This window comes from Leptospira sarikeiensis (assembly GCF_004769615.1).
Taxonomy (GTDB): domain Bacteria; phylum Spirochaetota; class Leptospiria; order Leptospirales; family Leptospiraceae; genus Leptospira_B; species Leptospira_B sarikeiensis.
Genome location: NZ_RQGF01000026.1, coordinates 1 through 115,343, shown reverse-complemented (window position 1 = coordinate 115,343; position 115,343 = coordinate 1). Strand labels below are relative to the sequence as shown.

107 protein-coding genes (1 of these 107 running past the window's edge) are annotated in these 115,343 nt (G+C 40.3%); 69 read left to right on the top strand and 38 right to left on the bottom strand.

The window, feature by feature from the left end:
• The 11 genes from EHQ64_RS10785 to EHQ64_RS10735 all read left to right on the top strand — a co-directional run.
• On the top strand, nucleotides 1–1,036 hold the 3' portion of the coding sequence (locus EHQ64_RS10785) for a UDP-N-acetylmuramoyl-L-alanyl-D-glutamate--2,6-diaminopimelate ligase (protein WP_135649498.1). The gene continues 464 nt to the left of window position 1, outside the view; 1,036 of the gene's 1,500 nt are visible here — the last part of the coding sequence; its start codon lies off the left edge, out of view; its stop codon occupies nucleotides 1,034–1,036.
• A gap of 123 nt (nucleotides 1,037–1,159) precedes the next feature.
• Nucleotides 1,160–2,272, top strand: coding sequence for a phospho-N-acetylmuramoyl-pentapeptide-transferase (gene mraY, locus EHQ64_RS10780; protein WP_135649497.1), 1,113 nt, complete (start codon nucleotides 1,160–1,162; stop codon nucleotides 2,270–2,272).
• The gene (locus EHQ64_RS10775) at nucleotides 2,269–3,420 is read left to right on the top strand and encodes an FtsW/RodA/SpoVE family cell cycle protein (RefSeq protein WP_135649496.1); all 1,152 of its coding nucleotides are present in this window, start codon (nucleotides 2,269–2,271) and stop codon (nucleotides 3,418–3,420) included. Before mraY ends, EHQ64_RS10775 begins: the two co-directional genes overlap by 4 nt.
• Nucleotides 3,417–4,493, top strand: coding sequence for a UDP-N-acetylglucosamine--N-acetylmuramyl-(pentapeptide) pyrophosphoryl-undecaprenol N-acetylglucosamine transferase (locus EHQ64_RS10770; protein ID WP_135649495.1), 1,077 nt, complete (start codon nucleotides 3,417–3,419; stop codon nucleotides 4,491–4,493). Before EHQ64_RS10775 ends, EHQ64_RS10770 begins: the two co-directional genes overlap by 4 nt.
• Nucleotides 4,493–5,890, top strand: a complete 1,398-nt coding sequence (murC, locus tag EHQ64_RS10765) for a UDP-N-acetylmuramate--L-alanine ligase (protein WP_135649494.1) — start codon at nucleotides 4,493–4,495, stop codon at nucleotides 5,888–5,890. Before EHQ64_RS10770 ends, murC begins: the two co-directional genes overlap by 1 nt.
• A gap of 127 nt (nucleotides 5,891–6,017) precedes the next feature.
• The gene (locus tag EHQ64_RS10760; RefSeq protein ID WP_246048711.1) at nucleotides 6,018–7,007 is read left to right on the top strand and encodes a glycosyltransferase family 2 protein; all 990 of its coding nucleotides are present in this window, start codon (nucleotides 6,018–6,020) and stop codon (nucleotides 7,005–7,007) included.
• Between the two features lie 18 nt (nucleotides 7,008–7,025).
• Complete coding sequence (locus tag EHQ64_RS10755) at nucleotides 7,026–8,138, top strand: glycosyltransferase family 4 protein (protein WP_135649493.1); 1,113 nt, start codon at nucleotides 7,026–7,028, stop codon at nucleotides 8,136–8,138.
• Between the two features lie 77 nt (nucleotides 8,139–8,215).
• Nucleotides 8,216–9,628, top strand: a complete 1,413-nt coding sequence (locus EHQ64_RS10750) for a lipopolysaccharide biosynthesis protein (protein ID WP_135649492.1) — start codon at nucleotides 8,216–8,218, stop codon at nucleotides 9,626–9,628.
• A gap of 53 nt (nucleotides 9,629–9,681) precedes the next feature.
• The gene (locus tag EHQ64_RS10745; protein WP_135649491.1) at nucleotides 9,682–10,593 is read left to right on the top strand and encodes a polysaccharide pyruvyl transferase family protein; all 912 of its coding nucleotides are present in this window, start codon (nucleotides 9,682–9,684) and stop codon (nucleotides 10,591–10,593) included.
• Between the two features lie 98 nt (nucleotides 10,594–10,691).
• Nucleotides 10,692–11,570, top strand: coding sequence for a glycosyltransferase family protein (locus EHQ64_RS10740; protein WP_246048710.1), 879 nt, complete (start codon nucleotides 10,692–10,694; stop codon nucleotides 11,568–11,570).
• 174 nt (nucleotides 11,571–11,744) lie between these two features.
• Entirely contained in the window at nucleotides 11,745–13,781 is a 2,037-nt protein-coding gene (locus EHQ64_RS10735; protein WP_135649489.1) for an acyltransferase family protein, read from the top strand.
• Between the two features lie 11 nt (nucleotides 13,782–13,792).
• On the opposite strand, the gene EHQ64_RS10730 is transcribed toward EHQ64_RS10735, so the two are convergent.
• From EHQ64_RS10730 to EHQ64_RS10720, 3 genes are all read right to left on the bottom strand, one after another.
• Nucleotides 13,793–14,911: a 5-(carboxyamino)imidazole ribonucleotide synthase gene (locus EHQ64_RS10730; RefSeq protein WP_135649488.1), complete on the bottom strand. Its 1,119-nt coding sequence runs from the start codon at nucleotides 14,909–14,911 to the stop codon at nucleotides 13,793–13,795.
• Nucleotides 14,908–15,396 (bottom strand): 5-(carboxyamino)imidazole ribonucleotide mutase, encoded by a 489-nt coding sequence (gene purE, locus EHQ64_RS10725; RefSeq protein WP_135649487.1) that lies wholly within the window; start codon nucleotides 15,394–15,396, stop codon nucleotides 14,908–14,910. The genes EHQ64_RS10730 and purE overlap by 4 nt, the downstream gene beginning before the upstream one ends.
• Before the next feature lie 63 nt (nucleotides 15,397–15,459).
• On the bottom strand, nucleotides 15,460–16,857 hold the full coding sequence (locus tag EHQ64_RS10720) for a UDP-N-acetylmuramoyl-tripeptide--D-alanyl-D-alanine ligase (protein WP_135649486.1): 1,398 nt from the start codon (nucleotides 16,855–16,857) through the stop codon (nucleotides 15,460–15,462).
• Nucleotides 16,858–16,949: 92 nt separating this feature from the next.
• Between EHQ64_RS10720 and EHQ64_RS10715 the strand changes: the two genes are divergently transcribed.
• From EHQ64_RS10715 to EHQ64_RS10695, 5 genes are read left to right on the top strand one after another with little or no spacing between them, the layout of a single operon-like run.
• Nucleotides 16,950–17,999, top strand: a complete 1,050-nt coding sequence (locus tag EHQ64_RS10715; protein ID WP_135649485.1) for a Gfo/Idh/MocA family protein — start codon at nucleotides 16,950–16,952, stop codon at nucleotides 17,997–17,999.
• Between the two features lie 5 nt (nucleotides 18,000–18,004).
• The gene (locus EHQ64_RS10710) at nucleotides 18,005–19,708 is read left to right on the top strand and encodes an ABC1 kinase family protein (protein WP_135649484.1); all 1,704 of its coding nucleotides are present in this window, start codon (nucleotides 18,005–18,007) and stop codon (nucleotides 19,706–19,708) included.
• Nucleotides 19,705–20,262: a lipoprotein signal peptidase gene (locus EHQ64_RS10705; protein ID WP_135649483.1), complete on the top strand. Its 558-nt coding sequence runs from the start codon at nucleotides 19,705–19,707 to the stop codon at nucleotides 20,260–20,262. The genes EHQ64_RS10710 and EHQ64_RS10705 overlap by 4 nt, the downstream gene beginning before the upstream one ends.
• A gap of 2 nt (nucleotides 20,263–20,264) precedes the next feature.
• Complete coding sequence (locus EHQ64_RS10700; protein ID WP_135649482.1) at nucleotides 20,265–20,792, top strand: cyclic nucleotide-binding domain-containing protein; 528 nt, start codon at nucleotides 20,265–20,267, stop codon at nucleotides 20,790–20,792.
• Nucleotides 20,785–21,882 (top strand): AI-2E family transporter, encoded by a 1,098-nt coding sequence (locus tag EHQ64_RS10695; protein WP_135649481.1) that lies wholly within the window; start codon nucleotides 20,785–20,787, stop codon nucleotides 21,880–21,882. Before EHQ64_RS10700 ends, EHQ64_RS10695 begins: the two co-directional genes overlap by 8 nt.
• 27 nt (nucleotides 21,883–21,909) lie before the next feature.
• Here EHQ64_RS10695 and EHQ64_RS10690 read toward each other — a convergent pair whose 3' ends face one another.
• From EHQ64_RS10690 to EHQ64_RS10675, 4 genes are all read right to left on the bottom strand, one after another.
• Complete coding sequence (locus tag EHQ64_RS10690) at nucleotides 21,910–23,448, bottom strand: sodium:solute symporter family transporter (RefSeq protein WP_135649480.1); 1,539 nt, start codon at nucleotides 23,446–23,448, stop codon at nucleotides 21,910–21,912.
• Nucleotides 23,448–23,759 (bottom strand): DUF485 domain-containing protein, encoded by a 312-nt coding sequence (locus EHQ64_RS10685; protein ID WP_135649479.1) that lies wholly within the window; start codon nucleotides 23,757–23,759, stop codon nucleotides 23,448–23,450. The genes EHQ64_RS10690 and EHQ64_RS10685 overlap by 1 nt, the downstream gene beginning before the upstream one ends.
• A gap of 136 nt (nucleotides 23,760–23,895) precedes the next feature.
• Nucleotides 23,896–24,612 carry an amidohydrolase gene (locus EHQ64_RS10680; RefSeq protein WP_135649478.1) on the bottom strand — a complete coding sequence of 239 codons (717 nt, stop codon included), beginning with the start codon at nucleotides 24,610–24,612 and terminating at the stop codon, nucleotides 23,896–23,898.
• Nucleotides 24,613–24,633: 21 nt separating this feature from the next.
• On the bottom strand, nucleotides 24,634–26,457 hold the full coding sequence (locus tag EHQ64_RS10675; RefSeq protein ID WP_135649477.1) for a hypothetical protein: 1,824 nt from the start codon (nucleotides 26,455–26,457) through the stop codon (nucleotides 24,634–24,636).
• A 113-nt stretch (nucleotides 26,458–26,570) separates the two neighbouring features.
• On the opposite strand from EHQ64_RS10675, the gene EHQ64_RS10670 reads away from it, so the two are divergent.
• The 4 genes from EHQ64_RS10670 to EHQ64_RS10655 all read left to right on the top strand — a co-directional run bounded on the left by EHQ64_RS10670 (nucleotide 26,571) and on the right by EHQ64_RS10655 (nucleotide 29,759).
• The gene (locus tag EHQ64_RS10670; RefSeq protein ID WP_135649476.1) at nucleotides 26,571–26,933 is read left to right on the top strand and encodes an STAS domain-containing protein; all 363 of its coding nucleotides are present in this window, start codon (nucleotides 26,571–26,573) and stop codon (nucleotides 26,931–26,933) included.
• 97 nt (nucleotides 26,934–27,030) lie between these two features.
• The gene (locus tag EHQ64_RS10665) at nucleotides 27,031–27,735 is read left to right on the top strand and encodes an LA_1326/LA_4305 family lipoprotein (protein WP_246048708.1); all 705 of its coding nucleotides are present in this window, start codon (nucleotides 27,031–27,033) and stop codon (nucleotides 27,733–27,735) included.
• Nucleotides 27,736–27,883: 148 nt separating this feature from the next.
• Entirely contained in the window at nucleotides 27,884–28,570 is a 687-nt protein-coding gene (locus tag EHQ64_RS10660) for a DUF1003 domain-containing protein (protein ID WP_135649474.1), read from the top strand.
• A gap of 106 nt (nucleotides 28,571–28,676) precedes the next feature.
• Nucleotides 28,677–29,759, top strand: a complete 1,083-nt coding sequence (locus EHQ64_RS10655) for a hypothetical protein (RefSeq protein WP_135649473.1) — start codon at nucleotides 28,677–28,679, stop codon at nucleotides 29,757–29,759.
• Nucleotides 29,760–29,774: 15 nt separating this feature from the next.
• Here the strand turns inward: EHQ64_RS10655 and ileS are convergent, their stop codons facing one another.
• The 6 genes from ileS to EHQ64_RS10625 form a co-directional block, all read right to left on the bottom strand.
• Nucleotides 29,775–32,513 (bottom strand): isoleucine--tRNA ligase, encoded by a 2,739-nt coding sequence (ileS, locus tag EHQ64_RS10650; RefSeq protein ID WP_135649472.1) that lies wholly within the window; start codon nucleotides 32,511–32,513, stop codon nucleotides 29,775–29,777.
• 6 nt (nucleotides 32,514–32,519) lie between these two features.
• Nucleotides 32,520–33,164, bottom strand: a complete 645-nt coding sequence (locus tag EHQ64_RS10645; RefSeq protein ID WP_135649471.1) for a leucine-rich repeat domain-containing protein — start codon at nucleotides 33,162–33,164, stop codon at nucleotides 32,520–32,522.
• Entirely contained in the window at nucleotides 33,161–35,392 is a 2,232-nt protein-coding gene (purL, locus tag EHQ64_RS10640; RefSeq protein ID WP_135649470.1) for a phosphoribosylformylglycinamidine synthase subunit PurL, read from the bottom strand. Before purL ends, EHQ64_RS10645 begins: the two co-directional genes overlap by 4 nt.
• 135 nt (nucleotides 35,393–35,527) lie before the next feature.
• The gene (locus tag EHQ64_RS10635; RefSeq protein WP_135649469.1) at nucleotides 35,528–35,890 is read right to left on the bottom strand and encodes an LA_3696 family protein; all 363 of its coding nucleotides are present in this window, start codon (nucleotides 35,888–35,890) and stop codon (nucleotides 35,528–35,530) included.
• A gap of 266 nt (nucleotides 35,891–36,156) precedes the next feature.
• Nucleotides 36,157–36,636, bottom strand: a complete 480-nt coding sequence (locus EHQ64_RS10630; RefSeq protein WP_135649468.1) for a flavin reductase family protein — start codon at nucleotides 36,634–36,636, stop codon at nucleotides 36,157–36,159.
• Between the two features lie 96 nt (nucleotides 36,637–36,732).
• The gene (locus EHQ64_RS10625; RefSeq protein WP_135649467.1) at nucleotides 36,733–38,223 is read right to left on the bottom strand and encodes an amidase; all 1,491 of its coding nucleotides are present in this window, start codon (nucleotides 38,221–38,223) and stop codon (nucleotides 36,733–36,735) included.
• A 228-nt stretch (nucleotides 38,224–38,451) separates the two neighbouring features.
• On the opposite strand from EHQ64_RS10625, the gene EHQ64_RS10620 reads away from it, so the two are divergent.
• Nucleotides 38,452–39,420, top strand: a complete 969-nt coding sequence (locus EHQ64_RS10620) for an ankyrin repeat domain-containing protein (RefSeq protein ID WP_135649466.1) — start codon at nucleotides 38,452–38,454, stop codon at nucleotides 39,418–39,420.
• Between the two features lie 137 nt (nucleotides 39,421–39,557).
• Nucleotides 39,558–41,270 carry an HsdM family class I SAM-dependent methyltransferase gene (locus EHQ64_RS10615; RefSeq protein WP_135649465.1) on the top strand — a complete coding sequence of 571 codons (1,713 nt, stop codon included), beginning with the start codon at nucleotides 39,558–39,560 and terminating at the stop codon, nucleotides 41,268–41,270.
• 7 nt (nucleotides 41,271–41,277) lie between these two features.
• Here the strand turns inward: EHQ64_RS10615 and EHQ64_RS10610 are convergent, their stop codons facing one another.
• Nucleotides 41,278–41,703 carry a MarR family winged helix-turn-helix transcriptional regulator gene (locus EHQ64_RS10610; protein WP_135649464.1) on the bottom strand — a complete coding sequence of 142 codons (426 nt, stop codon included), beginning with the start codon at nucleotides 41,701–41,703 and terminating at the stop codon, nucleotides 41,278–41,280.
• A gap of 18 nt (nucleotides 41,704–41,721) precedes the next feature.
• Nucleotides 41,722–42,186: a MaoC family dehydratase gene (locus EHQ64_RS10605; protein WP_135649463.1), complete on the bottom strand. Its 465-nt coding sequence runs from the start codon at nucleotides 42,184–42,186 to the stop codon at nucleotides 41,722–41,724.
• A gap of 512 nt (nucleotides 42,187–42,698) precedes the next feature.
• Here EHQ64_RS10605 and EHQ64_RS10600 point away from each other — a divergent pair.
• The 14 genes from EHQ64_RS10600 (at nucleotide 42,699) to EHQ64_RS10535 (ending at nucleotide 55,511) form a co-directional block, all read left to right on the top strand.
• Nucleotides 42,699–43,076: an NADH-quinone oxidoreductase subunit A gene (locus tag EHQ64_RS10600; RefSeq protein WP_135649462.1), complete on the top strand. Its 378-nt coding sequence runs from the start codon at nucleotides 42,699–42,701 to the stop codon at nucleotides 43,074–43,076.
• A complete protein-coding gene (locus EHQ64_RS10595) occupies nucleotides 43,067–43,627 on the top strand; it encodes an NADH-quinone oxidoreductase subunit B (protein WP_135649461.1) in 561 nt (186 codons plus the stop codon). Before EHQ64_RS10600 ends, EHQ64_RS10595 begins: the two co-directional genes overlap by 10 nt.
• Nucleotides 43,624–44,145 carry an NADH-quinone oxidoreductase subunit C gene (locus EHQ64_RS10590; protein ID WP_135649460.1) on the top strand — a complete coding sequence of 174 codons (522 nt, stop codon included), beginning with the start codon at nucleotides 43,624–43,626 and terminating at the stop codon, nucleotides 44,143–44,145. The genes EHQ64_RS10595 and EHQ64_RS10590 overlap by 4 nt, the downstream gene beginning before the upstream one ends.
• A 10-nt stretch (nucleotides 44,146–44,155) precedes the next feature.
• Nucleotides 44,156–45,370 carry an NADH-quinone oxidoreductase subunit D gene (locus EHQ64_RS10585; RefSeq protein ID WP_135649546.1) on the top strand — a complete coding sequence of 405 codons (1,215 nt, stop codon included), beginning with the start codon at nucleotides 44,156–44,158 and terminating at the stop codon, nucleotides 45,368–45,370.
• The gene (locus tag EHQ64_RS10580) at nucleotides 45,370–45,849 is read left to right on the top strand and encodes an NADH-quinone oxidoreductase subunit NuoE family protein (RefSeq protein ID WP_135649459.1); all 480 of its coding nucleotides are present in this window, start codon (nucleotides 45,370–45,372) and stop codon (nucleotides 45,847–45,849) included. Before EHQ64_RS10585 ends, EHQ64_RS10580 begins: the two co-directional genes overlap by 1 nt.
• A gap of 10 nt (nucleotides 45,850–45,859) precedes the next feature.
• The gene (gene nuoF, locus EHQ64_RS10575; protein ID WP_135649458.1) at nucleotides 45,860–47,158 is read left to right on the top strand and encodes an NADH-quinone oxidoreductase subunit NuoF; all 1,299 of its coding nucleotides are present in this window, start codon (nucleotides 45,860–45,862) and stop codon (nucleotides 47,156–47,158) included.
• 3 nt (nucleotides 47,159–47,161) lie between these two features.
• Nucleotides 47,162–48,220, top strand: coding sequence for an NADH-quinone oxidoreductase subunit NuoH (gene nuoH / locus EHQ64_RS10570; protein ID WP_135649457.1), 1,059 nt, complete (start codon nucleotides 47,162–47,164; stop codon nucleotides 48,218–48,220).
• Nucleotides 48,214–48,825, top strand: a complete 612-nt coding sequence (locus tag EHQ64_RS10565) for an NADH-quinone oxidoreductase subunit J family protein (protein WP_135649456.1) — start codon at nucleotides 48,214–48,216, stop codon at nucleotides 48,823–48,825. The genes nuoH and EHQ64_RS10565 overlap by 7 nt, the downstream gene beginning before the upstream one ends.
• Nucleotides 48,822–49,157, top strand: coding sequence for an NADH-quinone oxidoreductase subunit NuoK (gene nuoK, locus EHQ64_RS10560; protein WP_425460416.1), 336 nt, complete (start codon nucleotides 48,822–48,824; stop codon nucleotides 49,155–49,157). The genes EHQ64_RS10565 and nuoK overlap by 4 nt, the downstream gene beginning before the upstream one ends.
• A gap of 4 nt (nucleotides 49,158–49,161) precedes the next feature.
• The gene (gene nuoL / locus EHQ64_RS10555) at nucleotides 49,162–51,096 is read left to right on the top strand and encodes an NADH-quinone oxidoreductase subunit L (RefSeq protein ID WP_135649455.1); all 1,935 of its coding nucleotides are present in this window, start codon (nucleotides 49,162–49,164) and stop codon (nucleotides 51,094–51,096) included.
• A gap of 1 nt (nucleotide 51,097) precedes the next feature.
• Nucleotides 51,098–52,747: a complex I subunit 4 family protein gene (locus tag EHQ64_RS10550; RefSeq protein ID WP_135649454.1), complete on the top strand. Its 1,650-nt coding sequence runs from the start codon at nucleotides 51,098–51,100 to the stop codon at nucleotides 52,745–52,747.
• Entirely contained in the window at nucleotides 52,744–54,222 is a 1,479-nt protein-coding gene (locus EHQ64_RS10545; RefSeq protein WP_135649453.1) for an NADH-quinone oxidoreductase subunit N, read from the top strand. The genes EHQ64_RS10550 and EHQ64_RS10545 overlap by 4 nt, the downstream gene beginning before the upstream one ends.
• Nucleotides 54,223–54,224: 2 nt before the next feature.
• The gene (locus EHQ64_RS10540) at nucleotides 54,225–54,737 is read left to right on the top strand and encodes an SseB family protein (protein ID WP_135649452.1); all 513 of its coding nucleotides are present in this window, start codon (nucleotides 54,225–54,227) and stop codon (nucleotides 54,735–54,737) included.
• A gap of 150 nt (nucleotides 54,738–54,887) precedes the next feature.
• Nucleotides 54,888–55,511, top strand: a complete 624-nt coding sequence (locus tag EHQ64_RS10535) for a hypothetical protein (RefSeq protein WP_135649451.1) — start codon at nucleotides 54,888–54,890, stop codon at nucleotides 55,509–55,511.
• Between the two features lie 2 nt (nucleotides 55,512–55,513).
• Here the strand turns inward: EHQ64_RS10535 and EHQ64_RS10530 are convergent, their stop codons facing one another.
• Nucleotides 55,514–55,930: an MAPEG family protein gene (locus EHQ64_RS10530; protein ID WP_135649450.1), complete on the bottom strand. Its 417-nt coding sequence runs from the start codon at nucleotides 55,928–55,930 to the stop codon at nucleotides 55,514–55,516.
• 183 nt (nucleotides 55,931–56,113) lie between these two features.
• On the opposite strand from EHQ64_RS10530, the gene EHQ64_RS10525 reads away from it, so the two are divergent.
• Genes EHQ64_RS10525 through EHQ64_RS10515 form a run of 3 tightly spaced genes read left to right on the top strand, consistent with a single transcriptional unit; the run spans nucleotide 56,114 to nucleotide 61,561 of the window.
• Nucleotides 56,114–60,319, top strand: a complete 4,206-nt coding sequence (locus EHQ64_RS10525; RefSeq protein WP_167882385.1) for a PAS domain S-box protein — start codon at nucleotides 56,114–56,116, stop codon at nucleotides 60,317–60,319.
• Between the two features lie 58 nt (nucleotides 60,320–60,377).
• Nucleotides 60,378–60,836 carry a hypothetical protein gene (locus tag EHQ64_RS10520; protein ID WP_167882384.1) on the top strand — a complete coding sequence of 153 codons (459 nt, stop codon included), beginning with the start codon at nucleotides 60,378–60,380 and terminating at the stop codon, nucleotides 60,834–60,836.
• Nucleotides 60,837–60,841: 5 nt separating this feature from the next.
• Nucleotides 60,842–61,561: a hypothetical protein gene (locus EHQ64_RS10515; RefSeq protein WP_135649447.1), complete on the top strand. Its 720-nt coding sequence runs from the start codon at nucleotides 60,842–60,844 to the stop codon at nucleotides 61,559–61,561.
• Between the two features lie 9 nt (nucleotides 61,562–61,570).
• On the opposite strand, the gene EHQ64_RS10510 is transcribed toward EHQ64_RS10515, so the two are convergent.
• The 3 genes from EHQ64_RS10510 to thiL are packed head-to-tail and all read right to left on the bottom strand — an operon-like array spanning nucleotide 61,571 to nucleotide 65,035.
• Nucleotides 61,571–62,731 (bottom strand): DUF418 domain-containing protein, encoded by a 1,161-nt coding sequence (locus EHQ64_RS10510; RefSeq protein WP_135649446.1) that lies wholly within the window; start codon nucleotides 62,729–62,731, stop codon nucleotides 61,571–61,573.
• 4 nt (nucleotides 62,732–62,735) lie between these two features.
• Nucleotides 62,736–64,064, bottom strand: coding sequence for an MFS transporter (locus tag EHQ64_RS10505; protein ID WP_135649445.1), 1,329 nt, complete (start codon nucleotides 64,062–64,064; stop codon nucleotides 62,736–62,738).
• 50 nt (nucleotides 64,065–64,114) lie between these two features.
• The gene (gene thiL, locus EHQ64_RS10500; protein ID WP_135649444.1) at nucleotides 64,115–65,035 is read right to left on the bottom strand and encodes a thiamine-phosphate kinase; all 921 of its coding nucleotides are present in this window, start codon (nucleotides 65,033–65,035) and stop codon (nucleotides 64,115–64,117) included.
• A gap of 177 nt (nucleotides 65,036–65,212) precedes the next feature.
• On the opposite strand from thiL, the gene EHQ64_RS10495 reads away from it, so the two are divergent.
• A complete protein-coding gene (locus tag EHQ64_RS10495) occupies nucleotides 65,213–65,866 on the top strand; it encodes a YceI family protein (RefSeq protein WP_135649443.1) in 654 nt (217 codons plus the stop codon).
• Between the two features lie 805 nt (nucleotides 65,867–66,671).
• On the opposite strand, the gene EHQ64_RS10490 is transcribed toward EHQ64_RS10495, so the two are convergent.
• From EHQ64_RS10490 to EHQ64_RS10440, 11 genes are all read right to left on the bottom strand, one after another.
• On the bottom strand, nucleotides 66,672–67,334 hold the full coding sequence (locus EHQ64_RS10490; protein WP_135649442.1) for a hypothetical protein: 663 nt from the start codon (nucleotides 67,332–67,334) through the stop codon (nucleotides 66,672–66,674).
• Nucleotides 67,335–67,602: 268 nt separating this feature from the next.
• On the bottom strand, nucleotides 67,603–68,274 hold the full coding sequence (locus tag EHQ64_RS10485; RefSeq protein WP_135649441.1) for a hypothetical protein: 672 nt from the start codon (nucleotides 68,272–68,274) through the stop codon (nucleotides 67,603–67,605).
• Nucleotides 68,275–68,315: 41 nt separating this feature from the next.
• Nucleotides 68,316–68,981 (bottom strand): hypothetical protein, encoded by a 666-nt coding sequence (locus EHQ64_RS10480; protein ID WP_135649440.1) that lies wholly within the window; start codon nucleotides 68,979–68,981, stop codon nucleotides 68,316–68,318.
• A gap of 137 nt (nucleotides 68,982–69,118) precedes the next feature.
• Complete coding sequence (locus EHQ64_RS10475; protein ID WP_246048706.1) at nucleotides 69,119–69,733, bottom strand: hypothetical protein; 615 nt, start codon at nucleotides 69,731–69,733, stop codon at nucleotides 69,119–69,121.
• A 156-nt stretch (nucleotides 69,734–69,889) separates the two neighbouring features.
• On the bottom strand, nucleotides 69,890–70,573 hold the full coding sequence (locus EHQ64_RS10470; RefSeq protein WP_135649438.1) for a hypothetical protein: 684 nt from the start codon (nucleotides 70,571–70,573) through the stop codon (nucleotides 69,890–69,892).
• A gap of 100 nt (nucleotides 70,574–70,673) precedes the next feature.
• Nucleotides 70,674–71,255: a hypothetical protein gene (locus tag EHQ64_RS10465; RefSeq protein ID WP_246048704.1), complete on the bottom strand. Its 582-nt coding sequence runs from the start codon at nucleotides 71,253–71,255 to the stop codon at nucleotides 70,674–70,676.
• 105 nt (nucleotides 71,256–71,360) lie between these two features.
• Nucleotides 71,361–71,933 (bottom strand): hypothetical protein, encoded by a 573-nt coding sequence (locus EHQ64_RS10460; RefSeq protein ID WP_135649436.1) that lies wholly within the window; start codon nucleotides 71,931–71,933, stop codon nucleotides 71,361–71,363.
• A gap of 124 nt (nucleotides 71,934–72,057) precedes the next feature.
• Nucleotides 72,058–72,711, bottom strand: a complete 654-nt coding sequence (locus tag EHQ64_RS10455; protein ID WP_135649435.1) for a hypothetical protein — start codon at nucleotides 72,709–72,711, stop codon at nucleotides 72,058–72,060.
• Between the two features lie 47 nt (nucleotides 72,712–72,758).
• Nucleotides 72,759–73,421: a hypothetical protein gene (locus tag EHQ64_RS10450; RefSeq protein ID WP_135649434.1), complete on the bottom strand. Its 663-nt coding sequence runs from the start codon at nucleotides 73,419–73,421 to the stop codon at nucleotides 72,759–72,761.
• Between the two features lie 42 nt (nucleotides 73,422–73,463).
• The gene (locus EHQ64_RS10445; RefSeq protein WP_135649433.1) at nucleotides 73,464–74,141 is read right to left on the bottom strand and encodes a hypothetical protein; all 678 of its coding nucleotides are present in this window, start codon (nucleotides 74,139–74,141) and stop codon (nucleotides 73,464–73,466) included.
• 59 nt (nucleotides 74,142–74,200) lie between these two features.
• Nucleotides 74,201–74,872 (bottom strand): hypothetical protein, encoded by a 672-nt coding sequence (locus tag EHQ64_RS10440; RefSeq protein WP_135649432.1) that lies wholly within the window; start codon nucleotides 74,870–74,872, stop codon nucleotides 74,201–74,203.
• Nucleotides 74,873–75,198: 326 nt separating this feature from the next.
• On the opposite strand from EHQ64_RS10440, the gene EHQ64_RS10435 reads away from it, so the two are divergent.
• The 8 genes from EHQ64_RS10435 to mpl17 all read left to right on the top strand — a co-directional run bounded on the left by EHQ64_RS10435 (nucleotide 75,199) and on the right by mpl17 (nucleotide 81,576).
• Nucleotides 75,199–76,011 carry an LA_0442/LA_0875 N-terminal domain-containing protein gene (locus tag EHQ64_RS10435; protein WP_135649431.1) on the top strand — a complete coding sequence of 271 codons (813 nt, stop codon included), beginning with the start codon at nucleotides 75,199–75,201 and terminating at the stop codon, nucleotides 76,009–76,011.
• A 119-nt stretch (nucleotides 76,012–76,130) separates the two neighbouring features.
• On the top strand, nucleotides 76,131–76,580 hold the full coding sequence (gene rplM / locus EHQ64_RS10430; RefSeq protein WP_135649430.1) for a 50S ribosomal protein L13: 450 nt from the start codon (nucleotides 76,131–76,133) through the stop codon (nucleotides 76,578–76,580).
• Nucleotides 76,581–76,593: 13 nt separating this feature from the next.
• Nucleotides 76,594–76,992, top strand: coding sequence for a 30S ribosomal protein S9 (gene rpsI, locus EHQ64_RS10425; RefSeq protein WP_135649429.1), 399 nt, complete (start codon nucleotides 76,594–76,596; stop codon nucleotides 76,990–76,992).
• Nucleotides 76,993–77,073: 81 nt separating this feature from the next.
• Complete coding sequence (alaS, locus tag EHQ64_RS10420; protein WP_135649428.1) at nucleotides 77,074–79,833, top strand: alanine--tRNA ligase; 2,760 nt, start codon at nucleotides 77,074–77,076, stop codon at nucleotides 79,831–79,833.
• Nucleotides 79,833–80,327: a YajQ family cyclic di-GMP-binding protein gene (locus EHQ64_RS10415; protein WP_135649427.1), complete on the top strand. Its 495-nt coding sequence runs from the start codon at nucleotides 79,833–79,835 to the stop codon at nucleotides 80,325–80,327. The genes alaS and EHQ64_RS10415 overlap by 1 nt, the downstream gene beginning before the upstream one ends.
• Before the next feature lie 93 nt (nucleotides 80,328–80,420).
• Nucleotides 80,421–80,723 (top strand): type II toxin-antitoxin system HigB family toxin, encoded by a 303-nt coding sequence (locus tag EHQ64_RS10410; protein ID WP_135649426.1) that lies wholly within the window; start codon nucleotides 80,421–80,423, stop codon nucleotides 80,721–80,723.
• 21 nt (nucleotides 80,724–80,744) lie between these two features.
• On the top strand, nucleotides 80,745–81,128 hold the full coding sequence (locus tag EHQ64_RS10405) for a helix-turn-helix domain-containing protein (protein ID WP_135649425.1): 384 nt from the start codon (nucleotides 80,745–80,747) through the stop codon (nucleotides 81,126–81,128).
• 52 nt (nucleotides 81,129–81,180) lie between these two features.
• Entirely contained in the window at nucleotides 81,181–81,576 is a 396-nt protein-coding gene (gene mpl17, locus EHQ64_RS10400) for a cell surface protein MPL17 (protein ID WP_135649424.1), read from the top strand.
• Nucleotides 81,577–81,631: 55 nt separating this feature from the next.
• Here mpl17 and EHQ64_RS10395 read toward each other — a convergent pair whose 3' ends face one another.
• Nucleotides 81,632–82,051 (bottom strand): lipoprotein, encoded by a 420-nt coding sequence (locus tag EHQ64_RS10395; RefSeq protein ID WP_135649423.1) that lies wholly within the window; start codon nucleotides 82,049–82,051, stop codon nucleotides 81,632–81,634.
• 19 nt (nucleotides 82,052–82,070) lie between these two features.
• Nucleotides 82,071–82,691 (bottom strand): hypothetical protein, encoded by a 621-nt coding sequence (locus EHQ64_RS10390; RefSeq protein WP_210410844.1) that lies wholly within the window; start codon nucleotides 82,689–82,691, stop codon nucleotides 82,071–82,073.
• A gap of 95 nt (nucleotides 82,692–82,786) precedes the next feature.
• On the opposite strand from EHQ64_RS10390, the gene EHQ64_RS10385 reads away from it, so the two are divergent.
• The 6 genes from EHQ64_RS10385 (at nucleotide 82,787) to EHQ64_RS10360 (ending at nucleotide 89,566) form a co-directional block, all read left to right on the top strand.
• The gene (locus EHQ64_RS10385; RefSeq protein ID WP_135649422.1) at nucleotides 82,787–84,364 is read left to right on the top strand and encodes a M16 family metallopeptidase; all 1,578 of its coding nucleotides are present in this window, start codon (nucleotides 82,787–82,789) and stop codon (nucleotides 84,362–84,364) included.
• Nucleotides 84,361–85,794 (top strand): M16 family metallopeptidase, encoded by a 1,434-nt coding sequence (locus tag EHQ64_RS10380; RefSeq protein ID WP_135649421.1) that lies wholly within the window; start codon nucleotides 84,361–84,363, stop codon nucleotides 85,792–85,794. The genes EHQ64_RS10385 and EHQ64_RS10380 overlap by 4 nt, the downstream gene beginning before the upstream one ends.
• Nucleotides 85,794–86,624: an MBL fold metallo-hydrolase gene (locus tag EHQ64_RS10375; RefSeq protein ID WP_135649420.1), complete on the top strand. Its 831-nt coding sequence runs from the start codon at nucleotides 85,794–85,796 to the stop codon at nucleotides 86,622–86,624. The genes EHQ64_RS10380 and EHQ64_RS10375 overlap by 1 nt, the downstream gene beginning before the upstream one ends.
• A 4-nt stretch (nucleotides 86,625–86,628) precedes the next feature.
• On the top strand, nucleotides 86,629–87,309 hold the full coding sequence (locus EHQ64_RS10370; RefSeq protein ID WP_135649419.1) for an O-methyltransferase: 681 nt from the start codon (nucleotides 86,629–86,631) through the stop codon (nucleotides 87,307–87,309).
• Between the two features lie 54 nt (nucleotides 87,310–87,363).
• A complete protein-coding gene (locus EHQ64_RS10365; RefSeq protein ID WP_135649418.1) occupies nucleotides 87,364–88,113 on the top strand; it encodes a hypothetical protein in 750 nt (249 codons plus the stop codon).
• 100 nt (nucleotides 88,114–88,213) lie between these two features.
• On the top strand, nucleotides 88,214–89,566 hold the full coding sequence (locus EHQ64_RS10360) for an N-acetylmuramoyl-L-alanine amidase (protein WP_135649417.1): 1,353 nt from the start codon (nucleotides 88,214–88,216) through the stop codon (nucleotides 89,564–89,566).
• A gap of 22 nt (nucleotides 89,567–89,588) precedes the next feature.
• Here the strand turns inward: EHQ64_RS10360 and EHQ64_RS10355 are convergent, their stop codons facing one another.
• Nucleotides 89,589–89,876 (bottom strand): hypothetical protein, encoded by a 288-nt coding sequence (locus tag EHQ64_RS10355; protein WP_135649416.1) that lies wholly within the window; start codon nucleotides 89,874–89,876, stop codon nucleotides 89,589–89,591.
• An 88-nt stretch (nucleotides 89,877–89,964) separates the two neighbouring features.
• Between EHQ64_RS10355 and EHQ64_RS10350 the strand changes: the two genes are divergently transcribed.
• Complete coding sequence (locus tag EHQ64_RS10350) at nucleotides 89,965–91,239, top strand: SMP-30/gluconolactonase/LRE family protein (protein WP_135649415.1); 1,275 nt, start codon at nucleotides 89,965–89,967, stop codon at nucleotides 91,237–91,239.
• Nucleotides 91,240–91,304: 65 nt separating this feature from the next.
• On the opposite strand, the gene EHQ64_RS10345 is transcribed toward EHQ64_RS10350, so the two are convergent.
• Nucleotides 91,305–92,321, bottom strand: a complete 1,017-nt coding sequence (locus EHQ64_RS10345) for a zinc-binding dehydrogenase (protein WP_135649414.1) — start codon at nucleotides 92,319–92,321, stop codon at nucleotides 91,305–91,307.
• Nucleotides 92,322–92,430: 109 nt separating this feature from the next.
• Between EHQ64_RS10345 and EHQ64_RS10340 the strand changes: the two genes are divergently transcribed.
• From EHQ64_RS10340 to EHQ64_RS10330, 3 genes are all read left to right on the top strand, one after another.
• Nucleotides 92,431–93,216 (top strand): helix-turn-helix transcriptional regulator, encoded by a 786-nt coding sequence (locus tag EHQ64_RS10340; RefSeq protein ID WP_210410843.1) that lies wholly within the window; start codon nucleotides 92,431–92,433, stop codon nucleotides 93,214–93,216.
• A 92-nt stretch (nucleotides 93,217–93,308) separates the two neighbouring features.
• On the top strand, nucleotides 93,309–94,196 hold the full coding sequence (locus EHQ64_RS10335) for a M24 family metallopeptidase (protein WP_135649413.1): 888 nt from the start codon (nucleotides 93,309–93,311) through the stop codon (nucleotides 94,194–94,196).
• The gene (locus EHQ64_RS10330) at nucleotides 94,193–95,431 is read left to right on the top strand and encodes an SMP-30/gluconolactonase/LRE family protein (RefSeq protein WP_135649412.1); all 1,239 of its coding nucleotides are present in this window, start codon (nucleotides 94,193–94,195) and stop codon (nucleotides 95,429–95,431) included. The genes EHQ64_RS10335 and EHQ64_RS10330 overlap by 4 nt, the downstream gene beginning before the upstream one ends.
• A gap of 177 nt (nucleotides 95,432–95,608) precedes the next feature.
• Here the strand turns inward: EHQ64_RS10330 and EHQ64_RS10325 are convergent, their stop codons facing one another.
• A complete protein-coding gene (locus EHQ64_RS10325) occupies nucleotides 95,609–97,660 on the bottom strand; it encodes a SpoIIE family protein phosphatase (protein WP_135649411.1) in 2,052 nt (683 codons plus the stop codon).
• A gap of 533 nt (nucleotides 97,661–98,193) precedes the next feature.
• Here EHQ64_RS10325 and EHQ64_RS10320 point away from each other — a divergent pair.
• From EHQ64_RS10320 to EHQ64_RS10310, 3 genes are read left to right on the top strand one after another with little or no spacing between them, the layout of a single operon-like run.
• Complete coding sequence (locus tag EHQ64_RS10320; protein ID WP_246048703.1) at nucleotides 98,194–100,101, top strand: PAS domain S-box protein; 1,908 nt, start codon at nucleotides 98,194–98,196, stop codon at nucleotides 100,099–100,101.
• The gene (locus EHQ64_RS10315; protein ID WP_135649410.1) at nucleotides 100,098–101,300 is read left to right on the top strand and encodes an EAL domain-containing response regulator; all 1,203 of its coding nucleotides are present in this window, start codon (nucleotides 100,098–100,100) and stop codon (nucleotides 101,298–101,300) included. Before EHQ64_RS10320 ends, EHQ64_RS10315 begins: the two co-directional genes overlap by 4 nt.
• Nucleotides 101,301–101,319: 19 nt before the next feature.
• Entirely contained in the window at nucleotides 101,320–103,695 is a 2,376-nt protein-coding gene (locus tag EHQ64_RS10310; protein ID WP_135649409.1) for a PAS domain-containing protein, read from the top strand.
• Here EHQ64_RS10310 and EHQ64_RS10305 read toward each other — a convergent pair.
• The 3 genes from EHQ64_RS10305 to EHQ64_RS10295 are packed head-to-tail and all read right to left on the bottom strand — an operon-like array spanning nucleotide 103,692 to nucleotide 106,686.
• Nucleotides 103,692–104,417 carry a glycosyltransferase family 2 protein gene (locus tag EHQ64_RS10305; protein ID WP_135649408.1) on the bottom strand — a complete coding sequence of 242 codons (726 nt, stop codon included), beginning with the start codon at nucleotides 104,415–104,417 and terminating at the stop codon, nucleotides 103,692–103,694. The genes EHQ64_RS10310 and EHQ64_RS10305 overlap by 4 nt on opposite strands.
• A gap of 6 nt (nucleotides 104,418–104,423) precedes the next feature.
• Complete coding sequence (locus EHQ64_RS10300) at nucleotides 104,424–105,791, bottom strand: multiheme c-type cytochrome (protein ID WP_135649407.1); 1,368 nt, start codon at nucleotides 105,789–105,791, stop codon at nucleotides 104,424–104,426.
• A gap of 10 nt (nucleotides 105,792–105,801) precedes the next feature.
• Nucleotides 105,802–106,686 (bottom strand): sulfurtransferase, encoded by an 885-nt coding sequence (locus tag EHQ64_RS10295; protein ID WP_135649406.1) that lies wholly within the window; start codon nucleotides 106,684–106,686, stop codon nucleotides 105,802–105,804.
• Nucleotides 106,687–106,823: 137 nt separating this feature from the next.
• Here EHQ64_RS10295 and EHQ64_RS10290 point away from each other — a divergent pair, with 137 nt between their 5' ends.
• From EHQ64_RS10290 to EHQ64_RS10255, 8 genes are all read left to right on the top strand, one after another.
• Nucleotides 106,824–108,203, top strand: coding sequence for a hypothetical protein (locus EHQ64_RS10290; RefSeq protein ID WP_135649405.1), 1,380 nt, complete (start codon nucleotides 106,824–106,826; stop codon nucleotides 108,201–108,203).
• 127 nt (nucleotides 108,204–108,330) lie between these two features.
• Nucleotides 108,331–108,915 (top strand): XRE family transcriptional regulator, encoded by a 585-nt coding sequence (locus EHQ64_RS10285; RefSeq protein ID WP_135649404.1) that lies wholly within the window; start codon nucleotides 108,331–108,333, stop codon nucleotides 108,913–108,915.
• 121 nt (nucleotides 108,916–109,036) lie between these two features.
• Complete coding sequence (locus tag EHQ64_RS20390; protein WP_246048701.1) at nucleotides 109,037–110,128, top strand: hypothetical protein; 1,092 nt, start codon at nucleotides 109,037–109,039, stop codon at nucleotides 110,126–110,128.
• 128 nt (nucleotides 110,129–110,256) lie between these two features.
• Nucleotides 110,257–110,655 carry a hypothetical protein gene (locus EHQ64_RS10275; protein WP_135649403.1) on the top strand — a complete coding sequence of 133 codons (399 nt, stop codon included), beginning with the start codon at nucleotides 110,257–110,259 and terminating at the stop codon, nucleotides 110,653–110,655.
• 255 nt (nucleotides 110,656–110,910) lie between these two features.
• Nucleotides 110,911–112,458 carry a sulfurtransferase gene (locus EHQ64_RS10270; protein ID WP_135649402.1) on the top strand — a complete coding sequence of 516 codons (1,548 nt, stop codon included), beginning with the start codon at nucleotides 110,911–110,913 and terminating at the stop codon, nucleotides 112,456–112,458.
• 83 nt (nucleotides 112,459–112,541) lie between these two features.
• Nucleotides 112,542–112,910, top strand: a complete 369-nt coding sequence (locus tag EHQ64_RS10265; protein ID WP_135649401.1) for a hypothetical protein — start codon at nucleotides 112,542–112,544, stop codon at nucleotides 112,908–112,910.
• A gap of 18 nt (nucleotides 112,911–112,928) precedes the next feature.
• On the top strand, nucleotides 112,929–113,900 hold the full coding sequence (locus tag EHQ64_RS10260; protein ID WP_135649400.1) for a hypothetical protein: 972 nt from the start codon (nucleotides 112,929–112,931) through the stop codon (nucleotides 113,898–113,900).
• Nucleotides 113,901–113,913: 13 nt separating this feature from the next.
• Entirely contained in the window at nucleotides 113,914–115,335 is a 1,422-nt protein-coding gene (locus EHQ64_RS10255; protein WP_135649399.1) for a sulfurtransferase, read from the top strand.
• Nucleotides 115,336–115,343: the final 8 nt, after the last annotated feature.

The window sequence follows — 115,343 nt, the reverse complement described above, 5'->3', positions numbered from 1 at the left end:
AACTCCTGATCCTAGTAGTCTGCAGTTGATCTTAAAAGAGATGTTGGATGCCGGTGTTGAATATGTTTTTATGGAAGCAAGTTCTCATGGTCTGAAATTGGGCAGAACAAACGGAGTCCGTTTCCAAGCGGGAGTATTTTCTAACCTGACTCAAGACCATTTGGATTTCCATCCGGATATGTTGGATTACCTACAGAGTAAGGCTCTTCTATTTTCTTCTCTTTCTAAACATCCGAATACTTTCGGGGTGATCGATACGGATGCTCCGGGAGGAAAAGATTTTCAAAAATATGTTCGTTCTATTTCTCAAGATCTAAAACTTTTTCACTTAGGCAAAGAAGAAGGTGAATTTCCTATTTCTAAGGAAACATTCTCTCTGGAAAAAACTTCTTATACGATCCGTCTTTCCGAACTTTGGGGAAAGGATACGATTGTGGATACCAATCTTCTGGGTGGATTTAATGTAAGAAATACAGCTCTTGCATTCGTGACCGCACTAGGCTTAGGCTGGGATAAACAATCTCTTTTGAATTCTCTACAAAGTATTCCTCAGATCCCGGGAAGATTTCAGATCTACTATAGCAAGGATAGATCTAGGATGGCTGTCGTAGATTACGCTCACACGCCCGACGCTCTGGAGAATATCCTAAAAAGTATTCGAGAATCTAAGCCGAATGAATTGATCGCACTTTTCGGATGTGGTGGAGATAGGGACAGGACCAAACGTCCTAAGATGGCGAAAATCGCGCAAGATCTCGCGGATAAGGTCATTCTTACTTCTGACAATCCGAGAACGGAAGATCCGGAGATCATTCTAAACGATATCCAAGCAGGATTTGTAGGAGAATATTCTCCATTCTTAAGAGAGGCAGATCGTGCAAAGGCGATCCATTTCGGGATTTCTTCCTTAAAGGAAGGAAGTTGTCTTCTTGTGGCAGGAAAAGGTCATGAGGATTACCAGATCATAGGTAAAGAAAAAAGACATTTCGACGACGGAGAAGAGATCCGGAAGGCTTTCGATTCCTTCGGTTTATAAGTTTGTTCCCAAAAAGTATGCGGGGATCCGCTGTTTGCGTCGATATTTGAAGTAAAGAAGAAGATTTTCTTTTTTCCGTTTACTCGTACTCAAGCGCATTGATCCTGTCTTTACCGAAGTAATATGTTTTATTTTTTATACGAAAGATTTTTCCAAGATCTAGACTCCCTTAGGCTATTCAGCTATGTTACCGTTCGTGCATTAATGGCCGGTTTGACTTCCATGTTCCTTACCTTTTGGTTCGGAGGAAGAGTGATCGAATTCCTAGTTGGATTAAAATTCCGAGAAAGTGTAAGGGACGACGGACCAAAATCTCATAGCGCAAAATCGGGGACTCCCACTATGGGTGGGTTGATGATCGTTTCTGCGATGACGATCTCGGTTTTGCTCTGGGGAAATTTAAGGAATTTGAATATTCTTTTGCTTCTTGCCTGTGCTATTTCTTTTTCTGCGTTGGGTTTTGCGGACGACTATATGAAGTCCGTAAAAAAGATCAAAGGTGGAATGAGAGCTAGAACAAAATTTGCCGCTTCCGTAGTGCTCGCTATCTTATTCTGTGTAACATTTTTATATTATACCGGGGAGGCTCCTAAGGGAACTTCCGGAAAGATCCTATTCCATTTGACCGATCTTTTTCTTCCTTTTGTGAAGGGACCGGTTTGGGCCTGGGGTGCAATTGCGATCCCATTTTCTATTTTAGTAATATTAGGTTCTTCTCATGGAGTCAATTTGACCGACGGTTTGGACGGACTTGCAGGAGGGACAGCCGGTATAGTTGTAGGAACTCTCGGATTGATCGCCTATGTTTCCGGAACTCCTGTCGCTGCAAATTATCTGAATATTCCTTATCTTCCTCATGCCCATGAGTATAGTGTGTTTTTGGCGGCTTTGACCGGAGCATTGATCGGATTCTTATGGTTCAATAGTCATCCTGCACAAGTTTTTATGGGAGATACGGGCTCTTTGTTTTTGGGAGCGACCATCGGACTTACATGTGTGATGTTGAAAAAAGAGATTCTTTTAGTGATCTTGGGCGGGATTTTTGTAGCAGAATCTTTGTCGGTGATCCTACAAGTAGGCTCTTTCAAGCTCACTCAAAAAAGAATATTTAGAATGGCTCCTCTTCATCACCATTTTGAGTTGGGCGGAGTGCCTGAAACAAAAGTGGTGATCCGATTCTGGATTGCCGCGATCATCTTAGCGATCATATCCTTATCTAGTTTAAAGATACAATGAAGGCACTCGGGAGAAAGTTCAAAGATTTTTGGGAATCTCCCGGTTCCCCTTTCGATCTGGTCCTAGTCGGGACCGTATTCTTCCTTTTATTATTCGGCATCTGTGTGATGTATTCCAGTTCCTCCGTAACTGCATGGAGAGAATTCCAGGACGCAGAATATTTTTTAAAAAAACAATTAGCCTGGGCGATAATCGGACTTATCGTATTCTTCTTTTTCGCGAATTTTCCGTACAAACGATTGGAAAGATTCGCGTTAGCCGGAATTGTAATCAGCGTTTTTCTACTAGTATTGGTCTTTATCCCGGGAGTGGGGAAATCCGTAGGAACATATTACGGTCGAAATTTCCATAGATGGATCGGGATCGGCCCTTATCAATTACAACCTTCTGAGATCGCAAAACTTGCCGTGGTAGTATATCTTTCTTCTTTGATCGTTAAGTTAAAGATGAAAGAAACAAAAGATCCTAAGAAGTTCATTCTTCCTGCGGTGCTTCTACTTTCCGTTCTTATATTGATATTGATCGAGCCTGCATTTGGGACCACGATGGAGATCCTATTCGTGGTGATCGCTTTTGTCTTTTTATTCGGTTTTCCTGTTCGAAATCTTTTGCTCGTGGGCCTTGTCTCTCTTCCTTTAGCATATCTTCTTGTCAATCAAGTAGGTTATAGAAGGAAGAGAATGGAAGTATGGTTGGATCCGTATCGATTCAGATATGATGAAGGCCATCAGTTGGTAACTTCTTTTCGAGCATTTTTGGATGGAGGTTGGTTCGGGAATAAATTAGCCAGCGGTTATGCGCATAGGTATCTAACGTATAGTCATACTGACTTTGTTCTTGCGACGTATGTGGAAGATTTCGGATTTATAGGATTTCTTTTTTTCTTCGCATTGGTGCTTATCCTTTTATCCAGGACTTATGTTTTATTAAAAAGAGTAGAAGATCCATTCGGATTTTATCTAGGAGCTGGACTGCTCTTTATTTTAGGCACTCAATTCGTTATCAATAGTTATGTGGTCACCGGTCTTTTTCCGATTACAGGGATCAGTTTACCCTTCATGAGTTACGGTGGATCCTCTTTACTCGTGGTTCTCGCGGCTTTCGGAATTCTTGTCAATATAACCAGAAAAGAAAACATAGGCGTATGAGATCGGTTTTAATCGCCGCAGGGGGCACCGGAGGTCATATATCTCCAGGGGTGGCTCTTGCAGAAAGTCTTGTAGCTAAGAAAGATCCTTTTGGGATACAAAATGTTTTTTTACATTCTCTGATCCGAAACAAGGATAATCCGGACTTAAAGCAGTCTCCTTGCGAAGTAGTTTGGCATAATACTCCATCTCTCTCCGGGAATTTTATCTTATTACCTTTTAAATATGTATTCCAACTTTTGAGATCTTGGAGCAAGTTCCGAAAATTAGGTGTGGACGCTGTGATCGGAATGGGCGGCTATTCCAGTGTTCCTGCTCTTTTGTATGCTGTGATCTTTAGGAAGAAGTTATACTTATGCGAGCAAAATTGTATTCCGGGAAAGGTAAATCGGATCTTCTTTCGTTTTGCTGATAAGGTCTCTTTTAGTTTTCCACCTAAGGACACGAAACTTTCCTGTAGCTGGGAAATTTTAGGAAATCCTCTTCGCTCCAAAACGGTTCCTAAACTCGCTTTAAAGTTTAGCGAAAAATGGGACCCGAAAAAGAAGAAACAATTTAACGTTTTAGTAATGGGTGGATCACAAGGTGCAAGACAGATCAATAATATGGTCGTGAACCTGATGAAACACGAGGTGATCCAAGAAAGATTCCGTTTTAGGATGTTAACTGGAACTGCTTTATACGACGAGGTTTCCAAGAAGACTAAGGACGCGGATCTGATCTCTTATTCCGATAATATGGCGGAACACTATGAATGGGCAAACTTAGTGATCGCACGTTCAGGCTCCGGAGTGCTTTCAGAATGTGCGGCTTACGCTCTTCCTATGATCTTGATCCCTTATCCTTTTGCAAAAGACGATCATCAGACAGCGAACGCTAAATATATGGAAGCGAACGGGGCTGCTGCACTCTTAGAACAAAGGGACGAGGATGAAAGTAAATTGTTCCGTATCCTGAATGAGTTCGCTCAAAACCCGGAATTGCTAAACGATATGTCTATTAGATCATTAGAATGTTCTCATGTGGAAGCTTCCTTAGAAACTGCGAATTTCTTCTTTGAAAATCCCAAATAATGGATCCGAAATTACCTAAACCGGGACTCGGATTTACCAAACCTTTTTTTCTAGGGATCGGTGGCTCGGGAATGTCCAGCCTCGCTCATATCTTGGCAGATGCTGGGTTAGATGTTTGCGGTTACGACGGCAAAAGAAGTCAAGTGACCGAAAATCTGGAAAAGAAGGGAGTTAAGATCTTCTCCTCACTTTCTGATCTTGGGGAAGAGGTAAATTACGACGCTGCGATCTATTCCTCCGCTATCAGATTGGATTCTCATCCCATCGCTTCTTTTTTTAAGAAGAAAGGGATCCGGTTTTATCATCGATCTGAAGTTTTGCATTCTTGTTTCGAACATCTGATATGTGTGGGTGTTGCCGGTTCTCACGGAAAGACCACTACGACTGCAATGACCGGTCATATTCTAAATGAATTAGGTTTTTCTCCTTCCGTAATGGTAGGAGGAGATGTTTCTTTTTTGAACGGAGTAGGCGGGAGATATTCTTCTGGAAAGATCGGTGTTTTTGAATCGGATGAGTCCGATGGCACTTTTTTAAATCATAAGGCAGGGATCCGCATCTTAACGAATATAGATGAAGATCATTTGGATTTTTATCATACTAGAGAAAAACTGTTGGAAGCATTTGCCAAATATATCTCCTTCGGAACGGAAGCCGTGATCTTGGATCTAGACGATCCTGGGATCAGGGATTGTTTGGAATTAGTTCCGGATAAAACTAGGATCCTAGGTTTCAGTTCCGATGTTGATGCGGGAACCAAATTCCCTGATCTTAAAAGTTTAGTACATTATAAAATAGAAAATAAGAAACTGATCTTCCGTTTGGATGGGAAAGAATTGGAGATTACATCCAGATTTCCCGGGAGACATTATCTAACAAATTCATTGGCGGCCCTGATCGCATCCTTTATCTTAGGCGCCGATCCTTCGAAAGCAGCAATCGCAGTTTCAGGTTATGCGGGAGTAAAACGTAGACTGGAATATATCGGCACAAAGGATGGGATCGACATTTACGATGATTATGGCCACCATCCTACTGAAGTCCAGGCGGTTCTTTCTTCTATCCGAGAGTTATCAGGGGGAAGGGGAAAACCTGTGATCCTTTTTCAACCTCATCGTTATACTCGCACAAAGAACCTATACAAGGACTTTGCAAAAAGTTTAGACCAAGTGGACACTGTCCTACTTTTACCGATCTATCCCGCTGGGGAAGATCCTATAGAAGGAGTTTCCTCCGATTTAATTGCGAACGAGATGCAAATAAAACCTAAAATTCTTTCCGGAAATTTATCCATCGATTTGTCTCTTCTCAAAGATATCCTAAGGCCAGGCGATGTATTTGTAAGTTTAGGTGCAGGGAATGTTCGGGATTGGGGATTGGAGTTTTTAAAAACCTAAATTACTGTTATTGAAGAGATCTTCTATCCTGAATTGTTTATGAAAGCTTCATAGTTCTTCCAAATTATAGAAATTGTAAAAAGTATTGGACGAATGACGAAAATCTCGCATTCTGACAGGCAGTAGAATGAAGTTAGTAATCAATATACCTTGCTATAACGAGGAAGCAACTCTTTCTACAGTACTTTCCGAGATCCCAAAAAAGATCCCAGGCATCCAGACTATAGAAGTTCAAATTGTAGATGATGGTTCGAAGGATCGTACCGCTGAGATCGCCGCGCAATACGGCTGTAAAATTATTTCTCATAAAAAGAATCTAGGTTTAGGTAGGGCTTTCAAATCCGGGCTTGAAGCTGCACTTGCAAGTGGTGCGGATATTTTTGTGAATACCGATGCGGATAATCAATATCCTTCTTCTTATATCCCCGATCTAATCGCTCCTGTCCTGACCGGTTCCTCCGACATCGTAATCGGAAATCGTGTACCTTGGAAGGTGGAACATTTTTCACCTTTAAAAAGAACATTACAATGGTTCGGGAATTTAGTCGTGAGGAATTTGATCGGTACGAATATCCCTGACACGGTATCCGGCTTTAGGGCATATTCTAGAGAAAGTCTTTTAAGATTAAATATCACTACAAAGTTTTCTTATGTTCTAGATACGATAGTTCAAGCGGTTAAAATGGATTTGGCCGTTTCTTCTATCCCAATTCCTACAAACCCTCCCACAAGGAAATCCAGACTATTTAAGAATATTTTTCAACATATGTGGAAGTCTGGGACCTCGTTAGTAAGATTGCTGATCATCTATAGACCATTCCAATTTTTCGGGGCCTTATCTATAGTTTCCTTTTTGCCTGCGCTTGCGATCGCAATTCGTTTTTTGATTTTTTTCTTTTTAGGAATAGGAAAAGGGCATGTCCAGTCCTTACTCTTTGCAGTCGTATTAGTTATTATTTCCGGATTATTTCTAGTAGTGGGTATCGTTGCGTTTCTAGTCGGTATGAATCGTAAATTAATCGAAGAGATGTTATACTACGAGAGAAAGAAAGCATTTTGGAAACAATCTTCCGACATCACTGTCCATTCCACAAAATCATCTAAAAGGTCAAAATAACTCTCTAACCGAACGGCTATGGCGAATCATAAAAAAATCGCCCTATTGGGGCCTATTACTCCGTATCGGGGCGGTATCGCTCAATATAACACTTTCTTGAGAAGATCACTTGCTCAAGTCAGCGATTTGCATACCATTTCTTTTAAACGGCAATATCCTAAATTTCTTTATCCAGGAGAAAGTGATATAGATCCGTTTTCAAACGTTAAAGAGCTTCATGTAAATTATATGCTTGATGCTCTGAATCCGTTTAGCCTACTAAAAGTAGCAAAGTATATTATAAAAAATGAAATTGATACTGTCATTCTTACTTGGTGGACTTTATTTTGGGCTCCTGGATTTGCTTTAATAGCTTATTTAGCTCGAAGAAAAAAAATCCCCGTTGTTTTTATTTGCCATAATTTGACGGATCATGGTGCCAAGGGGTTAAAGAAAAGAATTACCGAATTCCTTTTGTCGACCGCGAACGGTTTCATCGTTCATTCTAGCGAACATGCGGCGATCTTGAAGTCAAAGTTCCCGTCAAAGCCGGTATTAAAAATTTATATCCCATCCTATGATGAATTCACTGCTCCTAAGGGTACTTTGAAAAAAAGAGGCAGGCTCGAACTTTTATTTTTCGGTTTCATTCGCCCATACAAGGGTTTGGATATTCTTTTTAACGCATTATCACAATTAAACGATCCGGAAATATTTCTAACGGTAGTCGGGGAAACCTGGGAGAGTAAAGAAACTCTTTATGAGTCCGTTAAAGATCTAAACTTAAAGAACATAGAATTATATTTGTCATATACGAAAGAAGAACAGCTTGCAGAGTTTTTCGAAAGGTCCGACGCTATAGTTCTTCCATATCGTTCCGCTTCAGGTAGTGCAGTCGCCGCAGTCGCTTATCGTTATGATTGTCCAATTATAGCTACTCGCGTGGGTGGGCTGGTAGATATAGTTAGAGACGGGGAAACAGGTTTCTTGGTCGAACCTGGATCGTCCGAATCTCTAGCCGAAACGCTTAAGGCAGTTTCCAGAAAAAAATTAGCGGCTCTAAAAGGACCGATCCGTGAGTTCAAAAAAGAACTTACTTGGGAACATGTAGCAGAGAAAATTCTGGGGTTTACATCGGAGTTAAAGCAATAGAAGAACTATTGGGGGAAGAAGGAACCGGGTAGGCTAAACCTATTTATAGTTAAGCGCTCCTGCTTCGGATTGATATCATGGGAAATAATTTGAGCTTAAGCAAGTTGACTCTCTTATACGGGGCGGCCAATATTTTTTCCAAAGGATTGACCTTCATAATATTCTTTGTTTTTACCTTCTTCTTAAAAAAAGAAGAGATAGGGCTATTTGATATAATCTTAACCAGCTCCACGCTCGCCGTACCTTTGATAGCACTCCAATTGTATGATGGGATACTGAGATGGTGCTTAAACGAGGAAAAAGATTCCCCTGAAATACCGAAAGTTATTTCAGCAGTGACTATTGCGTTCTTTTTAAATGTAATCATCTTTTCAGTTATATACTGGATATTCAGCCTTATAGTCCCTATCCCATTTTCTATCCTTGTTTATTTATTTATAATATGCCAGGCTTTTTATACGATTGTTCTACAATTTGCGAGATCTAGATCTCTTAATTTCGTTTATGCATTTTCTGGCGTAATTTATTCGGCCATATTTACTTTGGGGTCCTTGGCGACTTTATTCGCTTCTAATCTAGGATTACAAGGCGTGATCTTGGCGAATTTGCTGGCGGTTTTTACGACTTTAACCTATCTTCTTTTTAAAACCGGCTTCTTTTCCTACTTTCGTTTTGGCTCGTTCCAATTATCTTTATTGAGTTCCATGTTGCTTTATACTCTGCCTTTGATCCCCAATCAAATGAGTTGGTGGGCGATTTCCGAATCGAATCGGTATATGATCTTGTATTATTTAGGGCTGACTGCAAACGGCTTATTTGCAATCGCAATAAAATTCCCGAATATATTGCTGACAATGCATTTGATATTTAACCAAGCATGGCAAGAGAAAGTAATTCGTTTGTTTGGAACGGAGGGAAGTTTAACATACTTCAATGATATTATCGGTAAATATTTGAAATTACTCTTAGGCCTAACGGCACTCGCGATCAGTTTTTCCAAACCAGTGCTTCCGATTATTGTAGATCGAACTTATTTTGAAGTATGGAAATATTTACCTCTTTTCTATTTTGCAGTTTGTTTCCAGGCTTTGGCTAGTTTTTATGGAGGAGGATATTTGGCTGCGAAAAGAACGAGTAGCGCTTTTTACACAACTCTGGTTGGGGCATCGGTGAATGTGTCCTTAAATATTATCTTGATCCCTTATTTCGGCTTATTGGGTTGTGCAATCTCATTGTTTGTAGGAAATGTGGTTCTCTTTATTGTTCGTTATTTTCATTCAAAAGCTTTCTTCCCAATCGAATTTCCCATAAATAATCTAATGATAAATATTATATTCATATCATTTTTTGCAGTTTGTTCGATAGCGGAAGACCAGCGGATCTTATTTTTGAATATTATTGCTAGCGTGCTGTATTTTATATATTTGAATAAGAAACTACTTCTTGATTTTCTTCATTATGGACGAAGTAGGCTCGCAGAGAGGAAATAATAATTGCCTCATCTCGGTATAATTTTACAAATCCTATATAATTCGAATTAAGTATGAAATTTATATACTATAAAGCTAAAAAAGGGAATTTCGGAGATGATCTTAATCCTTGGCTTTGGGAAAAGCTTTTTGGAAAGGAAGATGTATCCGACGGTTTGGATCTTGTGGGAATAGGATCCATACTTTTTGATGGGAATAAAATATTCAGCAAAGATAGAAAGAAAATAGTTTTCGGTAGCGGGATCCGCCCGAATTCCAACAGTTTCAATCCGGATCCGACATGGAAGATCCTCTTTTTAAGAGGGCCATTGTCAGCTAGATCTATGAATAATGATTATCCATATATTACGGATTCTGCTTATTCTATTAGGCAGGCTCGAATTTTTAAGGATATAGTTCGAGAGAAGAAAAAATATGAAATTAGTTTTATGCCGCATTATCAATCATTAGGGCTTATTGATTGGGAAGACTTATGCAATAAACTAAATATCCATTATATATCGTGTAAGAGCGAGTCGGGCATTGAGTTTACTCTGAGAGAAATTGCTAGGTCTAAATCAATCATAACCGAATCGATGCACGGAGCAATTTTAGCCGATGCGTTTCGTGTGCCTTGGCATCGTTTGATATTGTCGACACCTTATACCGAAGGATCGTTGATATCGGAATTTAAATGGAAAGACTGGCTGCTAACGATTAATAAAGTCGATTTTCAAACTACAGGCGTTAAACTTTACGAAAAATATTTATTAGGTAAGATCATTAATAAGCTTACATTTGGAAGAGTGAATGCGGAATTTTTCTCAAAAAGCCCGATCCACCGAAGCCTTCTGTCGGCATTATCGAAAATCAATGCTTACTCTTTATCGGATGAAAGGACGATCACAAAATTGGACAACCTTTTAAAGAAAGAGATCAAAAAGGTCGGAGATATTCAAAAGACCAATAAAACACGCGGCTTATGACTTCTCCTTCTAAGACTATTGAATTAATTTCTCCGAAAAACTCTCTAGGTATTACTAGATACTGCAAAACTTTTGAGACGATTTTCAGATCGAAAGGGATGGATGTAAAATTTTTAGAAAAACCATCTAGCCCCAGCTCATTAGCTCATTTTCATATAGGAAATAGCGGCAGAGAGTTATTAATTTCCGCTTCAAAACATAAAACCAAGGCGATCGTTACTCTGCATGATATATTGCCTAGGGATAAGATCTTACGATTTATTATGGGCCGTTTACAATTGTTCTCTCTCCGAAAACATGCATTAGTGGTCCATTCGGAATATTCTAAGAAGCTCGCTGCAAAGTTCGGTTATAATAGACCGATCGAAGTAGTGCCGATGGGGCCTCACCCTTTGGAAGATTTGGCGGATCAGTCGCAAAATGATCTTAGTTTAAAGTCGCATGGGAAAGGATCGGGAAAAACTCTTCGACTATGCCAACCGGGAGTGGCTAAAAAAGCAAAAGCTTTGCCTGAATTGATAGAAGCCATTTCAAATTTTCCAGAAATTACATTGGTGATAGCAGGTGGAATAAAAGATAAATTGACTAGGGACTTTATTCAAAAATACCAAAAACCCAATCTGATTGTGTTAGGGTATTGTGATGACGAAGTCCTGAATCAAGAAATTAGAAAGTCCGATTATGTTACTTGTTTTCGTGTGGATTCGGTAGGAGAAGCGAACGGGCCCTTAGTACTCTCGCATTATTTAGGAATTCCAATAGTAGGGTGGTCGATCGGATCCATTCCGGAATATGCCTTAGATGGTGATCGGATATTTCCTGAGAATACTCCGATTGCGAAGATCCTAAAAACTCTTTTGGAAGAAGATAGATCGACCAATGTTAGGCCAGGATTTCTTAGAGAACAGGTTATGAACTATTGGGATGTTACTTTCGATAGATATAGAGAGATATATTCAAAGATGGGTTGGATATAAAGTTTATGTATCGAATTGAAATCGAATACCAAGCCGCCTTTTTGAAAGTTAATGTGATGAGCGATATAGATTTCGCCAAAAAATGATAACTGTGCGTAGTTTAAATACTTAAAGGTTTCATTCGTAAAAAAGAGAAATGGATAGATTGATTTTTAGATTAGGCTGGATGATAGTTTGAAACATAATGAATTGGTAAAGTATCGTCCTGATGTGGACGGCTTACGTGCAGTAGCAGTTTTATCTGTAGTTCTCTTCCATGCGTTTCCATCGTTTCTGACCGGCGGCTTCGTTGGAGTCGATGTATTTTTCGTTATATCCGGTTTTTTGATCTCGAGTATTCTTTTTAAGAATCTACAAAGCGGGACTTTTAATTTTTTCGAATTTTACGTTCGGCGAGTACGACGTATTTTCCCGGCGTTGCTTGTCGTTTTGTTTTTTTGTCTCGGTTTAGGTTATTATATCCTTTTGGGAGAAGAATATAAACAATTAGGGAGACATACGTTTGCAGGTAGTTTGTTCTTTTCTAATTTTGCTCTTCTTGATGAGTTTACAGATTATTTTAATGTAGCGGCTGAGCTGAAACCTTTGCTACATCTTTGGTCTCTGGGAATAGAGGAGCAGTTTTATATATTCTGGCCCTTATTCTTATATATAGGTTGGAGATTAAGACTAAATCTATTCCTTGTTACTCTTTTTTTCGGAGTCGTATCCTTCTTCCTGAATATTGCCGAGTTCCAGAGAAACCCGATCTATACATTTTATCTTCCTTATACTAGAATATGGGAATTGTTAGCTGGGGCGATTTTGGCTTGGTTTCATACTAATGAAATAAAAGTATTCGGAGATCTGCTTCCACACTACTTTGATAAATTTAAATTTTCCGAATATAGGCTCTCTTTTTCTTTTTTGAGAGAAAAGAGATTTCAGGATCTTTTTTCTAGTTTAGGATTTCTATTTATTTTAATCTCAGTATTATTTTATAATAAACTCACTCCCTTCCCGGGATTTGCGGCGGTGCTTCCTGTATTTGGTTCTTTATTGATCTTATTTGCCGGTCCGGAAGGGATTGTGAATCGCAAACTGCTGAGCACAAAGCCAATGGTATTCGTTGGTTTGATCAGTTTTCCTTTATATTTATGGCATTGGCCCCTTCTTTCCTTCGCTACGATCTTGGAGAGCGGGACTCCTTCTCAAGGATGGAGGATCACAGCAGTAATCCTATCCATCTTATTTTCTGTTTTAACCTGGCAATTCGTAGAGAAGAAGATCCGCTTCCGAGAAGGAAGATCCGTTTTATGGGTGTTAGTCGGTCTTTTGCTCTCGGTCGCATTTATAGGGCAGAATATTTATAAACGCAACGGCTGGGAATGGAGAGTTAAAGAGTATAAGGAGAACGCAAAAATTTTTGAAGGCTGGCGGATCGAAGACGACGCGTGTATTCAGAAATTCAGGCCGAAATTCGGAGATAATATTAGATATTGCTTATTAGGATCCTCCGATAGTGAACCGGTCGCCGCATTTTTAGGAGATAGCCACGCAAATTCCTTGGCATATGGATTGATCCGTAAATTAAAAGACCAAGGAACTAACGTGCTGCATATGGGAACTGGAGGGTGCCCGCCGTTTTTTGGAATGATCGGTAATGAAAAATGGCCTTGTGATAAAGAAAATTTCGCTTTGGAAATTTTAGAAAAAGATCCTAAGATCAAAACTTTCATCTTAAATAGTTCCGGTCCTAGATATATGAACTTATCAAATTATGAAGATAAGGCTTCTCTCAAGGGAATAAAATACCAGTATAGACCGGATATAACTGATCCGAAACAAGCCTTTGTTCAAGCGTTTCGTGACACAGTGAAGAGGCTTCTGTTGGCAGGCAAAGAGGTCGTTTATATAGTAGATGTCCCAGAAATGGATTTTGATCCGAAACGTTGTGTTCCTTTAAGGCCTTTCCGTTTAGGATTCGAAAATTTAGAACAATCCTGTCGTGTGAAACGAGCCGATTTTGACGAAAGAAATAAAGAATATCATGAAATAGTAAATTCGCTCAAGCATGAATTTCCCCGAATGAAAGTCTGGGAGGCTTGGAGGCCAATTTGTGACAACGAGTATTGTTATGCTCTTAAAGATGGGAAATTACTATATCGAGATAGTCATCATGTATCTTTGGAAGGTTCTTACTGGTTGGGAGAGAAATACGATCCGAAATAAGAGCTTTATAATTAAAAAGCTTTGCCCGGATTTTCTCCCACAAAATTCCAGTGACCCATTTTTCGATCTTGCCTAGGGTCCGATTTTCCGTAGAGATGCAAAGTGTATCTAGGATCGGATAGGTATTCGATCCACTTCGCGGAGGCCGGCTGATAATCCTGGCCTAAAATATTTTTCATAGAAGAAGTTATAGAGGATAATTCTTTCGGAAATGGAAGTCCAGTAAGACATCTGAGTTGTAATTGGAACTGGGAAATGTTTGCTCCGTCTTGAGAAAAATGTCCAGAGTTATGAGGTCTAGGAGCAAATTCGTTGAGTACGATCTTTTCTCCTTTGATAAAAAACTCTAAGCCGAATACTCCCACATAATCGATCCCATCCGCTAAAATTTTTGCGGATTCTATCATCTGTCTTTTAACCGAGTCTGAAAAGTTTCCGGGATGTATCGTGAGATCCAAAATATGGTTTTTATGAATATTCTCGGATGGGGAGAAGTATACAATGTTTCCTTTTTGGTCGCGGGCTAAAATGACGGAACCTTCTTTGTCGAACTCGTACCATTCTTCTAAAATTAAGTCCAATGGTTCTTGTCCTAAGGATCCTACCCAAGCTCTGAATTCTTCTTTGGTCTTAAATTTAGTCTGTCCTTTTCCGTCATATCCGAACGAAGAAGTTTTTAATACTGCAGGGAATTTTGAAGTATTCGCAGCTTCGGTCGCTTCCGCCTTGTTTGTGATCGGATAAAATGGAACAGTAGGAAGTCCTAATTTAGAAAATAATGTTTTTTCTCGGATCCTATGTTGTGCGATACGGATACATTCCGGGCTTGGAAATACAGGAAGAGAATTTTTCTTAGAATATTCTGAAATAAAATTTAATTCTCCTCCGGGAATATTCTCGAATTCGAAAGTGAGAGCATCGATGGATCCCAAAAATTTTCTTAAGGATTCTTCGTCTTCGTATGGGGCCACAGTTTCGACGGCTCCGACTTGAGATGCGGGACTATTTCTTTCCGGAGAATAAACTGCGACTTGATAACCCATGGTGATCGCTTCTTGGGCGAACATTCTTCCGAGTTGGCCGGATCCCATAACTCCCAGTTGAGATGGGGGAACTAGAATTTTATTCATATTAGATCTTTATTTTTGGACAATGCTTCTTCTCTAATATCGTTTCTGTATTGTTCCAATTTTTGGGATAATTTCTCATCTTGTAAGGAGAGGATCCTTGCTGCAAGTAAGCCTGCGTTTTTTGCTCCTGCAGTTCCGATCGCTAATGTTCCTACAGGAACTCCTCCCGGCATTTGGACGATGGACAATAAACTGTCCAAACCGGAGAGCGCTTTACTTTGTACAGGCACACCTAAGACCGGCAAAGTGGTCAAAGATGCGATCATTCCTGGAAGATGGGCAGCTCCTCCTGCTCCTGCGATAATGATCTCGAATCCTTTGGATCTTGCTGATTTGGAAAATTCAAACAAAAGTTCTGGAGAACGATGCGCGGAGACAATTTCCTGATGACATTCTATCCCGAATTGTTTCAGGATCAGAACCGCTTCCTTCATGGTTTCCCAATCGGAGCTACTTCCCATTACGACTGCGACTTTCGTTTTCACACTAGCAAATTCTCTCGAAACGGATTATCGGGCAAGCCCGAAAATGTTCTATATTAGTGTTGCTTAGGAATTTAATTCTTCGACGGCTCTTTCTAATTTCATTCCTCTGGAAGCTTTTGCCAAAAGATAAGAACCTTTCGGAACTTCTTTGCGGATGGTCTCGACTAGATCTTTTAACCCTTCTTCATTTCCTGGAAAAGAAAAGGAGGGAAGATCCGGTTTTGCTTTTTTGCGAAAACCTTTTAATGTATAAGAAGAGTCCGGGCCGTACAAAAACACACCTTTGCAGTTCTTTAATCCTGCGGCAAAGATCCCGATCTCGGTGTGGAATTTTCGGGAATAATTTCCTACTTCTTTCATGTCTCCTAAGACTGCGTAAAATCCATCTTCTCCGGAGATTTGGGAACATGCTTCTAAGGAAGAGAACATGGATTCTCTATTTGCGTTATAGGTGTCGTTTAGGATTTTATAATGTCCTACTTGGAAATCCAAACGTTTATCGGCAGATCTAAAATTGCGGATCCCATTCTGTATCCATTCAGTTGGAACTCCTACTTCTTCCAATAGGGAAACGCATAGAGATAGATTCTCTAACAGTTTGATCCCTGGCAAACTCCAATCCAGAGAGGAGTTTAGAAATGAGATCTTAAAACCTTCTCTATTCGTTTCCAGGATCTCTATTCTTCTTTTTAAAGGGATAGATTTAAATTTAATTCCGTAACGAAGACATTTACGTTTTAGGAAATTCTTATATTCTCCGGTCTCGGGATAGAATAATGTTCCACCTTTTAACATCCCTTCTAAAATTTCAGCCTTAGCTTTTGCAATTCCCTTCCTGGATCCTAATAATTCTATATGTGCAGTGCCGATCGTCGTAATGATGGAATAATCCGGCCTTGCCATCTTTGTGAGTCTGGAGATCTCTCCGAGATGGTTCATCCCCATCTCGCATACTACGTATCTAGTTTTTGAGTTTATCCCGAAAAGTGTGAATGGAACACCGATCTCATTATTATAATTTTTTTCAGTTACGAGTAACGCTTCTCCTAAACCGGAAAGGCAAGAAGATAAGATCTCTTTTGTGGTGGTCTTACCGCTGGATCCGGTAACCGCAATTATGATCGGATTAAATCTAGATCTATGATAAGACGCAAGTTTTCCGAGAGAGAGTAATGTATCCTTGACTTGGATCGCTTTTTGTTTCTGTTCCGAAGAGAGTGTTTCTAAGATCGGGTGGTTCTTCTCGCATAAAAAGTAAGAAGCGCCTTTTTCCAATGCGTCTAAAATAAATTCATGCCCGTCCCTATTTCCCCTTAAAGGTACGAATAATGTTCCAGGTTCGGCCATTCCGGAAGAGGTTGTGATACTCTTGATCTCTTCTTCCTTAAGAAAAGAAAACTCGGATGTGCTTTGTAATACCTTTCGTATCGTTTCCGGATCATATAGAAATGGGGCTTTCATCGGAACCAATATATCTTCCGGCGAAATACAAAGCAGTCTATTTTTAAAAATTCCTCTTGCATAGTTCCTATCCTGGATTTCAAGTATGCGGGATGCGAAAATCCAAACTAGTCTTAGTTGGTTTAGGTAGGATTGCCTCTTCTTTAGAAAAGGATCCTTATCGAAACAAACCTTGTACTCATTCGGGGGTCATTTTCGGCGATTGGGGCAAAAAGAATTTTGAGTTCTTAGGAGGCTTCGATCCGCATCCAGATAAAAGAGAGAAGTTCCTACAACAATGGAAACTTCCCCAAAATTTCGCGCATCCGGATTGGGAAAGTTACCATTCCAGATCCGTTCCGGATATTGCAGTCATCGCAAGTCCTTCCGAAAATCATTATAGAAACGCAGTTGAATGGATAGAAAGGGGAACCAAAAACTTACTCATTGAAAAGCCTGTATGCGAGACTTATCTGCAAGCAAAGGATCTAGAAAAACTCTCGCGTAAGAAAGGAGTTCGTATCTGGGTGAATCATGAGAGAAGGTATCATCCAAAATATGCATGGGCTAAGGAAGTTATAGATTCGGAAAAGTTTGGTCCGGTTAGAACGATCCGAGCTTCCGTTCTTACTTCTGCGCTCGCGCCTGGTCGGGCTTTTCAAGGAAGGACCGGGCCCTTATTTCATGACGGAACTCATGCGGTCGATTTGATCTATTGGTTCTTGGGAAAACCGGACAGAATACGTTCTTCTTTGACCAGACGAAAGGGGATACCGATAGAAGATCGGGCTCTTGCGTTCTTAGAATATAAGTCCGGGCCTGTGGTTTTTTTAGAAGCAGGCGGAGCTCGTAAGTATTTTCAATTTGAGATAGATATTATGACCGAAGAGGCTCGGATCCTTCTCTCCAATGATGGGATGAGGCTTTTTCATTCCAAACCTTCTAAGAAGTACAAAGGATTTAATAGTTTGACGGAAGTCTCATTTCCCGAAAAATCATTCCTCGGACCGAACCCGTTTATGAACTTATATAAAGAAATACGAAACGTTCTCACGGGAAAATCGGAAAGGATCACCGGCGATATTGGAGAAAATCGGAACATCATGGAACTTTTACATCGTATTAAGACCGGCGCCGAAATTAGAACCGTTTCGGAAATATAGATCGTATGCCCGCAAGTTCCCCATCCACAAACGGAAATCAATTACCTAATTATTCTGCGAGAGGCAGATATTATAGAGGGAGCTTCTTCCTTTGGAAAAAAATATTCTCCCTATTCTGGTATTATAAATTCGTAAGATTATTTCTTTCTTCTAAAACAAGAGAAGAAAGAGAATTAGAATTTTATAAATCTCTTGGATCGGAATGTAGGGACTTCTTCCTAAAAATGGGAGGAGTGTATGTGAAATTAGGTCAATATTTCGCTTCTCTATCCCATCTATTCCCTGAAAGTTTTACCGAACCTTTACAGGATCTTCAAGATAGAGTTCCTCCTCATCCATTCTCGGAGATCCGAGAAAGATTCAAAAAAGAATTCGGAAAAGAAATTGTGGAAACTTTTCCGGATATTTCCGAGACTCCTCTTGCTTCCGCTTCTATCGCCCAAGTACATTCCGCCACATATAAAGGAGAGAAGATCGCAGTTAAGATCTTATATCCCGGCATAGAAGATATTATCCAGAAAGATCTAAAAGCAGTTCGTAAATTCCTAAAACGTATCAATCGTTTTTTAGTTAGCTTCGATTTTAAAACGGTTCATAAAGAAATTTCGAAGTTGGTTGGAAGAGAAACGGATCTTCGTTTGGAAGCCGAGTCCATGGACAGAATGGCCAGATATTTTGCGGAAGAGCCGGATTATGTTTTTCCTAAGCTGATCCCTGAGTGGAGCGGTAAAAGTGTGTTAACCGCTCAGTTTATAGAAGGGATCCGTATCACTCAGGCAGGGAGTTTGAAAAAAGGTCAGGCAAAGTCTAGACCGGTTGATCTTTTGATAAGAGCTTATATCCTGATGGTGTTCGAGTTTCGTTTCTATCACGCGGACCCACATCCGGGAAATATGATCTATACTCCGGATGAAAAACTTTGCTTTATAGATTTTGGTGCGGTAGGAGAGATCCCACCTAGCCAGGCCGTCGCCTTAAGAAAGATCATACTTCATGCGATGACAAAAGATTATCCCGCTTTGATAGAAGCTCTGGATGAATTAGGGATTATTTCTAAAAAGGCGGATCGTGAAAAGTTGGAAGAAGTTGTCCGTTATTCTATGGAAAAACTTTCCCGCTTCTTATCCGATACGGATTCATTTAAGAATATCAAGTTCGAGCAGATCCATACTCCGGAAGATCTGAAATTTTTGAAAGAGATCAACTCGAGCCTCCGAGGACTTTTGAGAATGATCCAATTGCCTACATCTCTTGTTCCTTTGGAAAGGGTACTTGGACTTCTGGTTGGAATTACTGCAAACTTGGATCCGTATAGAACCGTATTAGACTACGGCGAAAAACCTTTTAAGGGTCTCGTCTTTCAGGGGGAGAACCAATGGCAGAAGGTTTTGGTCCAAGAAGGTGGTATCTGGGGTCAGGCAGTTTCTCTTCCTGGAGAATTATTACAGGCAGTTAAAAATTTAAATCGGGGTAAACAAGCGTACAAGTTACCCGATCTGGAACAACATACAAAAAGAATGTATTCCCTCGGTCATCAGATCATATCTAGCGCATTTATATTATTCGGGATCCATTATGGAACCGATAGATTGGATAAAGGGATCGAAACCCATGCGATGGTAGCTTACGGAGTTTCCGTTTTCTTCGGAATCCTCCTTGCTCTATCCGTAATCAAAAATAAATTCAGCTCTAAAAGGAATCGTCAGTGAAATATTTCGAAAAGAAATTCTTAGAGGTTTATCCTCCTATATTCATCGTAAGCGTTATTGTCGGAACTATTATAGACCTAGTAACCAAATACATAGCGATTTTATATTTAAGACCTCATAACCCAGTCGAATTGCTTGGCGATTTCTTTCGTTTGACCCTGACCTTCAATACCGGTTTCGTCATGGGATTGTTCCAAGGATTTCCAAGGACCTCTTTATCCTTAACCGCAGTTGCGATCCTAGTGCTTATCGCGTACCGTTGGAAAAATTCCGATCTGGGGCATCCTGCCGGTTGGGCATTAGTAATGTCCGGAGCTTTTGGGAATTTTATAGATAAGTTTTTTGTAAAGATCATAGGTATCGGAGCGGAGTTCGGGTTCATCGAAAATCGTTACGAAGGAAGATTTATCGGAGTAGTGGATTTCTTAGACTTCGATTGGCCGAATTGGCTTTTTATAGAAAGATGGCCAGCTTTCAATTTTGCGGATTCCTGCGTAAGTGTAGGGCTCGTCATTCTTGTATTAACGATGAAGATCGAAGAGGATAAGAAGTAGTTTTGAATTTTCTCCAACTCCCAATCTGGAAAAAAATAGTTAAGAAGAAGGGAACGTCTAATCCCGAGATCATGCGTTTTCTTCGGGAAACTTCCGTATTCGGAAAACTGAAAAGAAGGACCTTACACGAGATCGCAAGACTTGTTCATGTAAGGCAATATTCCGAGGGAGAGGAAATTTTCAGGCAGGGAGAAGCTGGAGCGGGATTTTATATGATCTTCGACGGCAAGGTCGCCATTCGTTCCGTAAGAGACGGAGTCGAACTAGATCTAGCTCATTTAGATCAACATTCCTTCTTTGGAGAGTTATCCTTATTCTCCGAGGAAAGAAGAACTGCGACTGCGATCGCTCAGGAACCTTCTACACTTCTTGGATTTTTTCAACCGGATCTGAAAGAGATCATAGAGACAAAACCTAAGATCGGGATCGAGATCCTCTTAAGTCTCACGGGTGTCGTTGTGGAAAGGCTCCAAAAGACGAACCAATTATTAGAAAAAGCTTATTATAAGGGCAAACAGAAAAATGCCTGAGTCTACGAAACCGCTCTCCACGTACGTTATACGAGTAATTTTCTTTTTCTTGGTCGGAGCGGCCATCGTATTTTTCGTAATCGGCTTACAACTTTTGATCGTGCCGATAGCCTTATCGCTTATCCTTTTTTATATTTTTAACGGTTCAATTAACTATTTCGAGACATTAGGTATTCCTAGGATCCTATCCGTTGCGATCTTGATCTTTTTACTTTGTCTTCCGATCTATTGGATCGCGACTGAGGTTGCGCCTCCAATCGTTTCTACTCTGCAACCAATCGTTAAAAATTGGAAACAGGATATAGACGATGCTAAGTTCAAATATTTAGTCGTAGGTTTCCAGCTTAGATTCAACGATTATCCTGCAAGTTGGGAAGATACGATCCGTCCGGAAGAATTGGTTAAACAAGCTGCAGAATTGATCCACACTCAAGTAAACGCTCTTGTGTCTGTGATACCAACATTGATCGGTTATTTGGTGGTCACTCCTTTGTTTGCATTCCTGTTTTTGCTGAACGGTAACGGAGTGTATAAGAATATAGTCAGCCTTGTTCCGAATCGTTATTTCGAAATGACATTGATGGTTACAGCAAAGATCAATGAACAGATCACGAATTATCTGAGAAGTTTAGTGATCCAAAGTGCAATCATCACTGCGGTCTCAATGATCGGTTTTTATATAATCGGTTTGAAATATTTTTATATATTCGCGTTATTTGTGGGGATCGCAAATTCAATTCCATATCTTGGCCCGATCATCGGAATGGTTCCTCCTTTGTTCATGACATTGACCCAAGGGATCGGTATTTTTAACCCGAACTCTATCAATGATGGAATGGGAATGTATGAGTTGATGGTCGCGATCTTTGTTGTGATCCTCATCGCTCAGGCTGTGGATAATTTCTTTGTCCAACCTGTGATCATTTCCGACGCAGTATCTCTTCACCCCGTAATAGTGGTGGGGGCGGTTACAGTCGGAGGAAGTTTACTCGGTATCGCTGGAATGCTTGTCGCAGTTCCTTTAGCTGCGATCCTAAAAGTGACAATTGCTTCCTTGTACAGATCTATGAAAGACCATAAGCTGCTTTAGAAAAAAGCAGCTTATTCTTATATAGATTTATTCTGCTCCTACTCCCAAGTATACCCTTACTTTTTCAGATTCGTATCTTTCTATAGCGTTTGTATCCGGAAATAGTTTAGAAAAAACGAATGCACTCAAAAATGCCAGGGACATAGAGGCAATCGCCGGATTTTTCAAAGGAAAGATCGCCTCTTGGAATTTAAACACATCTACCCAAACCGTAGGACTAAAAATAATAAATAGGGTTGCGGATACTGATCCGACCAATATAGAGGAAACTCCTCCAATTGTACTGAAATTTTTCCAAAGAATGGAAAGGATCAATGCGGGGAAATTCCCGCTCGCCGCGATTGCAAATGCAAGTCCTACCATGAATGCAACGTTTTGGTCCTTGAATAGTATCCCTAAAAGAATTCCCACAATGCTGAAGACTACAGTTGCTTTTTTTGCAACGGATACCTGTTCTTTCTCTGTCGCTCTTCCTTCCGTAAATACATTGAAGTAAAGATCATGAGATATGGTAGAAGCCGCTGCTAAAGTTAAACCTGCAACTACCGCAAGTATTGTGGCGAATGCAACTGCAGCAATAAATCCTAAGAAAGGAGTTCCTCCTAATAATTCCGCAAGAAGTGCTGCGGCCATGTTCCCGCCCTTGTCTATACCGGCGATCTGTTCTCTTCCTATCAAAACCGCCGCCGCAAATCCTACGATAGGAATGATGATATAGAAATATCCGATGAAGCTAGTTGCATAAGCTACCGATTTTCTGGCTTCTTTTGCGTCCGGTACAGTATAAAATCTCATAAGAATATGAGGTAATCCTAATAGACCGAACATTAATGCGAGTCCTAAGGAAATTGAATCGATCGGACTAGAAGCAAAGCCACCCGGTTCCAAAGCGGTTCTTCCGAACTTAGTCTCAACTGCAGAAAAAAGATTTTCTAAGCTGAAGCCGAACTTCGCCATAGACAGGATCACAAGTAAAGTGACTCCGAAAAGAAGAAGACAGGCTTTTATGATCTGAACCCAAGTTGTCGCGATCATTCCCCCGAATAAAACGTATAGAAGCATGACTCCGCCTACGATCAAAACTGCGAGTTCATAGGGAAGACCGAACATCAGATTGATCAGTTTACCTGAACCTACGATCTGAGCGATGGAGTAGGTGATTGTCACTAAGATCCCTCCGACCGATGCAACGATCCGGATCGGTTTTTGTTTTAAACGAAATGCTAATACGTCTGCAAAAGTATATTTTCCTAAATTACGTAAAGGTTCTGCAAGCAGGAACATGAGCGCAGGCCAACCCACTAACCAGCCGACTGCATAGATGATACCGTCATAACCTTTTAACGCCACCATACCTGAAATTCCCAAAAAGGAAGCTGCAGACATGAAGTCTCCGGACAATGCAAGTCCATTCTGAAATCCCGTAATGGATCTACCCGCTGCGTAAAATTCGCTGGAGGTTTTGGTCTTTTTTGCGGCCCAGTAAGTGACTCCTAAGGTTAGGATCACAAAAATAACGAAGAAGGAAATTGAAATAAGGTTCGGTTGTCCCAATGCGGATACCATTATCGATTCTCCGTTTCTAATTTGGATTTTAAAACATCTACTTCTTTATCGTAGAATCGATTGGCCCAAAAAACATATATGAAAGTAAGAAACCATGCGAATACGATCACGCCGGCTCCTGCGTATAGTCCGTAGTTTGCAAAATTTCCTATCCTTTCGGTCACCAATTCCTTTTTTAAGGCGATGACTAGGATAAATCCGTAATAATTCAAGAATAGAAAGAATAATAAAACAAAACTTACAATCCATCTAACACGGACTAGTTTTTTGAATTCTGGAGATTCTATTAACTGATGGGCTTTTACTTTCATGGAAGAGATCCTCGAAACAGGGAAGGAGGATAAAAGTATAACCTAGGTTGGCAAGGAAAAAAGAAATAATACTTCTAGTTTGATTAGAAGAAGAGATCATTTTGAAGTTCAAACGATTGAACAAACGGATGCTAATTTAGAACAGTCCGTTGATCCCGTTGATGTTTACGGTTTTAATGATCTCTTTCTCTTGCTCGGTTTCGGCCACTTTCCAGGTAACTCCGGTCGGAGTGGAAAGAAGACTTCTTCCAATTTTCTTTTTACCGAAAGGAAGACCGTAACCGGAGGAACGGATGAGGAAGATCCCATACTTAGAGGAAAGATCCGCATAATTTTTGAGATCTTGAGAGTAATCCGTACCGTTATCCGAAACCGAATCTAAATGAAATGCAAGATTGATCTTTTCGGATTTTAGCTTTTCTAATCTGGTATTATTTTGGATCTCTTTTCCGGCAAAGATCCCGAATCTAAATCCGCCTAAGATCAGAGAATCCTCTCCTGAACCAGGAATCGCGGGAGAATCTTCCGAAGATAATTCCTTCACATCGTACCAATCTACCAATACTACGTTTTGAATGATCGGAATAGAAAATCTTAATTTACCTTCTTCATCCCTGCGGAACATTCCTCCGCCAAAAATAGCTCCCTTATAAACTTCCGAGATCGCAAAAATCTCATCTAAAAATGTTTTTGCTCTAGACGCTAAAGATTCCGGAGAACCATGTCCTCCTCCCGGGAAATAAAGAGGGAGGATCAAAAAATCAGATTTCTCTTTAGAAAGTTTAGATCTTTGTTCCGGAGAAACTGGTTGAGATAAGTCCTTTTGGAAAAGGGTAATTTTAACTGATGTCACTCGTTACCTGCGACTTAGAATTTAATCGGAAAGTATCGACGGGTCTACGCCGAAATTTTCATCTTCTGCGCTGGACTCGGTTCCGGGCTCCAAAAGTTCTCCTTCGGGAGCGCTACTTGCAACCTTAATCCCGAATTCTTTCTCCATTTCTTCTGCGGATAATTCCGGAACTCCTCCGAATAGATCACCGCTTTCGAGACGCTCCGAGAATGCGAGAGCAAAACAATAAGATTCCATAATACATTGTTTTATAGGTTTCTTATTCAATCTCTTTTTGGATTCCATCAAGTCGAAAGTCATCAAAGTTTCCATATTGGTGACGATCTCTTTTTTGCCCTTCATATCGGCGATCAATTTGGAAAGAAGTTCCGCACCCTTTTGGAGAAAATCCTTAGCGGTAACTCTAACGTTACGCGATTGTTGGCTTCTTTTTGTTTCCAGGGCGGAGGTTTTTTTGGATGCTTCGATATAATTTGCACCCGGATTTTTCAGGTGGCTTTCAAGTTCTTTATAATATTGGTCGTAGATCCTAAATTGTTCGTGGATGGCTCTGGTAGTCTCGTAAAGATCGATCAGTTTTTCGCGATAATCCATTTTGGATCCGCCTACGATCGTAGGTTTCAGATCGATCTTCTTCGTAGTCATTACGAAAGAATATTCTTCATCGAATTCTTTGAAAAATAACCAAGTGAGTAGGGCCTTGTCTCCTGCAGGGATCAGATCATGTTCTCCTCTTGGATCATGACGTTTTCTTAATTGTTCTAGAGGAATAGATCTCATCAATTTGAGACCGTATTTGAGCTCTTTGCTTAAGCCCTCTTCCGGATCCACAGGTTTTTCTTCCGGAGTTTCTTCGGTGTCCTCTTCTTCTATATGGGCGCCGCCGGAGATTTCGTCTAACTCTTCGCCCTGCTTTCTTTGGCCGAGTTTTTCTTCCGGAAGGATCCCCAGAACATTTTCCATATAAGTGCTGAGAAGGGGAATATTCTTGTTCTCGCTCCTTAGAACTGCAAGATACAATTTATCGAAAATAGTTCCATAAAGTACATCGAACTCTTGAAGGGCTCTCTTTCGTTTCGTGTTATAAACGGAAGCAGGCTTTCCTTCCAGTTTTTCCAGAGCCTGATAACCCAAGGAGACGGCTTTTACGTAAGATCCTTGGAATGGATACATGTAATATAGCTTTTTGAAAATAGAATAGATCGGCTGTCTTACTCTTGAGATCGAAATAGGAAGATCGGGCGCTGCGTTATGCCCTTCTAGAAGCTGGTTTAATTCCACATTATCGTAAACTTTATGCATTCTTCCTAAAAGTTCGATATACAGAGGATTTTGAGTATCCAATTCTTTTGCGATCTTAGCGGCGTAAGCAGGATTACCCAAAAGATCGTTGCCTACAAAATTCATCTCTAGAAGCGCTTTTTTACCCGCGATATTCAATTCAGACATGAACGCAGGTAATAGATCGCTGGAAGAAAAAGACGTTACGCGAGAGATCCAACATTTGAAGCGGACAGCCATTTTGTTGAAAAAATTTCCCATCTCGTCTTCCAAAGCTTTTCGATCCATAAATTGGTTCGGCTTTGGAGCGGCCTGCTTTGTAGGAACTTTATTAGATCTTGACGATTGATTTTGTCTAGGGTCTCTTCCTCCGGCTTGGCTTCTATCGCCCTGGCGAATTTGAGGTTGCTCTTTCTGTTTACGAAGAGCTTCTTCCCTTTTTTTATCCTTGTCGGAGACGACCTTTCCACCGGCGGACTGGAACTTGTCGAACATTTCCCGCCTGGCTTTGTCGTCTAGGTTATTAGCACCGATACTTTTTCTGGTTTTATCGAATTCGGACATGCACTGGATCCCTTGGAAACCGCTCTGATTGTATCTTGGCTTTCTGGCGAAATAAATCAACAAAGATACTTATTTCTTGACATACTTCGAATTCCCGGGCCTGTTATTTTCCCATGATTCTTAAAAGTCTCTCCCGAGAAAATCACCTGGTACTTTCGGTCCAGGAGGATATCTTGATGGATAATTCCCGGGACTTTTATCTGGAATTCGAGGAAAGTGTACGGGAAGGATATCCTCCCGTAGTCAGTTTCCATTTGGGCCTTGTAAAATTTATAGACTCCTCTGGGATCGGGATCATTATCAAAGTCCGAAACCAAATCCGGGATCATCGAGGCACAGTAAATATATTCGGTCTAAATAAGTCCCTACATTCTGTTTTTAGGCTTTCCGGTCTAGATAGAATTGTAAATCTGTACACGATCGAAGAATTTCTGGAGAAATACCCCGACTTTCGGGAATTTCTGGCAGTAGAATGAACCGGAAACTCTTCTAAAAAGTTCCAACAAATAGATGAATCTATCCGGCAAGAGTCCTGTAATGAGTTTTTCAATCCTTGATCTTATAAAGGGGAGAATGGTCCGAATCTCCTTAGTGCTTCTAACAACGATTAGTTTTTCGGGATGTTATCCTTATTTCTTTAAGGATAGAATGTTCCGTTCGGAAGGAATGGGATTCTTTACGATCGATATCTCGGACCTTTCCGATTTTGATAAGGTCTTAAAAAACTCTTCTGCGCTGGAACATCCGGTCCAATTGGATCAGGCAAAAATAAAGGATTATTTTGGAAATTTAAGATATTCTAAACGTTCTTCCGTTGGGTATTTCTCGGATTTCGTTTTTTCCGATCATGAATTGGATCTGCTTGCGAGAGATCTTCCTTTCGCTCTTAAGAACCTTCCAAAAGATAAATTACTTCTGATCATTTCCAAGTATGATGATACACAATCGGTTATTTCATTCGATGAGGTTACCAGTTGTATCCTTTGGGTAGGAGAAGGAAGGATCAATCTATTATTCGGTCGTATCAAAAGGGAGCTTGTGGACAGAGATGCTGCTCTTGATTTTGATCGTTGGACAAGGATAGAAAAGATCCGTCTGACTCACGGCTCTGATGGGACCGAGATTTCGGAAGGGGAGAATGTGGATTTTGGCCAGGTAGATGGACTTCCTCTTCGCAAATGGGTCGTTTTCGATATGAAAAACCCAAGTAAATATAAGTTCCTTCCTAGAAAACAATACCAGCCGGTCAAACTTACAGACGAGAACGATCGCCCTTAATTCAAAACGAATATTACAAATAGTAAATATTCCATGGAGAAACCTCGCGAATAAGCGGGGTTTTTTATTTTCTACCGAAAGATTTGAAAGGTCTTTCGGATCCTAATTAAAGACTTGAAGCCTTGTCCTGCCTTTTCAGAATTCCGGTATGAGCTCAGAATCCTGCTGTTTGAATCCTAATATAGAAGATCCTAAAGACCTGATTTCTTTCGAATACATTAATCCTGAAATTTTAGAGCTGATACAGAAAGACCCTAGATTTAGAAAAGATAGTAAAATGATCTCACTCGGAGAGCTGAATCTTGCAACGATGAAGTATATCCAGAGTATGATCCAAAAAGAAACTTCCGAATTAACTTCATTGGAAGAGGAAGTGAAGAACAGTTTGGAAAATCAGGAATTGATCTCGGAAGATATCAACCAAACTTTCCAATCAGGACTTACATTCGGACAAAGGATCGCAGATAAGGTAGCGGATTTCGGGGGAAGTTGGACATTCATTATCCTCTTCGGGTCCGGAATGGCTTTATGGATCGGTTTGAATGTGATCTCTTCCATTTGGAAATTTGATCCTTATCCATTTATTCTTCTGAACTTATTATTATCCACATTGGCTGCGATCCAAGCTCCCATTATTATGATGAGCCAGAATAGACAGGAAGCAAAGGACAGAGCTCGTTCCGAAATGGATTATAAGATCAACTTAAAGGCAGAGTTGGAGATCCGACATCTTCATGAAAAAATAGATCATATTCTCAAAAACCAATGGAGAAGGTTGACTGAGATCCAACAAATCCAAATGCAGATGATGCAGATCTTAGGAAATCGGAAGTAGGTATTTCTATTTTAATCGAAAAAATTTAAATAAAGATCATATTGTTTAGTCCCATAGAAAGATCTTTTCTTTTTAAGATTGGAAATTATTTTTTACAATCCGACGTATGATCCTATTCATTCTCTTCCTTATCGTTTCCTTTTTATCCCATTTCGTTTTAGCGAAAATTTTATACATTGCAGGATGGTTTCGTTTGCCGGAGGGAGAGGGTGTAAAAGATATCCGGTTACTTTCTCCGGAAGATATTTCCATTCTCGCAAATGAAAATCCACATCAGGTCATTCTGTATCAAATGATCCGAGATGAAAAGATCCAATTTGAACGGATCGGAAAGGAAGAAGATTCTACAAGACTGGAGCTACTTGTTCCGAGAGAACGATTGTCTAATGCTGAAAGAGCCTGGATTGATCAATGTTTGATCGAAGATCGTGATAGTATTACAGGCAAAGAGCTTCACTCATATTATTCCGAAAAAAACAAAGACTTCTCTTTTCGATCTTCTGTTGTAACTCCGTTTCAAGATGATTTTTATTCCAAAAATCCCAGTTATGAACCTTCAGAGATCAATTTCGGTTCTATTTTACTTTTTCTGTCTTCCTTCGGATTTACTTGTTTTGTATGTTATTCGATCTTTCCGATTTTTTATTCTTGGGGACTTCATCGAGAGATGGATTCGGAAGAATGGGATGTATACGACATGCTGATCGCACTCGGATTTTTACAATTGATGATTGGATTTTTCGCCTCCAAAAGAAATTCGGGACTTTATTTCTTTAGAAAGTATAATAGATCAGGATATATCGTGGATTGGTTTTTATCCAATGTTCCGGTCTTCTTTCTTGTGATCTTCTCAAGTCTACAGAATGGTGTGATCCGTTTAAGGATCTCGGATTATATATTATTTTTATTGAATGGGATCTTATTCTCTTTGGCCTGGGGGCCTTTGGCGTATTCGGGACGCTGGAAAAAGATAAAACCGATACTCGTTTTAAGAAAAGAGAAAGAGGCTTTTTTAAGGTCCAAAGATTCTTTCTTCAGATCGGAACTGGACGATTTAGTTCCGGAATTCTATTCTATAGGAATGCAAAGAGAAATTTGGGAATTGGACCAAAGCGATTATTTTGAAGAGATCTGGGATAAGATAGAATCATTTCAGTCCGAGTCCGAATTTACGGTTTCTTCGGACTGAAATTTTTTTAGGAACTTAAATCGCCGCAGCGCAACGTTTACAGAGACCGTCTTTTCTTTCTTCCGCAGGATGTCTCCAGCAACGAGGGCATTCTTCTTCTTTAGGTTTTACTACTCTAACAAAGAAATGATCGTCTGAATATTCGGACAAAAGTTCACGATCCGTTTTATCGAATCCAACTTGCGAAACAGTAAATATCAGTTCCAAACCTTCTACCGAAAAATCTCCTTGGATCTTCTTCTCATTTGTAGAAGAGATCTCTACTGCGGCTTCCAAGGACTTTCCTAACTTTCCGGCTTGTCTTGCAAGTTCCAAAGACTTATGCACTGTTTCTCTCGCTAATAATGCGTTTTCAAACTTAGTTTCTAGGTCTTTGTTTCTGTAGGAAGAAAGGTCCGGAAATTCTTCCGTAAATACGGATTCTTTTTTGCCGTTCTCTTTCCAAACTTCTTCAGAGGTGAAACTTAAGATAGGAGCGGAGAAGATACAAAGAGTTTCCAACACGATCTGCAATGCTGTGCTAGAAGATCTTCTGGTTTTAGAATCTCTACGATCACAGTACATTCTATCCCGGATCATTTCGAAATAATCCTGGGACAAGGTTACGGTGCAGAATAGGAGGAGTTTCTGATATACTTGGTGGAACTGGTAATTTTCGTAATGGTTTTTTAACTCTTCTGCAAGTTGTGCGAGTTTAGACAGATAGTATTTATCTACCTCTTCCAATTCGGAAGCTGCTACATTTTGATCGGAAGAATGTCCCGCAAGATTTCCAAGAAGATATCTGAATGTATTTCTGATCTTTCTATAATTATCAGCGATGATCTTAAGTCCGTCTTTTCCGACTCGAACATCATCCCTGAAATCCTGGGAGCTTACCCAAAGTCTTAGAATATCCGCACCATATACATTGATGATATCCGTCGTAGGATCGATCCCGTTCCCAAGGGATTTGGACATCGCTCTTCCTTGCTCATCCAATACGTAACCATGAGTTAGTACGGATTTATAAGGAGGAATTCCGCGTAATGCCATAGAAGGCCAAAGGCTGGATTGAAACCAACCTCTATGTTGGTCCGAACCTTCCAAATAAAGATCTGCAGGAGGTTCATTGCCTCTGTCTTTTAAAACCGCAAAATTAGAAACCCCTGAGTCGAACCAAACGTCCAGGATGTCTTTGCCTTTTCTGAAAGAAGAGGATCCACATTTGGAACATTTTGTATCAGAAGGTAATAATGTTTCTGCAGGCTCGCTATACCAGATCTCTATCCCTTTTGTTCTGACTAGATCAGTGAAGAATTTTACGGATTTTGCATCTAGATGTGTTTCATTACAATTTTCGCAAGTAAATGCTGGGATCGGAACTCCCCAATTCCTTTGTCTGGAAAGACACCAGTCAGGTCTTGTTTCCACCATGGATCGGATCCTGGAGATACCCCAGTTCGGGATCCAGCTTACCTTATCGATTGCCTCTAAAGATTTTTCCCTTAATTCTTTATAATCAATTTGGAAAAACCATTGTGGAGTCGCTCTGAAGATCAGTGGTTTTTTACTTCTCCAACTATGAGGATAACTATGTTCGAACTCTGAGTAATGGACTAATAGATTTTTTTCTCTTAAGAGTTCAACGATCTTAGGGTTCGCATCCCAAACCTTGATCCCTTTCATCATCGGAAATTCATCCGTATATCTACCGTAATCATCTACAGGAGAATATGGTTCCAATCCTGCAGCCAAACCTACTTTATAGTCGTCTTGACCGTGACCAGGTGCAGTATGGACGGCTCCTGTTCCTGCATCCAGAGTAACATGTTCTCCGAATAAAGGAATGGAGTCTTGGTCCAAGAAAGGATGTCGGAACAACATCTTAGCAAGGGACTCTTTAGATACAGATTCCTTTTTGGTAAGTTGAATTTCTGCAGCTTTTTCCACCGCTTCTTTTAATCCGTCCGCGATCAGTAACTCGTCTCCGCTAGGAGTAGAATAGAATGAATAAGAGAATTTTGGATTAAAGCTGATCGCTAGGTTAGCAGGAAGTGTCCAAGGAGTTGTCGTCCAGATCAGACAGTATTTCCCTTCCTGTCCTTTTACAGGGAATTTTACATAAATAGAAGGAGATTTATGAGGATAGTATTCGATTTCCGCTTCTGCGTGTGCAGTCGCCAGTTCGATACACCAATAAACAGGTTTTTTTCCCCGATATACATAACCTTTTTCGAATAGATCTCCGAAAACTTCCACGATCTTCGCTTCGAAGTCCGGGCTCATGGTCTTGTAAATTTTTCCTTCTTCCCAAAAACAAAGGAAGCGGGAAAGATCCTGGCCTTGTTTTCCTACGAATTGTTCTGCGTATTCTCTACAAAGTTTTCTTAATTCTTCGGGACCGATCTCTCTCGCTTTTTTCCCCAAGTTTTTGAGGACCTGTACTTCGATCGGAAGTCCATGACAATCCCAGCCAGGGATCATATCAGTATAATAGCCTGCAAAAAATTTGGACTTAACGATCATATCCTTTAGGATCTTATTTAAAGCATGCCCTGTATGAAAGTTACCGTTTGCGTATGGAGGCCCGTCATGAAGGATAAATTCAGGACGACCTTTTCTTTTTTCCTGCATCTTACGCAGGATCTTATCCGAATGCCAGGTTTTGATCTGATCCGGTTCTCTCGTGGAGAGCCCCGCTTTCATAGGAAAGTCTGTCTGAGGGAGTATTACGGTATTTGAATATGGATTCTTCTTATCTTCTTCTTTCATAATGGATTAAAATTCTATCTTCACTTTTGGGAGAAGTTTTCTTGCGGATTCTATCTGAGAAGGTTTTAGCCCTGTTTCTTTCAGGATCAATAGTCTAAGTTTAGGGTGAGTCGCTAAAAATCCTAAATTTTTAGGAAAGGATGCGATCTTTCTGTTTCTCGCTAGATCCAATATTTCCAATTTCTGAAATCCCATTAGGATATCTACATCTGATTCTTTGAGCTCTATTTTATTTGAATCCAAATAAATGGCTTCTATCGGAGTTCCGGTTAACTCTGAAGGTATATTTTCGAAATCGTTGTTTCCTGCGAAGAAAAATCTAAGTTTGGAAAGTTTAGATATTGAAGCGGGAAGTTTTTCTATATCATTCCCGTATATATTCAAATGTTCTAAATTACTCCAGTCTCCTGAGTTTTCAGGTAAGGAAGTAAGCTCGTTCATTCTTAGATCCAACCATTTCAGATTTGGAAAATTGAAAAGTGTTGGGGGGATCGTTCCAAGTTTTCCTAAGCCCAGATCTAGTTTTTCAATGCTGGACGGATTGCGAGAAGCCGTTTCCAAAACCTCGGAAGCAGGTTTTCTGCAATGTGAAAATACGAAGACTAATAATGAAAATGCGAGAAGGTGTCCGAATTTTTGAAAAGTTCTCATCTAAATACCTCTTCTAAACCGGATTCATAAACCGATCTTAATTGTTCTAAACCGATTGAAATTCCGTAATCTTCTACGATCAGTTTTGGTTCGGATTCTACTGTTCCTACTGAGATCAGATCTAATCCTTTGTCCTTTACTAATTTGGCGATACTGTCTTCGTCACCTTTTTCGTATCCGATTAGAACTGAGGTCGCAGTCTCTCCGAAAAGAGTAAGATCGTTCCTGGTTTGTTTTAACCCTTTTAGGTTTGCTTTGATCCCAAGCCCTGATAACAAAACAATTTTTGCTAATGAGATCGAGATGCCGCCTAAAGAAAGGTCTTTGGCAAAGGAAAGTTTTCCTCCTTTTCTAAGAGACACTAATAATTCTAATAAAGACTTTTCATCCGCAAGTTCGAATTGAGGAATTTTCCCTTGTACTGTTTTGGAAAAAGTTTTTTGATATTCACTTCCTCCAAGGCTGGGTTTGAATTTTCCGATCAATGCTAAGGATAGTCCTGCTTTTTTAGGAAAATGCCAAATTGCTTCTTTCCTTTTATCCAAGATCCCGACCATACCTATGGTAGGAGTAGGGAAGATCGGACCTTCCGGAGATTCATTATAGAAGGATACATTCCCCCCTGTAACAGGAAGTCCTAAAAATCTGCAAGCATCTCCCATTCCTCTTACACATTCAGAAAACATATAATAGTTTTCCGGAATATACGGATTTGCAAAATTCAGGTTGTTTGTGACCCCTAAAGGCTCAGCGCCGGTAACTGCAACGTTTCTTGCGGCTTCACAAACGGCAAGAGCAGCTCCCCAATAAGGATCCAGATATGTGAATCTGGAATTGCAATCAGTTGCGGTAGCTAAGGCCATATCCGTTTCAGGAATTGCGGAGAGGCCTCCGTCAGCGCCGGGGCCGATCAGTTTTACTAAACCTACTTCAGTATCGTATTGTTCTATGATTGGTTTACGCGAGGAGATATTCCAAGAACCTAAAAGTTTTAGAAGTTTTTCCGTAGCGGAACTTTCTGAAATATCGCCGGTAGATTCAGGTGTCCAAGAAGAAACCTGATCCAAGTAAGCTGGACGTTTCGTTTCTCTTACGTATCTTGGAGCTCCTCCTCCTAATACCAATGTATCAGCCGGGATCTTTGCTTTTAGTTTTCCATCTTTATAAACTTCTAATAAACCGGTATCGGTCACTTCTCCGATCTGGACTGCGTTTAGATTCCATTTTTTGAATATAGCTACGAGTTCTTCCTCTTTTCCCTTTTGTGGGATTACCAACATTCTCTCTTGGCTTTCGGATAACATCGCTTCATAAGCATTCATTTCGGTTTCTCGGAAAGGGACCAGATCTAAATTGATCTTCATTCCGGACTTACCTTTGGCGCTCATCTCTGAAGTTGCACAAGAAATTCCGGCTGCTCCCATATCCTGGATCCCGATCAAAAGTTTTTTCTGGATCGCTTCTAAAGAAGCTTCCATTAACAACTTCTCCATGAACGGGTCGCCTACTTGAACTGCAGAACGTTTAGATTCGGATTCTTTTGTAAGATCTTTGGATGCAAAGGAAGCTCCGTGAATTCCGTCCCTTCCTGTAGTAGATCCTACGATAAATACAGCGTTACCTACTTTTCCTCCGGTAGTTGCGCTTGCCATTTGATCGTGTCGAACGATTCCGACCGTCATTGCATTTACTAAAGGGTTTTTGGAAAAACATTCATCTATAAATAATTCTCCGCCGGAGACTGCTATTCCTAAGGAGTTCCCATAATCTCCGATCCCTTTTACCGCTCTGGATAATAGATATTTATTTCTGGGTTCGTCAGGATTTCCGAATCTTAGAGAATTTAATGAAACGATCGGTCTTGCACCCATCGTGAATATATCTCTCATGATCCCACCCACACCTGTTGCTGCTCCTTGGTAAGGTTCTACTGCGGTAGGGTGATTATGGCTTTCGATCTTGAAAACAACTGCGAGTCCTTGGCCAATATCCATGGCCCCGGCATTCTCTTCGCCCGCTTGGGCCAAAAGTTTGTCCGATTTTGTAGGAAGAGTTTTTAATTGTAGGATAGAATTTTTATAAGAGCAATGTTCTGACCACATTGCAGAGAAAATCCCTAGTTCAGTAGAGTTAGGAACTCTTCCTAGGATTTCCTGGATTTTGCTAAATTCTTCTGAGGTAAGACCGTGTTCGAGAGCGTCTTGGAGGGAGACGGATTCTTTTTCCATTAGGGACCAGTTTTTCGGGCTTGGCCCCCACTGAAAACTATTTTAGGGCAAAGATTCCACTTCGGTTCCGGATTCTATCCTACATTATCGCCTGTAAGATTGGGACCTGGAACTTGAAGTTTCTAAGGTCTTTATTTAAAGCAGTTTATATAAGGCTATATAGAAAGGGACCGCCCCAAATACAGATGCCACAATCCATTTGGTCTGGGTCTGCACAGATTCCTGGACCTGAAAGATCGCCTTGTAAACATCCTTAAACTGTTCTTGAACTCCTCCGAAACCGGCATGCATCTCCGCTCTTAACTCTGCGATTTCCACTCTAAGTTTTCCGGTTTCCTCGGCCAATCTTCGTTCATATTTTTCCGTTGAAAGTTCGATCATTGTCTTATTTCCAAATCGTTGTGAATCCTGAATGAATTCTATTAACGCATCCGATACTTCGTCGCCTAAGGCATCTCGCAGTATTTTTGATGGTTTCGGAACCAATTCTAAGCCCATTGTATTCTCCTTTCGAAGCCTTTGCAACCGCTTCTTCCCTTTTCAGGTCAGGATCTTTCCAATCTGCTTACGTTTTTTTTACTATTCCTTTCGCTTTTTTATCGAACCAATTTATATTATGAATTTAGAATCCAGATTCCGCGTTCTTTTTCTATTTTTTATTATTGCATTTGTAATTGCCGGAAAGGCAGAAAGGGCAGTTAACTTTAATATCGTATTTATTTAAAGTGATTAGCGGGAAGAAGAAGGGTAAAAACCCTTCCTATTCAGATGCTATGATAACCTCTGCGATAATATAGAAGTGGTCTTTTGGAATTTTCGGAAGTCGCGAATATGACCCTTCCGATAACGATCGTATGATCTCCTCCATCCACTTGTTTTTCCAATTCGCATTCGATCCTTGCCAAGGCTCCATTTAAATAAGGAACTCCATTATGACCTAGATCGCATGCAAGTTTTTGGATCAATTCGTGTTTATCAATTTTTCCGGATGCAAATTGGTTGGATAATTCTTCCTGATCGGAAGCTAAAATATTCACAGTAAATAATCCGGAAGCAAGTAAAGGATCATGACTTGTAATTTGTTTTTGGATACTAAAAAGCACCAAAGGAGGATCCATAGAAAGGGCACTAAAACTACTTACAGTTAAACCTCCCGCTCTTGTTGTATCCGAAAAAGTCACAACCGTTACTCCGGATGCAAAATGAGAAAGAGAATTTTTAAATTCGTCCGTACTGAATGACATAGGAAAATAGATCCTTTTTTCATCCGGATTTGTAAAGTGGAATTGGCGTAAAATTTTTTACGCCTAATAAAAAACAAAAACTACTTCAAGTAGACTTTAAGATTTTTTTATGTCCGCCCAGGGGCGTTCTTTTTCCAATTGCCCCGCCAATCTGAACAAAATATCTTCTCTTCCTCTTTTAGAAGTGAATAACATTCCGATTGGAAGACCCAAAGTTGTTTTGGAAAGTGGAACGGACATAGAAGGTTGACCTGTAAGATTTGCAAGTTGAGTGAATGGAGTTCTAGAAAGGTTTTTTTCTACGAGTTGATCCACCATTCCGCTTGCTAAAAGAAGTTTTCCGGTCCCGATCCTACCGATAATCTGCATTGCAATTTCTTCATACAACTTCGGTGCAAGTTCTCCTATTTTAGCAGGAGGTTCCGCAGTAGTAGGGGTCAGATAAAGATCGTAGGATTCCAGGAATGTTTCTGAAATATACGCTGCTTCGTCCCAATAACGGATCGCAGAAACAAAATCTCCGGCTGAGATCGATCTTCCAAGTAATCCAAGGATCCAACTTGTAGATTCCACATCTCCCATTCTAGCTTTTCTTCCCAGCACTTTGTCTAAGCGGCTGATCTCGGAAGCAACTTCTCCAAAATACATTGTGACGTATGATTTAGCTAAACGTTTTCCATCGATTGTGGGAGTTGCTTCTTCTAATTTATGGCCTAAGGATCGTAGAAGTTTTACTGTATCGTGTAATGCTTCTATATGATCCTGATTGACCGGTGTTCCGATAGGAGAAGTGAATGAATAAGCGATCTTTAATTTACCTGGAGATTTTTTCGCTTCGGAGAGGTAAGACGTTTTACTTTTTTCTAATGAAAATGCTTCTTCTATTCCTACACCCGAGATCAGATCTAAAACTGCAGCACTATCTCGGACGGATTTTGTAAGAACATGATCTTGAGAAGCTCCCTGCCAGACTCTTCCGTAAGGACGAACCGGGACTCTTCCTCTACTCGGTTTTAATCCGAACAGGCCACAATATGCAGCCGGGATACGAATGGATCCTCCTCCATCCGAGCCGGTTGCTATCGTGCTCATCCCAGAAGCAACCGCAGCTCCTGAACCTCCGCTAGAACCTCCTGGAGTTCTTTCCGGATCCCAAGGGTTTCGGGTAGGTCCATGAAACTTCGGCTCAGTAATTCCCATTAGAGCAAATTCTGGTACGTTTGTAGTACCGATAAATAGAAAGCCTGCCTTCCTTAGTCTAGAAACAAATACGCTGTCATCAGGAGCCGAGTAGTTTCGATATGCCTTGGATCCTGCGGTGATCTTCTGTCCCTTTACATGATGTAATAAATCCTTAATAAGAAGGGGAACTCCGTAGAAGGATCCCTTAGGTACCTTACCTGATTTTAGCTCTTCTCTCGCTTTCTCTATCGTGTTTAAAACGACTGCATTCAATTCCGGATTGAATCTTTCGATCTTTGCTTCAGAAAAATCTAATAATTCCTTAGGTTGTACCTTTTTTTTACGAATTAATTCCGAAAGACCGATGGTATCATAAGAATCGAAAGGGAATTTGTCAGTAGCCATAGTATTTCCGCCGGAGAAGTGTTTTAGTGGTTTAGGACTCGGTCGAATTGAAGTAAATCCCGGGTCAAATTCGATTTCATTTGGGAACCATTCCCTGATTAAACCGCTCTAAGGGAGAGAGGCATAAATCCTCTGCTCTGATGGTCAAGGATATTCCCCCGCTATTGGGAATTTTCATTTATAGAATCGGAGCCAAAATCAGGATGGGCTATATCGGTGCTTGGAATCATGGAATTATTGGAAAAATACAGCAAACTTAGAAGAGAAACTTGGGCGGTCCTGGTCTTCGTCTTCAGTTTGGCGATCGAGGCCAACACGGAACTCGATAGGCAATTCCTTACTTCCGTGAAAGAGGGCGATCTTAAGAAGGTGGAATTATTACTATCTCAAGGGGCAACCGTAGACGCAAAAGACGATGAGGGTCGCACTGCGATCATGCTCGCTCAGGGTGAGGATGTAGTGGAATTTCTCATCAAGCATGGAGCGAATATAAATGCCCAGGATGTGGATGGGAATTCCGTTCTATTCTATCGTTTATTACCCATACTAAAAGTAAAAATACCGGATATGGACGATTTGGCCGAAGCCAAAAGATTGATCGAGTCCGGAGCCCTTGTGGAATACACTGCAAGAAAGGGAGAAGATCAAAAACCTGTCTCTCTTTTGAATATGGCGATCCGTAACCAAAGCCTTGCCTTGGTAAAATTTTTGATCGAGAACGGTGCCAACGCAAACCATGATCCGGGTGGGGTGGAAGAATATCCTTTATTCTTAGCAGTTGGTGGAGCTTCTTCTCCTGCGAGTCTTGCAATCACAGAATATTTACTAGCGAATGGTTCCAAGGCAGTATTTACTAGCAGATTGAAGGATGCCTATACTCCTGCAGGCAGTCACCAAATCGGTGCTAGAAACGCATTCCATTATGCTACTGAAAGTAAACAAATCGATCCTAAAATTTTAGATGTTTTAGCGAAAGCCGGAACGAACTTAAATCATAGGGACGCGGAAGGGAAAACTCCCTTGATGGAAGCGATCGAAAGAAAAAATATCCAGGCTTCTCAAAAATTGATCCAACTAGGCGCGGACCTTTCTCTCTCGGATAACCAGGGTAAGACGGCGTTAGATCTGGCAAAAGAATTTCATCTTGATGAAATAGAACGAATTTTGACAGAAAAACTTTCCTCTAAGCTTCAGTAAGACAAATTCCTTTAGTATACAGTTTTTATAGTATACCGAATTAAATTTTCAGTATACGATCTTTTTTCCAATCTGCACTAACAATTGTAAGGTTGTCATGGAGATGCGTCGTCATATGAACGCTATAATAGGCGAAAATGATCTGTCCATGCAAAGACCAAATTGAATCCACTCGGAAAGAGCAAGACTCTAAAGCAAAAGAGAAAGCTCTAGGACAATTTTTTACACCTTCTGGTCTTGTGGGTCCCATGTTGGAGTGGGTTTCCGAAACTTCTAGGGCCGCGGAGGATCAAGTCTTGAAAATTCTGGATCCCGGAACGGGAGAGGGGATCTTTTTTAAAGAGTATAACAGGCGTTTTTCGGATCTGAACACCGAGTTTCATGGTTGGGAGATAGATCCGGATCTCCATACGAAATGTATACAAAACCTAGAGAAAGAGGGAATCTCCAACAAACGTTTCCATTTAACTCTCGGAGATTTTCTGGAATCAAAACAGGAAGAGAAATACGATATAATCTTATGCAATCCTCCTTACCTAAGATTAAGCCATTCTAAGCTTGGAAAAAAAATGCTAAGAGCGTTCGAGGATGAGATCGGAGAAGAGATCCCTGGGACAGCGAATCTATATGTATTTTTCTTACTTCGTATACTAAAATTATTAAAGCCTGGCGGAAGGGCTTCTATTCTGGTCCCTTATGAATTTTTAAATGCTGGATACGGAGTTCCGATCAAAAAAGCGATTATTCAGTCAGGATATTTGCGTCGTATACTAATTCTGGATTCTTCATGGTCTTTGTTTGCAGGGGCTGTCACTTCTTCCTGTATACTGTTCTTAGAGAATTCGGAAACGGACAAAGAAGGTTTTCTTTGGGCAAGAACTTCATCATTCACTAAAGGAGATAGTATACAACTTTCCGAGATGACTTGGAGAAATGTCCACCCGGATGCAGAGGTAAAATGGACAAGACTCTTGAGTGATGACTCGGAACCGGTACAAAATATAAAAAATGATGATAAAAATTCACCTAACAATAATTATGTGACTATGTCCGAAGATAATCGTCACGGATGGGTCCCCATTAAGGAATTTGGAAGTTTTAGGAGAGGAATCGCTACAGGGGACAACGGATATTTTCTTTTATCCGAGAAGGATGCCTCAAACTTATCTATCCCTCGTAATTATCTTAGATCTTCCATTCCAAAAGCTCAATATGCACTTTCTCCCTTCTTTACCGGAGATGATTGGAATACTTTGAAGTCCCAAGGAGCCAAGGTTTGGCTTTTGGATGCGAAAGAGGTCCCTAAAGATCAGGAAGAAGAAGGGATTAATAAGTATCTAGAAGAAGGGATTAAAAGAGGAGTTCCGAAAAGATTCCTCCCTTCCAAAAGAAAACCTTGGCATTCACAGGAAAACAGGGGGCCTTGTAAGATACTAGCGACTTCTTTTCATAGAGAAGAGGTGAGATTCGTATACAACCAAAGCCCCGCTGTCCATCTAACTTGTTTTCACGGATTTTCTTCCAAACCCGAATATGCACACTTTGAAGAATTTTTATTCGCTTATTTGATCACTCCTCATGTTCGTAAAGAACTGGAAACGAGAACGAGAGAGTATGCACAAGGACTTAGAAAAGTTGAGCCTGGAGATCTGAATTCTTTGCTTGTTCCTGATTTCAGAAAAATGAAGGAAGCGGAAAAGGAGAAGATCGGTAAACTACTTCATAACTATAGGAAGTTGATCCCGCCATGGACTCCAGGGAGAAGGCAAAAAGGGGAAAAAGGAAGTAAAAACCCGGAAGAAGAAGCGGTGCTCAAAAGTATAGAGCACGAATTCTTAACCGGGCTTTAATAAGGTTCTATTTTAGATTTTTATAAAGTTTATCCAAAAGCCTGACAAGATCCTTTTTTTCGGGTTCCGTAAAACCTTTGTATAAACCTGCAAGCAAAGATCTGGAAATCCCTAACATGACCGGCCGGATAGAATAAGCTTTACGAGTAAGTTGAAGATTAACGATCCTTTGGTCTTGTGTGTCTCGGACCCTTTCCACATATCCTAGATCCTGTAGTTTATCCACAAGAGCGGTGAGAGTGGATTTGTCCCTGTCTATCATCCTTGCGATTTCCTGCATTGGAACTCGTTTGGACATCGCAAGTGCAAAAAGGATATCGGCATGAGTCGTGGTTAATTGGCCTAGGCCTTTATCCTTTAGCTCCGAGTTCAAACGTCTGTGAAATTCGTCCCGGATCCTAGAGATCAGATAAATAATCGTGCGGGGATTCATAGTTTTTTCCCTATTCGATTAAGCGAATTGGTAGAGGTAGATCACTTCGCCGATAGCTGCAGGTTTTGCCGCACCTTCCACTTCGAAGCTTAACTTTAAGGTCATTCTTGCAGTACCTTTTAGATCTTTTAATTCTATAAGTTCTGCCTTAAGTCTGAGTTTGGAACCTACTTTGACCGGATCTAAGAAGCGCAATTTCTCCATTCCGTAGTTAATTCCCATCTTGATATTCTTCAATTCGAGGATCTGGCCCAAAAGATAAGGGGCCATAGAAAGAGTTAAATATCCGTGAGCGATCGTAGTTCCAAAAGGAGATTCTTTTGCAGCTCTTGCAGGATCCGTATGGATCCACTGATGGTCCAGGGTAGCGTTTGCAAAAGTATCTATCTGTGCTTGAGTGATTTCGTGGGCGTCGGAAACCCCTAGTTCTTTTCCTTCATAAGCCTGCAGTTCGGCAAAGCTGGAGATGACGAGTTTAGCCATTTGATTTCTTCCTGTCTTTCGAGGATCTATATGGTCAATAGCCTAAGCACTTAAATAGTTTTGTCACCAACTTTTTAGGTGAAACCAGAACGACTGTTCTGTTCGGTAGGCAAAGTATTAAGGCTGAGTTATAGATATTTATTAGATTTTTCGGAATTTATATCCCTCGGTGATCTCCGTGCTCTCAGTGTGAACCGAAAGAGCTTAAAAGTTTCGCACAAGAGGTCACGGAGATCACTGAGTTTTCTTATTTGCAAATTCCATAGAGTTTACAGGAAAATTTATATTTTATAAAAACATAATATATTTTTTCGAACGCAGAACAGTCGTTCTGTTTTTGGAAAAGAAAATTGGATTTTTTTCGAGAGCTTATTGAAAAGCATTCTCATTTCGAAACTTGTTAAAAATCAAAATGTAAAATGATAGAATCCGGTCTTCCGCCTGCACGAAAGGGCAGCGTTTGGGATTTTAGATTGACATAGGTGAGTATCAGGGTTTGATAGAAGTTAGATATGGGAAGTTCGCCGGACCATCTAGGTCCACTGCTGATTCAATTTCTCCTGGGAGTAGGATTCTCCGCTCTCATACTTGGCCTCGCCTTTCTACTAAATCCCAAAAAAAAGTCAAAACCTCACGACACTTTCGAGTGTGGAGTGCCCTATTATGGGGATGCAAAAGGATTGTTTAATATCAAATTTTATTTGGTCGCGGTCCTTTTTATACTTTTTGATATAGAAGCGGTCTTTCTTTTCCCTTACGCGGTGAATTTAAAATCATTCAAAGAGGCGGGACTCGGGAATTTTCTACTGATCGAGATGTTCGTTTTCATTTTTACTCTTGTAGTCGGACTGTATTATATTCGGAAAAAGGGGGCTTTGGAATGGGACTGAACGAACAACTGGCTCAACCTGGATCGTCTTATGGAGATTCTTTCCAAATTGCGACTGTAGACTCCGTTATCAATTGGGGAAGGAGTTATTCTCTCTGGCCTTATCCTTTTGCAACTGCATGTTGCGGGATAGAATATATGAGTACTTCCTGCGCGGACTATGATATCGCCAGATTCGGAGCGGAAAGACCTTCTTTCTCCCCGAGACAGGCTGATATGATCCTAGTGCTTGGGACGATTACCTACAAAATGGCACCTGTCCTTCGGGAAATTTACGATCAATTGGCTGAGCCAAAGTTCGTAATTAGTTACGGAGCCTGCGCTTCTTCCGGAGGGATGTTCCACGCATACTCTGTTCTGCAAGGAGTGGATCGTATTCTTCCGGTGGATTTATATGTTCCGGGTTGTCCTCCAAGACCGGAGGCACTTTTGGATGCAGTCATCAAGCTCCAAGAAAAGTTAAAAACCCAAGGATTGGAAGCAAGAAGACAAGAAGTAATGGATAAGATTCGGGAAATGAACGAAAGAAACAAACCCCTGGTCGTCCGATGAAAGAAACAGTCCAGAGTTTCCTAAAAGACAAATTTTCTCATTTTATCTCCAAGGAAGAAGAGATCCAATCCAATCTTCCTACCTTCTTCTTAAAGCCGGAAGGAATTGTTCCGGTGCTAACAGCACTTAAAACGGCTCCTGGCATAGAACTAAATTATCTGAACGATCTAACTGCAATCGATTGGCTCGGAAAGAAGAAGCCTCGCTTCGAAGTATGTTATCTTCTCCGCTCCGGAAATAAGTCCTCTACAAAGGTACAATTCAGAGTCGCTTTGGAAGAAGACGAAGAGGTTCCGACCATCATCGGGATCTTCAAAGGTGCAAATTGGCCGGAAAGAGAAGTTTATGATCTTTTCGGAATTAAATTCACGGGGCACCCTAGAATGGATCGTTTGATCATGCCTGATAATTTCCAAGGGCATCCATTACGAAAAGATTATCCTTTAGAAGGTTTTGGCCAGGACTATCTGGTAGAAGATCTTCTCACCATCCACTTAAAAGAGGATATGGAGGCTTAAGATGACGGCGATGTACGAAAAAACCGCGGAACATTTCAGCCTTAAACAGAAAAAACTCCCGGAAGGTCATCTACTCGTAAACTTGGGACCTTCTCACCCTTCTACTCACGGAATTTTACAAAATGTGATCCAGCTCGATGGAGAAAGAGTCGTCGAAGCAGAGTCTGTGATCGGATACGTTCATCGTAGTTTTGAAAAATTAGGAGAACGTTATACTTATAATCAGTTCTTGGTCTGCACGGACAGAATGAACTACGTCTCCACTCCTTTGAATAATATCGGTTGGATCCTTGCGGTAGAAAAAATGCTCGGGATAGAAGTTCCGGACAAGGTAACCTATGTTCGTATGATTGTGTCCGAACTTTCCAGGACAATGGATCATATCATCTGCAACGGGATTTTGGGTGTGGACCTTGGGGCATTCTCCGGGATGTTACATCTTTTTCATCATAGAGAAAATATCTACCAAGTGCTGGAGAAACTGACCGGTGCAAGACTCACTACTACTTTCTGTAGAGTTGGCGGATTAGAAAAAGATATTTATCCTGAATTCGTAAAGGATGTGAAGACAATTATCAAAGGGCTTCGTCCTGCGATCGAAGAGTTCCAATCCTTACTCGTGAATAATAGAATTTTTATGGATCGGACCGAAGGTGTCGGCGGGATTTCCGCAGAAGACGCGATCGCTTACGGATATTCCGGTCCGAATTTGAGAGCCGCGGGTGTTCCTTGGGATATTCGTAAAGATGATCCTTATATGTTCTACGATAAGGTGGATTTCGATGTTCCTGTCGGAGAGGACGGTTCCGTTCTTCATAGGACTCTTGTTCGTATGGAGGAGATGCGCCAGTCACTTAGGATCGTGGAACAACTAATCGATGGTCTTCCAACAGGCGCTCATCACGCGGATATGCCTCATATCTTTCTTCCTGAAAAAAGCAAAGTGTATAAGAATATGGAAGAGTTGATCTACCATTTCAAATTGATCATGCACGGGATCAAAGTCCCTCCGGGAGAATATTATATGTCTACCGAAGCGGCAAATGGCGAGCTCGGTTTTTATATCGTTTCCGAAGGAGAGAAGTCTCCATGGAGAGTGCATGTGCGTAGGCCTTGTTTTTGGTTCTATCAATCCTTTCCTGAATTAGTAAAAGGTTCTCTTCTTGCGGACACTGTCGCCACTATGAGCTCTATGAATGTGATCGCAGGGGAGTTGGACTGCTGATGAGTTATCAATTTTCTTCCGAATCGATCTCCAGATTGGACAAACTTCTGGAGATGTTCCCTGATAAACGAAGTGTGATCCTTCCTGGGTTGTACCTCCTACAAAAAGAACAGGGATATGTGGACAGAGACGGGATGGAGGCACTTGCTGGGAAGATAGGTGATCCGATCTCTCTTGCTCATATATATGGGGTCGCTACATTCTACACTCTTTATAATAAGAAACCCGTAGGAAAGTATCATATCCAGATCTGCGGGACTTCTTCTTGTTATATAAGAGGGAACGATAAACTCGAAAAACATATTTGTTCCCGCTTAGGGATCGAGCTCGGAGAGACCACTCCGGACAAAAAGTTCACTCTGGAAGAAGTAGAATGTCTGGGTGCTTGCGGATACGCTCCAATGGTGCAGATCAACGAAGCATATTATGAAAATTTAACGTTCGAAAAGATGGATGAGATCCTGAAGGATCTGAAGTAAGGGGAAAACTATGGCAGAAATGAAAATCCTTACAAAATTTATAGAAGATCCTCGTTCGAACGAACTGGAATTCTACGAGTCGGTCCATGGTTACGACGGGATGAAAAAAGCCCTCGCCATGGCGCCTGAAGAAATTATTGATATCGTAAAAAAATCGGGACTGAGAGGAAGAGGGGGCGCAGGCTTCCCTACCGGTATGAAATGGTCCTTCATTCCGAAAGATATTCCTAAGCCTAAGTATCTTATCTGCAATGCAGACGAGGGAGAACCTGGAACATTCAAAGATCGTAAACTGATCGAAAATCTTCCCCACCAGATCATTGAAGGAATGGTGATCGGGGCTAAGGCGATCGGCGCTAATAAAGGATTCTTTTATATTCGCGGAGAATTTAATAAAGGGATCGATTCCATGCAGAAGGCGATAGATGAAGCCTATGCGAAAGGATATTTAGGAAAAAATATCTTAGGAAGCGGATTCGATTTTGATCTGGTATTATATGCCGGTGCAGGCGCTTATATCTGCGGAGAAGAAACTGCTCTGATCAATTCTTTGGAAGGCAGAAGAGGCCATCCAAGATTAAAGCCTCCGTTCCCTGCGGTTTCCGGATTATATCGTTGTCCTACTGTTGTGAATAATGTGGAAACTTTTTCTACAGTTCCTCATATCATCGATAAGGGCGCGGACTGGTATTCCAAGATCGGGACTGAAAAGTCTCCAGGCACTCGTTTATTCTCCGTATCCGGTCATGTAAAAAGACCTGGAGTGTATGAGATAGAACTTGGGACTCCTTTGCTCGAACTCATCAATGATCTTTGTGGTGGAATGTTGGATGATATTCCTCTTAAGGCTGTGATCCCGGGCGGGTCTTCCGTTCCGATCCTAACTGCGGAAGAATGTAAAACTGCGAATATGGATTTTGAATCCATGGCAGCTCATAAGACGATGCTTGGTTCCGGTGCAGTGATCGTGATCGGAGAAGGAACTGATCTTGTAGAAACTACTTATAGATTCGCTAGATTCTACGCTCATGAATCCTGCGGGCAATGTACTCCTTGTAGAGAAGGTACTCATTGGGTGAGGGACCTCTTACATAAGATCCGAGAAGGAGAAGGAACTACTGCCGATTTGGATCTTATACTTTCTCTCGCAAGAAACATGGAAGGTGGAACTACGATCTGCCCTCTTTCGGATGCTTGTGTGGGTGCGGTTCGACCTACGATCTTAAAGTTCAAACATGAATTCGAAGCTAGATTAAAAGACAAGGCGGCTAAAGAAGAAGTGGAACAGCCTGCTGCGAGCGGGGCCTGATTCATGGATTGGAATATAGTTCTACTCTGGCTTCTGAAAAGTGCGCTCTTTTTCTTCGTATTCATCACTGCTTGCGCTTACTATACATTAGCAGAACGTAAAGTGGCTGGATTTATCCAGGATAGAAAAGGGCCGAATCGTGCAGGTCCTTTCGGTTTATTTCAACCTTTGGCGGATGGGATCAAGTTCTTAACCAAAGAGGAAATTTTCCCTAAGAATGTAAATCGTGTGATGTATCTCATTGCACCTGCAATTTCTATGACCTGTGCTATCATGGCCTGGGCTGTTGTTCCTCTTGGGGGAACGATCCTTCTGCCTGACTGGCTTGCAAAAGAAGTCGGATTTGCATCTTTGGATCTACAAATCGCAAATCCTGATACAGGGATCCTATTCTTATTTGCGATCTCCAGTTTGTCAGTATATGGGATCATCTTGGCAGGTTGGTCCAGTAATAATAAATACTCTCTGATCGGAGGGATTCGTTCCACCGCTCAGATGATCAGTTACGAATTGCCTCTCGGGCTTTCTGTGGCCTCTATCGTGATCCTGACTGGATCTTTAAAGCTAACGGATATCAATGATGCTCAGATTGGTCTTTGGAATATTTTTAAACTTCCTGGATTTATCGCATTCTCGGTGTTTGTGGTAGCGATGTTTGCGGAAACGAATCGTCTTCCTTTCGATTTGGCAGAAGCGGAGTCGGAGCTAGTTGTAGGATTTCATACGGAATACGGAGCATTTAAGTTCGCATTATTCTTTATCGCTGAATACATGAATATGATCACAATGAGTTGTGTGGTCACAATTCTGTTCTTTGGTGGATATCATCTTCCTTTCGGTTGGTTGAACGGTTCAGCTTGGCAGGCTTGGGCAGGGCTCGGGTTTTTCACCTTGAAGGTCCTGTTCTTTGCATTCTTATTCATGTGGGTGAGATGGACCCTGCCTAGATTTCGTTATGATCAGCTGATGACTATCGGTTGGAAAAAAATGATCCCTTGGGCGGTCGCAAATATTTTGATCGCAAGCATTTACGTTAGTTTGGACGGTTTCTGGAAATGGTAGGAGTATTCGACAATCCTCAACTTCTGCTCTTTTTTATTTTTGGCGGAGTATTGATCGCCGGAGCACTCGGAGTTGTATTTCATCCGAATCCTATAAGCTCTGCGATTTTACTCGTGCTTGCATTCTTTGCGTTAGCGGGAATTTACGCAGTCATCGGTTCGGTGTTCGTAGCAACCATGCAGGTTTTGGTATATGCGGGCGCCATCATGGTTCTCGTCGTATTCGTTCTTATGCTATTATCTTTGCATGACGAAGGGATCGCGAAACTCTGGGATCATCCTTTGAAAAAAGTTTTGGTATTATCCGTAGTCGTGTTGCTCGGAATAGTTCTTATCAATTCGGTTCGAGAAGGTGTCCCGAATACGGATGCGAATGCAAAAGGTTATTCCAGCACAGGAGCTTATGAATATCCTTTGACCAAGGCGGAAGAGGGAAAGATCCAAGTTCTTGCGGAAGGAAACACCGCAGTTGTAGGAAGTTCCATGTTTTTGGATTATCTTCTTCCTTTTGAGATAGTCTCTATTTTGTTATTAGCCGCTGTTCTTGGCGCAGTTATATTAGGAAAAAAGAATTTAGGCAAAAAGTCCGAAGAAGGGGAGCCATGAATCCTGGAGTTCTGAAACCAACTCTTGCGGGAATTCCCGTAGAGTATCTGCTGATCCTTGCCTGTATCGTTTTTTCGATCGGAGTTGCCGGAGTTTTATTCAGAAGAAGTGCAGTAGTCATCTTCATGTGTATAGAGCTGATGCTCAATTCTGTAAATTTGGTCTTTGTGGTATTCTCTAAATCTCTCCAACAAGTGCAGGGAGAGGTAGTAGTATTTTTCGTAATGGCAATCGCCGCCGCAGAAGCCGCTATAGGACTCGCATTGGTAGTTGCAATTCACAGAAAGAAAAAGACAAGTTTCGTAGACGAAATGAATTTAATGAAATGGTAATCTCATGAGTTGGGAAATTCTTTTACCGATCTTAGTTTTCTCTCCTCTTCTTGGATCCGTTCTGAATGCTTTATTCGGAAGATATTGGAAAGGTTCCTCCGGTCCAATCGGAACTATCTTCTCCTTTATTTCTTTTGGAGCGAGCGTATTCGCATACTTGCAATTCCAACCTTTGCAGAACACAGTTCCAAAATTAGTATCCTTGTTCAATTGGGTAGATGTAGGAAATTTTAAAGTAGATCTAGCATATCAGGTGGATCAGCTTTCTTTATTTATGGCGCTCGTCATCACCGGGATCGGTAGTTTGATCCATCTGTATTCCGTCGGATACATGAAAGGAAATCCTGGGATCGCTAGATTTTTCTCTTACCTGAACTTATTCGTATTCTTCATGCTTCATTTGGTTTTGGCTGAAAACCTTGTAGTCCTGTTTTTCGGTTGGGAAGGAGTGGGACTTTGTTCTTACCTTCTGATCGGTTTCGATACTCATAAGGAAAATGCGGCAAACGCAAGTATCAAGGCATTCGTTACTAACAGGGTTGCCGACCTTGCGATGATCGCAGGGATTGCCTTGACGTATTGGCTTGTAGGATCCGTTTCTTTTATTACGATTTCCGAATCTTTGCCTCAGGCTAAATTTTTCCTGAATGCACTTCCTTTAGTCGCTATCTGCTTTTTTGTAGGCGCGATGGGGAAATCCGCGCAGTTCCCATTCCATGTTTGGTTACCGGATGCGATGGCAGGTCCTACTCCGGTTTCTGCTTTGATCCATGCTGCTACAATGGTGACTGCCGGATTATTTCTGATCGCTAGATTGAATTTTATATTCATTCTAGTTCCTAAGGTCGGATTTTGGATCGTTTGTATAGGGACTTTCACTGCATTCTTTGCTGCGACCATTGGCGTTTATCAGAATGATATCAAAAAGGTTTTGGCCTATTCTACCGTTTCCCAGCTAGGTTATATGTTCGTTGCTATGGGAACCGGCGCGTATGTTGCTGGTTTGTTCCATTTATTAACTCATGCTTTCTTTAAGGCGCTTCTATTCTTAGGTTCAGGTTCCGTAATCCACGGTTTGTCGGATGAACAAGACCTAAGAAAAATGGGAGGCCTAAAATCCCAGATGAAGATCACTTGGTGGACATTCCTTCTCGGGACATTGGCGATTGTAGGAGCTCCTCCATTCAGTGGATTTTTTTCCAAGGATCTGATCTTAGAAAAGGCATTCTTCTTCCATCCAGTATTCTTTGCAATGGGAGTAGTGACTGCATTTTTAACCACGTTCTACATGTTCCGTCTAACGTTCTTGGCGTTTACCGGAAAGTCCAGGGTCTCTCATCATGTTCATCCTCATGAGTCTCCTTGGACTATGACTTTGCCTTTAGTCATTCTTTCTCTTGGAGCTGCTTTTTCCGGATATCTACTTGTTCCGGAATCTTTGGGCGGGGGGATCGATTTCTTAGAGAAGTATTTTGCCCCTGTTTTTGCAAAAGGTTTACTGTATTCTTCTCAGCTTAAGAATGTTTCCGTCGAGGCTCATCATTTAACTCATGAGTTGGAGCTCCTACTTGCAGTTCTTTCTTTGGGAGCTATCCTCCTTGGAGTAGGTATCTATTGGCTCTTCTTCGGGAAAAAAGAAAAACTTCCTTTGGACGAATCGGCTTATACAGGCTGGAGAATTCTTCCTGCAAATAAGTATTTTATAGATGAGATCATTCAGAATGTTTTCATCGGGCCTTTAAATGTTTTGTCCGAATTTTTATCAGAAGTGGTGGAAAAACTTTGGATCGATCGAGTTTTGACCGGCACCGCTAGACTTTCCGGTGGGATCTCTTCTTTTTTGAGAAGATTACAGACCGGAACCGTAGTAGATTACGCTTTCTTAATAGTGTTGGGAACAGTCTTGATTTTATCCGTGTTTTTATGGAGGGGGATCTAAAATGCCCCAATATTATTTAAGTATTCTTCTGTTTTTACCGGTTCTCGGGATACCTTTCTTATTTCTTTCTAAGAACGAAAAATGGATCCGAACTTGGTCCTCTATCGTAACTCTGGGAGCTTTCGGGATGGTAATCCCTCTCTTTTTAGAGTTCATAAAAGGGGATAGTGGATTCCAATTCACCCATAAGATCTGGAATTTCTTAGATCTTCAATCCGGAGGTTTGGACTATCATATCGCTGCAGACGGTTTTTCTCTGCTTTTGATCACGATGTCCTCTCTTCTTTTCTTCCTTTCCGCTCTATCCGCTTTCTCCAATGTAAAACATAGACTTAGGGAATTTTTTATCCTACTTCTACTTGTGGAAACTGGAGTGATCGGTGTATTTCTTTCAGTAAATCTGATCCAGTTCTACGTTTTTTGGGAATGGATGGTGTTACCTTTCACTCTCATGGTGGGGATTTGGGGAGAAACTGGAAGGATCAAGGCAGCGATGAAGTATCTGGTGTTCTCTTTTACCGGATCTGTATTCATGCTCGCATGCATTCTGGTCTTATATCATTACACTCATACTTTCGATTTGGAAGAGCTCGCAGTCAATTCACTGAATTTAATTCCTGCGAATATTAAGTTTTGGTTATTTATCGGATTTAGTTTTGCATTCGCGATCAAGGTCCCTTTATTTCCATTCCATACTTGGATGCCTGATGTTCACGAAGAAGCACCTACTGTGGGGTCCGTGGACTTGGCCGGTATTTTATTGAAGATCGGTCTATTCGCCTATGTAAGAGTGGCTATTCCTCTTTTTCCTCAGGTATTTTTGGAATACAGATTTATATTAGCCGGACTTGCAGTTGCAGGGATCGTTTATGGAGCGATCGTGGCCTTAACCCAAAAGAATAGTAAACGTCTTATTGCATTCTCCTCTTTATCTCATATGGGATTTTGTATCTTAGGAATACTAACTCTTACGGAAGAAGGAGTCGCGGGTGGAATGTTGCAAATGATCAACCACGGCTTTACTTCAGGCCTTCTTTTCTTTATATTAGGTTTCTTGCATGAAAGAACCGGGACGAACGAGCTGGATAAGTATTCAGGTATAGCTAAAGCGGCTCCTTTTTTAGCGATTACCATAGGTATAGCGAGTTTCGCGAGTGCTGGACTTCCCGGAACGAACGGATTCGTGGGAGAATTCTTAGTATTACTCGGAACATTTAAATATAGTCTCTTATATGGATTCTTAGCGGGAAGTGCGGTAATTTTTGCAGCAGGATACATGTTATACTTCGCAAAAAAATTGCTCTTCGGGGAGCCGAACTCTCTTTCTTCTAGTCTATCGCCTCTTACATTACGGGAGAAGTTTATTGTGATCGTGACTGCCGGGATCATCATTGTCACAGGGATCTTTCCGAATACGCTCCTTGATTATTTGAAACCCAGCGCGAGAGTCGTATTGAATCTGACTTCTAAACAAGCCTTGGAAGAAAGGGCCTTTTTAGAACAGGAAGGTACTTTGAAAAATACCAAGAAGAAATTTATAAACTACAGAACTTTAGGTGCAAACCCACCTAACTACGAGGATCGGATCAGTTCCGTAAAAGGAATGGGGATCCCAGGTAAAAAAACCGTGGCAGAGGAGGCGGAAGAATGAATCTGATCCCGAATTCAGCGGATTTACTTTCCATACTTCCTATTCTGATCTTATCCGGTGGTGGGATCCTATTATTAGGATTACAATTTTTCTTCCATGGATTCGAATTCCGGATCGTAAGATTTACTTCCGGATTGATCATCATCGCCGCTTTTCTTTCGCTTTTACAAACTCAAATGAATCCCGGTTTAGGTTCTTATTTTTCGGGTCACTATGAAATTTCAGTTTTAGGCTTTTGGTTCGGAGCATTGTATTTAGTCGCTGCGTTCTGCACTGTGCTTGCTTCTCCAAGAGTATTAGAACAACATAAAATGGAATTTCCGGAATTCTATCCACTTCTGCTTTTTTCGGTTGTTGGAATGTTCCTAATGACTTCCGGAACGGATACTGTCACGATCTTCGTCGGCTTGGAACTCATGTCGGTTTCCTTATATGTGCTCGTAGGAATGGCTCGAAGTGATATCTATTCATTGGAAGCTAGTTTGAAATATTTTCTTTTAGGAAGTTTTTCCACAGGATTTTTCCTTTTTGGAATGGCATTCTTATTCGGCGGATCTGGAACGACTCATTTAGAAACTTCTTTAAAACCATTAGTAAGTGCAGGATTCGATTCGAATTTTACAAAGATCGGATTATTGTTATTACTTACTGGAATCTCGTTTAAGATCGCGTTATTCCCTTATCATTCTTGGACACCGGATGCGTATGAAGGTGCTTTAACTCCGGTTACCGGTTTTATGGCGACTGCTTCCAAGTCTGCTTCCATGGGATTATTACTGGTTGTGTTCTCCAAGTTACCAGTGTCTGTTTCTGGGGGAGAATGGACTTGGATCATGGGAATACTCGCTTTACTTTCCATGACTTACGGAAATTTCGTAGCATTAAAACAAACTAATATTAAAAGGGTGTTGGCATATTCTTCTATTGCCCATGCGGGTTACGTGGTTGCTGGGATCTCTTTAGGTGGAAAAGAAGAAGCTCTCTTTTATTTGATCGTATATTCGTTCATGAGTTTAGGAGCCTTTGCAGTACTCTCTTTCTTGGAAGAAGGAAATCGTCAGGTGACTTACGAATCTATTTCAGGACTCGCAAAGTCCAGGCCATGGACAAGCTTAGTATTCTTCTTATTCTTTCTTTCATTGGCAGGTATACCTCCTCTTGGTGGTTTCTGGGCGAAGTTATTCTTATTCCAGAAAATTGCAGACCAGTCGAGTGCCATCGCTAAATGGCTTTTGATCGGGGGAATTGCAAACTCTGCATTAGCATTATATTATTATGTAAAAGTAGGCATCGTAGTTTATATGAGTTCGGAAGAAGGGGAAATATCTAAATTAGATTCTCCTAAAGCTAGCTACGGAGTCGTTTTGGTATCCGCAATATCATTAGTTGCGATACTTGCAGGATGGTATTTTCTCCAACCTAAAGATTTGGTCGAACTTAAGTTTGCACCTAAATCTGCAGAACTCAGAAAGTGATCATGTCGGTTACAGGTAAAATTTTTTCTTTCATAAAAGATTATTTAGAGCCGATCCCTAAGTTTGACGGAGAGAATGCCGGGTTTAGGGAAGCTATTTATCTCTACTCCAAAAAACGTTCCGAAAAAAATCTGGAGAAACTTTCAGCGGAACTAACCAAAGCGTATTTTTTGATCCCTCATGCTGGGGCAGAGCAACTCCCTAAAAAAGCAAAGCCTAAGAAAAAAGTGGCGGCTAAAAAAAAGAAGAAGGCCACTCCTAAAAAAGGGCCTGAGCCGATCGTATTATTATATGTAAGCGACGAACGTGGAAGAGTATTTCTTCCTGCCTTCTCCCATCCCTCCGAATCGATCCGATACTTCGGAAAGGAAACAGCACTTGTTCCGATCACCGCAAGAGAGTTATGGGCTTTAGGACTACAGAATAAGGGAGTATCCGGAGTGGCGATAGATCCAGGTTCCACGTTATGGATCCTTTCTAGAGAACATTTGGAACTCCTACAAAAAGAGAAATAAGAGATTTTTTTGAAATTGGATCTGTTTTAGGCCAAACAAATCTACCTTTTGAATTGAAACCGCGCATTTCAGTTTTTATGAATTCGAGCTGGATTCTCTAATGGTATTTCGAATGATTGTCTGAAAAAGATCATTTTTCCGGACTTTCTGATGCGTTCCGCATTTCGAATATATACATATTTTTCCCTGCTTTTATTTTTCACGATTTTTAAGAATTGTGTCTTGGTTTCCAGGATGGAGTTTTCGGGGCCTTCTTCTTTGAATGAAGGGCAAACATTAAAACATTATAAAAAAGCTTCTTTGAAAGTTATCTATATTCCCGAAAAAGACGACACCGTCTATAATTTGGAAGAGGAAGAACAAAAAGAAAGAGAAGAAACCTGGACTGGTACTCTTCTTTCAGCGTACGAAGATTCCGGATTATTTAGAGAAGTTACTTCCACTCCTGATGGCGATCTGAAGATCCAGATCAAGATCGTGGAATCCCAAGCGGAATATAGAGGTATTGAATACGTATTTTCCAAAGGTTGGGGATTTAGGCCATATAGAGAAGAGGGCGCTTTCTCGATGAGTACAGACTTCTACGATTCGAAAGGAAACCTACTAGGGTCCGTGGATTTGACTGAAAAATATGATTTCTACTATCAGGTTTTCTTTATATTCTTAGCCCCATTCTATTCTCCCGGAAATGAATACGAAAAATTGGGTAGATATATGGGTTTAAAAACCTTGGATCTGGCTTTATCCAAACAGATCTTCACTCCTAAAAAATGATCCTATATAAATTGTCGGAAGTAATTCACCCAAATCCCGAATAGTATAAAATTACTGGAGGCGAATGCTAGTAATCTATGTATTACGTTATTATATGTAAGATGGATCATACTATGTATAATTCTCAGAAAAACGTAGATCCAAGCGAGTTGGAAGTTCAGAGAATCTTCCTTATTCGTTAAAAAATGGATCAGACAAATCAGATAAAAAAGTAAAGGGATCTCCAACAGATTCATGTAATTCCGATTTGCAATGGAAACCCAACTTGGAACGTTTTTTGATTCTCCAAATTTAAAATCTTCCGCAAATACCTTACCGGTGAAAGCGGCATAAAAACGGCGGATCGGAATTTGAAGAAGAACGAAAAAAGTCAGTAGCGCCAAAGCAGCGATCGGAAGAAGCCAATACTCTCTAAACATCGTATGCCCTTAATAGTCTAAGTGAATTTTATATGAATCCGTTTTGATCCTCTTCTGCAAGCAAAAGACACGAATTTTCCTTAGAAGTTGCAGGTCTAAGTTTCTATTTTCATTGACTCGAAAAACTTTTTGACTAAGCTGTAGGCCCTTTATCTCGTCTTATACTTCAAAATGTCCGAAACTTTGGAAAAGTTAATCTATGAATGGATTCAAGCCGACTGGGAAGGCTTTCAATTCATTCAAAATTCTGGTTTAGATGGTCTTTGGGCCTTGGATATAGAAGACCCGAAACGATTCTGGATAAATCCTAAACTTAGATCCGTTCTCGGAATTTCGGAATTCGAGTGTAAAGAAATTCAACCTCGAAATATCATCTTAGACGAAGACTACCTATTATTAGAAAATTTCATCTCGAATAAGACCGGATCTGAGATCTTATCTGTTCGATATAAAACTTCCCAAGGAAGCCAGATCTTTTCGGATACTAAACTTCATTTCCTCCAAAATTTTCAAGGCAAACAAATTTGTATCGGAGGGGTTCGAATCTTAAACGAGTCCGAGATCCGTTTAAAACATAAAGATCTCGATTTTCTATTTTTGATCGATACATTGCCTTATCTGATCGGATATTGGGATTCTAATCTGATCAATCGTTTGGCGAATAAGGCTTACTTAAAGTGGTTCGGGATAGAACCTGAAAAAGTAGTGGGCCAACATATGCGCACAATTTTAGGAGAAGAACTTTTTAATTTAAATCTTCCTTGTATCGAAGGAGTTTTAAGAGGAGAGCCTCAGTCATTCGAAAGAAAAGTCCCTTCTCCAGATGGAAGATTTTTCAGACATTCTTTAGCAATTTATATACCTGATATAAAAGACGGGAAAGTAGTCGGATTTTCCGTAACTGTAAATGATATCTCTGAAATACGAAGTGCTGAAAAAGAATTAGTTCGTACCAAAGAATTTTTAGAGCAAACGAATAAAGTCGCAAAAGTCGGCGGCTGGGATTTTAATTTGGAAACGGGGCAGATGTATCTCTCCGATATTGCCAAAGAAATTTTCGAGACCAATTCCGAAAATGTTCCGGATCTAGCGTCTATGCTAGTCTTATTTTCGGAAGGGGATTGTAGGACAAAAATTACAGAGGCCGCGAAGAAAGGTACAGAGGACGGGGCTTCTTGGGATCTGGAATTACAGATCAAGACGGAAGGTCATGGCCTAAAATGGGTACGTATCATTGGTCATTCCGAATTTACCGAAAAAAGATCTAAAAGACTTTTCGGGATCATCCAAGATATCAACGAACGAAAAATAGTAGAAATGTCTAATGTACGTTTGGCTCGGATCGTAGAATCCTCAGACGACGCGATCATCGGAAAAGATCTGCAAGGAAGGATCATTTCCTGGAATCAGGGAGCCGAGAAAATTTTCGGCTATAACGCAGGAGAAATATTAGGCTCTAAAATAAATGTTCTGTTCCCTGAAGAATCAAAAACTTCAGAAGAACAAGTGGATCTTAGGATGAGATCGGAAAAAGAGACCGTACGTTTCGAGTCGGTTCGTAAGGCAAAAGACGGTCACTCTATCGAAATGTCTATTACACTTTCCCCGATGTACGATTCCAGAGGAAAGATAAACGGTTCATCCGAAATTGCAAGAGATATCGGCGAAAGAAAAAGGATGCAAAGTTCTTTTCAGAGCGCTTTCGAATATTCTGCGATCGGGATGTCCATTTTGGATCCGGAAGGTAAATGGATACAAGTTAACGAAAATCTCATTAAGTTGTTGGGGTATGAGTGGAGAGAATTATCTAAATTAACTTTTCGTGATATTACTCATCCGGACGATTTGGACAAAGATTTACGCCTTCTTTCCGAAACATTAGAAGGAAAAAGATCCGGGTATCATTTGGAGAAACGTTATATTAAGAAAAACGGAGAGATCGTTTGGATCTTATTGTCCGTGGCCCTGGTTCGAGATGCGGATGGAAAGCCGGATCATTTTATTGCTCAGATAATGGATATCGACGAGATCAAAAGGACCGAAGAAGAATTAACACACGCTAAGGAATTATTAGAGCAAACTAGTAAATTGGTAAGGATTGGGGCTTGGGATCTGGATCTTAAAAGGAATATAGGAACTTGGTCTTCCGTAACTAAGGAAATGCATGAGGTCCCGGCCGATTTTGAACCGAATATCCCCGAAGGACTCAAGTTCATAAAAGAAGGAGAGAGCAGAGAGAAAGTTGCAGCCGCAGTAGATAGATTGATTAAGGAAGGAGTTCCTTATGATCTAGAAATGCAATTGGTAACCGCAAAAGGGAACGAGCTTTGGGTAAGGACTGTAGGAAGCGCTGAATTTGAGAATGGGGAATGTATCAGGATCTTCGGAGCCTTGTTCGATATTGATAAAAATAAAAGGGCTGAGCTGGAATTATTTAAGGAGAAGTCCAGACTTTCGGCTTTCGTAGAACATGCACCTGCAGCGGTGGCGATGTTTGATACGAATATATGTTATGTTGCGGTCAGTGAAAGATGGATGAATGAATATCATCTGATTGGAAAAAATATCATTGGCCTATCTCATTATGAAGTTTTTCCGAATGTTTCCGACGAATGGAAGGCGATCCATCAGAAATGCCTCTCCGGCGAAGTCTTAAAGAACGACGAAGATGTTTGGAGACCGGAAGGTTGGGATCATGATCAATATCTTCGTTGGGAAGTACGTCCTTGGTATCAATTGGACGGTTCTATCGGCGGGATCATGATGTTCACTCAGGATATAACCGAAAGTTGCCTCCAACGAGAGGAATTGCGAAATGCGATATCGGTTGCCGAGCAAGCGAATAGGGCGAAGTCGGATTTTCTTGCAAATATGAGCCATGAGATCAGGACTCCTTTGAATGGGATCATAGGATTCTCGGATCTATTACTTAGAACGTCGATGGATTCGACGCAACACCAATATATGATGACGATTTTCCAATCGGCTGAGTCATTGTTGGATATTATAAATGATATATTAGATTTTTCTAAGATAGAAGCGGGAAAGCTGGAGCTTTCCTATGAAAGAACGAACCTTCTGGAACTCTGCGGCCAGATCATAAGTACAATAAAATTCCAGGCGCGGAAAAAAGGTTTAGAAGTTTTAGTGAATATGGCCTGGGATGTTCCTAGATTCGTTAAGTCGGACATAGTAAGACTAAGACAGGTCATCGTAAATCTTTTCAGTAATTCAGTTAAGTTTACAGAAGCGGGTGAAATAGAACTTAAGATAGAAATTTTACGGAAAATTTCAGAGAATGAAGCTGAGTTTAGGTTCTCGGTAAGGGATACGGGGATCGGGATCCGTCCCGAAGACAGGGAGAAAATTTTCGACGCGTTTACACAGGGCGACGTGTCCACTACGCGCAAGTTCGGAGGAACCGGGCTTGGACTTGCGATCTCAAATAAACTTCTTTCTATGATGGGTAGTAAACTTCAGCTGGAAAGTGATTTTGGAAAAGGAAGTAAATTCTATTTCGATCTTAAATTGAACATATTAGAAACTGTGGGAGAAGATTGGATACGTCTTCGTTCTATTAAAAAGATACTCGTAGCGGATAAGAATCAAGAAAACATTAAGTTGATCGGCGATATGTTGTCCTTACAAAATATTCCAGCGGATTTTTCCGCAAATGAGGAGGATATGCTTCGTTCCTTGTCAGAAGGAAAAAGATATGATGTGATCTTAATGGACTCCGATATGCCGGAAGGCGACGGTTTAGAGTTAGTTCGTAAAGTACGTGAGGACTTAAAGATCAGAAGCGAAGACCAGCCGATTATCATATTCGCTAAACCGGAAGTAAGGAATCCGGATTTTACCGAAAAGACCAGGAGATTGGGAATCCAGGAGGTGATCCCAAAGCCGATCCATGTGCAAAGGTTATTCGATATATTGGCAAAAAATCAGATTTTTAGAGAACCCTTTGTGTTCCCTTTGAATTCAAGAACTCAAGAAGGAGCTCCTACAATCCAGAAAACAGCGACCATATTAATCGCGGAAGATAATTCTGTGAATATGATGCTTGCAACGAGTATTGTAAAACGTATACTACCCGCCGCAAAATGTATAGAGGCTCAAAATGGAAAGGAAGCAGTAGAAAAATTTAAAGAAACTTCTCCCGATCTGATCTTTATGGATATTCAAATGCCTGAAATGAACGGTTATGAAGCCACTAGAATGATCCGAAGTATGGAGAAAAATGGCCAGAGAGTTCCGATTATTGCTGTGACGGCAGGGATTGTATCCGGAGAAAGAGAAAGATGTATCGAGGCAGGTATGGACGATTATATTAGTAAACCGGCAGTGAAAGCAGACTTCGCGAAAATTATTTTTCGTTGGATGAGTTAGTTTTTTTGCCAAGACTTATACTTGCAATTTTTTTCATATAGTCATTGATTGCCATGTTATGCCTAAAGCTTTAAAAATTTTCCTGATTGTTTTTGTGTCCCTTGCATTGCTTGGAGGAGGATGTTTTTACGCTGTAAGTCGTTTTGTTGACGAGATCGGACCGGATTTAGCCCAAAAAGGTAAGAAAGCTAAAGAAGAGGGCGAAATTTGGGGTAAGGCACATACTCAGCAACAGTCTCTTATTGAAGGTATACGCAGAGCTAATACATGTAGTTCGGAGTTGGATATCCTATGTTTGGTAGAGCAGAAGATATTTTTAAAAGTAAGTTTAGAATATTCTAAACCTAGCCCGAAATTCTGCGATGGGGTCCCGAAAATAACGGAGATTTGGGAAACTACTACTTGGAGATCAAAACGTTGTTCAGAATTGGCTCCTGATCATTTACAGATTTGTAATAATATAATAGAGGCGGTCCAAGCAGATTGTGAGGAGCGGTCTGCAAAATCGGCTAAATAAAAAAGATGGATAAAAAGAAGAAAGACATACTAATCAATCTCGGCTTAGTTCTTTTATTCTTAGCCGTTTGTATTTTTTCCGAATTTCTAATTCCTAGTTCTCATAAGAAGGATTGGGATTTTCGAACTGGTAGGATATTCGGAAGGCTATTTTCTGCTGCTTTACTTTCTTCTCTTTTTCTTTTGATCCGTGATCTAAGAAAATTCAGGATCTTCCTTTATATTTCCTTAGGATTTGCGACTGCCAGTATAATAGGAAATCTGTTTGTTCGGTCTTATACGTATTGGGGAAAGATAGACGTTTCCTTTCCGGGAATTTATGTAGAGTTAGAGGAAAACAGGAATTCTGAACTTGGAGAATTCGATATATTTTCCAAGGTTCTTGAAGTGAATGATATCAGTCTAGTCTTACATGAGATAACATTCTTTAAAAAACATACAAAGATCTATTTGGAAGATTTGGTGGAGATGGAAAAACGTAAAACGTTATCCGATCCTGGGACCGAATTGGTATCTCAAATTGAAAAGAACGATATATTCGGGCCCGAATCGATAGAGCTGGTGTTAAAATTAGAGCCGGATCGTTATGTTAAATCTAGATATTATATTCAGTCGGAAAAAATATATCAGGTATCCGTTTATGCTCCTCTTTCCGAGCTGGAGGGAAAAATATCACGACAGTTTTTTGATTCGATCCATATTAAAAGAAAGTTCTTCATCTTTTAAAAGTTCGGATTAACGGATCATTTTCCAATAGGTCCAGGATCTTAGCGCCCATTCCATCGGACCTAAGGTAAAAAACCTCTTCCAAATCAAGGCTACAATACTAAAGAAGATCCAAATAAAAGGAGTCAAAAGTAAAACTAGATAACTTCCAAGTTGGTCAAAATATCCTAATCCCCATCCGCAAAAAATCCAAGTGCAAACGAATGATTCCCCTATATAGATGCTTAAGGATAATTTCCCCATAGACTCGAACCATGGTTTATCCCCAAAACTTCTTTCCGAAAAGAAATAATTTCCTAATAGATAAACATAACAAAATGTGAGAGCGGGAGCACTTGCGGTGTCTGTAATCGCAAATACAAACTTCCAAATGATCTGTATGTTTTCAGGAAGAATATGACGGGAATGTAATGTGTACAGACCATTTCCTAAGATGCCGATTATCAGCATCCATGGAAAAAATTTCCGAAGTCCAGACCTTGTTTTTTCCCAGTCCGAAAAAATAGAACCTTTTGCGGCTGCAAATCCGAAGCAAAACATAGAAAGAACATTCGGCCATTGATAAAAAACCAAGAATGGAATAGAGAGGATCGTGTCTATAGTCCTTTGTTTTGTGTTTTCCCAAAAGCCGCCTAAATATGCCTTTCTACTCTCTTCCAATAGTTGCGGAAGTCTGGATTCTAATTCGGATTTAAAATACCCTTCGGCGAGGCTCATTCCGATCCTGCAAATTATAGCAAGAACCAGAAAATAAAGGGATAATCTTAAAAGTTGGGGAATGGATCGATTTCGTAAGAACCAAAGAAGGACTCCTAAGATCGCGTAAGATAAAAGAATATCTCCTATAAACAGGAATATTCCATGCAAAATACCTAATATACCTAGTCCTAAGATCCGTCTAAAATATCTTGCTTTTGTAGAGTTTTTGGGGCCATTTGTTAGCTGAATATAAAATCCGTAGCCAAAGAGAAAGGAGAATAAGACATAGAATTTTGACTCGAAAAAGAATGCGACGATCCAACTACCGATACAGTCAAATAGGGTCTTATTTTCTCCCAAAGAAGCTATCAAATACATCGGTTTTGAAAAAAAAGGGAGATTGACTGCCAAAATCCCGAATAATGCAAATCCTCTTAGAAAATCGATAAATCCTATTCTATTCGAATTCATAAAATTAATGTTTAGGCTTCCAGTTCCAAGTAAATGCCAGGAACACGATTGCTAAGATCGCGGAAATAAATATCAAGAAAATTGAATATTCCCATTTAAACCAAGGATAGGAACTCATCCAACCTAATCCTTTGGAAAGCGCAGTCCTTCCCAAGTAACCGAAAAGACCGATAAAACCTGCTGCGGTCCCAACCGCTTTTTTAGAAGTGAAATCCAATCCTGCCACTCCGAGTAACATGACCGGCGGATATATAAAAAATCCTACGATACCAAAAAGTGTCAGGTCGGCCCATAAGTATCCTGATGGAAGCATGAGTATTCCGAATAATGCAAATAAGATGGGGACTATACAGACAAGGCTTACTAAACCTCTTTTTCCTCCTACTTTGTCGGAATACCAACCTACAAGTAAAGTGGAACCTATTCCTGCGAATTCATAGATCAGAGTGCTGATCCCGCCTTTTTCTAAACTCGCACCTTTCGCGAATTTTAAGTAAGAAGGGCCCCAATCCGTCAGGCTATAACGAACAATATATACGAAGAAGTTGGCTAAAGCAAAGACCCAGATATATTTATTTAAAAGTACGGAATCTACGAAAATTTCCTTAAAACTAAGTTCTCTTTCCGGATCGGTTGTATCTTTAGTTTCTGCTACAGTGTCTGTATATTCTTCAATCGAAGGAAGTCCTACAGATTGAGGAGTATCCAATAATCTAAAATACAAATAGATCGCGGTTATAAATGAAAGTGCCGCCGGAATGTAAAAAGCATTTCTCCAACCGAACCAAGACGCGCTATAAGCGGCGATCACACCTACAAGACCGCCACCAACATTATGAGCGATATTCCAAACTGCGAATTTTTCTCCTCTTTCTTTAACGGAAAACCAATGACCTAAGGATCTACCGCAAGGAGGCCATCCCATTCCCTGGACTAATCCATTGAGTCCCCATAAAAGCAAATGGGTTTCGTAATCCGAACTGGCTCCGAAAAGTATATTAAAAATTCCTGTTAGAACTAGACCTAATGGCATAAAGGTTTTCGGATTACTTTTATCGGAAAGGGCCCCCATCAGGAATTTTCCGATCCCATATGAGATCGCTGTGATCGCCAGAATATTTCCGATCTGTTCTTGAGAATAAGATAAGGCTTGTCCTATTTCTTTGGAAACGACAGGGAAATTGTTCCTTACAGTATAAAAAACGGAATATCCTAGAAAGGTAGCTTCTAAAATTCTCAATCTATACTTAGGGTATAAGACGGCGATCTCAGATTCGGAACGTAAAGGTTTTGCTGGACTAGGTAAAATCCAGGAAAGAAGGCGAGTTCTCATTTCGATCGGGAAGAATGATCTGCCTTTGCATAAGCACAAGAAGAATTTGTTTAAAAATGCCTAAATCCTGATTCTTTTGGAAGATAGGGTTTTCCTTCATATGAGTACCGGACATGTGGAGTTTCTCCATTTTCTAAACGACTTACAGTACCTATCTGTCGAATTGAGATCCCATCCCAGCTTGTAGGAAGTTCTTCCGGAGATAAAAATAAAAGTTCCAATTCCTCTCCCGAAGTTAATATACCTTCTATTCCTATAGATTCTTTTATCCCGTTCTCGTAAGGAAGTTTATCTAGATCCAATTCGATAAGTACTCCGGAAGATTTTGCAAGTTTAAACACGTCCTGTTTGAGCCCATCGGTGAGATCCATACCTGCATGTATTCTGTTTTTTGAATATAGGGAACGGCTTAAATTCAGCCTGGATTTTGGGCGTAGATGCCTATCTAACGCTATCTTTTTAATTTCCGGAGAAAGGGAAATATGTGCTCCTTCTAAAATTTTGTAACCTAAAAGAGAAGAGCCTATATGTCCGCTTAAATAGACCTTATCACCCGGCTTACCTCCTTTTCTATCGATCGGAGCTCCCGATTTTCCTAAAAGAGTTAAAGTAAGGTTTAACTCTTGGCTTCTATATGTATCTCCTCCACAAAGTTCTATTTGATAAACTTCCAAGGATTTTTTAAAAGAGTCGATAAACGGTTCTAAAAATTCCTTTCGATTGCAAGAAGGAGAAAGACCGAAATTGAAAAATGCTTTTCCAGGGATACCGTTGGCTGCGGCGATATCCGATACGTTAACTTCTACTAATTTATTCGCCAAATCCTGGGGGAGGCTCCAATCCAATCTGAAATGAGTCCCTTCTACGATCGTATCGGTAGTGATCAGATTACCGTCAGAATCCGAATAACAATCGTTTTCCTGTTCCCGGCCGGGTGGATAAAGAGAGGAGATAAGTTCTTCTTCGTTCACGAGTTCCCCAATAGATTAGAGTCTGGTAGAGTGCTTTAAAAGTAACGAAATTTTTCCGTACAGATTTGCCTTTGTAGGAATTCCTACTGAGGGATATTTCGTATCGTTTATTGATCAGAAAACGGATCCAATTCTAAAAATCTTGACTTTGTTTTCTTTCAACCCTAGTATAAGGTCATGAAATTACGTATAAATTCTTTTTATTCCAAATCTTTCGCGACTCTAACACTAACTGTATTTGCTTTAAGTGGAAGTTTACGATTTAACTCATTATCGGCTCAAGGTTCTTGTACATATTCAGTTAGCCAAGACGCGACCAGCTTAGATTGGAAAGCATTCAAATTTACTGAAAAAACCGGAGTAGGTGGTAAATTTACAAAGGTAAGTATTTCGGGAGCGAAATCCTCTGCAAATATTCCAGATGCTCTCAAAGGTTTAAAATTCTCTATTGATTCTTTGGATCTAGATAGTGCTAACCCGGAAAGAGATCCAAAAATAAAAGGTACGTTCTTCGGAAATCTAAAAGCAAACGGAAAGATTAGCGGTTCGGTTTCTTCTGCAAAACTAGAAGCGGATGGAAAATCCGGATCCGGGATCGTGAAACTTACTTGGAACGGAGTTACTAAAGATCTTCCATTACAATTTACTTTTGAAAACGGAGTGATCGAAGCAAAAGGTTCATTAGATGTAAATGATTGGAAGGGTGGAAAAGCTTTAGCAGCATTAAACGCGGCATGTAGTGAACTTCACAAAAGTAAAGACGGCAAATCGGTTCTTTGGCCGAATGTGGACATCGTAATCAAGTCCACTTTAAAGAAAGATTGTAAATAGAAGTAATGAGGGCGGGATGTTTTATCCCGCTCTATTAAAAATTTAAAATACTCTTATTATTTTTTATCCTCCGCTTGCTACAGGTCTGTAACAAATGCAGATGATAGGATGCGATTCACTGCATGGTACGCCAACACCGCCACCGTACCATGACTCAAAGGCTACAATAGTAGGACTTCCAACATATCCGGCATAACTACCCGTATTATCTTCCCCATTATTGCAGCTATTAGCTGCATAAAAATTTCCAGCTGCGTCTGCGAATGCCCAAAAACTAGAATTGCTTATTCCTGCATTAGAGAAACTAGTTTTTAGGTCTAAAGAGAATACAGATGGTAGGTCATCTGAGACAATCGTACCTGAAGGCCCTCTTACCGGAATATTCGTAGGAATATCTGCATAAAGCGAAGTTAAATTGTTTGCGCCTACGACAGAAGTTGCTATGAAGGGGGCAACATTTTGGCAACCGAAATCTATAATTGGTACAAACGGTCTTTCTTGACTACAAATTGTATGTAGGCTACTGTCAAGAGTCCCCGCACCTAGGATCGCTAAATTTCCATTTCGAGCGGAAGTCGAGTAGAGATACAAACCTTCCGGGGCAGAAACGAAACTAAGAAGGTTTGCTATAGGACTACATGTTCTATCTTGATTAGAGCATGTTTTTTCCGACATACATGTCTGAGTAAATAGTGAGAACAGTAAAATCGGAAAAATGCGATAGGTCATAGCTGAGTTTTTTTACAACTAGCTCGTTTTGTAAAATTAAATTCCCCGCTTTCTATTATAAATTTAAGATATTCTTTTATCCTCCGGTTGCCACTGGCCTATAGCAGATACATAAAATGGGATGAAGGCTATTGCAATAGTCGGATGTGCTCGCAAACCAAGATAATGCTGTAGTAAGAATCGAATTTCCGATTGCTCCTGTATATGCGTCCGTATAATCGTCTCCGCTATTACAGCTAACAGATGGGGCAGAAGATCCTTCTCCATCTGAGAAGGACCAGAAACTTCCATTGCTAATTCCTGCATTAGCTAAAGTGGTTTTTAAGTCTACACCGAAGAGAGAAGTTAGACCGTCTGAAATGATCGTTCCCGAAGGTCCTCTTACCGGAATGGTCGTAGGAATATCTGCGTAAAGAGAAGTTAAACTATTTGCAGATACTGTTGCTGACGATACCAAGGGAGCTACACTTGAACAACCTATATCTATGATTGGTGCAAACGGTCTATCTTGGCTACAAATTGTATGAAGGCTTGGATCCAGAGTGCCCGAGCCTAGGACTGCTAGATTTCCTGTTCTTGCAGAGCTCGAATATACATAAACTCCTTCCGGAGCAGTGAAAAAACTCAATATGTTTGCTTGTACACTACAAGTCCGGTCCTGATCGGAGCATGTTTTTTCCGACATGCATGCTTGAGTGAAAAGCAAGAAAGGTAGTATCAGAAGAACACGTTGGAACATAGCTTATTATCGAATTAAGCTATCCGAATTGCAAATTAAATTCATATATCCGAAAATTAAAGGAACGTTCTTTGGAAGTCTAAACGCAAATGGAAAGGTTAGTCGTTCACCTTTTTTAGCAAAGTTAGAAGAGGGTAGTAAATCTGTTCTTTGGCAGAATGTAAATATTACGATTAAGTCTACTTTAAAGAAAAACCGTAAATAGAGATGAAAATGACTTGGAACGGATGCCTCGTCTTATCTTACACTGAAGAATACTTTTTGGGGATCAATTTTCATCATTTGATCCAGGGTTATAACATAAACAAAGAATTTTATGAAACTCCGCGCAAGAGCGAATATCGGTCTCAAACCAACTTTCTCTAGCTTTGTTTAATGTATTTCCTACCGTTCCTCGAAGAAATAAAGTTCCATCATCGTTTCCATTCAAACAATTATTGGATGCCTGGAGGCCTGTTCTATCTCCGAAACTCCAAAATGTTTGTCTTCCTAAACCAGCTCTTTCTAAACTAATTTCCAGATCTGATGAGAATAAATTCACAAAATCTCGAGCTATAAATGTTCCAAAAAGACTTCGAATTGGGACGTCTATGAGCGGCATATCTTCATAATTTGTACCTAAAGAATTGGCGGGAGTAGAAAATGTAGAAATTAGCGGGGCATATTTATAGCAAAGATTGTTTGTCGTAGTAATGAGAGATCCTTCTTGTTTACATAAATAATTTAAACTGTCATCGAGACGCTCAGGGCCAAGAACGGATAAATTCCCATTATAACTACGGCTTGTCGCAAACAAAAAAATTCCTTCTCCGACCGGTAAAATTCTTCCGAAATAGGTAGGGCAATCCACAGCGCTACAGTGTTCATTGGTATTACAAGTTTGAATTAAAGCAGCCAATCCTAGAATGATTAAAAAACGATATGCTGTTTGTCTGGTCACTCGGTTCTTCCCGCAGTATTAAATATTATAAATTTATTAAATTAACCTCCGCCTGATACAGGTATATAGCACATACAAAGAACTTTATGAGTTTGACTACAAGTAACAGTGCTAGTGCCTAACCAACTTCCAGAGGTTGTAACATTACTTACTCCGCTTGCGCCTAATAAGCTCGTATTATCTTCTCCATTTGAGCAACTATCTGTAGCAGTGTTTCCGGCTCCATCGCTAAAGCTCCAAAAGGAAATATTCCCTGTTCCGGCTTTTTCTAAGCTCACTTCCAGATCAACAGTAAAAAGGCTCGCGTAATCGGAAGCGACCATTGTTCCGTTTGGCCCTCTTACCGGATATTCGGTAGTTGGAAAGTCTGCATAAAAAATATCTATTGAATTTACCGGAACTAGTGTTGTCGAAACCAAAGGCGCTACTTTAGAACACCGGTTACTTGTCATGTTTGAAAAGGCAAGTTCTTGGCCGCAAAGAAAATTTAAACTAGAATCCAAAGCTCCAGTACCAAGGACAGATAGATTTCCCTGGTAACTTGCATTTGAAGCGTATATATAAATTCCGTCCGGTCCTAAAAGAAGAAGGCTCAGAAGATTTGCCTGAGGATTGCATGTTCTGTCCTGATCCGAGCACGTTTTGTCGGTTATACATGTTTGAACAAATAATGAGAGAATTAAGATCAGAAAAATGCGATTGATCATAACTAAGTCTTTTGACAAATAGCTTGATTTGTAAAATTAAATTTAACAAGTCCGCAATTAATCTTGGTACGATATTTTTTATTCAGGTAAAATTAGAATATTGTACAATTTAGATTGGATTCTCAATGTATCCGTTTTTAACCACCACCCGAAGTCGGAACGTAACACATGCAAAGAATTTTATAAGTTTGGTTGCAGCCAAAAACATTACCACCAAACCAGCCTCCGGATATTGTAGTATTGCTGATTCCGGTTTCTCCGAATATACTGCTGGTATTATCCTCTCCATCAGAACAATTGTCTGCTGAGTAATTTCCTCCCACATCGCTAAAGGTCCAGAAGGAAATATTTCCGGTCCCGGCTGCTTCTAAACTTGCTTCCAGATCAAGTGTAAAAAGATTTCCATAATCGGTGGCAACCATTGTTCCATTCGGTCCTCTTACTGGAACTCCAGTCATTGGAAAGTCTGCATAGAGTAGATCCGTTTGATTTACGGAAACCGCCAATGTAGAAACCATGGGTGCCACTTTCGAACAGCTATTACTGATCATATTTGAGAAGGCAAGTTCTTGGCCGCAAAGAAAGTTTAAGCTAGAATCTAAATTCGAAGGTCCCAAGACGGATAAATTTCCCTGATAACTTGCGTTTGTAGCATAAATGTAGATCCCTTCAGGCCCAGAGAAAAGAATACTGAGAAGATTTGCAGTCGGACTACAGGTCCTGTCTTGGTCAGAACAAGTTTTTGCGGTCATACAATTGTTAAGAAAAAAAACAAAAATAAGTACATAAATTATTGAGCGAATCATCGATTGATTCTCTACCTATTTTCATTAAACCGCAAGAGATTAAATTCTATATTTTATGGAATAAACTAGAGTGTTTCTCCGTTTATGGGGTATTAAATAATATTACCCTTCGGTTGCTCCACTTCCACTAGCCGGTGGAACGTAACATATACAAAGGATCCTATGGGATTGGCTGCAGGAAAGAATATCTGTAGCAAACCAGCTTCCCTGTGTAACCACCTTCGGACTTCCTAATTGGCCGAGAGATCCTGAAGTAGAATCTGTGCCTCCATTGCAATCGTCTGCAGCGTAGCCACCATTACCTGTACCGAAACTCCAGAATAGCGAATCTCCTAAACCCGCAGCAGATAGACTCAATTGCAAATCGCCACTAGAAAATAAAGTAGACATTTCTTGAGTAATTAGAGCTCCGAAGGGTCCTCTAATTGCGACACCGTTATAGGGTAAATCAGCATATAACAAATTTAAATCATTAGCCGGAACAGCCGAGGTAGATACGAGTGGAGCTACGCTTTGGCAATTTTGATCTATAATCGGAGCAAGTAAACGGTCATTTTGACAAATAGAATGAAGACTTGCATCTAAAGTCCCGGTACCAAGGATCGCTAGATTTCCTTTATATGTAGCTGAGCTTGAATAAACGTATATTCCGGATGGAGCAGAAAATTTGGATAAAATCAGTGCTTCTACGCTACAGCTTCTATCCTCATCAGAACATGTTTTATCAGTAATACATTCAGTTAAAGAAAACGAGAAAAACAAAATTAGAAAAAGACGATAGAACATTGCCCAACGCTCTGCTAATCCTTATTAGTCGGCAAGAATTTATTTTTATCTTATTCTATAAAGGCTTGGAGCTTTATTTAATTGAGTGATTCAATTTGGTTCAATAACAAGCGCAAATAATCGGATGATATTCTGAACAACCAGGAGCTCCTGATGATACCCAACCATTCGTGGGCTCATCGGGGGTTCCAATGGCGCCCGCTGCACTGTTACTTGTTCCCGCGATACAATTGTCTGCAGAATTATAAACACCTCCAAGACTGGAAAATGTCCAAAAATTTTGGGATACCACACCTGCTGCTTGCAATGTTATTAACGGATTTTCATCAAGGAATAGGTTCCAAGAATTTGCGATGATATCCCCTTTAGCTCCTCTTACTGGATAGGAAGAAGTATCAGGCATACCGTAATCAGTCGGAAAATTTGATAGGTTATGAGTTGAGGTTGATACTAATGGAAGCACATTTGAACAACTGGAATTTATGATCGATGCGAATAGTCGATTACCCGTGCAAATATTATGCAGACTATCCTCAAAACTAGATCCGTATTTTGCTAGATCTCCTTGGTAGGATGTCTGAGTGGAATATAAATAGATTCCCTGTGGTGCGGAGAAGATAGAAAGTATCTGTCCTTCAACACCGCAGCTTCTATCCTTATCTGAGCAGGTATCTGAGGACATACAAGCATTGGAGAAAAAAAGTAAAATTGTAAAAAAGTAGAACGGCTTATACATGCAAAAATTCCTTAAATTATATCTTTATAGTTTATAACTGGATAAAGTTCTTCAATAACAAATACAAAGGACTTTTTTAAATTGATCGCAAGTTCTGTTTCCAAAGGAGAACCAACTTAGGTTTGTATCATTCGGATCTCCGATATTTCCTGTGTCTCCATTGTCGAAATTCACTCCGTTCGTACAATTCGAACTACTATAACTTCCGCCCGTACTAAATGTCCAAAATTCTTCCGTGGTAACGCCTGCTTGGTTCATGGATAAATTCGGTATAGAAGCGAAGATAGAATTCCAAGTATTAAAAATTAGTTCGCCTCTTGCTCCTCTTACGGGGAGAGTTCCATCTAAGGAAAAATCGGTCACGTATGTGTTCATTGAACTGGAATCGGTCGAAGTAAAAGGGAGCACGTTTCCACAAGAGGATATAGTTTGGGCGAAGAATCTAGCTTCAGAGCAAATATTCATTAGGCTAAGTTGAAGATTCGAGCCATATGCCGCCAAATTTCCTTGGTAGTATTCTTGAGTGGAATACATATAAATACCAGGAGGAACGGATATATAAGAATATAAAATTTCATTAAAACTGCAGCTTTTATCCTCTGAGGAACAAGTTTTGCCGTTCATACAAGCATTAGAGGAAAGAAGAATAAGCAGAAATAACGGAGCAAAAAATTTCACCGCATGATTTAAAACCGATCACACTCGTTTGGCAAGAAATAATTTATTATCGTCTTTCTAAGTTAGGAATTTAGGGAGTAAAACAAGTACATAGAACTCTATGAAAGGTATCACAATTCTCCGAGGAATCTCCTCCTGGGCTCAACCAATCCGAATCTTTCGTATTCGCTGAACCGATTAATCCGTTGAGTTCGGAACCTTTATCCGTACCTATATTACAATTGTTTGAGGGTGCTCCGCTCTCAATAGAGAAAGACCAAAAATCTTCGGTTCCTAAACCTGCCTCCGCAAGAGATCGGTTTAAAGGTAGGGGAGTTTCAGTGCTCATGAATTCGCCCCAATTGTTCGCAAGTTGAATTCCTGTCGGACCTAATACAGGAATATTCGTAGGTAGAGAATATGAAGTCGGAAAATCATATAGGGGAACGGAATCACTTGCAATCAAGGCCCATACATCCGGGCAAAGTTGATTCACTAAAGAAGAAAATAATTTTTCTCCCCTGCATATGTTTTGTCCGCTAATCTCCAATGTTGAACCGTAAGCGGCTAAATTTCCTTGGTATTTTGTGCTTGTTGAGTATATGTAAACTCCGCTTGGAATACCAAAATAAGAGGTAAATAATGCCTGAGTATTGCAGCTCTTATCCTCATCAGAGCATGTTTTGTCCGAGATACATCCAAAAGATAAAAGGCTAAAAAGAAGGATAAAGATATAAATTCGCATAACGACTGTCCATACGTTATTATATCTTTTTAAAAATGCAAGAAGCTTTATAAACCGGATGTGTCCGGTGTAAAACAAATACAAAGAACGCGTTGAGCCGTATTACAAGTGGCAGTGTTGCTAGCCGGAGGATTCAGCCAATCAGAAGTAGTGATTGTTGCGCTTCCTATCGATCCATCCGTTTCGCCATCTTTTTGTGTACCGGAATTACAGTCCAAAGCTAGGGTTCCTCCAACGAGAGAGAAGCCCCAGAAAGGATCTGCTCCTAAACCAGCGCTATACAAACTCATATTCAAAGAAGATGTACCATCAAGAATGGTTGGCAAATTATCACCGATCTTAAGACCAGAAGGACCGTAGATTGGTAAGGTACTAGACACACCGTAACTTGCAGGAAAATCGTAAAGATTACCTTCCGTTGTGGGGACAAATGCTAACACTTCCGGACAAAATAGATTGAGTAGATTGGAAAATAGACGTTCATTTCTACAAATATTATCCGCTCCGGTTCTTACACTCGTTCCGTGAGAAGCCAAATCTCCATAATATTTGGTATAAGTGGAATACATATAGATCCCGTCTGGCAAAGAAGAAGAGAGAGCGAGATAAGATAGGGGATTGCAGGCTCTATCCTCATCCGAACAAGTTTTATCTGAAATACATCCGAAAGACAGAAAGTTTAATAGAAGGATATAAATAGAAATTCGCACCGTGATCTTAAACTTTTAAGATAGCACGGAATTGCAAGAAGCTTATTGTTGTTCTTCTCCAGAAGAAACTTCAGGTGTAAAACAAATGCAGAGTACACGATGAGTCGTATTGCAGCTTGCGATGGCCTCTCCACCAGGCCTTAACCAGTCCGGGTCTTTCACAGTAGCGGAGCCAAATGCTCCAGATCCTTCCGAAGTTTTGTCTGTCCCACCGCTACAATTACTTCCGGCATAACCTCCTCCCTGACCGGAGAAAGTCCAAAAATCATCCGTACCTAAATTTGCATCCGATAAAGGACGCTCTAAAAACAATTCGCCGAGTATGAAGTTGTCCCAAGTAGATGCAAGTTCGATCCCTGTTGGACCGAAAACTGGAATAGAAGTAGGGACGGAAAACGAAGTGGAAAAAGTATTTATAGGGACAGACTCGCTAGCGATAAGAGCCCATACATCCGGACAAAGTTGATTCACAAGAGAGGAAAATAATTTTTCCCCTCTGCATATGTTTTGACCGCTAAACTCAGGAGTAGAGCCATAAGCAGAAAGATTACCTGCATACTTTGTGGCAGTGGAATAAACATAAATTCCCTGGGGTATCAATAAGGAAGAAGTTAGGAATGCTTGAGGATTACAAGACTTGTCCTCATCAGAACATGTTTTATCTGTGATACAACCGAATGATAAAAAGCTAACAAGGAGTATATAGATGTAAATTCGCATAACAAACTGACCTTAAGCTCATAGGCCGGTTTAAAATTACAAGAAAATTCTTGTGCTCTTTAAAGTGCGGCGCTTTCTCCTGCGATATAACAGATGCATAATATTCTTAAAGATTTATCGCAATAAGAGGTGTTTGGTGACGCACCGTTAAGCCAGTTGACCGCAGTGCTATTCGGAGTGCCGATGCTTCCTACTATTTCGAAATCTTTACTATTCCCGCTGGAACAATCACTTGATTGGTTTCCTGCCGAATCCGAAAAAGTCCAAAATAGTTCGGATCCTAGTCCCGCGGCAGAGAGTGTGGTTTTTAGAGGCATTGCTGAACTTCCGAAAAAGGCACTCCAGTTATCAGCGATCAAAATCCCTGTCGGGCCCAAAATATTAACGTTACCGGGGACACCATACTCGCTTGAATAATCAAATAAGGGCGCATTTGCAGTAGATACGATTGCCTGAACATTCGGACAGAATTGATTGGCCAGTCCTGAGAAAAACTTCTCGTTTTTGCAGATGTTTTGGAGACTCTCTTCCTCAGTTGTTCCGTAAGCGGCTAGATTCCCTTGGAACTTTTGGTTTGTAGAATATATATAGATCGCATCTTGCGAAAAGGCAAGGTAAGAAGAAATCATAGCCTCAGGACTACAACTTTTGTCATCCCCGGAACAGGTCTTGTCCGTAAAACATCCAGAAAACGAAAAACTAAATAAAATGATCCCGATAAAATTGCGCATTCCTTCTAACGCTTACGGACTCTCCTTAGAATGCAAGATATTTACTGTTCTTATTCTTCAGAGGGTGCGTATGTAGGCGATACAGCCTGCAAAACATATTGGCATTTTGTTATTAAGCGAAATCTAAGTATGTCAAGGCCCTTGTCTTAATTTAATATAATTAGCAAAATGATCTTCTTCTCGATAATCTTATCGTAATAAAAGCGATCTATTTCGAATGAAGTCCGGGTTTGTATTGGACGGATTTGCGGATTTCTAAGCCTAATCTTCAACGAATTTCTCATTCCACTTGACTAAATTATCTAAAAGTATTTTCTTCTGCCAAGATGCGCCCAATTCTTAGATCTTGTTCCAAACTAGTAGTACTACTTATAACGATCCTCCTTCCAATCGGCCTATTTGCCGACCAAACCATCCTTCTTCGTAAAGGAGGCAAGATCATCGGTAACGTTGTGGGCCAGAACGAAAAAACAATCACAGTCCAATCCGATTCCGGAAAGCAGACCATAAACAAAAGAGATATATTAAAAATTATTTATAAAGATATCACTGCTGAAGAAGAGAAAAAGATCCGTAAGGAAGAGGAAAAAAAGATCCAGGAAAATCCTCAGGTAGTAGAGGAGCCTATCCAGATCCTTCCACCTAGTTCTACAGAACCTAAGCGTAGTCGTTGGAGTGCAGTTTGGCGTTCCGCTTTGATACCGGGCTGGGGGCAATGGTATACTGGCCATAAGTTAGAAGGTGGAATTACTGGGGGAGCATTCCTCGGATCCCTTGCATACTCTGCTTCTTCTAGATCCGAAGCGGAATCTGCAAAGAGTAAATACGATGATGCAGTTTCTAAAAGTAGCACCACAGGTTCCCTGATTTTTGGGGGAGGAGTTGCGAACTTTTATCTTCTAACCGTTGTTCCGGGTGCAAGAGCAGACTATGAAAGCGCCATTCAATCTTATAATACTTCCGTTTATGTGCTTGGAACCGTATATTTAGCTCAGCTTGTTCGTTCCTATTTCTTAGGAAAAGCCTGGGAGAATGAAGCAGGTTCCAACCCTGTTGCCTGGACTGTTACTCCAAAACCGGATTGGATGGTAGGCAAAATGGGCTGGGGCGCAGAAGCAAGCGTCACCCTCGGATTTTAGGAATTTTCCTAACAAAAAAGGGCTTTTGAGACTAGGATTTTTCTCCTAAAGCCCTAAAACCTCAAATTTCCTTGACCCCTTAGGCCGGTACGCGAAATTGGCCAATACAGGACATACCCATGCCAATCGTATCTAAACCGCAGAGAACTCCTTCCTTAAAAAAGGAACAAGCAAACAAAGCTTGGTACGTTGTCGATGCTGAAGGTAAAACTTTAGGTCGCCTTGCGTCGGAAATCGCACATAGACTTCGCGGTAAACATAAACCTACTTTTACTCCGAACGTTGATTGCGGAGATAATATCATCGTTATTAATGCAGCGAAAGTTGCTGTGACTGGAAATAAAGAAACTCAAAAAGAATATTTCCACCACTCACGTTACCCAGGCGGGATGACCGCTACTACTCTCCAAAACATGAGAGTAAAACATCCTGAAAAAATTCTATACGAAGCAGTTAAGGGTATGCTTCCAAAAAGCAAACTTGGTGCGGAAATCCTGACTCATTTCAGGATTTTCCCAGGAAGTGAGCATAACCTCGGCGCTCAAAAGCCGGTAAAACTGGAACTATAGGAGATATTAGAATATGGCAAGCTCCAAGGAAATCTGGGCAGTAGGTCGTCGTAAGAACGCAATCGCCCGCGTAAAATTAAAAGAAGGTTCCGGTAAAATTGTAATCAACGATAGAGATTACAAAGATTATCTTCAAAACAGCCGTTCTAATATTAAAGAAGCTTTAACAGCTTTAACTCTGATGAATGTTTCCGAAAAGTTTGATCTTAAGGTAAACGTTTCCGGAGGAGGGATCATCGGACAAGTCGGAGCGATCCGTCACGCACTTGCGAGAGTGATCTGCCGTTATAATCCTGAGTTCAGAGCTACTGTTAAAAAAGAAGGCCTTCTGACTCGTGACCCACGTATGGTGGAACGTAAAAAATACGGTCTACATAAAGCACGTAGAGGAACTCAGTTCTCTAAACGTTAATCTACGCTTTTTAGATCTATTTTGTGGAATGCCTGAAGTTCTTGTAAAAGACCTCGGGCATTTTCTGTTTTTAGAGGTTGCATGAATTTTAAAAAAGTTTCCGAAGTCCGCAAAATCTTTTTGGATTATTTTAAGGAGAAGGGCCACACAATAGTTCCTTCTTCGTCTCTTCTGCCTGCGGGAGATCCTACTCTTCTTTTCACTACTGCCGGGATGGTACAGTTCAAACCATTATTCACCGGAGCAGTGGAACTTCCTTATACAAGAGCAACCTCCGCTCAAAAATGTCTTAGGACCACCGACTTAGAGAATGTTGGAAAGACTGAAAGGCATTGTACATTCTTCGAAATGCTCGGAAACTTCAGTTTCGGAGATTATTTTAAGGAAGAAGCGATCGAATACGCTTTGGATTGTTCCGTAAATCGTCTTGGATTTCCTGTGGAAAAAATTTGGATCACAGTATTCGAGAATGACGATGAAGCTGAGAAGATCTGGATCTCTAAAGGGATCCCAAAAGAAAGGATCACTCGTTTAGGCAAAAAAGATAATTTCTGGGGACCTGCGGGAGATAGCGGAGCCTGCGGACCTTGTTCGGAATTGTATTTGGATAGAGGACCTGAAAAGGCACTTCCTGATTGCGGGGTAAAATACGAATGTAAACCCGGCTGCGATTGCGATCGTTTTTTAGAATTTTGGAATATAGTATTCAACCAATTTAATCAGGACACGGAAGGAAATCTTCATCCTTTAAAACAAACCGGGATTGATACAGGTTCAGGACTCGAGAGAGTAGCTCTTCTTTTACAAGGAGTAGATTCTGTTTATGATACTGATGAACTAAGAGGAATCATCACTGAGGTCGAAAAAATCTCAGTTAAAACCTATCAGGAATCCACAAAAGTCCCATTCAGAGTAATCACGGATCATATTCGTTCCGTATTATTTACAGTTTCCGACGGGATCTATCCCGATAGAACGGGCAGAGGTTATGTAATCCGAAGATTGATCCGAAGAGCAGTCTTATTCGCGCGTAAATTGGATCTGAGGGAACCCTTCTTATACAAACTCGTAAAGCCGGTATGCAATATTTATAAAGAAAGATATCCGGAACTTGAAAAACACGCTGCTGCGGTAGAAAGGACTCTTCTAGCAGAAGAGGAACTCTTCTTAAAAACTTTGGAAATCGGTTTGGAGAAGATAGAAGTTTTAGTTTCAAAAACAAAATCCGAGGGTTCCAACACATTCTCCGGAAAAGACAGTTTCTTACTCTATGGAACTTATGGTTTTCCTGCGGAAATGACCGAAGAGATCGTAGCAGAACATGGACTTTCCTTCGATCGTAAAGGTTTTGAAGAAGAACTTGAGAAAGACAGACAGTCTTCCAGAGAGACTTGGAAAGCAAATAAGGTTTCCTTATTCACAGGGATCAAAACGGATAAGACCCAATTTTTGGGTTACGATGTATTAGAAGCAGAGTCCGATCTGAAGTTTATTTTCTCCGAAAATAAACAGGCTCAAACTTTAAAAGAAGGAGAGTCTGGAGTTTTAGTATTTTCTTCCAGCCCATTCTATCCGGAAGGAGGGGGCCAGGTTGGAGATATCGGATTCATCCGAAAAGACGGGTCCGTCTTCAAAGTATTGGATACTCAAAAGGAAAATGATATCATCCTACATATCGGTACTGTTCTTTCCGGAAGTTTTTCCTCCGGAGACAGGGCAAAACTGGAAGTAGAAAAAGAAAGAAGAGAAAGATTAAAATTCCACCATTCAGGTACTCACTTGCTGAATGGTGCTCTGAGAAATCTTTTGGGAAATCATGTACTCCAAAAAGGATCCATCGTATCACCAGAATATCTTCGTTTTGATTTTTCACATCCGAGCCCTTTAAGTGTAGAAGAAATTCGTAATATAGAATCCTGGGTGAACGAAAGTATCGTTCGTCATATTCCTGTGGAGACAAAAGTCCTTCCGATAGAGGAAGCAAAGAAGACGGGTGCAGTCGCAGCCTTCGACGAAAAATACGGAGATAGCGTCAGAGTTCTTCAAATGGGAGATCGTTCCCTGGAATTCTGCGGAGGAACTCACGTAGTAAATACCGGAGATATCGGATACTTCTTCATCAAAAAAGAATCCAGCCCTGGTGCAGGTAACAGAAGAATAGAAGCTGTCGCTGGTCCTTTAGTGATCGAGACCTTTCAGAATCGTTTTGCGGAATTAACGGAATCGGTACAAAATATTAATCTAAAGATCAAAGACGAGCTTGGAGCAGAAGGGACTTCTCTTTCTATTAAAACTTCAATACCTGGTCCGGATGAGATCCGTTCTTTATTCGAAACAAAGGGTGCGGGTGCAGTAGTTCCTCTTCGGGATCTTTCTGAAAAACTCTCTTTGGAGTTAGAAGAGACGCAGTCCAAATTCCTGAAAGAAAAGAAAAATAGAGAGTCCAGAGATTTCGAAAATAATCCTGACGTCATCGCAAAAGTATTCGAAAATTCTAAAGTGATCGGTTCTACTAAGGTAGTATCCGCTATTTTCGAGTCCAAGGACGCGAAGGCATTAAAGGGACTTTCAGACAATATTAAGGTTAGAGAAAAAGAGATCGTGGCAATTCTTGCGAGTAAGAACGCGGAAGATGCAAGTATTGTGATCACCTGCTCTTCTTCTTTAGTTGGAAAAGTTCATTGCGGAGATTTAGTAAAGGCCGCTTGTGAAATTTTAGGCGGTAAGGGCGGAGGTAAACCGGACATGGCCCAAGGCGGAGGAAAAGAAGTCTCCAAAGTGGAAGAAGCCGTTCGCTCCGCATTAGATAAAATTTCTCTTAGCCTAAATGGAGGAAAATAATGAGCGATCCATCATTCGACGTAGTTTCCGAGATCGACAAACCTGAATTACAAAATGCGGTCACCCAAGCGATCGCAGAGATCAAAAATAGATTCGATTTTAAGGGTTCCAAATCAGAGATCAAATTGGAAGAAGAGAATCTTGTTTTAACTTCCGACAACGAAGCGAAGTTGGAAAGTGTAATCGATGTTCTCATCAACAAAATGGCGAAAAGAGGACTCGGTCTCAAATCTTTCGACTTTAAATCCAAAATAGAGCCTGCAACCGGTAACACTGTTCGGATGAAAGTGAAGATCCGTAATGGTCTAGAAAAAGAGCAGACCAAAGAAATTACAAAGATCGTAAAAGATTCTAAACTGAAAGTGATCCCAACCATCATGGGAAACTGCGTCAGGATCCAAGGTAAGAAGAAGGATGATCTGCAAGAGATTATGAGACTTCTAAAAGCAGCCGATCTACCTTTCGACGTTCAGTTCCAAAACTTTAAGGGCTAATCATTATTCTCCGGTAATCAATATTCCGCAGGAGTCTGCGGTTTTTGAAAATTTGTAGTTCCAATTTTTGGAACTTTCTGGTAGATTCGTGATATGCGAAAAAACCGAATCATTTCCAGAGCAACACTTGTGGATTTCTGGAAAAAACATCCAAAAGCAGAAATTCCTTTATCTGCCTGGTACTGGGACGCTAAGAAATCATTTTGGACAGAACCTAAGATCATCAGAGAAAGATATAGGTCCGCTGATTTTTTTCCGGGGAATCGAGTCGTTTTTAATGTGGGCGGGAATAATTACAGAATTATTGTAAAGATGGAATATAAGTTTGGGGGAGTGTTTATTCGATTTGTAGGAACTCATTCCGAATACGATCGAATAGATGCGACCACGATTTAGATTCTGTCCAAGGGTTTTATTATGACAAATGCGATTCTAGTACAGCCGGTGATTTCCAAAACTGATCATAAATCTGCCTTAAAGCGGATCGAAACATTGATGGATCTTGAAAAAAGAACAAGAGATCAAGAAATCGAATTAGAGACATTATTTGTCTTGGTAAGTAATTATGAGGAGAAACATGTCCTGATCTTTCCGCCTCATCCGATAGATGCGATCCTCTTCAGAATGGAACAACAAGGTCTTACTCAAAAGGACGTGGCAAAAATTTTAGGATCTAAACAGAGAGCCTCCGAGTATCTGAACAAAAAAATCCCACTTTCGATCGAAGCGATCAGAAAACTGAATGATTCCTTAGGTATTTCGGGTGATATATTGATCCAAAAATACACCACAAAAAAATAAAAGGTTAGCGGCTTGACAAAACATTCGGATGCGCTGAGGGTCTAATTTACGTATGAAACGTTTCTCATTCGCCGCAATTATATCTATCTTATTGATCTCCGGTCTTTCGGCAGAGGAAGAGAGCCCGATCAAATTTAAATTAGAAAGATCATCCCCTTCTTCTTATCTTCTCAAAGTGATTCATCCTGAAAATTTCGGGATACAAAAAGAAGCTCCTCACAGAATTCTGATCAACCCTGGACCTGGGCTAAAAGTGATTTCCGCCGACTTAAAACTAAAGGGAAAAACATCCACTCGTAAAAAAGAATATTTTGAAACTGTGGAGCCTATGCAAGTGAAGTTGGAAGGAAGCGGAGAATTGGAAATACACGCGAAAATTTTCTACTGCGATTATAATCGTAATATCTGTATCCCAGGAAAGATATTACAAAAAGAAATTATTCAATGATCCGAGACCGGATCTGATGGAAGGAAAGCGGCAAATATGCCGCTTTTTTTATGTACTATTTTTTAATCTCTATTTTTAAGTCAGGCTGAGAAACATGAAATAGATAATAAGTCTTTCCATTGATAGGCTTGGAAGTTTTTACGATCTTACCTTTTGTATCCACAAGTTCTTTTAAAAATTTTCTGTCGGTAGGACGGAAAGAATCTCCCTTCTCCGCGATAAACAGATTTAAGGCCCTTTTTTTAGCCAGGTCGAGAGCCTCTCCTTCGTTACTATCTAAAGAAGAAACAACTACTTGGTATGTTGAAGAACTGATAAATCCTTCGGTAGCCTTAACGAATTGATCGTCTTCGGTAGGCGCAGATTCTTCTGTTACGTTTTTAGGAGTTTCTTTTTTAGGCTCTTCCGTTTGAGGAGTTTTACAAACGGAAATTAGAGAAACGATCAGTATTGCAAAAATCGTTTTTGTAGGCATAGATTGGATTTCCTCTATCTCACTGAGTTATTTTTGTTTCTAAGGTCCGCTTTAGTAAATCCGCATCTACGATCCGAAATACCATTGTGCAGGTCTTGGGATCGCTATAGTCTTCTTTGTATAAGAACAATCTATCTAAAAGCCAAGCGAAACTTGCTCGGTAGGTTAGATAATCCGCATTTATGATTTCCGTCTTCTTCTTTTCTTTTTTTTCCTCAGGGCCGGTGTCCTCTTCTTGGGTTTGGACAACCTGGGTGGCTATGGATGCAGCGCCCATAGGAGAATTGGATTTAGTTCTGACTGCCTGGATCGGTCCAGGAAGAGGTTCATATTTTGGAACGGTAGAATTGACTCCGACCCCGATCCAAGTTTTATTTTCTTCGGTGATTTGCGCGATTATTAGATTGATCGATATCTCGTCCCGTTTACGTATCGCTCTGGTCTTACAATCTTCTCTCAATGTTAATAGAGGCTTCTCTTGATTGGGAACTGGGACAGTTACTACGACTTGGAAATAGTCATGCGATATAAATCCTGAGTCGTTCAGGTTTTCCCAAACTTTTCTTCTATATTCGGGATCCGCAGGTTCGCAGGAGGAAAGAATAAGAAGAAGGAATGAGACCGACAAAACCCGGAACATAGTTCCTAGTTTATAGCATCCCTCTACAAAAACCAGCGGGATTTTTTCTTGGTAACTTCTGGACAACATTTGTTTTTGAGGAAATCTTGTTGGTTATGTCGAGACATCTATTCGGATCCGTCATCTCTCGTTTCTTTTTACTCTTTTTTATTCTGAACTTTTTTATAAATTTCGGAACCTTTGCCGATGGGGATATCTTCCAAGAGATCAGAACCACGCTCGAATCCAGGACCAAGAAGATCGTTTTAAAAAACGGGATCAGGCTCCTAATGATGAAGAGGGAAGATTCTCCTACTGTTGCGGTTTATACCAAATTTTTAGTAGGAGCCGCGGATGAAACTCCAGAGATCGCGGGAACTGCACATTTGCTCGAACATATGCTTTTTAAGGGCACAAAGAATATAGGTGTCACCGATTATAAAAAAGAAAAAGTATATTTGGACCAGATACGAGTTTGGGGAAAACGTCTGGATTCTTATCGTTTGCAAGAGAGAGAGTTAACTTCAAAGGGACAACCGGTCCCTGAAAAATTGATCAAAGATAAGAATATATTGGAGACCAGATTTAAAAACCTGTTGGAACTACATCGCAAGTTTGTGGTTTCCAATGAAGATTCTTATATATACGAAAAAAACGGTGGCACAGGTTTTAACGCGTATACCACCAACGATGTTACGAATTATCAGATCTTACTTCCTGCAAATAGATTGGAGATCTGGGCCAAATTGGAATCGGATAGGCTCAAGGATCCTATATTAAGAGAATATTATACTGAAAGGGACGTGGTCTTAGAAGAAAGAAGGATGCGTGTCGAAAACCAAGGAATGGGGATCCTGAGAGAGAAATTTTTGGGAGCAGCTTTCGAAAAACATTCTTATGGAATGCCTGTGATCGGTTTCGAGTCCAATCTTCCTTTTTTAGATATAGATAAGACAGAGAAATTTTTTAAACAAAAATACAGACCTCATAATATGGCGATCGGGATCGTTGGTGATCTAGATTTTGATAAGACCGAAAAATTAGTACGCAAATACTTCGAAGATATTCCTGACGGGCCTTCTCCTGTTACTGAAAATCCTGAAGAGAGTTTCGATCATGAAACAAGAAGAGTAACGGTAAAACATTCTTCCGGGCCGATGAAGGTGATGGGTTGGTTAACCCCTGCTTCTCCTCATCCGGACAAACCTGTATTGGAACTCATCGATGCGATCTTATCCCAAGGTGAGACCGGAAGATTGTATAAAAGATTAGTACTTCGGGACAAACTCGCTCAAAGAGTCGCGTGTTGGACGGGAGAGCCCGGAGAAAGATATGCGAATTTATTCGCGATCTACGTTACCAATGTAAGGGGAGCAGATCCTGATAAAATAGAATCTTCTATTTTAGAAGAGTTGGAAACTCTGAAAAACGAGCCGGTTACTGAAGAAGAACTTCTGAAGATTAAAAATCAGATCGTGGCGGATTATATCAGAGGTCTGAACAGTAACTCCAAACTTGCGGATGTCCTTACTTACTACGAATTGGTGGCGGGAGATTGGACTGAGATCTTCGACGATTATGCTCGTCTGGATCGTGTAACCCCTGAAGACATTATGAGAGTTACAAAAAAATATTTTACATCCAGGAATTTAACAGTGGGTGATCTAGTGAATTCAGACGGAGAGAAAAAATGAATATTCGAAAAAGATTAATTATCTCCTCACTCGTTTTATTATTTTCCTTCAGCGCAAATGATGCAGCACCCGGAGATTTTGTTAAGGATGTAAAGGTCCCAACATTAGAATTCCATTTCCCGGAAATAAAAGATCTAGGAACCGATCCAAATACTCGTATCCTATATTTGGAAAATCCCGAGTTTCCGATCAAAACCTTGGAAATTTCATTTTATGCGGGACCTTCTTATTTCACTAAAACTTCTTCCGAGCTTGTGGAAATTTTTCCGGAGGCATGGAAGAAAGGGGGAACAAATTCTCACCCGGGAGAAAGTTTTGCGGAAGTTTGGGAGTCATACGGCTCCAAGCTCAGAGTGGATTCCGATCTTGATACGGTCACTTTGACTTTCTCTTGGCTTTCCAGATATGATAAGGAGTCCAAGGCGCTCATTTCCGAATTTTTGAAAGAGCCTATATTCGGCAAAGAAGCTTTCGAGATCGCAAGATTGCAATTAGGAGAGCAGATCAAAAGAAGAAATGATAATATCACCGGGCTTGCTTTTAGAAAAGCGACCGAACTTGTATATCATGGAAAAGTAAAAGGTAAGTCTCTTTCTTTGCAAAATTTGGATGAGTTAAAAGAAGAGAGCCTAAACGAATATTATAAAAATCAATTATTGAATTCCAGAAGGTCTATTTTATTGACCGGGAAATGGAAACAAGAAGAGATCCCCAAATTTTTAGAGGATATCCTTCCTGGTTTTTCCGGAAAACCTATCATGGAATCGGAAGGTTCCAGTTCGGAAGAATTAAATAAGAATCTAAAAGAAAGAGATCTCAAAAACCTGATCGTGGACAAGGCAAATACTCAGAACTTAGTTTTGTTCTTAGGCGTTGGTCCTGCACATAATGATAAGGATTTTTATGCAGTACAAGTCCTGAATTACCTGATCGGAGGTGGAGGTTTTACTTCCTACTTTATGAACAAGATCCGATCCGATAAAGGGTTAGCTTACTCTTCTTCCAGTCATCCTGTATTCGAAAAGGATCATTCGGTTCTTTATTTTTTCACCCAGACAAAATCCCAAAGTACGATGGAAGTCTATAATCTTATGGGAGAGATCCTGAGTGATGAAACATTTTCTAATATACGCGAAGATGAATTGAAGAATGCGAAGGAAGCGATATTGAATAAGTTTATTTTCTTATTCACGGATTCTATGGAAATTCTTCGCAACGAAGTGAGATTTAGAGAGCATAAAATGCCTAAGGATTATCTTCGTAAGTATAGGGACAAGATCCAGGAAGTAAGCCTTGCGGATCTTAAAAGAGTTGGTAAAATATATTTCAGAAGAGACAAATTAACTGCAGTCGTTTCCGGACCGAAATCCGTGGTCTCTTCTGAGTTGCCCGGACAAAAAGTTGTAGGTCCGGAAGATCCGATCCCCTGATGGAGTGTAGATTCGAACATAAAGGTTATATATTCGAAGGAATTTCGGAAGGGGGAATTCGCACATCTATAGCTCTTCCTCGTTTGGATCTGATGTTCGATATAGGTCATCAGAATCCGGATCGAGTTAATATTGAAAGATTGTTACTGACTCATGCTCATTTGGATCATTCTGCGGGGATCCCATATTATATTTCTCAAAGATCATTACGTAAATTAACCCCTCCTAAAATTTATCTTCCTAAAGACTTGGAAGCACCGATGAGGGAGATTTTATCTCTTTATTCCAAAATAGAGGATTTCCCGTATGTATATGAAATGAAAGCCTTGGGAGAAGGGGAAGAAGTGGATTTGGATACATTCCATTTTTTTAAAGCTTGGAGAACATTTCATAGGGTTTCTTCTCAAGGATACACGATCTACGAGAGAAAGAAAAAACTTAAATCGGAATTCTCAGGACTGACTGGGCCTGAACTTGTCCAAAAAAAATCGGAAGGTGTGGAAGTAAACGAACTGATCACCAAACCTTTGGTAAGCTTTTCCGGAGACACAAAAATAGAATACGTGTTAACTCATAAGGATGTAGCAGAATCCGAAGTCCTGTTTTTAGAATGTACTTATATAGACCAAGAAAGGACAGTCGAGAACGCAAGAGAATGGGGACATACACATTTGGATGAGATCCTACACCATCTGCCTTCTTTTAAGAACGAAAAAATCGTGCTAATCCATTTTTCCAAACGTTATCCTCCGAGCTATATTAGGAAAGTATTATCTAAGAGGATCCCTTCTTCAGAAAAAGACAGGATCCATCTATTTATTCCGGATTGAAATTATGAGTTCTCAGAAAGGAAAATACGGGACTTCTATTTTTTCGGATGGTTTGGAAGATTGGATCCATTCGGAGCTTGTGCAGAGGCCTTATGATTGGATGCTTGAGCTGGAAAAAAAAGCAGCGGAGGACAAGTTTCCAGTACTAAGCCCTGCGTCTGGTTCCGTTCTTTCTTTTCTGATTTCCTCTTGGGATCCTGATTTTGTATTAGAGCTTGGAACTGGATATGGAGTCTCTTTAGTTTGGATTTTATCTTCCCTCTCCAAAAACGCAAAGATCAAAACTGTGGATCGTGAACTTGATTTTATACAGACCGCAAGGTCTTATCTGGAGAAATTAGGCCCCGAGATCGAAAGGGTGGAATTTTTGAATGCGGATTGTTCTCTGGCAGCTCTCGAATTTTTGGATTCTCCCATTTCGGATAGAAAAGAGTTCTTATTTGTGGATTGTGATAAGATCAAATATCCGGAAATTTTAGAAATGATATTGGAGAAGGGGAAGCACCGCAACCTGAGAGTTGTTTATGACAATGTTCTATGGCATGGAAGGATCGCAGATCCTCAAAACCAGGCTCCTTCCGATCAGGCTGTCAGAAAATTATGGACCTTAGCCAAAAGTTCTAAGATTAAATACACCTTATTCCCTGTTGGTGACGGAATATTATGTTTCGATTTTAATCAATAAAAAGCTTGTTCCCTTCTTCCTGATTGTGTTATATTACCGCGAAGGGTCGATCACATGACAAAAATTTCTTTCCCTCGGACCTTAGCTCTATTCGCAAGCTTGGTCCTAATCTCGTACGGTGTGTCTGCACAAAATAAACCAGCAAATAACGATGGTAAGGGAGCTGCTTTATCTGCGGCAGAAGATCCTAAATACCAGGGAGATTATTTGGAGGAATTCCATTTTGCCAGAACCTTGGATTCCACTCAAAATAAGATCAAAAACGATCTAGGCGCTTTGGAAGTGGTAGTAAAAAATTTCGGATCTCAGGTGCAGAACTCCCAACAGGACTTCGACACTATCTGGAAAAAATACAACGAAGCGTATCGTTATTCTTTAATGCGTAAATACGTAGTTGCCGGTCGCAAGATGAAGGAAACTGAAGACGAGACTAATAAGTTATACAATAAGTTCTCCGATCTGTATAATCAAAAGGTAGATCAACTTCTTGGAGAATGCGCGGACGCAATCGTTTCTATCGAGCAAAAACAAGGCCCTGGAGCGGCTGCGAAATATGCAGGTAGAGAAATTTCTCAAAACCAACATAAACTTCAGATCGCTTATTATCAGTTTATCCAGGCTGAAAAAATGAGAAGGGACTCTCGTTATAAGGATAGTCTCATGCATCTTAGGATCGCGAAGGAATACGGGATCTCTATTCTGAGCAAACTGAAAACGGAAGAAGAGAGTAAGAATATCCGGGAAAAATATAAAGTAGATCTGAGCGATAACCGGAATATGGTATTCGCCGAATCTAAACTCTAAGTTTCTTTCCGGATCCTGAAATTAATTTCTGGATTCCTTGACGTATCAACTGGGGATACCAGGCTATGCCTGATATCCTCGGAGAAATAAATTTCCATTCGTGATACGAAAAATTTTCTTATATCTTCTCTTCTTCATTTGTTCCATCCCAAGTCTTGCGCAAGAAATCCCTAAAAAAACCTACAATATCATCATAGATCCGGGGCATGGCGGATTGGACCTCAAACCGAAGGAAGAGCATGGAGATAAATATGATCCGATCTCTAATAAATATCTAGAGCCTTATAAAGCGGGAGCTCAGACAAAATCCAGACGTGAAAGCGAAGTGGTCTTGTCTCTTGCAAAAGAAGTAAAAGAGATCCTTGACTTGACTAAAACTCAGGAAGGATTTGAAACATTCCGTTCTCATGCAAAAAAATTCACGAGCGATCCCTTGCCTTGGATCCGTATCGATTCGGATCTCACTCGAGAAGAAACAGCAAAGGAAGAAGGTGCGGATCTTAGTTCGGATCCTAATGCATTCTATAGGCTTTATGATTATCCTGATAAAAAGACGGGAAAGATAAAACCGGGTAGGATCTCTAGGATCAATGCCGCGAGACCGTATCTTGTCGTATCTCTACATTTGAATCCTAGTTGGAAAGGTCATCCGGGAGGAATGGCTGCAGTACTTACTCCTTCTTATCGTACCTTCTATAATTTGAGAAAAATTTCGGAAGGTAAATCCTCTAAATCTTTTGAAGAAGGGCCTTGGAACGAATGGATGCGCTTTAAGATGGAATGGTCCAGATTAGAGAATGCAGTCGCGGATGCTTGGATCTATTTTAACGGTTACTGGCCTAATAAATCCGGAAAAAAAACGGACCTATCTAATTTCGAAGGTTATCGCCAAAACATGGTTAGTTGGAAATATGCGGACCCTTCCGGTTGGGTTGAAAAGGCGAAAGAAGGAGGTCCGGGACCTTATGCCAAGAAACATCCGGAATATTCCGCTAAAGGTAAATTTTGGGATAGAGAAAGAGCAGAACCGGAACTTTGGAGAAGGGAAGACGGATTAGAAGGATTCGGTGGAGATAATCATTACGCCGCTGCAGAATTAATGAGATTTGTACAATACGGTCTAAAAAATTTTCCAAGCCAAGAAGAGGAACTTAGTAACCCGGGGCCGATCAACGATCCGTATATTTCCACATATAGCCTCCCTACATTTATCAATGCAATTTCCGCTTATTTAGAGATTGGTTATATAGATAAAGAAAAAGATATGAAGATCCTTACTCAAAGAAGGAAGGATACCGCAATTAGTATAGCAGTCGGTATTTATTCTTTGTTCCATGGTATTAAGATAAAATCTGCCGATTCTACTTATATCCCCAAGGGAAAAAAGATCGATTGGGCACGTTACGAAAATTTAAAAGAAGGAAATTATTTTAGATTAGTAAGAGATGAGTAAAGTAGGTTGTTGAGAAATATTTTTAATTCTTTAGGTGGAACCATAGAGGTCTCAACATCAAAAATAAACATACTAAACTCATCATTAAAACGACAACCCCGATAAATTTTATTCTATAAATCGTGCTTGAGTCCGCCGCTGCAAGTTTTGCAATTTCTGTTTGTTCTCCATTAACAATCCAGTTTTGAACTGCGGAAGTGCGAAAAATGCGCAAATAGCTATAATAAGCCAAGGCAGCACTTAAGCAAAAAAGCTCAATACTAGCTATAATAGTATATATCATTTGATCTTCCAAAATTAAATTTTCCAATTTCCAGAATACTTAGCAAGGGTTTTCTTTTCCGTTCTATACCGTTTTCATTCAAGCGTTTCTGACCTCTCTTGAGTAAAATGATTGAATGAATCGTAAGAGATATTTATATTTACTCGTTCTTGCAGTTGTTGTGATCGTTTTTTGGAATTTAATCTCTATTCCAGAAGATCATTTCAAAAAGCAGATTGGAGAGCCTGTTCAATTTCATTATAACGAGGAAATCGAAAAAGTAAAGGACTCCAAAGATCTATCCGAACTAGGGATCCAAACATCGTTTACAGATGTTCCCGCTCAAGACGAGATCTTACTTCAAGAAAATTTAGGAAGAGCCTTTGTGGCTTCGATGGATGGATTTATCTGGATCCTGGATTTACAGAAAAATAAGGCGGAGCAGTTCGTCAAAGCTCCATTGATGCCGGGCGGAATGGTCTCTCATCCTAAAGATCCGGATCTGATCTATTTTTGTGCATCCAGGGGAAAAAAGGATGATCCGGTAGACCCGAGTGGTCCCGGTATCTATGAATTAAAAATATCTAATAAAACGATCCGTAAAATTTCTACTCGGGTCCCGATAATCCCGAAAACTCCTGATCAAAATATAACGAGTTCTTTCGGAAAATTATATTCGAACGGAAAAGGGCCTAAACTTCGTTTTTCGGAAATGAATGATTCGAATAGCCGTCTTATAGAAAAAGCGGATGATTTAGCGATCAGTAGGGACGGAGAGCGCATATATTTTACTGAACCGTATGATCATGCAGGTGCAATTTTAGGTGTGAGCGATCAATCTAGGAATGAAGCATTAACCTTGGGGCAAAACGGTAATGTTTGGAAGTTGGATTTGAAAGAAAATACTGCGAGTCTCGTAGCGTATGATTATGCTTATGTGGATGGGATCTTGTTGGAATACCCGCCCGGCCAAAATATCGAAACTTCCATTCTACTGAACGAAGTATCTAAGTTTCGACTTTTGCGTCTACATTTGTCAGGTCAAAATTCAGGAAAAGACGAGGTCGCGATAGACGGGTTGCCTGGATTTCCGGATGGGATGGATCGTGATCCTCAAGGAAGAGTTTGGGTAGCATTAGTTTTTGAAAGATCCAAACTAGTGACTTGGCTTCATAGTCATCCATTCTGGAAGAATATCGTGTTGTATATCCCACAAAGATTTCAGCCGGTCTCTAGAAAATCCGGACTGTTGCTCCTTTCAGAAGATGGCAAAAAACCTTTATATTATGGAATACATAACGGTTCTATTTTTTCCACTTTGATCGTTGTGATCCCTGGAAAGGAAAAAGTATTCTTATCCGTTTATGAAAAAGGATATAAGGGGATTAATACTATCCCATATCCTTTATAATCTGAGTATTTCATAAAAACAGAATGTTCTCTTGAAAGAGCATTCTGTTTTAAGTCAATTTGTCTCTATGGAACCAGGATCACCTTCCCAATATTTTGTCTGGATTCTATATATTGATGCGCTTCTCCGACTTGATCGAACTTAAAAACCTTGTCCACATGAGGATTGATCCATCCTTCTTTTTGACCTGACAATAGAATGTCGGCCCAGATCCTGACTTTTTTCTTTTCATGCCAGAGTCTTGCCATATTAACACCGAATACTCCTTTATTGCTTAATAAAAATTGAAATGGGTGAAAGATCGGAGTTTGGAATAACATTTTTAATTTTTGGAATGTGCCACCCAATCCCGGTTCGGTAACTACGGACAAACCGAAAAGTCCTACTCTTCCGGTGCTACTTACTGACTGATAACTTTGTTTCAAATTTTTTCCACCGATAGGATCTAAGACCAAATCAACTCCTCTTCCGTTAGTTAATTTCATCAACTCGTCTTTCCAATTTTGATTACGATAGTCTATCGCATATTTTAAGCCTTTTTTCTTTAGGAATTCATGTTTTCTTTGGCTTGCAGTTCCGAATGTTTCTGCGCCGATATGATTAGATATTTCTAACGCAGCGAGGCCGACTCCTCCTCCTACATTATGGATCAGTACTGTTTCGTGGGATTGTAAACTTCCCATTGCAGATAGTATAAGATATGCAGTGAGGTAATTCACAGGAAAAGCTGCGGCTTGTTCGAATGACATCGTGGGAGGTTTTTCAAAAACTTGATCTATCGGTACGATTACTTGCTCCGCTTGGCCTTTATATTTTGTGATAGCTAATACTTCTTTACCTAACCAAGAAGGATCGATTCCGGAAGAAATTTTATCTATGATACCTGACACTTCATATCCCATTACGCAAGGATAGGGTGGTGCATCCGGATAAACTCCCATTCTGGTCATGATATCTGCGAAATTTAATCCTGAGGCTTTTACGGAAATTCTCACTTCTCCCGAACTTGGTAGTAAATCCGCTACCTCCAATACTTTCAGGACCTGAGGCCCTCCTTTTTTAGTGATTACGATTTGTCTCATTCAACTCTCCGATCTTTCGTCTTCATTATTTGAAAAAGTATCATAATTATTTCGGTTTCCGCTTGAACGAATCCGGTAAAACGAAAAAAACATATCTCCGAAACCTTTCATGGATTTTACTTCGAACGGAATTCTATATTTAATGAATGGTCGTGTGTTGTTTGCAACGAACGCGATGCAAACGGATTTTCATGTTCATTATGCAGCAACTCTTGCGATCTCTTTAAAAGAAAATATTCAGATAGAAACTGAGAACGGAAAAGAGGAATATAGGGTAGCCTTAGTAGGCCCGAATACGTATCATAGAACTGTCTCTCCAGGTAAGGAGATGGTTGCCCTACTGATAGATCCTGAAACATACGAATACTCTTCCATTTCAGAATACGCGGAGATGGGAAAGGTAAAACGATTAGATGTGTCGGAATTCCAACACTTGATAGAGAGACTTTGGGATCTATATTACGGCAAATTAAAAGACCAGGAAGTTTGGGATCTACATTTAGATCTTTTACGTTCTGTTTACCCTTTTCAAAAACTTACCAAATCCATAGATGAGAGGATCATACAGATTGCCGAGATGATCCGTAAGGAAATTCCCGATAGTATTCGAATGAAAGAAATTGGTAAACATTTCTCGGTGTCTGAAGATAGACTGATCCGTCTTTTTAAAGAGAATCTGGGGATCCCTCTTCGAAGATACTTATTATGGGTTCGGATACTTGAGTCTGCAAAACTTCTGAAAGAAGGTAAAAATCTGACCGAGGCTGCCCACGCTGCAGGATTTTCGGATTCCGCTCATTTCACTAGAACGTTTAAGGAGAATTTCGGATTTGTGCCTTCTCTCTTTTTTGGGCATTTAAAATCGATTGAGCTTAGATTTTGTGAAATCGAATAGTTTATCTAATTAAAAAAAAGATCCACACCGGAATCATTCAAGCCTTAGACTCCCAATTCTGTTACTCTTTTGTTAGGAACGAAGAGAAACATATGCCTATAGAAAATCGAAAGGGAATCCTATCTAAACTTTCTTCTAAGATCTCCAGATATAATTCCAGCTCAATCAAGATACCGAGTAAAGAAGAGAAGGAAGGCTTTTTAAAAGCACAACGATTAGCGTATCAATGCGTAACGGAAGTCGAAAAAGAAATACGGGAAGGTTGGACGGAAAAACAAGCCGCAAAACGAATGGATATGTTTTTGCGAGATCATGGAGTTAAAGTTTTTCTACATCGCCCATTTGCATGGTTCGGAGAACACGCAAGATTTGATGGTTATAAAAGATTCACACAGTTTCACCCGAGCAAACGTATATTAAAAGAAAACGAATCTTTCATTTTGGATGTGTCACCCGTTGTAGACGGTTATATCGGGGACATCGGATATTCTTCTTCACTTACTCAAAATTCAGAATTGGATTCCGGAATGAGATATCTTATGAAATTAAGATCAGAGATCCCTAAGTATTTTGCATCTTCTATGAGTTCTTCAGAAATTTGGTGGAAGATAGATCAGGACGCAAAACAAAGCGGATTCGATAATGTACATTCTTTGTACCCATTTGCAGTATTGGGACATCGAGTATATAAAGTGCATCTTCCTAAAATTTCTTTTCCATTACTGCCAATCAGTTTTGCAAGTTGGTTTAGCTTGCAAGGATCCTTTGAATTTTTATCCCATAAGGTTTTGCCAGAACTATTAACTCCGGACCATGAGGGAGAAAAAATAGGACTTTGGGCGATCGAACCTCACCTAGGAAGAGGAAAAACCGGATTCAAATTCGAAGAGATATTAGTGGTAGAAAAAGATAAGGTATATTGGTTGGACGAAGAAGTCCCGCATGTAAAAAAATACGGAGAACTAAGGGAAATCGCGTGAATAAAAATAATAAATTTATAATATATATAATTCTCCTATATTGTATCGGTTGTAATTCAGGAAAGATTAAAATAGGAGAGTCCTATACCCTGGGAGAAGTTCCTGCATCTATATCGGAGGTAAAGGCTCAACAAGATCCATTTTTAAACGGTCTTCAGGTGGAAATGAAAGACCTTCCAGGGCATGATGATTTGATCTTTGACCCGAAAAACAAGAACGCATACGCTTCCGGTATGGACGGTTGGATCTGGAAATTGGATTTTCAATCCGAAAAAGCACAACAATGGGTTAAACCTCCTGTTAATCCGGCCGGAATGAGATTTGCAGACAAAAATAAGGAACGGATCCTCGTATGCTCGTCACGCCTAGGAGGAGAATCTTATACTGAAAAAAATCGAGTAGGGTTATATGAAGTCCATGTGAACTCTAAAAATGTTACTCCGATTCTATTAGACTTACCTAAAATACAAAAGGAAGAATTCGAAAAAGTTTACACTGATTCGGAAAGGCCTACATACAAGATTGATGAACTGAATACTTCGAATTCTCGTCCTTTTTCATTATGTAATGATCTCGCGATTTCTGACGATGGAAATAGGATCTATATCACCGAACCGTTTGAAAGAGAAGATGCCGCAATGGGAAGTGGCGCGGTTCCGGAAGCGATCGGACTTTATCCTCATGGAAAGCTATGGATGTATGATCGCGAAAAAAGAACGATATCACTTATCCTCAGCGGGTTCACATTTGTGGACGGGATACTGATCGACACATCGGGAAAGAACGACGAAGAGTCTGTTGTATTTACTGAGACTACCAAGTTTAGGATCATAAAGGCTTATATAAGCGGATCAAAACAAGGAACGTCGGAAGTCCTACTAGAGAATTTGCCAGGTCTTGCAGACGGATTAGAAAGAGATGAGCAAGGAAGGATTTGGGTGGGGATCATTAAAAAAAGATCGGGACTTGTTAATTTTGTGCATCGTAACCCTTGGCTAAAGACCTTCATTCTATCCATTCCCCAAAAAATATTACCTATCTCGCATAATACAGGTTTGTTGGTGTTGGATCAAAAAGGAGAAAAACCTCTTTATTATTATATGCACGATGGTTCTAAGATCAGGGATATTTCCGTCTCGGTCCCTTTTGCAGGAAGAGCGTATTTTCCTTCCTTCGATAAAAATTCCAGGGGTTTGTATTCATTATCGATCTCTTCTTTGGGGATGAAGGAATAGAATATTAACTATTTATAAAATATGGGCGATTCCTCGCTATGCTCGGACCGGGCTACTCCGGCCTCGGGCTTCGCCCTCGTCTCTTCGAGACTAAAGGCCTACGTATCCCTATCGCGGGAGAATGCAGTCGTGCTCGAAGTGTCTCTGAAACTAAGCGGAAATATTGCTCAGGAATCTTTAATGGACTTCGACTGCGAGAAGGGTCACATCGTCTTGAAAGCCTCTTGGGCCTACAAAAATTTGAAGTTCCGAAATAAGTCCTTCTGCGACTTCTCGAAGTCCTACATCTTTACTTAATAATGAGAGTACTCTATTCTCTCCGAATTCCCTTTTTTCTTGGTCGAATTCCTCGAAAATCCCATCCGAGAAGAAAAATATCCTATTTCCAGGTCTTAAGGAAACTTTTACGTTTTTATAAGTAGCTTCCTTTTTTAATCCGATGATTGGACCTCTGGAGTATAGATAATCCGCTTCTTCTTGTTTTTGTTTTAGGACTTGGGGAGGATGACCCGCGGAAGAATAATAAAGAGTGTTATTATTCAGATCTATATCCGCCAAAACCGCAGAGAAAATGATGTTAATACTTCTATATTTCTGACAGCAGGCTTTATTCAACAATTCTAATACTTTGGAAGGTTCTTCCTTCGTGAATTTTAGGCTTTCGAATTCCGCCTTAATCGTCATGGTCAATAAGGCTGCTTGCACTCCATGGCCGGTCGCATCCACTAAAAATAATCTGAAATAACCGGGTTCTAATTCGAATACATCGTAATAATCTCCTCCTATCTCGGACATAGGAAGATAATACGGATGAATAGAGACCTTTTTATCATTTAGGTCTAAAGTAGGAAGTGTCTTCTGTTGCAATTTTTTAGCTAAAGATAAATCCCCGCGCAGTAGTTTTAAGGATTCGTTTAGGTTTTCCGTTCTTTCTACTACGATCTGTTCTAGATTTATATTCAGTTTTTTTAATTCCTCTCCTAGATCTTCCGCCAACAGAAATCCTTTGGAAAATCTGGATGCGAGCAGCACACATTGGGAAAGAACAAGAGCCAAAACCCCATACGGAACAAGATAAAAAGAATCTATAAATTTATTCAGATAGAGTATATCATTTGCGACTGTGATCAGGTTAACCAGCAGACTGAAAAAACAGATCCTTGCTCCATCTATCGCTTGGAAAGACATAAATGCTAATCTGAAAAACAAATAGGCTAAAACCGCTATCATTTGGATTTCAAGCGCATTAACAAAGAAAGAATGGGTGTAGATCTTTGTCGGTAAGATCACAGCTGAAAGCACTAAAGGTATACTTAAGTAAAATATAATATTTAAGAATTTGTCTTTTTTTAGTTGGTCCTTGAACACCGATTGAACGTATAAGATCGTTCCCGGAAGAAGTAAAAAAAGAAAAAGTAACTCACCTCGAACGGCAAACTCGTAATTTTGAAAGATCGGAAATACGTTAAAGAAGATCCTTTCTCCGTAAAAAGCGACTCGTAAGGCGATACAAAGGCATAGGATCGCGAAAAATAGAGCAGAAGGATCCCTTCTTCTCATTAAATAGAAAGTAAAATGATATAGGGACATTACGAACAAAGTCCCGAACGTGATAGAGTCGAGCATTGTTGCTCTTAAGGAAAGTTGTTGGATCTCCGAATTGGAGCCTAAACGGATCGAGTTCCAAATTCCGGAACCGTTCGAATACCTATAATTCGCTACATGTAGTACGATCTCAAGTTCCGAGCCAGGTGAAATAAAGCTGAATACTCCTGGATGGTAGCCAGAATTTGAACTAGACTCATCATTTCCAATGGACCCTCCTCTTGAAATCTCCTTGCCATTAATAAATAAAACATATGAGGAACTGATGGAAGCGATCTTGACGCTTAGTTGAGAACCTGATCCTGGCAAAAGGATCTTTGCGCGGTAACTTGCGAATCCGTAGCTTGGATACTTTGTAGGAACATTTCTTCCCTTATCCCATTTAGCGGGCACTTTGATATAGGTTTTGGAAGGATCTAGTTTTGTATCGTTTTCTTTTGTTAAAAGAGAGTTCCAATAAAATTCCCAATCCCCGTCTAAACTAACACTCCCGTCCGTTTGAAAGTCCCAATTTCTGAGATCAAGAACGCCTTGGATCACTCTTGGGTTTTCTTTGACGGGTTGGCAGGCAAATAGAACGAGTAGAAGTACCGATGAGGAAAAATATCGTATGATCCTACTCATATTTAAAGGGGAATGTCTAACGCCGACGTGTCAGAAATTTCAATGAACTTAGCCGAGCCCGAGTTTTCCGATAGCTAAAAACAAATAGGTTTCTGTTTTTTTATTAGATCATAGATCCGGTCCGATCTCGATTTGAAACAGTTTTGGCAAATATTTCGTTCAATCGTACGCAGTGTTAGAGATGCAGTTCAAAGGATCGGTCTTGGTAAAAATCTAAAAGAAGATCTTTCTATTTAGCTCCTATTGAATTTTAATTAAGAATTTATTTCCTATGATTGATCTTTTTACTTTTAACAATATTAAAATACTTTCAAAAGAGTGAAAGATGCGTTAGTAATACATGGAACCTTTCGAAAAAGGTTTATATATAGTATACTGATAGACTTCTTTTTGCTACTTCTCTTATAAAACAATGATTGCCCGTTATTTGGGAAATTTTTGGATTTCTATCGAATTACTTAGATCTTTTTCGTCGAATGCAAGGACTTGATCCCGTTTCGGGATCTTCCTCAAAGTAAGGAAACTTCGATGATATGAAAGCGGAAGAATTCTGGAAGATACAAAGACGCATTTTAGTCATCGAAGAGAGGGAAGAGGAATATCAAAAGATCCGCGGCCTACTGGGAGAGATAGAATGGGGAAATTTAATCTCTGTTCGTGTCCCTAATTTGAGCGAGGCTTCAGAAAGGATCCGCGGGGAATTTTTCGATATCACTATTTTATTGCTGAAAAGAGGAGATGATCTTTCCGTTTTTGAGGAGTTCCTACAAATTCTTCCTCCAATTGTAGCAATTTATGAGGATTCTTCTGTAAAAGATCTTGCTACGAATTCTAAACTCCGTTTTTCGGATCTTCTTCCTAAAGAAAAATTAAATGCGGAATTATTGGATCGTTCTCTTCGTTTGATCTTAAAGGATCAAATTTCCAAAGATAATCTGAACCTTCTTAAGATAGGGATTGAAAGATCGAATGATATATTTCTGATCACGGAAGCTCAGCCGATAGACGAACCCGGTCCCAGGATCGTTTATGTAAACAAAGCATTCGAACGCCTCACGGGTTATAAGCGGGAAGAAGTTTTAGGTAAAACTCCTAGAATATTACAAGGGCCTAAAACGGATCGTGTTGTATTAGATAGGATCAGAAAGGCGATATCCGAAGCCAAACCATGTTTTGAAGAGATCGTTAATTACGATAAAGATGGGAAAGAATATTGGATTGAAATGGATATTTTTCCGATCGTGAACGATCAAGGCTCGGTCACCCATTTAATGGGGATCGAAAGAGATATTACGGAACGCCGTAATACGGAAGAAAGGGTCAGGCATTCCCAAAAAATGGAAGCGATAGGGCAACTCGCCGGGGGAATGGCGCATGATTTTAATAATTTATTAAATGTTATATTAGCAAATCTAGATCTTCTTGAATTAAAATTAAAAGACTCCGAAGACCTGATGAAAAGGGTGAGATCCGCTCAGGATGCGATCCAAAGGGGAGTGGAGATCAATAAGAGATTACTTGCATTTTCTAGAAAGCAAGCCTTGAACCCTGAATCATGCGACGTAAATCGGGTGTTGCGGGATTTTGTCCCTATTCTGGATCGGATCAAGACCGAAAAGATCGAATTGGAGTATGAGCTATCGGATGAGAGGATTATTTGCGACATAGAAAAGGTAGGATTCGAAAATGCGATCCTAAATCTTGCCTTAAACGCGAGAGACTCGATGCCGGATGGTGGGAAAATATATATTTCCACGGGATTCTTGAACAATCGTGAGGAAGTTGGACCTAAAATTTCCGGTTTGGATACGGAAGATTACTTTTTGATCACAGTTACTGATACTGGAAGCGGGATGGATGAAGCGATCAAGTCAAGAATTTTCGATCCATTTTTTTCGACTAAGGGGGGAGGAAAAGGAACCGGTTTAGGATTGACCATGGTTTACGGTTTTGTAAAACAATCGAACGGTTTTCTTAAAGTGATTACTGTGCCGGATTACGGCTCTAGCTTTCTGATCTTTTTGCCGGTGCATAAGGATTTATCCGAAACTCTGAAACAAAAAGTGGATCCGGATGAACTCGGGAATAAAGGGAAAGTTTTGGTAATCGAAGAAAATCGTGAAACTGCAGAATTGGCCTGTGTATATTTGAGGGAACTCGGTTTCGAGCCTCATATTAGTTCTGATATGAAAAGATTAGCGAATTTCTTTTCGGGGGACTCTGAGACTTCTTTAGTCTTGTTGGACCTCCAACTTGTAGAATCGAAAGGGGTAGATCTAAAAAAAGAATTAGAAAGATTCGGAACTAAAAGGATGATCGCAACCTCTTCAAAACAAATCAAAAGTTCTGAGTTCCCGAGCGGGATCCCTCTCATTCAAAAACCGTATACTAAAACTTTACTCAGAGAAGCGGTTCGTAGCATAGGAGAAGTTCTTCCATGACGGACCCTAAAAATTCCAAAAAGTTACTCATCCTAGATGATGAAGAGGAGATCGCAAAGATCCTAGGCGAGATCGCAGAAGATTGCGGATTCAAAGCGTCTCTTACTCATACCGCTCCTGATTTTTTAGATCGTGTGGATCCTAGTTTCGATTGTGTTATCTTAGATTTAATGATCCCTGGAATGGATGGAGTAGATGTGATCCGCTCCTTATCCGAAAAGGAAGTTCATCCGGACGTAATACTAATTTCAGGCGCAGATCGTAGGACATTGCATAGTGCGGAAACATTAGCGGGAGAATACGGTCTTCATATTGCTGCAGTTATGGAGAAGCCGATCCGAGTTTCGGATATTAGAAATATTCTGTCAGCTATAAGCGAAAAGGAAAGAGATAGTTCTTCTCGCTCTAAAGATGGTGGTAAGAGCTCTCTTCCTGTTTTTCAAAAAGAAGAAGTTTTAGATGCCGTTCGTTCCGATCAGTTTATACTTTTCTACCAGCCTAAATTCGATCTAAAAACTGGGAAAGTTGAAGGATTCGAAGCATTAGTAAGATGGAACCATCCTAAATTAGGTCTGATCTTTCCGGATTCTTTTTTGCCATTAATGGAAAAGGAAACCGCCATTCTGAATTTAATGACAGAGAAGATCATCGATCTTGCTTTGGATGAAAAAAGGATATGGAATGCTAACGGAAAAAAACTCAGAGTCGCGGTTAACGTATCTCCTGTTACATTGACTGAGTTGGATTTTCCGGAAAGGATCCTCGCTAAGATCAAAAACAAAGGAATTCCTCAAAGCCAGTTCCAAATGGAAATTACTGAGACAAACTTTTTGGAGAATATACGTTTTACTCAGGATATTCTGACAAGGCTTAGGATAAGAGGGATCGGTTTGTCTATCGATGATTTTGGCACAGGATATTCTTCTCTTAAACAATTGCATAGATTCCCGTTTACTGAACTCAAAATCGATAAATCCTTCGTGATGGATTCCCCAAGGGATAGAGAATCTTTATTTATTTGTCAAGCTTCCATAGATTTAGGGCATAAGTTAGGAATGCATGTCGTCGCGGAAGGTATCGAGACTGAAGAAGTGGAAAGATTAATGAAGGAAGCAGGGTGTGACGTAGGCCAAGGATACTATTATTCTAGACCTATTCATCCGGAAAAAATTCCAGAAATTCTTTCCAAATTCGGTTAATACTTATACCATTGGCAAGATGTCCTCAGAGGATAATAAAAGGATCAAAAAAGAGATTTCTTGGGCCATAGGCGAAAGTCTTCTCTGGGACATCTCTACCTCGGACAATCTTACTTCCGCTTTCTCGAAAGTCCTAAAAACTTTGATCAAAAATACTCCATGGACTTTCGGCCAGATCTGGAGATCCAAGGAGAATATCGTATATATATACGATAACGATCCATTCGTATACGGTTCCGAATCTCATCTTTCTTTCAGGGAAAACTCCAAAAAAAGCTTCTTCAATATGAAGGAGGGTATCTTAAAGATCGTTAGCGAGACGGGAGAGTTATATTTTATTCCGGACTTAGCTAAAGATAACGAATTAAAGAGGAAAAATATTGCATTGGAGGCAGGATTTAGATCCTGGCTTGCAATTCCGATCCTCTCTCACGGTAGATTTTACGAAATAGAACTTCTTTCTGAAAAAATATTGGATCCGGAAGAAGCGAATTTGGATCTACTCGGAGTTGTCTCCAAAAGATTTGCAGAGATCGTAAGTAGAAGAGTAGCGGACGAAGAAAGAAAAGCGCTTATAGAGCTTTCCTCCGAGATCATTCTAACTGTTGGCACGGATTGTATGATCCGGAAAACGAATCCTGCCTTCCAAAAAGTTTTGGGCTACGAAAGAAAACATATCAAAAATAAAAGCCTGTTGGAATTCATACACCCGGATGATGTCGAACTCACAAAAGCTAAGATCGCTTCAGGCACAAAAGAAGGATTCGAAAATCGTTATATAACGAAATACGGACAGATCAGATATATCGATTGGAATATATCTCATTCTCCCGAATCCGGAACCGTGTTTTGTATCGGCAGAGACATTACGGATGATAGATTAACCATTCAAAAATTGGAATCCTTTGCGGATCAATTAAACGTAAATCGTGAACAGCTATATAATGCCCAAAAGCTTGCAAAAATGGGAAGCTGGACTATGGAGTTTGATGGAAAAGTAAATTGGTCTCCCGGTTTGTTCGAAATATTCGGCTTGGATCCGAACGACCCTCCACCAGGTTTCGAAGATTTTATCCAATTTATTCCGCCAGAAGATAGAGGTCGCATCTCTCAGAATTACGAAAAATTCCTCTCCCAGGGTATATTCGAAGAAACAGAACTTCGTATCATCTCAAAGGATGGGATCGAAAAATATCTTTCGGTCAAGGGAGAAGGTTTACTGAATCGTAAAGGAAAGTTTATCGGTGGGACCGGGACCATGCAGGATATAACTGAAGAGAAAGAATGGAATGCTTCTCTTCGCCAATTCCAAAAGATGGAAGCAGTCGGACAATTAGCCGGTGGGATGGCCCATGATTTTAATAATCTTCTAAATATCATTCTTGCGAATTTAGATCTACTCGAACTGAATCTGCGAGAAACTCCGGATCTATTAAAAAGGATCTTCTCTGCTCAAGATGCGGTAAAAAGAGGAGTGGAGTTGAATAGAAGATTACTTTCATTTTCTCGCAAACAAGCAATCAATCCGGAAAATGCGGACGTGAATCAAGTTGTCTCCGAATTTTCGGAAATTATCTCAAAGATCAAAAATGATATTATAAAATTAGAATTCTGTTTTGAGAGTTTTCCATTAATTTGTTCTTTCGAAAAGAACGGGTTAGAGAACGCGCTTTTGAATATTTGTATAAATGCAAGGGATTCTATGCCGGAAGGCGGAAAAATACTCGTGCATGTAGGATTTTCTCCCGCCGGTAAAGAACATAGATCTATGATATCCGGCCTTATCGAAATGGGTGATGCTTGTATAATTTCGGTAAGAGATGAAGGAACCGGAATGGATTCCAAAGTATTGGAAAGACTTTTCGAACCTTTTTTTACTACCAAGGGAGTCGGTAAAGGTACCGGTCTCGGAATGCCAATGGTTTACGCTTTCGTAAAACAATCCAATGGAATGGTCCATGTGCATAGCGAATTGAATAAAGGAACCTCTGTGGAGATTTTTCTTCCATTAGTCCAAGCCCCTTCTCTTGGAGATGAAAATAATAAACGTAGAATATTGATTGTTGAAAAAGGTTTAAAAGGACAGACTTATTTGACTGCTCTTTTGAGAAGGACAGGATTCGAGATCATGCATGCATATGATATATATGAGGCGAATGCGCTCTTGGCAAGTTATCCTGAAATCTCCGCAATATTCGTCGAAGAAGAATTAAAATTGTCTGAATCCGATTCCGCAGAATGGGAAAAAATTAAAACGAAGACTATACTCGTTTCTGAATGGAATTCCAAGGACCGGCATGATCCATCCGAATTCGTCTTATATAGACCTTATTCTTGGACTAAGTTGAAAAAATTATTGGAAAGCCCGATCGTATCCGATCCCGCTAAAAATTAAATTTTAAAGAAAGTAAGCTTAAAGAAAATATAAAGTATTTTGGCTCCTGCCTTCAGACTTCCTATCAAGTTCCCGCTGATCTTAGACTTTCCTCCTTTTCTTTTTCCGTAGTGTACGGATACTTCTTGGAATTTCAGATTTTTCCGGATCGCTTTGATCTGCATTTCCAAATTCCAACCCCAAGTAGGATCTTTTAATTCTAAGGCCAATAAGGATTTCCATTTTAAAATACGAAAAGGGCCCAAATCACTGAATCGAACTCTATAAAAGATCCGGATGAGCAAACAAGAGAGCCAATTCCCGAATTTTTGTAAAAAAGATAAAGAACCTGGTTCCGCATAAAATACCCTCGATCCGATTACGAAATCGGTATCCGGGGCCTTGGAAAAGACTGAAAATAATTCGTTTAGATCCTTGGGATCATCCGAACCGTCAGCATCCATAAATACGATATATTCTGGAGAAATATTATTTTTAAGTAAATAACCTATCCCCGCTAAACAAGCTCTGCCATAACCTTTTTCAGGTTCTTGGATCAGGATCGTACCGGAATTAATAGCGATCTGAGGGGTAGAATCCTTAGATCCATTATCTAAGATCAGTATTTGATTCGGTTGGATACCTAAATCGAAAAGAGAATCCAAAACCTTTGGCAAAGACTCCTCTTCATTTAAAGCAGGGATCAAAAACTTAGCAGAGGTCCAAAGACTTTCTGGTCTCAATTCGGGTCATTCTCCTTTTCTTGTTTTGGAGATCCTAATCAGTTCTTCCGGAGAATACACTTTATTTTTTCTTAAATTCAGATCTATTTCTTCCTTATGGATCAAACTAGAAAAAGGATAATGGTTTTCTATATGTGAGATCTTATCCTTTAGATTGTTCGAAACGGAAATGCTATTCTTTCTCATATGTTCCGCATTGGCTTCTTTCAATCTTACATGATAGATCTCGAATACTAGTTTGGATGGAGTTTTGTCCGTAACTAATATATTTTCCTTCCAGATTTTGGTCTCTCCTGGCAGGATTCTCGTATCCGAAACTAACCTCGCCTTAGGATACCATTCCCATTCTTGTCCGAACTTGATCTCTTTGGAGAAAACCTTTTCTCCTTTCGTATCTAAAACAAAAGCTTTTAATAGTAAAAATCTCTCCGGGTCCCCCGTAGGAATATTATGCGCTGCCTTTTCATTCTTAAAGGAAACAGAATATTCTAGATTATTTCCGATCTTTTTCCATTCAATCGGTTGAATATTGAGCCCGGTTCTATAACCGCCTGGGATCTGTTTCTCATACAAATCGAATTTTTTAGGGACTCCGCCACCGATAAAGGAGTGTTTATGAGCGGTACGGACCGGAGTGTTCAATTCAGATTTTACGAATTTACGTTGGACTTCCCCCATATGGCAGGATCCGCATGCAAGTTTCCCATGGGAATTACCTTGTTGTTCTAACTCGTTCCCCGTTTTAAATGCGCATACTAACTGATCGTCCAATACATAGTTTGCATTGTGACAGTCCAAACATCTATTTCTTAACTTATCAGGATCTATTTTGATCGGATGAGGAGGATTCGTCTTACCGTTTGCACCCAAAACGTAGGATCTCCCTTGTTCATCCAATCGAACATGGCAGACCGCACAAGTAACCGCTTCCGCTTTCATTTTAGGATCGAAGTTAGGATTCGGCTCCTCGATCGGTGTTCTATAATCTCCGTTTTGTAAGTAGTTCACCAAGGTTTCTCTTTGGTTTGCAACGGGAGTATGACAGTTCAAACAAAGCCAACGAGGAGAAGAAGATTTGGATAATTCGGATTGGAATTGCAGATCGGAAAGAGCATTTGCATGAGTGGAAGTTTTCCATTCTGCATAAATTTCAGTGTGGCATTTTCCGCAGTTTTCGGCTCTAACTTCTCCGACTCCTGCTAAAGGAGGGAGATTCGGTAGAGGTTTTGCCCAAGGCGCATTTGGAAAAACGGAATCTATCGAGACCGCTCCTTGTGCCGGTCTGGAAAAAAGTAGATAAAAGATCGCTACGGAAAGGACCAGAAAACCGATCCCTATTCCGAAAAAATATTTTCTTCTGTGTTGATGGAACATTATAAAAATTTTATCTAGCTACTAAAGGGAAATTTTGGTTTTCTTTAGAAGACCACTCCCACATGGAACCTGCATAATTCTTAGCGTCATATCCTAGGGAAACAAGAACGGATGTCATCCAGCCTGATCTTACTCCTCCGGTGCAGTATGAGATCACTTTTTTGTCCTTAGAGATCCCTAGTTCGTTCAACTTCGCTGTAATTTTGGATTCACTTAGAAGATATCCGTCTTTATCCAATAATTGTTTGTAATACACCCATTTTGCTCCAGGAAGATGACCTCCTCTGGATTCTCCGTAGGGTGTTTGTCCTTGGTATTCTCTCTCTTCTCTAGTGTCTATGAACACTGATTTTTTGGAAGAAAGTTCAGATTGTACTGATTTCGAATCTACGATCCAATTTTTGTTTTCGTTTCCGGAGGATTTGATCTTAGTCAGAAGTTCCGGGCGATTCGGTATCTGCGATTTGGAGGCCTTTTGAAGAGCGGAATATCCCCCATCCACTATAAATGCTTTAGAAAATCCTAATGTTCTTAGGGACCAAACGATCCTTCCTTCTTCTCCCCAGCCGCCTGCAGGGTCTCCGAATACTAATACGATCTTATCCGGATCCAGGCCTTTTTTATGTAGGAGTTCCTTCGCTTCTCCCACAGGGATCAAATTTCCTTGGTTCGGAAAATCTTTTTTGGAGATTTCCTGCCATCCCAAAGAGATCGATTTGGAAATTGAGGTAAGTTTTATATCCTCTCTCGCATCCACGAGTAATGCTCCGTTTTGCTGTAGATACAATGCTTCCGGAGCACTGATGAACCAACCTTTTAGTCCGGAAAGTCTTTCGGAGCCAAAAGCGGATTGGGTCACAAAGAATAGTAACACCAAAGAGAATAAGATTTTCATTTGGACAACTTCAGTTTTAAGGGGTTTTGCGTCAATAAGTAATACAAAAAATCTTATATAACAGAATATTTTTAATATTACAGAAGTATTGCTTCGTAGAAAATGGCGAATTAGAGAATAAGCCCGGCTAAAGAAGGATGAGATTCGGATTGGAAAAGGAATTAGGCAAGGGGACAAACGTTTGGACAAATCTGATCTGGATTTTCGCGGCATTCGTTTTTATTCTGATCTTTTGGTTCTGGCAGGTACAAAATCTCGAAAGGAAGCTAAATGGGCCACATTATCTTATAGGCTTTTTAATATTAAGTTTTCTTTATGTTCTATTATTTTTTTCTAAAATACCTATCCGATTCGATCAGATCGGTTTCTATTTAGGGGTATTTCTCAGGCTTTTTTTAGTATTTTTGGTCCCGATCTTTGAGGACGATTGGGCCAGATATCTTTGGGATGGCTGGGTGATACAGGAAAGAGGGACTCCATACGGGATTTCTCCCGATTCTTTCTTCGGTGATCTGGATCCGGTACGAGCAGAGATACTTTCTAGGATCAATCATCCGGATTGGCCTACCATATACGGTCCGGTGCTCGAGATCTATTTCTACTTTTCCCATGCTCTGTTTCCATGGAAACTCTGGGCGTTAAAACTTTTTCTGATCATTCCGGATTTGATTCTATATTTTTTAATTCGGAATAAATTCGGGATCCGATCCGGTTTACTTTATTTCTGGAATCCTATCCTTCTAAAGGAAATTTTTCTGAACGCACATCCGGATATTTTAGGGGTCGCTATTTTATTTTTCTCAATTGATCAGGCAGAAAAAGGAAAATATCGATCTTCTTTCTTATTATGGGGTTTAAGTCTTGCCGTAAAAGGATTCGGTATCGTTGTTCTACCTTATTTGGTTTATAAATTTTGGAAACAGGATCCGGATCTTAAAAGACTTATCGTTCTGGCATGTCATTCTTTATTAGGGTTTCTTCTTCCCTATCTTCCCTTCTTATTCTTTTCCAAGGAGACTGATTTTCTTGCATTGACTAAGTTTTTAGGGAACTTCTCCTTTTTTCCATTAGGTTATACTATACTGTTAAGCGCATTAGGAGAGATTTCCAGATATCTATGGGCCGTACCTTCTTTTGTATTTACTTTTATTTTTCTTTATAAGAAGAGAGATCGTATCAGTATTGAAGAAGGAATTGCAGGCGCCTATTTCTTGTTTTTCCTATTCTCTCCCGTAGTGAACGCCTGGTATTTGTTATGGGTACTTCCGTTTCTGTTTCCGATAGATAGAACCTTTTGGCCTTCTTGGATCTTACTTTTCGTCGGACAATTTTCTTATTTGAACTACGCGAATATGGGAAATTGGAGGGCAGTGTTAGAAAAAGGATATTATGCTCATCCGGATTGGCTTCTAAACTCTCTCAGTATTTTCTCTTTCTCCATTTTAGGTCTTTGGTTTTGGACCAGATTCTATAGAAAATCTTCTGAAATCGCAACAAATCCATCCCCTTTGGGCTAAGCCAGATTTTTTTCCCTTTTTATAGAATTTTGGTTGTTATTTTGGATCATATTTCCAATAAGTTGGATAAATTATCAGTATAGTATCCTGAAGTTTCAAGTCTGGGCAGACCAAAAGGGAGGCCAACATGCCAACGATCGATCCAATTGAAAGAGGTTTGATCCAATCCATCGGAAATTTAGTTCGAAAGAGAAGACAGGAATTGGGTCTCTCACTCGGAAAGTTAGCCGAATTATCTCAAGTCAGTAGAGGAATGCTGAGCTTAGTCGAGTCAGGAAAGGCTGCTCCTTCTATCGCCTTATTATGGAAAATCTCGAAGGCAATCCGTTTACCTTTATCAAGCCTTATGGAATTTTCTAAGGAAGAATTTCCTAAAATTTATAGAAAAGAAGACTCCAGCGAAAGCTCGGTAGAAGAAAATCAATATGTGATCCGACCTCTTCTGCATGAAGAAACCAGATTTCAAACTAGATTATTCGAGATAAAACTTCTTCCAGGGGTCGCTAAAACTTTCATTACGAAAGTGCAATCCAAACAAAGACAGAATCTTTTTCTACAATCTGGTGTGATCCGTTTAAAAGTGGGTGGAAAATGGTTCGATCTACAAGAAGGGGATAGTATGACTTTTTTAGGTAAGGATTTGCAGGAACTTGCAAATTTGGGAGAAACGGACTCCTTCTTGATCTGGTCTTCCTCTCTTTCCGATGATTAAAACCCCCTAAGCGAAAATTCTCTCCTAACATTAAATCGATCTAGATTCGTTTTGTTAATTGCAATTCTCAGGCGCTAGCCGAGGATAATCCGGATATTTATTACTTAGTTTTCCGGATAAGATGAGTGTATTCGAAAAAATTCGAGAAGGTTTCCTGGATCGAAAAAAAACGTTTTTATGTTTATTCATCGGGCTTCTGTCTTTCTTCTTTTTAAAAGAAGCTTCTTATTTTTTGTATCAGACTTCTCCGGGATCTCAGGTGATCGATTCCGGAGCCTATTACGCTTCTAAATCGGATCTATCGGAAGGACACGATTCCGATTCTTTTTTGTTCCCATATCATCTCAAAATTTTAAGATCAGATCTTTCTCCACAGGAATTCAAAAATTATTGTAAGTTTTTATTATATATCGCGACTGCGATCCTGATCTCTTATTCCAGTTTTACGAGAGGATATTTTTTCGGGATATTTATCGGCTTCTTTCTACTATTCTCTCCCTTATACTTGATACAGAATACTTGGCTCGGATTTGCGGATCACCTTACCTTCTTATGGTCCGTACTACTTCTATTGTTTTTGGATCAATATTATAAGAATAAAGATCGTAAAATATATTCTTACGCGATACTTCTTATACTTATTTTAGGTTCTTGGACCCATTTTTACCAGTTCTTGATCATTTCCTTTTTGATAATGTTCCTGTTCTTCCGGGAAAAAAAGGAAATGGATTTGAATATTTTAAAAGTTTTCGTTTCAGGAGTTTTGGCGGGAAGGATTTCGGCATTCCTGATCTTTTATGCGCAAGGAATAGAATGGAATGAGAGAAGATTGTATACAGCCGGAGCCCATGGGTTTAGACACTGGTATTCCAATCATACGAAACATCTACTTTTGTCTTTATTATCTTTTTTTAATGGATTGCTGCCCTTATTTTTCGAAAATTTACTCCAGAGAAGGATCTCTTTCTATTTGGTTTTTTTAGGAGCAATACTGATCACTTTTTTTACAGCTGACGCGACTAGAGTATTTGCCAATTTATTTTACCCTTTATGGATAGGCTTTTGGCTTCTTCGCGCAAACAAAGGATTTTCCAAAAATGAAAAATGGATCCTTACTTCCGGATTGGTCCTTGCTTTCTTATATCTTCTTTTACTCGATCCATTCTACCAATGGGGGGGAGATATATTCTTCTTGAAGAAAGGAAAATTATAAAAATGGGATATAGGAAATGAGATCTTCTTATTCCATTTGGAATGAATGACATATTTTCGAGGATCGATACCATCCTATTTTTCTTTGTAGTATGTCTTGTATTCGGATCCTGAAGATAGAATTATCAGATGAATATTGGATACATTCTGATCAACACTACAAAAAAAGAGATCATACATTTTTTACATGTTCCGGTGATTACGGACCGGGAAATCACCGCTAGTCCTGTGGGCGCTGCGATATCCACATGGTACTTATTAAAAAATTCCGGGGATCAGATCGGATTTATTCCGGATAACGTGGATGAGCTCTCGGATGATTGGCCATTTAAAGATATTTCTTCCAAAGAGATAGATAGTTATGAAGAAGTGACCGATCGGGTCATATCCGACTTGATCGAGAATCAGATTTTAGAGGATCAGGGTATCGATATCTTAGATCCTTCCGAACCGGAACTATATTATAGAATATTGAAGAACCGGTTCGTTTCCGACTTTGATCTGATCCGGGATCCTTTTCTTTCCTGAAGCTTTTAAACCCTCTTAATTTGGCAATTTAAGGCATTTTTGGGGAATGGACGCTATGATTTTGGGATCCAACGTGCCCTACTGTTTAAAAAATTAGTCTATTATCCTAATATATCGTCCTATTTGACGAACATTATATCCGTTATATTGAAATTAATTTGGTAAAAACGGAGCCAGTTTTCGAATTTGTTATAGAGTCCGCAGGTGAATAAATATGAGGGAATCCCGACCGGACCAGCATTTAGGAGAACAAAAATGAAAAATACGCTCATATATTCGAGCCTCCTGGCAGTTACGCTGGGATTACTCGGGAACTGTGGAGAAGATTCAGCGGATAGTTCCGCATTAGCGTTAGCTGCAATTGGTGGAGGAAGTTCCTCCGTAAAAGTTGCGAGCGCTTCCGATCTATCGATCGAATCCGCGGAAGATTATAACGACAACAAATACGGTCTTATTTCGGCAGATACTCTCAGAACTTGGGTAAACGATTGGGCAAACAATAAGCCTGCAGGTATTACCGGAAACTTGGTGATCTATCAAACAAGCAAGGCTGGAGCAGATGCTAACAAAAGTTTAATCTTACCTAAGACAGGAGTGAAAGTTTTCTTCGCTGTAGATGGAAACAATTCCGCTCTTTATTCTTGGAAAACTTTTAGAGAGACCAGAGATAACGGACTTATCTCCATTCCTGGTGGAACTTCTACCACAGGTGGTTTTGGTCTGATCAGTGGAGCGAACATCGACGAGTGGTTCCATACTTACGGTGTAGATCCTACTAAGGACCTAATCGTTTTCGCAAGCGGTAGTGGAGACAACTACGGCTCGATCGGTCACCAACATTATTCACTAAGATATTGGGGTGTTGCTCATTCTCACCTTGCAATCTTAAACGGAACCATCAAAGGTCAATTCCCTGAAACAGAATTAGGAAATGACACTGACGAATCTGTTCCTCCTTTAAACGGGACTTTCTCAGTAAAACAACTGAAGAATGTTGATAACAGGATCTTGACCTTAAGTATCGAAGATACGATCGAAGTAGCAAAAAATAACGGACATCATAGTGTGAAAGGACTCTCTTCCACAGTTTTGATCTCTGATAACAGAACTAAGAACAATACTAATACGATCGCTTCTTATACTTCTGCTGCTGGATGGCAGGAATATGACGGTGCAGAAAACGCAACTGGAACCACAAAAACTTCAGGTGGAGCAATTGCTTTTGAAGGTCACTTGAAAGGTGCGATTTTTGTTCCTCACTACAACGTAGTAGAACGTGCTGCTTTGGATAACACTTATGCTTATGGAGCTTCTGCTGCAGGAACTTTCAATACATTGAAATTCAAATCCAAATCTGATGTTCAGGATATCTGGGACTCTTACGGGACAACTGGTGGACCAAACTCTGGAGCACCTGCATACGAAGAAGGGCAAACTATTCTTCAATACTGCAGAACAAACACAAGAACTCAAACGAGCGGTATTTCTACTCAATTGATCTTGGGACGTCCTTCCGTATTCTTGGAAGACGGATGGAGCATCTTTGGATTCTTAGCTGGTAATTTTCCATCTGGGAACTTTACCGATGATGTGACTGCAGGAGCTTCTACTTATCCTTCTATTCCGGCAAAATTTGCACCGGATGTTCAAGGTGCGGTAGAATCTGGCGCAAGAGGATCCGGAAGCGGGCCACACTACAACACTGGTGTGAAAAAATCCACTGTGGATTATTTCTTAATCAACTCTTCCGCGACCACTACTAAGAAAGCGTTCGTAGAGGACTGGAACTACAAAAACCAATAAATCTAAACTAACTAAGGATGGAGGGAACCCTCCATCCTTTTCAATTCTGTAACATATAAAAATAAGAGGGAGTTACAAAATTTATGAAAGTATTATATATCTCAGCACTTATCAGTGTGCTTCTTTTCTCTTCTTTACATTCCATTTTCGCTTCAGGCGGTTTTGGAGGAGGCGGGGTTGCCGGGCAGGCTCTTCGTGGAAAAGAAAGAGAAAAATTCAATCTTGGAAAAGCGATCTACAATGGTGAAGTCGCTTTAGATCCTAAGAAGGAAGATCTCGCAAAATCCCAGAAGAACCGTTTGGAATATCTACAAGGTTCTTTGCCTAACTCGGAAAAAGGAAGGGTCAATCTTGAAGATTTGGCCGGCCAACTCTCGGAAGAACAAATTTCCGCACTCGAGTTTTTCGTTAGTATCCGCTTCAACGTTAAGTTGGAGGAGAAAAAGGATTAATCAGGGAATTTTTATATAATGAAATCTTTATTTAGGAAGGGGTTTTTTCTTTCCCTTCTGCTTTTCGCCTATCCGATTTTTTTCGGGGAAATTTTTTCTCAGACGGTGTGGGCTCCTTATCAGAGGCAATTATGGGTTCGGACCACTGCAGTGAATTCGGTATATGATTCGGCTTACGTTGGAAAATATCATGCTAAATATGATGATGACGTACGTTTGAATATCGGAGCGATCGCTTTCGAGTATGGAATTACGGATCGTCTTACCGTGGATCTGCAAACAGGATTCGGTAAATTGGGAAGGACCCAGTTGATAGATCGTTATTTCGGAACTTTAACTTCTCCAGAACAACCGGATAAATATGGGATCATAGATTCTAGGGCCGGTATTCGTTATAAGGTCTTGGATGAGTATGATTATGATTCTATTTGGGTTCCTACCATCAGTGTTCGTATTGGTGGGATTAAGAAAGGGGACTATGATCGAAACCCACAAGCGTTAGGAGACGGAGCAAACGGAGCAGAAGTCAACGTTTACTTAGGAAAAGACTTCAACATTTGGGGTCTTGGAGCTCTCGGAGAATGGAGTTATAGAAAAAGAGAACATCCTGTTCCGGATGATATTCTTTATTACGGAGCCTTGTACAAAAGGTTCTTAGATTCTTTCATCTTCATCGTAGGAAGTAGAGGACAGATCGGACAAAGCGGTTATGCATTTGCGGATCCTAGGGGGACTCCTCCTTTAAACCTGATCCAATTAGATCCGCCTTCTATCCCACCTTTCGGAACAGATTGGTACAATTATTATTTGGAGCATGAAAGACCTGCTTGGGGGAGAAAAGAGATCTACCATAACTTGGAAGTGAGTTTAGGTTATACGGATAAGTACGGGAATTACTACAATTTCTTTTATTCTCATACATATGCCGGATACAACACGGCAATCTTAAGGACCTTCGGGTTCATGATCAATTTTCCGTTTAACTTGTAAATTGGAGGGGAATATGTTCGGTTTAAATATTAAAAATTTAGGAAGTAAAATTTTACTTCTGATATTGTTTGCGAGTTGTGGAGCTCCGGATTATCTAACTCCTTATCAAAAACTTGCTTTGACTATTCCGGTCCAGGTCTTTGAGACTTCTCAGCTTGTAGGTGTTTCTAACAGTGACTATAATGAAAATACTCACGGATTGATTACTGCAAGTACTCTTGAGTCTTGGAGATCTAATTGGAATCGAAATCGTCCTGCAGGAATTTCCGGAAGATTGATCATTTTTCAGATTAGTTCCGGGACGTCGTCAGGAAGTTTCATACGTCCTGATACGGGCGTGAGAGTTTATGGGATCTCGGCTTCTTCTACCGATTATACTTTTTTTGGACAAACAAGATTTAACGGTTTGATAGATACTGAGACCATTGTGCCCGAAGGAGCAAATATCGATGCATTCTTAAAAAGATTCGGTGTAAATCCTGCAACGGATCTTATCGTTCTTGCACAAGATGTTCCTACAGACGGGAATTTAATGTTAACATTACGTTCTTGGTATACTCTTTATTATTGGGGAGTGGAAAAGACCCATCTCGCTGTTTTGAATGGAGCTGCTTCTACTAAGATCACTGCTTCTCAATTGACTGGAGGTTCTATATATACTGTTCCTACATCCAGTGGAGCTGGAACTGTTGGAAGTCTATATCGGGATCATACGATCTTACAAGCTACACTTGCAGACGTGTTCAATGCAGTTCAAGGTATAACGGATCCGACTTTCACGAACTCTACTCCCGCTCCGGCAGGAGGAAGTTTCATTATGGATGCAAGATCATCTTCTGAATACGATGGGACCGGAAGTACGGCGGGACCTTCCAATCTAACATGTGCGGATACTCCAAGCTGTTATACTCCGTTTGAAGGACATGTTAAGACTGCGAAAAATCTGCCTTTCGCGAATTTTATCAACGCGAATAAGGAGTTCCTTCCTAAAGCGGATCTCGCAAATCTTTTGAGTTCTAACGGATATACTTCCGGCCAAACCATTATTGCATATTGTAGAACCAATGTAAGATCTTCTATCACTGGGTTTGCTACGATGGCAATACTCGGTTACCCAACCAGATTTTATGACGGCTCTTGGGTAGAATGGGGATCTCTTGCTTACGATTCGGGTGCGACTTGGTCCAATCTAAGCGCCGTTTCTCCTTGGAGAACGGATAGAGGAACCGTAACAGAATCAATCACGTATAACGTTGGCAAGGGCGGCATAGACGCTTCCAACATTTCCAATTTAGGTGGCTATTTTTCTCCCGATCGTAACTTCGCCAAAGGTACGAACGATATCATCGACCAGGATAAAAAATATCTTTCTGGATCCGGTTCTACTGAAAGCGAGCCTTGGGATTCGAGGGGGAATGCCCAATGCCGTTGGTGAAATTCTTC

Coding starts and splice junctions, on each gene's coding strand:
- mraY (WP_135649497.1), top strand. CDS start 1,160: ATGTTTTATTTTTTATACGAAAGATTTTTCCAAGATCTAGACTCCCTT.
- EHQ64_RS10775 (WP_135649496.1), top strand. CDS start 2,269: ATGAAGGCACTCGGGAGAAAGTTCAAAGATTTTTGGGAATCTCCCGGT.
- EHQ64_RS10770 (WP_135649495.1), top strand. CDS start 3,417: ATGAGATCGGTTTTAATCGCCGCAGGGGGCACCGGAGGTCATATATCT.
- murC (WP_135649494.1), top strand. CDS start 4,493: ATGGATCCGAAATTACCTAAACCGGGACTCGGATTTACCAAACCTTTT.
- EHQ64_RS10760 (WP_246048711.1), top strand. CDS start 6,018: ATGAAGTTAGTAATCAATATACCTTGCTATAACGAGGAAGCAACTCTT.
- EHQ64_RS10755 (WP_135649493.1), top strand. CDS start 7,026: ATGGCGAATCATAAAAAAATCGCCCTATTGGGGCCTATTACTCCGTAT.
- EHQ64_RS10750 (WP_135649492.1), top strand. CDS start 8,216: ATGGGAAATAATTTGAGCTTAAGCAAGTTGACTCTCTTATACGGGGCG.
- EHQ64_RS10745 (WP_135649491.1), top strand. CDS start 9,682: ATGAAATTTATATACTATAAAGCTAAAAAAGGGAATTTCGGAGATGAT.
- EHQ64_RS10740 (WP_246048710.1), top strand. CDS start 10,692: ATGGATGTAAAATTTTTAGAAAAACCATCTAGCCCCAGCTCATTAGCT.
- EHQ64_RS10730 (WP_135649488.1), bottom strand. CDS start 14,911: ATGAATAAAATTCTAGTTCCCCCATCTCAACTGGGAGTTATGGGATCC.
- EHQ64_RS10720 (WP_135649486.1), bottom strand. CDS start 16,857: ATGAAAGCCCCATTTCTATATGATCCGGAAACGATACGAAAGGTATTA.
- EHQ64_RS10715 (WP_135649485.1), top strand. CDS start 16,950: ATGCGAAAATCCAAACTAGTCTTAGTTGGTTTAGGTAGGATTGCCTCT.
- EHQ64_RS10710 (WP_135649484.1), top strand. CDS start 18,005: ATGCCCGCAAGTTCCCCATCCACAAACGGAAATCAATTACCTAATTAT.
- EHQ64_RS10695 (WP_135649481.1), top strand. CDS start 20,785: ATGCCTGAGTCTACGAAACCGCTCTCCACGTACGTTATACGAGTAATT.
- EHQ64_RS10690 (WP_135649480.1), bottom strand. CDS start 23,448: ATGGTATCCGCATTGGGACAACCGAACCTTATTTCAATTTCCTTCTTC.
- EHQ64_RS10685 (WP_135649479.1), bottom strand. CDS start 23,759: ATGAAAGTAAAAGCCCATCAGTTAATAGAATCTCCAGAATTCAAAAAA.
- EHQ64_RS10675 (WP_135649477.1), bottom strand. CDS start 26,457: ATGTCCGAATTCGATAAAACCAGAAAAAGTATCGGTGCTAATAACCTA.
- EHQ64_RS10670 (WP_135649476.1), top strand. CDS start 26,571: ATGATTCTTAAAAGTCTCTCCCGAGAAAATCACCTGGTACTTTCGGTC.
- EHQ64_RS10665 (WP_246048708.1), top strand. CDS start 27,031: ATGGTCCGAATCTCCTTAGTGCTTCTAACAACGATTAGTTTTTCGGGA.
- EHQ64_RS10660 (WP_135649474.1), top strand. CDS start 27,884: ATGAGCTCAGAATCCTGCTGTTTGAATCCTAATATAGAAGATCCTAAA.
- EHQ64_RS10655 (WP_135649473.1), top strand. CDS start 28,677: ATGATCCTATTCATTCTCTTCCTTATCGTTTCCTTTTTATCCCATTTC.
- ileS (WP_135649472.1), bottom strand. CDS start 32,513: ATGAAAGAAGAAGATAAGAAGAATCCATATTCAAATACCGTAATACTC.
- EHQ64_RS10645 (WP_135649471.1), bottom strand. CDS start 33,164: ATGAGAACTTTTCAAAAATTCGGACACCTTCTCGCATTTTCATTATTA.
- purL (WP_135649470.1), bottom strand. CDS start 35,392: ATGGAAAAAGAATCCGTCTCCCTCCAAGACGCTCTCGAACACGGTCTT.
- EHQ64_RS10635 (WP_135649469.1), bottom strand. CDS start 35,890: ATGGGCTTAGAATTGGTTCCGAAACCATCAAAAATACTGCGAGATGCC.
- EHQ64_RS10630 (WP_135649468.1), bottom strand. CDS start 36,636: ATGTCATTCAGTACGGACGAATTTAAAAATTCTCTTTCTCATTTTGCA.
- EHQ64_RS10625 (WP_135649467.1), bottom strand. CDS start 38,223: ATGGCTACTGACAAATTCCCTTTCGATTCTTATGATACCATCGGTCTT.
- EHQ64_RS10620 (WP_135649466.1), top strand. CDS start 38,452: ATGGAATTATTGGAAAAATACAGCAAACTTAGAAGAGAAACTTGGGCG.
- EHQ64_RS10615 (WP_135649465.1), top strand. CDS start 39,558: ATGATCTGTCCATGCAAAGACCAAATTGAATCCACTCGGAAAGAGCAA.
- EHQ64_RS10610 (WP_135649464.1), bottom strand. CDS start 41,703: ATGAATCCCCGCACGATTATTTATCTGATCTCTAGGATCCGGGACGAA.
- EHQ64_RS10605 (WP_135649463.1), bottom strand. CDS start 42,186: ATGGCTAAACTCGTCATCTCCAGCTTTGCCGAACTGCAGGCTTATGAA.
- EHQ64_RS10600 (WP_135649462.1), top strand. CDS start 42,699: ATGGGAAGTTCGCCGGACCATCTAGGTCCACTGCTGATTCAATTTCTC.
- EHQ64_RS10595 (WP_135649461.1), top strand. CDS start 43,067: ATGGGACTGAACGAACAACTGGCTCAACCTGGATCGTCTTATGGAGAT.
- EHQ64_RS10590 (WP_135649460.1), top strand. CDS start 43,624: ATGAAAGAAACAGTCCAGAGTTTCCTAAAAGACAAATTTTCTCATTTT.
- EHQ64_RS10585 (WP_135649546.1), top strand. CDS start 44,156: ATGTACGAAAAAACCGCGGAACATTTCAGCCTTAAACAGAAAAAACTC.
- EHQ64_RS10580 (WP_135649459.1), top strand. CDS start 45,370: ATGAGTTATCAATTTTCTTCCGAATCGATCTCCAGATTGGACAAACTT.
- nuoF (WP_135649458.1), top strand. CDS start 45,860: ATGGCAGAAATGAAAATCCTTACAAAATTTATAGAAGATCCTCGTTCG.
- nuoH (WP_135649457.1), top strand. CDS start 47,162: ATGGATTGGAATATAGTTCTACTCTGGCTTCTGAAAAGTGCGCTCTTT.
- EHQ64_RS10565 (WP_135649456.1), top strand. CDS start 48,214: ATGGTAGGAGTATTCGACAATCCTCAACTTCTGCTCTTTTTTATTTTT.
- nuoK (WP_425460416.1), top strand. CDS start 48,822: ATGAATCCTGGAGTTCTGAAACCAACTCTTGCGGGAATTCCCGTAGAG.
- nuoL (WP_135649455.1), top strand. CDS start 49,162: ATGAGTTGGGAAATTCTTTTACCGATCTTAGTTTTCTCTCCTCTTCTT.
- EHQ64_RS10550 (WP_135649454.1), top strand. CDS start 51,098: ATGCCCCAATATTATTTAAGTATTCTTCTGTTTTTACCGGTTCTCGGG.
- EHQ64_RS10545 (WP_135649453.1), top strand. CDS start 52,744: ATGAATCTGATCCCGAATTCAGCGGATTTACTTTCCATACTTCCTATT.
- EHQ64_RS10540 (WP_135649452.1), top strand. CDS start 54,225: ATGTCGGTTACAGGTAAAATTTTTTCTTTCATAAAAGATTATTTAGAG.
- EHQ64_RS10535 (WP_135649451.1), top strand. CDS start 54,888: ATGCGTTCCGCATTTCGAATATATACATATTTTTCCCTGCTTTTATTT.
- EHQ64_RS10530 (WP_135649450.1), bottom strand. CDS start 55,930: ATGTTTAGAGAGTATTGGCTTCTTCCGATCGCTGCTTTGGCGCTACTG.
- EHQ64_RS10520 (WP_167882384.1), top strand. CDS start 60,378: ATGCCTAAAGCTTTAAAAATTTTCCTGATTGTTTTTGTGTCCCTTGCA.
- EHQ64_RS10515 (WP_135649447.1), top strand. CDS start 60,842: ATGGATAAAAAGAAGAAAGACATACTAATCAATCTCGGCTTAGTTCTT.
- EHQ64_RS10510 (WP_135649446.1), bottom strand. CDS start 62,731: ATGAATTCGAATAGAATAGGATTTATCGATTTTCTAAGAGGATTTGCA.
- EHQ64_RS10505 (WP_135649445.1), bottom strand. CDS start 64,064: ATGAGAACTCGCCTTCTTTCCTGGATTTTACCTAGTCCAGCAAAACCT.
- EHQ64_RS10495 (WP_135649443.1), top strand. CDS start 65,213: ATGAAATTACGTATAAATTCTTTTTATTCCAAATCTTTCGCGACTCTA.
- EHQ64_RS10490 (WP_135649442.1), bottom strand. CDS start 67,334: ATGTTCCAACGTGTTCTTCTGATACTACCTTTCTTGCTTTTCACTCAA.
- EHQ64_RS10480 (WP_135649440.1), bottom strand. CDS start 68,981: ATGATCAATCGCATTTTTCTGATCTTAATTCTCTCATTATTTGTTCAA.
- EHQ64_RS10475 (WP_246048706.1), bottom strand. CDS start 69,733: ATGACCGCAAAAACTTGTTCTGACCAAGACAGGACCTGTAGTCCGACT.
- EHQ64_RS10470 (WP_135649438.1), bottom strand. CDS start 70,573: ATGTTCTATCGTCTTTTTCTAATTTTGTTTTTCTCGTTTTCTTTAACT.
- EHQ64_RS10465 (WP_246048704.1), bottom strand. CDS start 71,255: ATGTCCTCAGATACCTGCTCAGATAAGGATAGAAGCTGCGGTGTTGAA.
- EHQ64_RS10460 (WP_135649436.1), bottom strand. CDS start 71,933: ATGAACGGCAAAACTTGTTCCTCAGAGGATAAAAGCTGCAGTTTTAAT.
- EHQ64_RS10455 (WP_135649435.1), bottom strand. CDS start 72,711: ATGCGAATTTATATCTTTATCCTTCTTTTTAGCCTTTTATCTTTTGGA.
- EHQ64_RS10445 (WP_135649433.1), bottom strand. CDS start 74,141: ATGCGAATTTACATCTATATACTCCTTGTTAGCTTTTTATCATTCGGT.
- EHQ64_RS10440 (WP_135649432.1), bottom strand. CDS start 74,872: ATGCGCAATTTTATCGGGATCATTTTATTTAGTTTTTCGTTTTCTGGA.
- EHQ64_RS10435 (WP_135649431.1), top strand. CDS start 75,199: ATGCGCCCAATTCTTAGATCTTGTTCCAAACTAGTAGTACTACTTATA.
- rplM (WP_135649430.1), top strand. CDS start 76,131: ATGCCAATCGTATCTAAACCGCAGAGAACTCCTTCCTTAAAAAAGGAA.
- rpsI (WP_135649429.1), top strand. CDS start 76,594: ATGGCAAGCTCCAAGGAAATCTGGGCAGTAGGTCGTCGTAAGAACGCA.
- alaS (WP_135649428.1), top strand. CDS start 77,074: ATGAATTTTAAAAAAGTTTCCGAAGTCCGCAAAATCTTTTTGGATTAT.
- EHQ64_RS10415 (WP_135649427.1), top strand. CDS start 79,833: ATGAGCGATCCATCATTCGACGTAGTTTCCGAGATCGACAAACCTGAA.
- EHQ64_RS10410 (WP_135649426.1), top strand. CDS start 80,421: ATGCGAAAAAACCGAATCATTTCCAGAGCAACACTTGTGGATTTCTGG.
- EHQ64_RS10405 (WP_135649425.1), top strand. CDS start 80,745: ATGACAAATGCGATTCTAGTACAGCCGGTGATTTCCAAAACTGATCAT.
- mpl17 (WP_135649424.1), top strand. CDS start 81,181: ATGAAACGTTTCTCATTCGCCGCAATTATATCTATCTTATTGATCTCC.
- EHQ64_RS10395 (WP_135649423.1), bottom strand. CDS start 82,051: ATGCCTACAAAAACGATTTTTGCAATACTGATCGTTTCTCTAATTTCC.
- EHQ64_RS10390 (WP_210410844.1), bottom strand. CDS start 82,691: ATGTTCCGGGTTTTGTCGGTCTCATTCCTTCTTCTTATTCTTTCCTCC.
- EHQ64_RS10385 (WP_135649422.1), top strand. CDS start 82,787: ATGTCGAGACATCTATTCGGATCCGTCATCTCTCGTTTCTTTTTACTC.
- EHQ64_RS10380 (WP_135649421.1), top strand. CDS start 84,361: ATGAATATTCGAAAAAGATTAATTATCTCCTCACTCGTTTTATTATTT.
- EHQ64_RS10375 (WP_135649420.1), top strand. CDS start 85,794: ATGGAGTGTAGATTCGAACATAAAGGTTATATATTCGAAGGAATTTCG.
- EHQ64_RS10370 (WP_135649419.1), top strand. CDS start 86,629: ATGAGTTCTCAGAAAGGAAAATACGGGACTTCTATTTTTTCGGATGGT.
- EHQ64_RS10365 (WP_135649418.1), top strand. CDS start 87,364: ATGACAAAAATTTCTTTCCCTCGGACCTTAGCTCTATTCGCAAGCTTG.
- EHQ64_RS10350 (WP_135649415.1), top strand. CDS start 89,965: ATGAATCGTAAGAGATATTTATATTTACTCGTTCTTGCAGTTGTTGTG.
- EHQ64_RS10345 (WP_135649414.1), bottom strand. CDS start 92,321: ATGAGACAAATCGTAATCACTAAAAAAGGAGGGCCTCAGGTCCTGAAA.
- EHQ64_RS10340 (WP_210410843.1), top strand. CDS start 92,431: ATGGATTTTACTTCGAACGGAATTCTATATTTAATGAATGGTCGTGTG.
- EHQ64_RS10335 (WP_135649413.1), top strand. CDS start 93,309: ATGCCTATAGAAAATCGAAAGGGAATCCTATCTAAACTTTCTTCTAAG.
- EHQ64_RS10325 (WP_135649411.1), bottom strand. CDS start 97,660: ATGAGTAGGATCATACGATATTTTTCCTCATCGGTACTTCTACTCGTT.
- EHQ64_RS10320 (WP_246048703.1), top strand. CDS start 98,194: ATGAAAGCGGAAGAATTCTGGAAGATACAAAGACGCATTTTAGTCATC.
- EHQ64_RS10315 (WP_135649410.1), top strand. CDS start 100,098: ATGACGGACCCTAAAAATTCCAAAAAGTTACTCATCCTAGATGATGAA.
- EHQ64_RS10310 (WP_135649409.1), top strand. CDS start 101,320: ATGTCCTCAGAGGATAATAAAAGGATCAAAAAAGAGATTTCTTGGGCC.
- EHQ64_RS10300 (WP_135649407.1), bottom strand. CDS start 105,791: ATGTTCCATCAACACAGAAGAAAATATTTTTTCGGAATAGGGATCGGT.
- EHQ64_RS10295 (WP_135649406.1), bottom strand. CDS start 106,686: ATGAAAATCTTATTCTCTTTGGTGTTACTATTCTTTGTGACCCAATCC.
- EHQ64_RS10290 (WP_135649405.1), top strand. CDS start 106,824: ATGAGATTCGGATTGGAAAAGGAATTAGGCAAGGGGACAAACGTTTGG.
- EHQ64_RS10285 (WP_135649404.1), top strand. CDS start 108,331: ATGCCAACGATCGATCCAATTGAAAGAGGTTTGATCCAATCCATCGGA.
- EHQ64_RS20390 (WP_246048701.1), top strand. CDS start 109,037: ATGAGTGTATTCGAAAAAATTCGAGAAGGTTTCCTGGATCGAAAAAAA.
- EHQ64_RS10275 (WP_135649403.1), top strand. CDS start 110,257: ATGAATATTGGATACATTCTGATCAACACTACAAAAAAAGAGATCATA.
- EHQ64_RS10270 (WP_135649402.1), top strand. CDS start 110,911: ATGAAAAATACGCTCATATATTCGAGCCTCCTGGCAGTTACGCTGGGA.
- EHQ64_RS10265 (WP_135649401.1), top strand. CDS start 112,542: ATGAAAGTATTATATATCTCAGCACTTATCAGTGTGCTTCTTTTCTCT.
- EHQ64_RS10260 (WP_135649400.1), top strand. CDS start 112,929: ATGAAATCTTTATTTAGGAAGGGGTTTTTTCTTTCCCTTCTGCTTTTC.
- EHQ64_RS10255 (WP_135649399.1), top strand. CDS start 113,914: ATGTTCGGTTTAAATATTAAAAATTTAGGAAGTAAAATTTTACTTCTG.